Origin of the sequence: Nocardiopsis gilva YIM 90087, assembly GCF_002263495.1 — a bacterium.
GTDB lineage: Bacteria > Actinomycetota > Actinomycetes > Streptosporangiales > Streptosporangiaceae > Nocardiopsis_C > Nocardiopsis_C gilva.
On record NZ_CP022753.1, the window covers coordinates 1,986,227 to 2,101,569 of the forward strand.

A 115,343-nucleotide genomic window follows, 5' to 3' on the forward strand; every position below is an offset into this window, starting at 1 on the left:
CACATTCACCGTCGTCGGCCCGCGTCAGCCTCGCGTCGGCGAAGACGACCCGATGGAGCGCGCCATCCTGCGGGAACTGCGCACCGCGCAGTCCAGCAGCGCGAACCGCCTCATCCGCGCCGCGATGGCCGCCTCCGATCGGCGGAGTGTTCGGCAGCGCCTCGCCGGTCTCGGACTCCTCGCCGAATCAGCGGAGCTGGAACGCGCGCTCCACATGCGCGTCTGGACGCTGAACCTGCTCAAATGGATCGGCTACGTCGGACTTCTCGGCCTGGTCGCGGGGGGAGTCGTCTACGTCGCGGCAGGGGACTCGTGGACGCGGGATATGGCGGCCCAGACCCTCGGCTTCGGCGCGGCGCTAGCCGTTTCCTGGGCGATATTGCGTGTCCTGGGAGCGATCACCGGCGGCGACCTGACATCGCGCACCGCAGCGGGTGACGAGCTCCTCACCCAGGCTCGGGAGCGCTATGTCGCCCCCGGATCGGATGCCGACAGGCGCCTCGCCCTGGAGGACGCCCTGCGTTTCACGGCGCTGCGTGGGTTCGCCGACATGCGGCGGATGCCCGCACGGAGCTGCGCCGACCCTGACCCCGCTCCCCGCCTGGTGACGGAGAACCTGGGCCAGGGCGACCCTGGTGGGTCTGACGCGGTGGGCATCAGCGGCCTCTGCGGCTTCGCCGCGGACTGTGCGGTTTCGGCCGGTTCGAGCAGCGGCGCGGACAGCGGCGGAGGCGCTGGGTCATCCGGTGGTTCCGGGGGTACGGGCGGCGAGGCCGGTGGCGACTCCGGCGGTGGGGGCGAAAGTGGAGGTGGTGGAGGTGGTGACTGAGCGCGGCTCGCCGACGGCGCTGGCGGGTTCGGCCACGGCGCCCGCGTCGCCGCTCTCGTGCCGTTGGCCGCTGCGCGAGTGTGCCCTAAGGTGAGAGGCTGAGTTCGTTTCGACGTCGATGATGGCTCCGGGTGTGCCGCCGAAACACCCCATGCATGACGCACACGCCTCGGGAGGGCGCCTCCCGGCTCCGATGAGCGCCCCGCGGGTCCGCCCGCGCAAGGAACTTCGCACCTCCCGCCGACGCCGCCCGCACCGCTGCTGGGATCACCTCTATGCCGCGCCGCTCTGGCCGATGCACGGCGCCAACCTCGGCACACTCCTGCGCACCTGCGACGCTGTGGGCGCCTGTCTCGCGGTCCCGCGCCTGCCCTGGGTCCCCGAAGCGCTCGCGCGCGGCAACACCCTGCGCCGACCGACCTGCACGCACTGGACCGGCGACCAGCTCACCTGGCTGGAGCGGGAGCGTGACCGGGGATCGCGGATCCTGGCCGTCGAACTGACCGACGAGGCCACACGTCTCGCCGACCTCCCGCCCGCTCGGCAGCCGACCGTCGCAGTGCTCGGCCACGAACGCGACGGCATCCCGCCCGATGCCCTCGAACTGGTCGACGGATCCGTGGAGATCCCCATGATCGGCACGGGCCTGAGCCTGAACGTGGCGGTCGCGGGATCGCTGGTGCTCTACCGGCTCGCCGGGTTGCTGTGAGGCCGCTGACGGCGCCCGAGACCACCGTTGGGGCGAGAGCCGAGGACATCAGCGGCATGACATCTGTCATGCGGCGTCTGGGCGATTCTCATCAGCGATCGATGACATTGCCTTCTACCAAGGGACTGCGGGCTTCGCGACGCTTGGGGCATGTCTGCGGTACAGAACGTCCCCCATGACCACGCGGCACCCGCCGACCCACCACCTTCCGGCCCGCCGCTGCCCGCGCGGGCACCCCGGCGGGCGTGGGCCGTGGCGGGTGTGATCGGCATTGTGGTCGCGGTGCTGGCCTTTGCGGTGATGCCGAACAAGGGCCACGGCCCGATCGAGCTCGAGGGCGATCCCGAGCTGGCCAAGTCCGTCGCCGCCTCCATCAAGGGCGTGGAGGACCGGGCGCAGGGACTGTCCGTTGTCCGCATCGACGGCGCGGAGCGGCAGGCCGTCGAGGGCGGCACCGCCGACGGGCGCACCACGGTCACCCCCGACACGCCCTTCGAGACCGGGTCGGTGTTCAAGGTCGTCACCGCGATGACGCTGGCCGACCTCGTGGAGAACGGCGAGACCCGGCTGGACCGGACGCTCGGTGACATTTTCCCCGACGTCGACTTCGCCTCCGCCGACGTCGCCGAGATCACCCTGGAGGAGCTGGCCACCCACCGCTCCGGACTGGCTCGCGTGCCCATGGAGACGATGGGAACGGCCTCGATCACGGCGGGAACACTGCGGGACCCGTACACCGCGATTCCACCGGTGGCGGACTCCCTGGCCGTGGCGCAGCTGGAGACCCCGGGTGAATGGGCCTACTCCAACTTCGGCTTCGCCGTCCTCGGCGAGGCACTGGCCCGGGAGAGCGGCACGCCGTATCCCGAGCTGGTGCACGAGCGCGTGCTGGACCCCCTCGGCATGGACGACACCTTCATCCTCGGCGCCGACACCGACGACATCCCCGAAGGCGCGGCGGTCCCGCACGCGGAGTCGGGCGCGCGCACCGAGCCGTGGAACGCCGTCCACTACGCCCCGGCCGGTGTCGGCACCTGGTCCACCACCGCCGATTTGGAGCGCCTGGTGCGGGCGATGATGGACGGGACCGCGCCGGGTGCGTCGGCTGCCGAGCCGACGCACGAGGGACCCGTTGACGAGACCCGGCTCGGACTGGCGTGGATCACCACCGACTTCGGCGACGGCGTCGAACTGACCCAGCACAGCGGCGCCACCTACGGTTCGACCGCGTTCATCGGCTATCAGGGTGACCGTGCGGTCATCGCGATCTCCAACAGCTTCGCGGTGGACGCCGCCGCGATTGGCCCGCGCGCGATGGGGGCGCCCGAGGTGCCGCCCGTGGCCGAGGGCGAGCTGGCCGCGCCAACCTGGCTCCTTCTGGTCCAGACGCTGCTCATGGTCGCCCTTCCGCCGCTGCTCGCGGTGGCGCTGATGGCGCGCCGCAGGACGCTCGTCGGGCAGCGTCACCTGGACCGGCTGCGGATCATCTCGATGCCGCTGGGAGCGCTGGCCGTGCTGATCCTCGCCCAGCGTGTCGGCAGCTGGGCGGTGACGCCGCCCGTTCTGTGGGCGCTGGCGGCGGGTGCGGTCGTGGCGGCCCTCGTGGTCGGGATCTGGCACTGGCCCCGAGTGGCGGTGGTGCGGGCGCGCTGGACCTGGTTCCGAATCGTGTGCTTCGGGCTGTCCGTAACGGTCTCGCTCGTAATCGCGACGGTGATGAGTATGGCGCTGGTGGCCGCGAACGCCTGATCCCGCGATCTTCGGTGTCGGGGCGTGATGCGTCGGGAAAACGGCGCATCACGCCCCGACGTTTGCGTTCCGCGGGGCAAGAATGACGCGGTGTCGCGGTTCGCACTGAGATTCATACGTACGTTTTCCCAGACCACAGAAGGTGTTATGGGACCGTGACGGGAGTTGCACCGGACGTCCGAAATGACGCGCTAGGTTAGGCCTCCTCTTCCCACATCCCCCGAATTTCTTGGGAGCCATCCCTTGTACACCTGGCACACTCGTGTCTCCCGTGCCTCGCGCATCGCTTTTGGCACCGTGTTCTTCTTCGGCGCGACGCTCGGCCTCTCCGGTGCGAGCGCCTTCGCCAGCACGACCGACTCCGCCGACCTCCCGGCCGAGAAGGAACAGCGCGACGGTCCTCCCGGTGACAACGGAACCGTGAAGGTCCACGACCCCGACACAGCACCGGACGACATGCGCAACGAGCCGCACGTCTGCGAGTTCACCGTGGTCGGTTCCCACTTCGACTCCGCCCAGAAGGTCTGGTGGAAGATCCGCGAGTGGCCGCCCGGGGAGAGCGCCAAGAAGCGCCCGGTCGTCTTGGAAGGCGACCTGGTGCTGGATGACGAGGGCCACGGCAGCACCGAGACCCACACGCTGCCGGACGGTCACTACAAGCTCTTCTGGAACTTCGACGGCGAGAACGGCCACGCCAAGCAGAAGGTCTTCTGGGTCGACTGCGAGACCGAGGAGACGCCCGACGAGGACGCGAAGGAGTCCGACGAGGGAACGGAGAAGGACCAGGGTAAGGGCGGTAAGGACGAGGAGACTCCGAGCAAGCCCGACGGGAAGGACAAGGGCGAGCCGGAGGAGTCCGAGAAGGACGAGGCGGACACGCCGAGCCCGACGCCTGAGGCCGAAGCCGGGCAGCCGGACGCCGAGGACGCCTCTCCTGCCCCCGCCTCCGAGCCCGAGACCGATGAGGAGAAGGCCGACACCGCGAGTACCGGCGGCCTTCCGGTGACCGGTGCCGCTCTGGGCGGTCTCGTCGCCGCGGCCGTCGTGGCGATCGCGGGTGGCGGCGTGGCGATGTTCTACGCCCGCAAGAGGAAGGCCGCGGCGGACGGCGCGGTGGCTGAGGAGTCGGCGGAGTCCTAGAGCAGTAGTCGACGCGCCGAGCGGCCCGAGGCCACGGCGCGACGAGGGGCGGGTACCTGCGGGTACCCGCCCCTCGTGTGTCGCGCTCGCGCTGGCCTCGCCGTAGTGGGAGACCGATCACCCCCGGTCGGCGGTGCCGGTCCCGACGAGTGGGGCGCAGGCCTCCAGGAGCCGGCCGCGCAGCGCCGTCCCCCGCTCGGCGAAGTCCTCCTGCGCGGCCATGTACTCGGCCTTGCCCTGAGCGGTCTCGATCCGCACCGGCTCGTACCCGTAGTCGCCGAGGTCGTAGGGGGAGGCGCGCATATCCAGCTCGCGCACGTCGCGCGCCAGCTCGAAGCAGTCCACCAGCAGTTCGCCGGGCACGGCCGGGGCCAGCTTGTAGGCCCACTTGTACAGGTCCATGGTGGCGTGCAGGCAGCCCGGCTGGTCCAGTTCGACCTGGGTCTCGCGGGACGGCCGCACCCGGTTCAGGGGGCGGGCCTCCGGGGTGAAGAACCGGAAGGCGTCATAGTGCGAGCACTGGATCCGGTGCGACTCCACGACCTGGTCGGTCCCCTCTGCACCGAGGCGCAGCGGTACCGAGGAATGCCGCACCTCGTCCTGGTTCCTCCGGTACACCATCGCCCATTCGTGCAGACCGAAGCAGCCCAGGTGGGCGGGGCGCGACGCGACCGCGCTGAGCAGCGAGACCACGAACCGGGCGGTCGAGCCCCGCTTGGCAACGAACGCCTCCAGGTCGAGCCCCACGCCGACCGCCGGGTCGCCGTCCGGCCCGGTGACCCGGACTTCGGTGAAGAACCGCTCGTCGAGTCGGCGGCGGGCGGCCTCGCCGAGCAGGACCACCCCGGCCCCCGGGTACCAGCGGCGCAGCTGCGTGGGCTTGTAGCTGTAGTAGGTGAACAGGAAGTCCTCGACCGGGTGCGCGACGCGCTCGCGGCGGCGTTCGAGGTGGCCGGCGACCAGCGTGTCCACCCGCTCGTGGTGCCGCGCTTCGCGCTCCTGCCAAACCTGTTGCTCCACGACCGTCACCGGGGCGCTTCCGGCGGGAGTGGAGATCGCGGTCGGAGTGTTCATCGGATTCCAGGTTAGGCGTTCCGGTGCCGCGTCCTCGCCCGCCGGTTGTCCACAGGCGGGAAATCTCAGATCGCCGGGCGGTGGTGGCGATTGCTTCGCTGGTGGTGCGCCGGGCCACCGGTCGGCGCGCCACTGTTCCGCTGCCTGGGGGATGCCTGATGAACGAGACCGTCGTCACCGTGGTCGGTCGCCTCGTCCGTGATCCGGAGGTGAGGTTTCTGGAGGACGGCACGGCGCTGTGCCGCTTCACGGTCGTCACCACACCGCGCGTATTCGACCGCACCACCGGAGAGTGGGGTGATGGCGACCCCGTGTTCCTGTCCTGTTCCGCCTGGCGGATGTACGCCGAGAACATCGCCACGAGCGTGAGCCGGGGCACCCGGGTGGTCGTCGTCGGAGAGTTGCGGCAGCGGACCTACACCAGTACCGACGGGCGGGCGCGGACCATCGTGGACCTGCGGGTGCACGACCTCGCACCGACGTTGCGGTGGACGATCGCGAGGGTCACCCGCCATGGATGGGCGGACGCGGTGCGCTCGGGGGCGAGACCCGAGACGAAGGGCGAGGAGGGGGAGGGGGAGCGAGGGGCGGGGAGCGAGAGTGGGGAGGACGGGCGCAAGGCGTCGGTGCCGCTTCCGCGGACCGGGGATTCTTCGCCCGTCGCACCGGCCTCGCCGGTGCCGTTGTCCCCGTCGACCCGACTGTGGTCGCCGTGGCCGGCGGTGGCCGCGCCGGGGGGTGGAGGGGCAGAGGAGGGCGATCCGCCGTTCTGACGGCTGTCGCGTCCTGGAGGTCAGTTGGTCCGCTGGACGGGGAGGTGGCGGCCGAGGTATCCGATGTAGATGCGGTTGGTGGTCTGGGGGCCGAGGTGCGGGTAGAAGTACAGCCGCGGACAGATGCCGTACTCCGTGTCGAGCTTGATGTGGGCGAACATGGGCACCTCACCGCTCGGGTCGACCTCGGTGGGCACCTTGAAGACCCGTTTCTCGCTGAGCTTCTCGCGGTTGCGCACGTGGTCGCTCTCCCGCGAGGCCAGCCGCCGGACGGGGATGGCGCGGTAGCCGTCCGGCGGCTCGCGCAGGTAGCCGTGGAAGTTGAGGCCGCTGGTCGGGTGCTCCAGTTTGAAGCGCGCGTAGTCGTCCAGGGCGAGCAGGGCCTCCCAGGCGCGGGCGACCCAGAGGTTCTCCTTGCGGCTGCCCGTGAGCTCGCGGACGGTGTCGCGGTCCTCGATGGTGAAGTAGAGGTGCGGGAAGTTGGAGCCGTCGGTGATCCGCTCCAGCAGGTCCTCCACCTTGTGCGGCGGGCGCCGCCGGGGGTCGGGGGGTGCGGCCTCGCCCGCCAGGCGGTACAGGCCTTCCTCGCGGAGACGGCGGCGCAGCCAGGCGATCTCGTGCCGGGCGGCGTGCAGGGCCTCGCGGTCGGCGTCGCTCTCCTCGGTGAGCTCGGTCAGTTCCGCGGTGAGCCGCTCGTTCTCCTTGATCTGCTCGGTCAGTCGCGTACCGAGCCGCTTGGCCTCGGCACTCAGCCGGTTGGCCTCGTGTGACTTGTCGGCCAACCGCGCCCGGAGCATGTCGATGAACTCGTTGGCCTGCTGGTCACTGCTCGCGGCGACGGGGGAGGGCCGGGACGGAACGGTGGGATCGTCCTCGGCGTCGTGGATGAAGGCGTCGATCTCCTCCTCGTTGAGCAGCGCGTCGATGTCGTGCAGTGCGGGAGGAAGGGGGAATTCCAGGGCGTTGTCGCGGACCGAGCGGGCGAGTGCCAGGCTCACCCAGGCGCGCACCCGGTCGCCGTCGCGGGCGGTGTCCAGGGTCTGCGCGCTCATCCTGGGATGTCGGAGCGAATCGGAGGGATCGTTGAGATCCACACGGGGGAGGAAGGTGCGTACCCCGCCGGGAGGAACGTCGAAGCCCCGGGGCAGGATCCGGCCGACCGCCTCGTGCGCGGCGGCGTCGAGGATGTAGCCCGCGCACATCCCGGTCGATCGGGCCAGGACGCTGCCCATGGTCTCGCACCAGCCGGCGACGGTCATGTCCTCCGGCGTGCCGCTGATGACGATGGCCAACCGGCGCGCGGGGTCGTTGATCGAGTCGAGCAGCTCCTGGACGGCCCGGTCGTCCTTGCCGCGCACGATGTGCGGCACGGCGGGGAGCGGGTGGCCGCCGTCGAATCCGGGGACCTCGTCGAGCAGCATCCGCACCGCGTCGGGCGGGGCGATGTCGAGGCGTTCGCTGCCGGAGATCCCCGGGCGCGGGTCGACCGTCATGTCGATCCAGATGTAGCGGTGGTCCAGACGCTGCGGGTCGTGGACCGCGGTCACCGTGGTGCGCCATACGCCGTCGGGTTTGTCCGATTCGGTGGTGAGGCGCAGGAAGGTGATGTCCTCGTCGCGGTTCTCGTGCCGCAGCACCATCGCCCGCGACCTCTTACTCAGCTCATAGGCGCCCGACCGGGTGAAGTCGACCCGCGCACCCGCTGTTCCGCGCTTGCTCAGCCACTCCGACAGAACGGCCGAGGTCGTGGCGATGACGTCGTGATCCTGCGGGACCGTGACGATACTGCGGTAAACGAGGGACACTCCTGATCTCCCGTCGGTGGCCGGTTCCGGAGGGCTCTGGAACCTTCTGGCCTGCGGCATAGGCATTCCTGGATGGGCCCTCACAGACAACTGTGGCCTAATGGGTGATGCTTTGCCAATCCAGCCGCGGAATCGTCGAATGAGGCCGGAGTGCCCCTCGTTACGGAAGTGCGACGCGCTGTCGTGTCGATTGTCGCCAGGTTGATCGTCGGCCGAAGGACTCAGCAGGCCTCGGCCCACGTGCACTCCAGGTCGCCGGTGCTGCGGCCTGGGGCGTCCGGTGTGTCCTGGGCGCGCGGCGTGCCGTGCCGCGGCGGGAGGACGTCCACGCGGGTGGAGGCGGTGCGGGAGAACTCGGCCAGACGCACGGCGATCGCGTCCTGGACGTCGCGCGGCGCCGACCCCTTGTGCCCGTTGTTGATGATGGAGAAGACCATCTCTTCGCCGTCGGTCCCGGTCACGTAGCCCGACAGGGCGCTGACGCCGGTCAGCGTTCCGGTCTTGGCCCGCACGTTGCCCTCGGCGGGGGTACCGACCATCCGGTTGCGCAGCGTGCCGCCGACCATTCGGTCCTGCTCGCCCGCGACGGGCAGCGAGGTGAGCCAGGCGCCGTACCAGGGCTCGTCGCGCACGGCGTCGAGGAGGCTGAGGACGACGTCGGCACGGAGCAGGTTGCCGCGCGACAGGCCCGAGCCGTCGGCCTGGCGCACGCCCTTGACCTCGGCGCCCATGCGGTCCAGGGCCGGCTTCACCTGGACGAGTCCGGCCTGCCAGGTGCCCTTGCCGAGCGTCTCCCGTCCCATCGCCTTGATCAGGATCTCGGCGTGCCCGTTGTTGGAGAGCTTCATGAACGGGATGAGCAGGTCGCTCAGCTCATCGGAGTGGCGGACGGCGAGCTCGTCGGCGTCGGCGGGCGTGGTCCCTCGGCCGACCTCGCCGTGCACCTTGACGCCCTCCTCGGCCAGGGCGTCGGCGAAGACGTGGGCGGCGTGGTCGGTGGGCTCGTGCACGGTGCGCAGCGTGCTGTAGGGGGCGCCGCCGAGGGGCAGGCCGCCGGTGGCGGTGAAGGCGTTTCCGCCGGACTTCCGGCGCACGTCCAGGGTGCGGGCACTGTCGGGCGTGCCGGTACTCGACTCGTTGGTGAGCGAGAGGTTGTCGGTCATCGGCTCCAGCGCCACGTTGACGGGGGCGCCGACCCGATAGCCGGGGGTGGCGGTGACGTTGACGACCCCGGTGTCGAGGTCCTCGTTGGCGGCGACGGTCAGCGCGGAGATCTGGGCGGCGTAGTAGTACGGTTCGTCGCCCTCTTCCCAGTCGGGGTGGAGGCGCGTGTCGTCGAACCAGGTGTCGTCGGCCAGCAGGTCTCCGGTCACCTCGGTGACGCCGCTGTCGGCGACCTCTTCGGCGAGGTCGGAGAAGGCGTCGACGCTGAGGCTGGGATCGCCGGTGCCCACAATGTAGAGGTCGCCGTCGACCACCCCGTCGGAGGGGTCCTCGTCGGCGGACACGGTGGTGCGGAAGGTGTAGTCGGGGCCCAGGACGTCCATCGCGGCCGCTGAGGTCAGCAGCTTCATGTTGGAGGCCGGGAGGAGGCGGGTGGTGGCGTTCCGGGTGTAGAGGGTGTCGCCCTCGTCCAGGCTGCGCACGACGACGCCCGAGGTCGCGCCCTCAAGGGAGGGGTCGTCCAGGATCTCGTCGATGTCCTCGCGGAGGTCGGCAATGGGATCGGAGTCGTCCGCGGCGGCGGGGACGGCGGTGGAGACGACCAGCGCCGCGCTGGTGGTGATCGCGAACAGGAGGGTCTGGGCGTGGGGGATGACCCGGCTGACCGGCATCTGACGGCCTTCCTATTCAACTGTGCGTGGTTGATGGATATGTGGGTCGGTGAGCGTCGCCGCCGTTCCGTGCGAGATAAGCGGGACACATCTCGGCGGCGCTGCTCACGCGTTTCGGATTCGCAATTTACACGTGGCGGCCGCCGTTATAGGGGAACCGTGGGCGCGTGTGATCAGTTTTCCGGGGTCCTTGCCGAGATGTCGAATTTTCCCGGGCGAGTTTTGGTCAGGGCCGAAATTCCGCACGTTGTCCATTCGGGGGAGACGCGGTGGCGCGGTCCATCCGCGGTCGATGCGTCGGAGAGTGTTGTACGAAGGGGCCAAGGAAGACCGCTGTGGCGCTCCGTGATGGACAAGAGGGTGCGCTGCCCGGAGGACTAGCGTCACCGGTATGTCTACGCGTCCGTTCTGGCTGGCCGGGGCTGCTGCTACCGGCGACGATGAGATCACGGTGACCGACCCCTACACGGGGAAGGTCACGGGAACCGTGGCGGTGCCGTCCACCGCCCAGATCGAGCAGGCCGTGGCCGCAGCGGACAGCGTGTCCGCACAGGCCGCGGCGCTGCCCGCCTATGTCCGCGCCGAAGCCCTCATGCACGTCTCCCGGCGGCTCGCAGAGCGCACCGAGGAGATCGCCGACATCATCACCGCCGAGAGCGGCAAGCCCGTGAAGTGGGCACGGGGCGAGGTCGGCCGCGCCGTTTCGGTCTTCCGCCTGGCCGCTGAGGAGGCCCGCCGCGACAGCGGAGAGCTGCAGCGACTCGACACCGACGCCGGGGGTACCGGCCGCATCGCGATGATCCGCCGCGTGCCCAAGGGCCCGGTGCTGGGTATCGCGCCGTTCAACTTCCCGCTCAATCTGGTCGCCCACAAAGTGGCCCCGGCCATCGCCGTCGGCGCCCCGATCATCCTGAAGCCGGCCCCCGCCACCCCCATGACCGCCCTGGTCCTCGGTGAGATCCTGGCCGAGACCGACCTGCCGCGCGGCATGGTCTCCGTGCTGCCGATGCCCAACGAGCGTGCCGCCGCGCTCATCACCGACCCGCGGCTGCCCGTCATCTCCTTCACCGGCGGCCAGTTCGGCTGGGAACTGCAGCGCACGGCCCCGCACAAGCACATCACCCTGGAGCTGGGCGGCAACGCCGCGGCCGTCGTGCTCGCCGACGCCGACCTCGACTGGGCGGCCCGGCGCATCGCGCTGTTCGGCAACAACCAGGCCGGCCAGGTCTGCATCGGCGTGCAGCGCGTCATCGTCGAGGACGCGGTCTACGACGAGTTCGTCGACCAGCTGGTGCGGCGCGTCGAGGAGCTGCCGACCGGCGACCCGCGCGACCCGGCCACCGAGGTCGGCCCGATGATCAACGAGGAGGCGGCGGTCCGCGTCGCCGCATGGGTCGAGGAGGCCGTGAAGGAGGGCGCCCTACTGCTCACCGGTGGGAAGCGCGACGGCGTCACGCTGGCCCCCGCCGTCCTGGCGGACGCGCCGGCCAACGCCAAGGTGGTGCGCGAGGAGGTGTTCGGCCCCGTTCTGGTGGTGAGCCGGGTCAGCGACGTCGACCAGGCGTTCGCCGAGGTGAACAGCGGTGATTTCGGTCTCCAGACCGGCGTGTTCACCCGCGACCTGCAGGTGGCGTTCCGGGCCCATCGCGAGCTGGAGGTGGGCGGTGTGATCATCGGCGATGTGCCGACCTTCCGGGCCGATCAGATGCCCTACGGCGGAGTGAAGAAGTCGGGGGTCGGCAAGGAGGGCGTCCGCCCGGCGATGGACGACCTCACCTACGAGCGCGTCATGGTGATGACCGGCGTGGACCTGTGACGGGCGTCACATGTTCGTCGTGGTGGTGACCAGCGGGTAACTTGCAGGGGGCGCCGCGGTGCCCCCTGAGCTCCCTGGGCGGCGGTGTGTCGAAGTCGCGACTTCGACACACCGCCGCCCGCTGTTGGGGCGGGGGCGGTAGCGGGCGACGCGGAGGTCAAGGCCGCCGTTTCGGTCGTACTTGCGAGTCCTTTGCGGGGCATAGCATTGCGGCGCTGTCACCTGCGGTGTGGCTCACAGCGAAGTGGAAGCGACGTCATCCGGGCGCGGTGACGTGGACACACTCCGTAAGCACTCCCACGTGGAAAGGACAATGATGTCCCCCGACACCATCGGCCTCGCGCTCCTCCTGCTCGGAGTGCTGCTCCTGGTCGCAAAGCTCGTCCGGGTGAAATGGCGGCTCGCGCAGAGGCTGTTCATTCCGAGTTCGATCATCGGCGGCGCCATCGCCCTGATCCTCGGCCCGGACGTCCTGGGCGCCATCGCCTCGTGGCTCGGCACCGACCGCTTCGCCGACGCCGGCATCTTCACCGCGGACATCCGCGAGGTCTGGTCCACGCTGCCCGGAATGCTCATCTCGGTGGTGTTCGCCGGGCTCTTCCTCGGCCACCGCATCCCCAACGTCCGCGAGGCCGGGCGCATGGCCGGGCCGCAGCTCATGTTCGGTCTCACCCTGGCCAGCGGCCAGTACGTGATCGGCCTGCTGCTCGCGCTGCTCGTGCTCGTACCGGTGTTCGGCCTGCCACCGCTGACGGGCGCGCTGATCGAGATCGGGTTCGAGGGCGGCCACGGCACCGCGGGCGGCCTGGGCGACACCTTCACCGAGTTCGGCTTCCCGGAGGGCCAGGACCTCGCGCTGGGCATGGCCACCGTGGGGCTGCTGTCCGGCATCATCCTCGGCATCGTCCTGATCAACTGGGGGGTGCGCCGCGGCAAGACCGCCGAGCTGAAGGCGAGTGCCACCCCCTCGGTCTCCGAGCAGATGGGCATCGTGGAGCGCGAGAACCGCCGCTCGGCCGCCACGCTGACCGTCCACCCCTCGTCGATCGAGCCGCTGGCCATGCACTTCGGCCTGCTGGCCATCGCGGTGATCATCGGCCAGCTCATCCTGTCGGGCATGCAGTGGGTCGAGCAGATCTTCTGGGCCGACACGATCGAGCTGTTCAAGTACGTGCCGCTGTTCCCGATCGCGATGATCGGCGGCATCATCGTCCAGACCGTCATCGACCGGTTCGACCGGCACCAGGTCGTCGACCAGCTGATGATCGAGCGGATCCAGGGCTTCTCCCTGGACATGCTGATCATCTCCGCCCTGGGGACCCTCTCCCTCCAGGTCCTGGCCGCGAACTTCATGCCCTTCCTGCTGCTGGCGGTGTGCGGTCTGGCCTGGTCGGTCGGCGCGTTCCTGCTGCTGGCCCCGCGGATGCTGCCCGACTACTGGTTCGAGCGCGGTATCGGCGACTTCGGCCAGTCCATGGGTGTCACCGCCACCGGGCTGATCCTGATGCGCATCGCCGACCCCGAGCTGCGCACCCCCGCCTACCCGGCGTTCGGGTACAAGCAGCTGGTGCTCGAGCCGTTCTTCGGTGGCGGCCTGGTGACCGCGGCGGCGATCCCCCTGATCGTGGCGTTCGGCCCCCTGCCGCTGCTCGTCGTCATGGCCGTGGTGCTCGCCTTCTCCGTGGCGGTCGGCCTGCTGGTCTTCGGCCGCAAACGCGGCGCGTCGGCGGCGTCGGAACCGGCGGCCAGCACCGAGTAGACACCCCGCCCGTCCTTGCTCCGTTGATCTCGGGGATATTGGGGTAAAAATCGGCTCTGAGACCCCGATATCTCCGAGATCAACGGAGCAGGCGTGCTTACAGGGTGCGGGCCCTGCGGTAGAGGCGCCGGGCCTCCGCGCCCAGCCGCGGCCCGTACTGGGTACTCGGGTCGGTGACGTACTTGAAGCTGATGACGGAGACCAGAGTGCCGATGCCGGTCGCGGGGTCGAAGTCGGCCAGCCACGGCCCGCCGCTGGACCCCTGCGTCATCACGCAGCGCATCCCGTTCGCGGTCGTCCCGCCCCGGTCGGCACGGGTGTCGCCGGAGCAGTAGTGGAGATGGTCGCCCCGGTAGGGCGGGGTGGACGGATACCCGAACGCGTAGCTCTGCTGCGGCCGGCGGCCGAAGGCGACCCGCTGCGCGCCGGTCCGGTCCTGGACGTGGGCGCCACCCGCGGAGTTGAGCACCGCCGCCCCGAAGTCGAAGCTCTCATCGGCCTTCTTGGCCCACTTCGAGGGCACCAGCAGCTCGCGGGCGGTGAAGCGGCCGTAGGGCTGGTGTCCGTCCGCGTAGGCGGGCACGAACGTCCAGTTCCGCGCCCAGGACCCGGTGCCGTCCTTCAGGCAGTGCCCCGCGGTGAACACGGTGTCCCGGTTCTTCGCGCGCACCACCGAGGCGCTGCACGTGAAGTCCCGCCCGTCGATCGTCAGGTAGACCTTGCCGGTGGTCCGGGCGACCTGGCCGCCGTGCGTCCAGCGCTCCCCGGTGCTGTTGGAGCGCGGTGCCGCCGCCCGGGAGCGTGCGGCCGGGCCGAGGGGCAGCAGGGGGAGGCCGGCGACCACGCCGTCGACGACCCGGCCCAGCGGTACCGCCGCGTCCATGCGCTCGCGGCTCCAGTAGGCGAGCACGTCCGCCTGTTCGGCCGGCCCGTGCGCCGCGGACTGGCGGACGGTGCTGTCACTCGGGGGGCGCGCCGAGGGCGCGACATCGACGGGGGCGGCGGTGGCGGAGGGGGCACCGGCCAGCACGAGGCTGAGTGCCACGAGAGGCCCGAGAACCCTGGGAACGAGGGGCGAAGTCATGATCACGAGCATGCCATACACACGGTTATCGCACCCCTACTTTGGGTTTGGGCGACGTGCGTCATGGGAAAAACGGGCGCCCCGCGCTGAGACGGGGCGCCCGTTCGCGTCGTTCGGCGTGTCGGACCGGGTCAGGCGGTCGGCACCGTCAGGGTCGACGGGGCGTCCTCGGGCGAGCTGAACACCACCCGCTGTCCGATCCGGCTCTCGTTCACGTAGCGCAGGTCCACGGTGTCGATGACGAGCGCCAGCCGGTCGCCGGCCGGCACGTCCCACACCACGGGCTCCAGATCGACGTCGACCGTCACCGGCGTGCCCGGATCGGCGTCGCGCAGGGTGTAGGGCTTGTGCGTGAGCAGCGCGCCGGTGCCGTGCCGGTTGATCGCGTACAGGTAGACGTACAGCGACTGCTCCCGGGCGGTCGGCGTCACCGTGAAGCGGGCGTTGGGCGTGCCGCTGACACGCACGCCGTCGGGGTAGGCGGGGCCGGTCCACACGCCCGCCCGGGCGCGGTCCACGGTCGGCAGCAGCACGCCGGTCGGGATGTCGGCGAACTGCTGCAGCGCTCCGGCGACGATCAGGGTGCCGCTGTGCGCCGTGGTGTCGATCCCGGCCCGGATGCCGTAGGTCCAGCCGGTCTCCGGTTCGGGCTCCAACCCGCCGGTGGCCTGCCAGTTCGTCCAGGAGCCGCTGGGCTTGCCGAGGTGCAGCGTTGTGTGGTCGGTCGACGCGGACTCCCAGTCGGGGTACCCGGTCCACGGGCCGCGGCCGTTGTTCGGCTTGAGCTGCACCGGATTCTCCGTGTCGATCCCGTTGTCGACGCCCTTGAGGTAGTGGTCCATCCAGCGGGTGAGCGACTCCCAGATGTCATTGGGGAGCCCGGCCGCGCCGAAGGCCTCCGGCGTGGCGTGGTCGCCGGGGGACAGCATCATCCGCTTCGGGCCGGTCAGCCGCGTGTAGAGGTCGGTCTGCTGTTTGGGCGGGAAGATCCCGTCGTTCCAGGCGTGGGCGATCATGACCGCCGTCCCGTTGGCGTTCAGCTCGTCCGCCTTGGCCAGGACCGACCTGGACTTCGCGAGTTCGAGTGCCGGCTGGATGTTGCCCTTGCGGTACTCGCGTTCCATCTCCTGCAGCGCCTCGCCTGGACGACCGGTGACCTTGCCCAGGGTGAGCAGGGCCTCGGCCGTCTGGAAGCTGATCGTCTCGTTCGGGTAGAGCGACTCCGCGAGATCGGTCCAGCCGCTCATCGCCCCGACGGCCTTCACCCGGTCGTCGACGGCCGCGGTCAGCATGCTGATGCCCGAGCCGTAGGAGATCCCGGCCATGCCGATGCGCTCGGGGTCGGCGTCGGTGTTCTCCAGCCCCCAGTCGATCACCTTGCGGGCGTCGGCGATGTCCTCCGGCCCGGCGACCTCGATCTCGCCGCCGGAGTCCCAGAAGCCGCGCGAGGTGTAGCTGATGACCTGGTACCCGGACTCCCGCGCGAGCTTCTGGCCCGCACCCACGTAGAGCAGGTTGTTGGTCGACCAGGCCGATGGCATGACCAGCAGCGGGTAGGGGCCGTCGGTGTTCGTCGGCGTGATCACCATGGCCTTGATGTCGATCCCGCCATGGCCGGGGATGGTCCGGTACTCGACGGTGGAGCCGACGGCGGCGGTGGCGGGCGGTGCGAAAGCGACTACGGCGAGTAACGAAATGAGCGTAGCGGACAGAGCCGTCCAGAACCTTTTCATGGGAGACCTCGGGAAGAACGTGCGGGAGTGAGCGGGGGGCGCGGGCGCGGCGTCGGCCGAATCGGCCCGCGTGACGTCGGGTGGCCGTGGCCGGGCGTGGTCGCCGACGGTCGTGGCCCGGGCGCCGGGCGCCCGCTGCGGATCCCACGTCGACGGTGCTGGGGTCGACCGTGGTGCTGGGTGGTTGCCGGTCGTGCTGCTCGGGGTCGGAATTGGGACGGAGGTCGGCGCCATGGCCGACCGCACGGTAGGTGACGCCTGCGTAGTTGACTGTGAGGTAACTTACGTCGAAGTTAAATTAAGACACGGCGGCCGGTTTTGTAAAGGGCGTGGCGTTCCTGCGTGTCTTCCGCTTTCCGGAGCGTGGCCGGGGCTGCTGCGACAGCGCATACGGCCTGGCCCCGCGGGTGCGCGAGAATGGGACCGTGCGAATCGCGGAACATCTTCTCGGCCAGGACATCTCCTCCGAACAGCGGCGGGAGGTGATCATTCTCGGGTCCACCGGATCGATCGGCACCCAGGCCATCGACGTCGTCACCCGCAACCCCGACCGCTTCCGGGTCGTCGGGCTGGCCGCCGGCGGCGGCCGCCTCGACCTGCTCGTCGACCAGGCGTGTGCGCTCGGCGTAGAGGTCGTGGCTGTGGCCGATCCCGACGCAGCGGCCGACCTGGGCCGACGCCTCCGCGAGCGCGGCCATCCGGCCAAGGTCCTGGCGGGGGCCGAGGGCGTCGCCGAACTCGCCTCCTGGCAGTGCGACGTCGTACTGAACGGCATCACCGGCGCGCTCGGCCTGGAGTCCACACTGGCCGCGCTGCGCGCCGGGCGGCTGCTGGCGCTCGCCAACAAGGAGTCGCTGATCATCGGCGGCCCGCTGGTCCGCGCCGTGGCCCAACCCGGCCAGATCGTGCCCGTGGACTCCGAGCACTTCGCGCTCGCCCAGTGCTTCCCGCGCGCGCTGGGCGACGACCTGACCAGCCTGGCCATGGGCCAGGTGCACGCCCCGACGGCCGAGGTGCGCAAGCTGGTGATCACGGCCAGCGGCGGACCGTTCCGCGGTCGTACGCGCGCCGAGCTCAGCGGGGTCACCCGTGGGCAGGCGCTGAACCACCCCACCTGGAGCATGGGCCCGGTCATCACGGTGAACTCGGCGACCCTCGTCAACAAGGGGCTGGAGGTCATCGAGGCCCACCTGCTCTTCGACGTCCCCCTCGACCGGATCGAGGTCGTGGTGCACCCGCAGTCGGTGATCCACTCCATGGTCGAGTACACCGACGGCTCCACCCTCGCCCAGGCAAGCCCGCCCAGCATGTGCATCCCGATCGCCTACGGCATCGGCTGGCCGCACCGGGTCGACGCCGTTGCTCCGGCCATCGACTGGACGCGGGCGCACACCTGGACCTTCGAGCCGCTGGACGGCGACGCCTTCCCGTCGGTCGACCTGGCCTGCGAGGTCGGCGCGGCCGGAGGGACCGCCCCCGCCGTCTACAACGCGGCCAACGAGGAGGCCGTGGACGCGTTTCTTGCCGGAAGGCTGGCATTTCCCGCGATCGTGGACACCATCGCCCAGGTAGTCTCAGAGCATCAGCAGCCGGACACCAGTTCCGCTCTCGCATTGGCCGACGTCTACGCGGCCGACGCGTGGGCCCGCGAGCGGGCCCGGGAACTGATCTCCCGCTCCGCATGACGAGAGGCACGGAAGGTCTATGGTCACGCTTCTGACCACGCTCGGGATCATCCTGTTCTTCCTCGGGCTCCTGTTCTCCATCGCCTGGCACGAGCTCGGGCACCTCGGCACCGCGAAGATGTTCGGCATCCGGTGCACCCAGTACATGGTCGGCTTCGGCAAGACCCTGTGGTCGAGGAAGGTGGGCGACACCGAGTACGGCGTGAAGCTGGTCCCGCTCGGCGGCTATGTGCGGATGGTGGGGATGATCCCACCGGCCGCCAAGAAGGGCGACGCCTCCGGCAAGCCGATGTCGCGGTGGCGGGCGATGATCGAGGACGCCCGCGAGGCGAGCAACGTCGAGATCGAACCGGGCGACGAGGACCGCCAGTTCTACCAGCGCGCGCCGTGGAAGCGGCTCATCGTGATGGTGGGCGGTCCGGCGATGAACCTCGTCCTCGCGGTCATCCTGTTCTCGATCGTGCTCATGGGCATCGGCGTCATGCAGCCCACCACCACCATCGGGTCCGTCAGCGAGTGCGTCGTCCCGGCCGACGCGCAGTCGGCGGAGTGCCCGAAGGACGCGCCGCCGAGCCCGGCCGCCGCGGCCGGATTCGAGGCCGGCGACGAGATCGTCAAGGTCGGCGACACGCCCACCCCCACCTGGGAGGCGGCCAACCTGGCGATCCGCGACTCCATCGGCCCGACCGACATCGAGGTGCGGCGCGACGGCGCGACCGTGACGCTCACCCCGGACCTGATCGAGAACCAGGTCATCGCGCGCGACGCCGACGGCGAGATCATCTACAAGACCGACGCGGACGGCGACCGGCTCAAGGACGACATGGGCTACAACGTCCCCGCCCTGCAGACCGCCGGGTTCCTCGGGATCACCTTCTCCTCCGAGCGCCAGGCGATGGGGCTGGGCGACAGCGCCGCCTTCATGGGCGACATGGTGGTCGGCGTCGGCAACGCGCTGATCTCGCTGCCGTCCAAGGTCGACGACGTGTTCGGCGCGGCCTTCCTCGGCGAGAAGCGCACGGTGGACTCCCCGGTGGGCATCGTGGGCGCCTCGCGGATCGGCGGCGAGATCCTCTCCCAGCCGATCCCGATCGTGGACCGGGGGGCGTTCCTGCTGAACATGCTGGCCGGGGTCAACCTGTTCCTGTTCGCCTTCAACATGCTGCCGATCCTGCCGCTGGACGGCGGGCACATCGTGGGGGCGCTGTGGGAGTCGCTGCGCCGCAACGTGGCGCGGCTCTTCCGCCGCCCCGACCCCGGCCCGTTCGACGTCGCCCAGCTCATGCCGGTCGCCTACATCGTGGTGGCGTGCTTCGTCGCGTTCAGCCTGATGCTGCTCGTCGCCGACGTGGTCAACCCGGTACGCCTGGTGCAGTGACGCGGAGCGGCAACGGGGGACGGGATTGCGGCACGCATCGGACCTGCGTTTCGTCACCTCCTGTTCCCGCACATCAGGCGCACGCGCCCGCGTAGGGCCGGTAACCTGGCAGAGGCGGACGGAATCCGCGAGTGTCCCTCCCGCGTTCCGGTCGCGGGGCGCCGTGCGCGTGCCAGTTGGTGCGCCGGTGCCTTTGGAGACTGCGGTGCCCCTCCGCACCACAGTGCGCCCAGGTGCCCAATTGGTACTCATGACTTCAAGTGCGACGCCGCCGGCCGACTCCGGTGGTCGAGGAGTGAGACTGCGTGACCATCGATCTTGGAATGCCTTCCGCGCCCGTGCGCCCGCTCGCGACGCGGCGCCAATCGCGGCAGATCATGGTCGGGAATGTGCCCGTCGGGGGCGACGCCCCGGTGTCGGTGCAGTCGATGACGACAGCGGTGACCGCGGACATCAACTCCACGCTGCAGCAGATCGCCGAGCTCACGGCCACCGGCTGCCAGATCGTGCGGGTGGCGGTGCCCACCGCTGATGACGCCGAGGCGCTGCCGATCATCGCCAAGAAGTCGCAGATCCCGGTGATCGCCGACATCCACTTCCAGCCCAAGTACGTCTTCGCCGCGATCGACGCGGGCTGCGCGGCGGTGCGGGTCAACCCGGGCAACATCAAGAAGTTCGACGACAAGGTCGGCGAGATCGCCAAGGCCGCCAGTGACGCCGGGGTGCCCATCCGCATCGGCGTCAACGCCGGGTCGCTGGACAAGCGGCTGCTGGCCAAGTACGGCAAGGCCACGCCCGAGGCACTGGTGGAGTCGGCGCTGTGGGAGTGCTCGCTGTTCGAGGAGCACGGCTTCCGCGACATCAAGATCTCGGTCAAGCACAACGACCCGGTCGTGATGATCAACGCCTACCGCCAGCTCGCCGAGGCCTGCGACTACCCGCTCCACCTGGGCGTCACCGAGGCCGGCCCGGCCTTCCAGGGCACCATCAAGTCCTCGGTGGCCTTCGGCGCGCTGCTGGCCGAGGGCATCGGCGACACCATCCGGGTGTCGCTGTCCTCGCCTCCGGCCGAGGAGGTCAAGGTCGGCATCCAGATCCTGGAGTCGCTGGGCCTGCGTGAGCGGGGCCTGGAGATCGTCTCCTGCCCGAGCTGCGGCCGGGCCCAGGTCGATGTCTACACGCTGGCCGAGGAGGTCACGGCCGGTCTGGAGGGCATGGACGTGCCGCTCCGGGTGGCCGTGATGGGCTGCGTGGTCAACGGGCCGGGCGAGGCGCGCGACGCCGATCTGGGCGTGGCCTCCGGTAACGGCAAGGGCCAGATCTTCGTCAAGGGCGAGGTCATCAAGACCGTGCCGGAGTCCAAGATCGTGGAGACCCTGATCGAGGAGGCCATGCGCCTGGCCGAGGAGATGAAGGACGCCGGGACGGAGTCGGGCGAGCCCAGCGTCGCCGTCGCGGACTGACGCGCGCCGGGACCCCAGTCCCATCCGAGATTCCCGCGAACGGGCGGGGAGCGATCCGCTCCCCGCCCGTTCGCGTTACGTGCCGAAGGTGACGGGGTCAAAAAGGTTCACACCGGGACGCATGACGTCCTTGGTGTTCCGGGTGACGAGGGTGAGCCCGTGCACCTTTGCGGATGCGGCCAGGAGGCCGTCGATCACCGGCATGGGGTCGGGAACATTCATCCGGGCCCACTCCTCGGCGATCTCGTTGGTTATCGGCAGAACCCGCTCGGAATAGGAGACGCGGATCTGGTCGAGCCAGCGGTCGAACGCGTCCGCCTGCGCGGGATCACGCCGTCGCAGGCGTTCGATACCGCGCCGGATCTCTCCTATGACGAGGACGCTGGTGTAGATCTCCTCCGAGGAGACGCTGGACCGCCAGAGCTGGGCCCGAGGGTCGGGGGCGGACTTCCGCAGCTCCGAAATCACGTTGGTGTCGACGAGATAGCTCACGAGGCGTCACCGAGGTCGATCTCCCTCGGCAGCTCCGCTGGGCGTGTCAGGTCGAGGTCCTCCAGGCCAGGGCCATCGAACAGGAGCTCCTTGAAATCCTTGGTGCGGCCAAGGAGGCGCCGGTACTCAGTGACGTCCATGACGACGACGTCTTCTTCGCCGTGCCGGGTAACGATCTGTGGTCCGTCGTCCTTCGCCCGGCGGGCGACCTCGCTGAAGCGCTGTTTCGCTTCTTGGAGCTGCCAGCTCATCAACATCGCTCCGTCTAGTCTGTCTAGACAGAATTCTACTGCACTCTTCCCCTCGGTGTGTGACGTGCGGCGATGTGCGTGACGCCCGCCATGAAGCCCAGACCACAGGGAAATGTGATGTCATGCACAATTGTGCATGTTTCATTGCGCGTATAGGCAACGTTTGTGGGGTATTCGACTTCATCCTGCAAAGGATGATGGTTCTGTTACCCAGGTAACACGGGTACCGTTGCAACGGTGCGTTTCCGGCATATCGGGACATGTGTGGCGTGCTGTCCCGGCATCCCCATCACGCCGTAGCGCACACCCCGTACATCCACGTGCGTCTGTACGTCGTCGTGCAGTCCGTACGTCATGCCGACATTCACCCCCTAGGAGCATGCAGTTGGTCGAGGACACCGCGCAGAAACAAGCCGTGGCTCCGGCGCCGCCCGGGATCGGTGCGCGCATCAAGCGGTGCAAGCCGGTGGAACGGCTGGTCGATGAGACCGGTCAGGGCCAGGGCGGCAGCCTGAAGCGATCGATGGGCCTGGCGCAGCTGACGATGATCAGCATCGGCGCCACCCTGGGCACCGGCATCTTCGTCGTGCTCGGAGAGGCGGTTCCGGTCGCCGGGCCGGCCGTCATCCTGGCGTTCGTCATCGCCGGCGTGACCGCGCTCTTCTCGGCGCTCGCCTACGCCGAGCTCGCCGGAATGATCCCGGCCTCCGGCTCGGCCTACTCCTACACCTACGCCACCATGGGCGAACTCGTCGCCTGGGTGTGCGGCTGGTGTCTGATGCTCACCTATGGCGTGTCGGTGGCCGCCGTCGCCGTCGGCTGGGGCGAGTACATCAACCAGCTGCTGTACCTGGTGACCGGTGTCGCGCTTCCGGACTCCCTCGCCCAGCCGCCCGGCGCCGACGGCGGGATCATCAACCTGCCCGCGGCCGTGGTGGTCGTGCTCGCGATGGTCGCGCTGCTGGTCGGCATCCGCGAGAGTGCCTGGCTGAACGGCCTCATGGTCGTCATCAAGCTCGGCGTGCTGGCCATGTTCGTGGTCATCGCCATGACCGCGGTGCAGGACGGCAACTTCGCCCCCTTCATGCCGCTGGGCATGGCGGGCGTGAGCGCCGCCGGTGCGACCCTGTTCTTCTCCTATATCGGGTTCGACGCCGCCTCCACCGCCGGTGAGGAGGCGAAGAACCCCCAGCGCGACCTGCCGCGCGCCATCATGCTCTCGATGATCATCGTGACCGCGCTGTACTGCCTGGTGGCCTTCGCCGCCGTGGGCGCGGTGCCGTGGACCATCTTCGAGGACACCGAGGCGACCCTCGCGCAGATCCTCACCGACGTGACGGGCACGCCCATCTGGTCGGTCGTCTTCGCCATCGGCGCGGTCGTCGCGATCGCCAGTGTCGTCCTGGTCGTGCTCTACGGCCAGACCCGGATCCTGTTCGCGATGTCGCGCGACGGGCTCATCCCGAAGATCTTCTCCAAGGTCGACGCCAACGGCACGCCGCGCTGGAACACCATCATCCTCACCGTGTTCATCGCCGTGCTCGCCGCCCTGGTGCCGCTCGGGCACCTGGCCGACGCCACCAGCATCGGCACCCTGTTCGCCTTCGCCCTGGTCAACATCGCCGTGCTGGAGCTGCGCAGGACGCGCCCGGAGCTGAAGCGCGACTTCCGGGTGCCGTTCTCCCCCCTCACCCCGGTCCTGGGCGTCCTGAGCTGCGCCTACCTGATGCTGAGCATGGGGCTGGCCACCTGGCTGACCTTCGGGGTGTGGCTGGCCGTGGGGCTGGCGATCTACTTCGGCTACAGCATGCGCAGGTCCCAGTTGGAGGCCGAGGCCATGGAGGCCCCGGCCGTCCGGGAGCCGTAGCCCGACGCGGGACGCGTTCATGACACGCGGGGGTGGCGCCGACCGTGGCGCCACCCCCGCTCGCGTTTCGGTCGAAGACGCGCGCGTGAGATCAACAAATCGCTGTTGTTTCGTCGAACATCGCAATGAATATCCATGTGGATCGCAATATTCTGACCAGGCTTTGCGTCTACAGTGGACGGGTGGCGGAACCGTGCGAACCGGGCCCGCCCGCGATCGGGACGATGGGAGGAACAGCATGACCAGTGCTTCGGACCGGACGGGGTCCCGCACGGGCCCGGATGCGGCCGGCGCGGCACCAGCGCTGCGCATCGCCCTGGATCAGGGCACCGGCGCCAGCGGCGACGTCGAGAGCGCCCTGCGGCGCCTGGACGAGCGCGCCCGCGCGGCGGCCGAGGCCGGAGCGCGGCTGCTGATCGGCCCGGAGATGTCGATGACCGGCTACAACATCGGCGCGGACATCGACCGCCTGGCCGAACCGGCCGACGGCCCTCTGCACGCGGAGGTCGCCCGGATCGCCGCCGCGACCGGCGTCGCCCTCCTCTACGGGCACCCCGAGCGCGAGGACGGGCGCGTGTACAACACGGTCCGCCTCATCGACGGCTCCGGTGCGCCCCTCGCCGGATACCGCAAGAACCACCTCTTCGGCGACCTCGACCGCGACGCGTTCGCCCCCGGCGACACCCCGCTGGTCCAGGCCACCCTCGACGGGCTGCGGCTGGGCCTGCTCATCTGCTACGACGTTGAATTCCCCGAGATGGTGCGGGCGCACGCCCTGGCCGGCACCGAGCTCCTGCTGGTCCCCACGGCGCTGATGCGGCCCTACACCAGCGTCGCCACCACCATCGTCCCCGCCCGCGCGCTGGAGAACGGCCTCTTTGCCGCCTACGTCAACCGCTGCGACCGCGAAGGCGAGCTGGACTACTGCGGTCTGAGCTGCCTGATCGGCCCGGACGGCGGCGAGATCCTGCGGGCCGGTCCCGACGAGGAGCTGCTGGTCGCCGACGTGGACCCCGCCGCCCTGCGCGAAGCGCGCGCGGCCGCGCCCTACCTCGACGACCGCCGCCCCGAGCTCTACGCCTCGCTCACCGACGGCTGACCCGGGGTGCGCCCGCGCTGAGGCGCCACCCCACCGACACACCCGACACCCGCCCCGCACACCCCTGTGCCCACCTGGAGGATGCACTCGATGACGTCTGCCGTGCCCACCGCCGTGCCCAGCGCCGACGCGGCCGCCGGGTCCGCGGAGAAGTCGCCGCTGAAGCCGCTCAACATGTGCGGTCCCGACTTCCCGTTCGCCTACGACGAGTTCCTGGCCCACCCGGCCGGACTCGGTTCCGTGCCCGCCGACCACCACGGCACGGAGGTCGCGGTCATCGGCGGCGGCCTCTCCGGCATCATCACCGCCTACGAGCTGATGAAGATGGGCCTCAAGCCCGTCGTGTACGAGGCCGACGAGATCGGCGGGCGGCTGCGCACCGCGCGTTTCCCCGGCGTGACGGACGCAGCCGAGGATGTCGTGGCGGAGATGGGCGCCATGCGCTTCCCGCCGTCCTCGACCTCGTTCTTCCACTACGCCGACAAGATGGGGCTGCGCACCACCCCGTTCCCCAACCCGCTGGCCCCCGACACCCCCAGCACCGTGGTCGACCTCAAGGGCGAGGCGCACTACGCCCGCACCACCGACGACCTTCCCGAGGTCTACGGCGCGGTCGCCCGCGCCTGGAACGAGACCCTGGAGCGGGGCTCCCGGCACAGCGAGATGCAGCAGGCCATCCGCGACCGCGACGTCGCGCGGATGAAGGAGATCTGGAACGAGCTCGTCGCGAAGCTGGACAACCAGACCTTCTACGGCTTCCTCTGCGACTCCCCGGCCTTCTCCTCCTTCCGCTTCCGGGAGATCTTCGGCCAGGTCGGCTTCGGCACCGGCGGCTGGGACACCGACTTCCCCAACTCGATCCTGGAGATCCTCCGGGTCACCTACACCGGCGCCGACGACGACCACCTCAGCATCGTCGGCGGCTGCCAGCAGCTCCCGCTGCGGCTGTGGGAGGACGTCCCCGACAAGCTCGTCCACTGGCCCGAGGGCACCAGCCTCGCCTCGCTGCACGAGGGCGGCCCGCGCCCGGCGGTGACCGGGCTGCGCCGCACCGCCGCGCCGGGCGGGCGGGGGCCGGGGAACATCACCGTCACCGACGCCTCCGGCTCCATCCGCACCTACCCGGCCGCGGTCTTCACCGCGCAGAGCTGGATGCTGCTCAGCAAGATCGAGTGCGACGAGGACCTGCTGCCGATCGACCACTGGACCGCGATCGAGCGCACCCACTACATGGAGTCGTCCAAGCTGTTCGTGCCGGTCGACCGCCCGTTCTGGCGCGACATCGACCCCGCCACCGGACGCGACGTCATGAGCATGACGCTCACCGACCGGATGACCCGCGGCACCTACCTGCTGGAGAGCGAGGGCGACGGCCCCGCCGCGATCTGCCTCTCCTACACCTGGTGCGACGACTCGCTGAAGTGGCTCCCGCTCTCGGCCACCGAGCGCATGGAGGTCATGCTCAACTCGCTGGCCAAGGTCTACCCGGGGGTGGACGTCCGGTCGCACATCATCGGCGACCCGGTCACCGTCTCCTGGGAGGACGAGCCCTACTTCATGGGCGCGTTCAAGGCCAACCTGCCGGGGCACTACCGCTACCAGCGCCGCCTGTTCACCCACTTCAAGCAGGACCGCCTGGACGATCGGCACCGCGGCCTGTTCCTCGCGGGCGACGACATCTCGTGGACCGCCGGGTGGGCCGAGGGCGCCGTGCAGACCGCGCTCAACGCCGTGTGGGGCGTGATGAGCCACTTAGGCGGCGCCACCGACCCCCTCAACCCGGGGCCGGGCGACCGCTACGACGACATCGCGCCCGTGGAACTGCCCGAGGACTGACCCCCTGACGGGTCGGCCGACGCGTCGGCGGCGTCACCGGCCGACCCGCTCAGCATCGACTGGTCGACCAGCCGGGACAGCACCAGCGTGCTCTTCGTGCGGACGACGAACGGCTCGGCGCAGATGCGCTCGATCGTCTCCTCCAGGTGGTGCATGTCCCGGGCCCGGACCTGGACCATGGCGTCGGCCTCACCGGTGACGGTGCAGGCCGACGTCACCTCGGCGTAGCCGGCCAGCCCCGCCCTGATCTCGGCGGGCGACGTGCGCGGTCGGCAGTACACCTCGATGAACGCCTCGGTGGTCCACCCGATGGCGGCCGGTTCCAGGATGACCGTGAACCCGCGCACCGCGCCGGACTCCACCAGCCGGTCGAGCCGCCGCTTCACGGCCGAGGCGGAGAGGCCCACGGCCGAACCGATGTCGGCGAAACTGGTGCGCGCGTCGGCGCCGAGGATGGCGATGATCCGCTCATCGACGCGATCCAAACGCAATGTGGCTCCCTCGCTCCCGCAGGTCGGAAGTCGATGGTATCGACCCGGGACATAGGTGCAGGCCACCGTGTCGTTTCTCCCCATCGTGCATGATCACAGAGAGAATTCTGATGATCACCGAGGGGTGGAAGGCGGGGGCGAGGTGCGAGGGAACGCACGAAGGTTCGCGGTGGCCGGGGCCGGGCTGGTGCTGGCGTCGACAACGGTGTCGGTGACATATCCGGCGCCCGGACACGCGGAGTCGGCCGACACAGTCGCCGGCACAGCGGCGCGCGCGGCGGTACCGAGCGGGGCTGCACGGCTCGGGACGGGGCTCGCCGCGCCGACGGTTTCCGGCGCTGCCGCGGCGGCGTCCGGCACCGCCGACGGCCCGCTGGACTGGGGGAAGTGCACCGACCTGAAGGCCCCCGTGAGCGTCAGGATGCAGTGCGCCCGCCTTGTGGTGCCGCTGGACCGCGACGCCGAGGAGAGCGACGCCGTGGTCGAGATCGCGCTGTCCCGCGTCCCCGCGCGCGAGAAGGCCGCCAACGTGCTGCTGGTGAACCCCGGCGGGCCGGGGAGCCGCGGCCGGTTCCTCGCCGCCGACGTCGCCCGGAACCTCCCCGACGACCTGCGCGACACCTATGACGTCATCGGGTTCGACCCGCGGGGCACCGGAGCGAGCAAGCCCGCCCTCACCTGCGACCCGGACTTCTTCGCGCCGCCCCGGCCCGACACCGTCCCCCGCACCGCCGAGGACGAGGATCTCCTGGTCAAGCGGGCCAAGGCCTACGCCGGAGCGTGCGACAGAGCCGGTGGGGCGCTGCTCGCGCACATGCGCACGACCGACAGCGCGCACGACATCGACGCCATCCGCGCGGCGCTCGGACGCGACCGCGTCGACTACTTCGGCTACTCTTACGGCACCTACCTCGGCGCCGTCTACGCGACGCTCTACCCCGAGCGGGTGCGGCGGCTGGTGCTCGACAGCGTCGTGCACCCGGGCCGGGGCTGGTACCGGGGCAACCTGGAGCAGAGCAGGTCGCTGAACGACGCCGCGGGCGGGTTCTTCGACTGGATCGCCCGCCACGACGCCACCTACGGCCTCGGGGACTCCGCCGCCGAGGTGGCCGGCCGGTACTACGCGACGCGGTCCGCCCTGGGGAAGAAGCCCGCCGACGACCGGATCGGCCCCACGGAGCTGGAGTCCACCTACATGGTGGCGACCTACGCCGCCCCGGCCTGGCCGCTGCTGGCGCGCGCCCTGGCCGACATGGCCAACGACGACGATCCGGAGCGGCTCATCGCGGCCTTCGACCGGCTGGGGGAGACCGCGGAGGATGAACCGGCCTTCGCCGGATACCTCGCCACGGAGTGCACCGACGCGCCCTGGCCCCGGTCGTGGCCGACGTGGCGCGCCGACGGCACCCGGGTGCACGCCGAGGCGCCGTTCCTGGGGTGGCACAACATTTGGTACAATGCGTCGTGCGCGTTCTGGCCGGCCGAGGCGGGCGAGTGGTTCCAGGTCGACGGCTCGCGGGTGAGGAGCGCCCTGCTGATCCACGCGACGGAGGACGGTCCCACGCCACTGGACGGCGCCTACGCGATGCACCGGCGTTTCCCCACGTCCCGGCTGGTCATCGAGGACGGGGGCCGCTCCCACGGGGTCGCGCTCAGCGGCAACGAGTGCGTGGACGACACCCTGTTCGCCTACCTGCGCGACGGGCAGCTGCCGCAGGCCAGCCGCGCGTTCGACGACGTGGACCAGGTCTGCGGCGCCTTGCCCGAGCCGGAGCCCCGGGCGTCGAAGGGGAAGGAAGCGGAATCGGACACGCGCTCGGCGCCGGTTCCCGGCGCATCGGACCCCGCGGCATTCGGGCGCGATTCCGTTGCTTCTCCACGTCGACCCGCATTCCCGTCTATTTCGGCGGTTCCGAGCACCAATCGGTGAACGGGTCGGTAACCAGTCGATTAGTCTGGAAACGCGAGGATCACGACGGTTCGCGGCACCCGGTGGATCCCCGGACGCGCGCTTAGGGGCGTCCCGGAACGGATGCCCCGGAGCGGCCGCTGCGAAGTGAGGTGATGCGGGTGCTGCGGACCTCGTCGGTGCGCGTCCTCGGCGAGCGCGACCGCGCCGCCGTGCACGCGCTGCTCGACTCCGACCCGGTCGGGAACGTCTTCGTCAGTTCCCGGGTGCGCGCCACCGGACTGGACGCCGGGCGGCTCGGCACCGAGGTGTGGGGCTATATCGAGCGCGGCGCGATCTCGGCGCTGTGCTATTCGGGCGCCAACCTCGTGCCCGTCAGCGCGTCGTCCGCGGCCATCCGCCAGTTCTCCGACCACGCCCGCTGGCAGGGGCGGCGCTGCTCGTCCATTGTCGGGCCGGTCGACCAGGTCGCGGAGATGTGGGAGCGGCTCGGCCCGGTGTGGGGTCCCGCCCGCGCCATCCGCGCCAACCAGCCGGTCATGGAGCTGGCCGGCGAGCCGCTGGTCGCGTCCGACCCGCTGGTGCGCCGGGTCCGGGTGAGCGAGATCGGGATCCTGGTCCCGGCGTGTGTCGCGATGTTCACCGAGGAGGTGGGGGTGCCGCCGGACGCCGGGGACGGCGGTGCGCTCTACCGCGCCCGGGTGGAGGAACTCGTCCGCACCCGACGGGCGTTCGCGCGCATCGAGGACGGACGCATCGTGTTCAAGGCGGAGGTCGGCGCCGTCACGCCCTACGCCTGCCAGATCCAGGGCGTGTGGGTCCATCCCGACCTGCGCGGCCAGGGGTACGCCGCGGGCGGCGTGGCGGCCGTCGCGCGCATGGCGCGGGCGGAGATCGCGCCGCGGGTCACCCTGTACGTCAACGACTTCAACGCCCCGGCGCGGGCCACGTATCGGCGTGTCGGCTTCCGCGAGGTGGGCGCCGTGATGTCGGTGCTGTTCTGACCCCAGCTGCGCCGGTGCGCCGGTCCGTCCGACCCGGCGGCACGCGCGGCGGCAGCCGGTCGGCCGCTCAGACGCTCGGGGGCAGCGCCGCGGCCGTGAAGTACTGGAGCGCCGCGTCGATGTCGGCGAGGTCCTTGGCACGTCCCAGGCGGCTCTTCCAGCGCAGGACGCGGTCGAGCGGCGCGAACGGGAGGCCGTGGCGGATCTCGCGGTTGTCGATGAACTCGTCGACGTCCCACATCGACGGGAACCAGCCGTTGAGGATCTCCAGGCGGCTGCCGAGCAGGAGGACCCGGGTGACGTCCTCCCACGGCGCCGGTTGGACCGGCCCCATGGTCTGCACCAGCTCCCAGGCCGGGCCCCGGGCGACGATGTCGAGGTCGGTGATGTTGTCGCGGATCCCGTGGGCGAGGAGGGGGCCGCTGCCCGCGATGATGAAGTCCTGCTGGGGGAGATCGAGTTCTTCGAGTGCGATGAACAACGGGTGCTGATGAATCGTTATCTGTTCCGTCACCCTTGTGCTCCATTACCCTAATGCATTTACCCCTATCGCGATGCGGACGATCACCGCTGTGAGTAACGCGACACCAATACTGGTCATCGTGCCGATGAGGAAGTACTCCGCGAATCTCTTCTGATGACTTTGTAGTTCCGGGAAGCGAGCCAGACCCTTGATTCCGACCACGACGGCCACTGCCTCCGGCTGCCCGGCCACCACGAATATGAAAGTCAGTGAACGCTCCAGCCAGCCAATGACCGTCCCTGCCCCCTTCAGGGGCGCCATTTCTTCTGCGTCGGCTTTCTTTAGTTCTGCGGAGAAGGGGCGAAGCATATGTGTGACGACTTCACCCCCGACGAAGGTGGAGACCAGGAATCCGGAGATCACGATCGCCATCTCGTCATCCATGATAATCCCACCAGTTGCTTCGAGCATCTGCGGTACCCCGTACACCGCCGCGGCGGACAGAACCGTCAGTGCCGTAAGGCTTGTAGGCACGAGTGTGAACTTCTGTACCCCGTCCGGGAGGAAGATGCGCGGCGAGCCCTGCATGTCCTCGTCGTTCCTGACCAGGTGTGCCAGCGCCCAGCTGGAGGCCAGGCAGAGCGGAAGGAGGACGGCGGGTTTGATTGAAAATGCAACAGGCAGCAGCGTGTAAACCGCATAACCGGTGCTCAGGGGTAGTGCGACGGCCAGTCGCAAGCGGATCGCCGGAATCGAATAAGGGAGCAGGATGGCGGTGATCAGGCCCAGGACGAGTCTTTCGAGCTCCATGCGATGCTCTCTATTGTGCTTATCCAGCCACGGCGGGTTATAGATTATGGCCGGTTCTGGCCGTTTTTCCTATAGGCCGCCGGATCTGTTTGGGCACGGCCAAAAAACAGGACCCCCGAAGGGGTCCTGAAGTAGGGGGTCACCCGGGGTTTAGTCCCGGAACTCCGGGATCACCTTCTCGGCGAACATCTCCAGATTGCGTTTGACCGTGTCGGTCGGCAGGACACCCTGCTGTCCCTGCATGAACAGGCCGAACCATTCCAGGTCGGGGATCTCCGCGAGCGTCGCCTCGATGCCGCGCTTGACGTCGTCCGGGCCGCCGATCAGCGCGAGCTGCACCTCGGCCATGCGCCGGAAGTCGCCCTTGTCCGGGCTGATCGGCCGCCGCGCGTCGTCCTCCTGGGTGCGCAGCACCTCCAGGTAGCCGAACGAGCCGAAGAACGAGGCGAAGTCGCGGTGCATCTTGGTGCCGTAGGTGGCGATGGCCTCGTCCTTGGTGGGGGCCATACCCACGATCTTGAGGACGCCGGTGTGCTCGCCCAGCCGGTAGTCGCGGCCGTGCCTGGCGGCCTCGTCGCGGTACAGTTCCGCCTTCTTGCGGTGCTCGCCGGGGATGGGGGTGAACATCCACGGCAGGATGTCCTCCTGCGCGCAGCGCCGCACGGAGCGGTCGCTGATGGTGAACGGCTGCCAGAGCTCGGGGTGCGGGTCCTGGTAGGGGCGGGGCACGACCGAGACCCGCTGGACGCGCCCCTCGCCGTCCAGCTCGCCGGGCGCGCCGAAGGTCCGGGTCCACTCCTGGGCCGGCCACCCCTCGATCCCGCTGTAGGGAGAGGGGACCTCGTAGTCGAGGATGTCGCTCTTGTAGCGCAGGGTCTCCTGGGTCCAGGCCAGTTTCATGATCTTCAGCAGCTCGCCGAAGACGTCGAAGTTCCGGTCGTCGCTCGCCGACCCGTCGCTGCGGGCGGCCTGCGAGCTCCACCGCTGGCCCAGGACGTTCGCCCAGCGCGACTGGTAGCCGCGGGCCACGCCGAGACGCAGCCGCCCCTGACAGAACTGGTCGAGGAGGGCCACGTCCTCGGCCGCGCGGATGGGGTCCCAGGCGGGCAGGACCAGACCGAGCGGGGCGAGCAGGATCCGCTCGGTGCGGGCGGCGAGGTCGGCCAGCACCATGAGCGGGTTGACCGAGAACTCGAAACCCTCGGAGTGGAAGTGGTGTTCGGTCAGCATCAGCGCGTCGAAGCCGATCCGGTCGGCGTGGACGGCGATGTCCCGGACCTCGCGCAGCAGGTCCTGGTAGGCGCGCACGTCGCGGCCGATGGGCCGCTTGGATCTGGCGTTGGCCTCGGCCGCGAACCCGGAGCCGGGGATCTGGGGGTTCATGAAGATGGCGAACTTCATCGTTCCTCCGGTTGGACAGTTCGCACGGTTTCGTCGAGCCAGCGGGTGAGTACGAGCAGGAACTCCTCGGGGTGCTCCTCGTGCAGCCGGTGCCCGGAGTCCGGCCAGCAGACGACCCTCGATCCGGGGTGGGACAGCAGGGGGCGCTCCCATGCGGCCAGGTCCCGGTCGAACCGGAAGCAGAGCGTGGGCTGCGAGCGGTGCCGGAGGTGGTCCTCGGCGGCCGGGCGCGGGCCGATCGCATCGGGTGCGGTGAACATGGCGGCGAACGCCTCGGCCAGCACCTGCTGCGGGGCGGCGAGCAGCCGCCGGGCGTGCCAGGCGCGGATCCACCGCGGGGTGGCCGGGGTGGACGTCCACGCGTCGAGGGCGATCGCGGCCTCGGTCCCCCGGGGTCCGGCGAGCTCGCGCGCGATCCGCGGGAAGGAGTCGGCGAGCTGGGGGCCGAAGCCGTAGGCGGGGTCGACCGTGACGAGGGCGGTCACGAGGTCGGGGGTGTCGGCCAGATGGCCGACGATCTGACCGCCCATGGAATGGCCGATCGCGACGACCCGGTCGGCCCGCAGTCGTTCCAACAGGATGCGCAGGTCGTCGGCCATGGTGCGCGGGGTGGTGCCGGTACGGGCGGTCCCGGAGTAGCCGTGCCCGCGCAGGTCGGGGGCGATGACGCGGTAGGTCGCGGCAAGCTGGGGGATGTGCTGCACCCACTCGTGGGAGTCGGACCCCCAGCCGTGCACCAGGAGCAGCGTGTTCGCGGTGTCCCGCGCTGCGTCCCCAGGGGTCTCCCGCGGTCCGTCCACTGTGTAGAAGAGCCGGACATCAGGGAGGTCGGCGAACGGCACGGGGGGCTCCTTTCCGTCGCCGGAAAACAGAACATGTTTCAGTTTCTGTTCCCGTCAACGGTAACCCGGGAGAAGCAACCAAGCAATTGCTTGGCTAGTTCGTCATGGCGACTCGTCGAGACCCTTGCCGTGCTCATCTTGGGAAAGCCGGCCTGCTAGAACACCACGACCGACCGCACGACCTCGCCCGCCCGGACGTTGCCGATCGCGTCGTTGATGTCGTCCAATCCCACCTGCTCGCTGATGAGTCCACCGGGGTCCAGGCGTTCGGCCAGGCACAGGTCCACCAGGCGGCGCAGGTCCGAGGCGGGCGAACCGTCGCCGCCCTGGCAGCCCATGAGGCGGCGGGAGGCGAAGAGCGCACCGGCGGGGACGGCGACATCGGTGCCCGCCGGGGGACTGCCGACCATGACCGTTGTGCCGCCCGGCCGCGTCGCTTCGAACGCGGCCCTGAGGACCGCGGGGACTCCCGTCACGTCGAACGCGTAGTCCACGCCGTCCGGCACCAGTTCGCGGACGCGAGCGGCCAGGTCGGCCGCGTCGGTGTCGCCCGGGGCGGAGGGCAGCGCGTCGGTGGCGCCGAAGAGCTCGGCCGCCGTCAGCTTCGGCGCCGTGATATCGGACGCGATGACGCGGGACGCACCGGCCAGCACCGCTCCCTGGACGACGTTGAGCCCGACGCCGCCGCAGCCCACCACCAGAACGGTCGCACCGGCCTCCACGCGGGCCGTGTTGACGACCGCGCCGACACCGGTCACCACCGCGCAGCCCAGCAGGGACATGGCGACCAGGTCCACCTCGCTCGGGAGCGGAACCAGCTGGCGCTCGTGTACCACCGCGTACTCCGCGAACCCGCCGATGCCCAGGTAGGGGCGGATGGCCGCGCGGTCGGCGCGCAGCCGGGTGGACCCGTCGGGCATGAGCCCCATGACGGCCCGCATCCGCGCGGCATCCGTGCACAGGTGCCCCTCGCCGCGCCCGCACCTCCGGCATCGGCCGCACGACCGCCCCAGGGCGATCAGCACGGGGTCGCCCGGCGCGTAGGCGGTCACGCCCGCGCCGACCGCCTCCACCGTGCCCGAGCTTTCGTGCCCGCAGATGACGGGCAGCTCGGACACGACCGGGCTGGTGCCGTCGACCGCCTTGAGGTCGGAGGCGCAGATCCCGGACGCGGCGATCCGCACGCGGATCTCGCCGGGCCCGGGTTCCGCGATCTCCACCTCGCGGACCTCCATCGGAGCGCCGAACTCCGCCAGGACCGCCGCACGCATCTTCATCGCCGTCACCGTCCGTCCGATCGGATTGCCTGCGTTGTCTCGCCCTGTTCTCCGTTGATCTCGGGGATATCGACCTTGTACCGGCGAGTATTCGGTCGATATCCCCGAGATCAACGGGAGCTGTCGCCGTGGCCCAGCTCGACCCAGGCGGCCTTGAGGGTGAGCCACTCGCCGAGCCCCCGGACGCCGTTCGACGGGGCGTTTCCGCTCTGCTTGTGGCCGCCGAAGGGGACCGCCCAGTGCAGTCGGCGGTAGGTGTTGATCCAGACCGTCCCCGCCTGGAGGGCGGCGATGGCGCGGTGAGCCCGGTCGAGGCTGCGCGTCCACGCACCTGCGGCCAGGCCGTAGTCGGTGTCGTTGGCGATCGCGTAGGCCTCCTCCTCGGTCGCGAAGGGGATCGCCACGGCCACCGGGCCGAAGATCTCCTCCTGGCAGATCCGCAGCCCGTTGTCGGTGGTGGTCAGCAGCGTCGGCTCGACCCAGTAGCCCCCCGCCAGCGCCGGGTCCGTCGCCGTGCCCGGCGGCGCGCCCGCATGGAGGGCGTCGGCTCCGGTCCGCCCGCCGAAGAGCACCTTGGCCCCCTCCCGCAGGCCGAGCTCCAGGTAGCCGCGAACCTTGTCGAACTGGCCGGCGAACGCGATCGGCCCCATGTCGGTCGCGGGGTCGCGCGGGTCGCCCAGGCGGATGGCGGCGGCGTGCGCGCGCAGGCGATCGGTGAACGTGTCGAACACGGTGTCCTGTATGAGGACGCGCGACCCCGCCACGCACGACTGCCCGGCGCCGCCGGTGTAGATGCCCCCGGCCACGCCCGTGACGGCGGCGTCCAGATCGGCTTCGTCGAAGACGATGTTGGGCGACTTGCCGCCGAGTTCGAGGGAGACGTTCTTCAGGTTGGCCGACGCGCGCTGGATGACGCGGCGCCCGGTCGCGGTGGAGCCGGTGAAGTCCAGCTTGGTGACGCCGGGGTGGTCGACGAGGGCTTCGCCTGCGCTCGGCCCGGTGCCGGAGACGACGTTGACCAGGCCGGGCGGGAGGTCGAGAGAGGTGAAGAGCTCGCAGGCGGCCAGGATCGAGCAGCAGGCCTGTTCGGCGGGCTTGACCACGACCGTGTTCCCGGCGGCCAGCGCCCCGGAGACCTTGGCGAAGAACATGGCCAGCGGGGCGTTCCACGGGATGATGATGCCCGCCACCCCGTAGGGCTCGTAGACGGTGAAGTTGACGGAGCCGGCGGCGCCGCCGGCTCCGCCCGGCGGGCTGCCCGGGACGCCGCCCAGGTGGATGGTGTCGCCGGTGACCTTGTCCGCGAGGCTCGCGTTGTACTGGATGTTCATCGCGCCGCCGGGGACGTCACCGCCCTGGGTCTCCTTCAGCACCCGTCCGTTGTCCCGGCTCTCGACGGCGGCGAGTTCGCCGCTCCGCGCCAGCACCGCGTCCGCCCAGCGGCGCAGCAGCGCGGCGCGCCGCAGGGGAGGGGTGGCGCGCCAGTCCGGAAACGCGTGGCGGGCGGCGGTGACGGCGTCGTCGATGTCGGTCGCGTCGGAGGCGGGGACGCGCGCCCAGACCCGGCCGGTGGACGGGTCGACGCTCTCCAGCCACTCCCCACTGCGCGCGGGGCGGAACTCCCCGGCGATGAAGTTGCAGTAGTCGGTGAGAGCGCTCGGTGTGCTCATCGGCAGGGCCTCCCGGGGCTGTGTGGGGTGCATCCTAGTCCGCTAACCAAGCGAGCGCTAGGTTTAGAATGAGGGTGAGCCGACGGAATGGTGGTCTGGCTGGTCGCCACCGTCGGTGGACCGCGAGGCGGGCCGAAGGGCGCGTGTCGGAGCGTCGCACGCCATATCACGGTGGGACGCACGCCACCGCTGTGAACTGCGGAAATTGCAAAATTATGGGGCGGATCAACCTAAAATTGTGCGTGATGGTCGCCGTTTTCTTCCAGCGACCCTGAACACCGGCCGCCGAAGAGAGTGGATATGACGCACGGTGTCTACATCGCGTCCAGCGACGCGGAGAGTGACAAGGCGACGATCGCGCTCGGCATGGCCGAGCTGCTGTCGAGCACGGTGGGCTCGATCGGGGTGTTCCGGCCCGTGGTCGACGCGTCGGTGCGCGACTCGGTCGTGGAGACGCTACGCCGCCGATTCAAGCTGAAGGCCAACTACGAGGACTGCGTCGGCGTCACCTACGACGAGGTTCACGCCGACCCCGACGCCGCCATGGCCGCGATCATGCGGGCGTACCGCGCACTCGCGTCGCGTTGCGCGGCGGTGGTCGTGGTCGGCACCGACTACACCGACGTCGGCGCTCCCACCGAGTTCACCTTCAACGCCCGGGTCGCGGCCAACCTCGCCACCCCCGTTGTGCTGGTTGTCTCGGGCGCCGAACGCGACCACGCCGAGATCCGCGACGCGACCGGCCTCGCCCGCCAGGAACTCGCCCGCGAACACGCCACCCGGCTCGCCACGGTGGTCGACCGGGTCGACCCGGACCGCGCCGAGTCCCTGCGCAAGGAGCTGGACGGGATCGCCTACGTGCTGCCCGAGGTCCCCGGACTCAGCGCCCCGACCGTGCGCGACCTGCAGCGCGCCTGCGACGGCCGGCTGATCTTCGGCGAGGAGAAGCGGCTCGGCCGCGAGACCTCGGGCCTGGTGGTCGCGGCGATGTCGCTGCCCAACGTGCTCGACCGAATGGAGGCCGACCGCCTCGTCATCATGGCGGCCGACCGCGCCGGGGCGATGCTCCCGGCGCTGATCGCCGCCCACCACTCCACCGACTTCCCGTCGGTCGCGGGCGTCGTCCTGACCGGCGAGATGTACATGCCCGAGCCGGTCTTCCGCCTGCTCGCGGGCATGGACGTGCGCCTCCCCGTGATCACCACGGACCAGGACACCTTCTCCACCGCCACCCGGCTGGCCGCGGTCCGGGGCGGGATCACCCCCGGTGCCGAGGGCAAGATCGAGTCGGCGCTGGCCGCCTTCGCCGAGGCGGTCGACGGCGAAGCGCTGCTGGAGCGGCTCCAGGTCGCCCGCTCGGAGACGGTGACCCCGCTGATGTTCGAGCACACGCTGCTGGAGCGGGCGCGGGGCGACCGCAAGCGCATCGTGCTGCCGGAGGGCACCGAGGAACGGGTGCTGCGCGCGGCCGACCTCCTGCTCCGCCGGGACGTCGCCGACCTGGTGGTGCTCGGGTCCCCGCGGCAGGTCAACGCCAAGGCCTCCGACCTCGGGTTCGACCTCAGCGCCGTCACCATCATCGACCCCGAGACCTCGGAGCTGCGGGAGCGTTTCGCCGAGGAGTACGCGCGGCTGCGCGCGCACAAGGGCGTCACCAAGGAACTCGCCATGGACACCGTGGGCGAGCTGTCCTACTTTGGCACCCTGATGGTGCAGTGCGGGCTCGCCGACGGCATGGTCTCGGGCGCTGCACACACGACGGCGCAGACCATCCGGCCCTCGTTCGAGATCCTGCGCTCGTCGCTCGTGTCCAGCGTCTTCTTCATGTGCCTGGCCGACCGGGTGCTGGTCTACGGCGACTGCGCCGTGAACCCGGACCCCACCACCGAGCAGCTCGCCGACATCGCGATCGACTCGGCGGCGACGGCCGAGCAGTTCGGCGTGGAGCCGCGCGTGGCGATGCTGTCCTACTCCACCGGCGCGTCCGGATCCGGGGCCGGGGTGGACAAGGTGCGCAGGGCCACCGAGATGGTCAAGGAGCGGCGCCCCGACCTGCTGATCGAGGGGCCGATCCAGTACGACGCCGCGATCGACCCCGGGGTCGCGCGGACCAAGATGCCGGACAGCCTCGTGGCCGGGCGCGCGACCGTGTTCGTGGTTCCCGACCTGAACACCGGCAACACCCTGTACAAAGGCGTGCAGCGGAGCGCCGGGGCCGTGGCCATCGGCCCGGTGCTGCAGGGGCTGCGGAAGCCCGTCAACGACCTGTCGCGGGGCGCTACCGTGCAGGACATTGTCAACACCGTGGCGATCACGGCCGTCCAGGCCCAAGGAACACAAGGAAGTGGTTCATGAGCCACGTGCTCGTTCTCAACAGCGGATCGTCGTCGATCAAGTACCAGCTCCTCGACATGGGGGAGGGCGCCCCCGTCGCCTCCGGTGTCGTGGAACGGATCGGTGAGGGGCAGAGCATCCTCACCCACAAGGTTCCAGGCAACACCCCCGGGACCCCGGCGCGCAAGCACGAGCGCCGCGAGGCCTGCCCGGACCACGAGGCCGGGCTGAAGGCGGTCCTGGACGCCTTCTCCACGATCGGGCCGGACCTGGACGGGATCGAACTGGCCGCGGTCGGGCACCGGGTCGTGCACGGCGGCGCCCGGTTCGGGGGCGCTGTCCTCGTCGATGACCAGGTCGAACGGGACATCGAGGAACTGGCCCCGCTCGCGCCGCTGCACAACCCGGCCAACCTGGCCGGGATCCAGGGGGCGCGCAAGGCGTTCCCGAACGTGCCGCAGGTCGCGGTGTTCGACACGGCGTTCCACCAGACCCTGCCCCCGGCCGCCTACACCTACGCGGTCCCGGCCCACTGGCGGACCGAGCACAAGGTGCGGCGCTACGGCTTCCACGGCACCTCGCACGCCTACGTCTCGCGGCGCGCGGCCGAGATCCTGGGCCGGGACGTGGCCGACACCAACGTCATCGTGCTGCACCTGGGCAACGGCGCCAGCGCCACCGCCATCCAGGGCGGCCGGAGCGTCGAGACCTCCATGGGCCTGACGCCGCTCGAAGGGCTGGTCATGGGCACCCGCAGCGGCGACGTCGACCCGTCGCTCCACGCCTACCTGGTGCGCAACGCGGGGATGTCGGCCGCCGAGGTCGACACCGCGCTGAACAAGCAGAGCGGCGTGCTCGCGCTCGCGGGCGCCAACGACATGCGCGAGGTCTGGCGCATGGTCGACGAGGGCGACGCGGACGCGAAGCTCGCGGTGGATGTGTACTGCCACCGGCTCCGGAAGTACATCGGTGCCTACTACGCGGCGCTCGGCCGCGTCGACGCCCTGGTCTTCACGGCCGGTGTCGGCGAGAACGACGAGCGCGTGCGCGCGGGAGCCGTGGCCGGACTGGAACGCCTGGGCCTCACGATCGACCCGGCGAAGAACGAGAACCTGGAGCGCGGCACCGAGCAGGCCATCTCGCCGGACGGCGCGGAGATCCCCGTGATGGTGATCCCGACCAACGAGGAGCTGGAGATCGCCGTGCAGTCCCTCGACCTGCTGAACCGGTAGTCCAGAAGCGTCAGGCGTGCTACGCCCCGGCCCGCGCGACTTGCGGGGGCCGGGGCTTTGCTGTGCGGCCTTGTCGGCGTTCGCCTGTCCGGTGTCCTGGGATGAAAAGCGGCACCGAGGGCGGTGGGGGTTGGGGACGCCGGTCCCCTGAGGGGGAGGTCGGCCGGGCGAGCGGCGGCAGGGCGCACCGCCGAGCGACTCCCCGGTGGAACGGCGGGTCGGCAGCGACGGCGGGTGGGTGGTGGGGCGCCCTTGTCGGCTCCCGGGCGGGGCAGGCGGCCCGAAAAGCGAACAGGGGGCCGCCGGGTGCCGGGTATGCCCGCTTTGCACAAGTTCGGCGCGATGATCATGGGAATTGTTCCGGCAAAACGGACAGAATCAGAGAAATTCCCATGATCATCGGCGGAAGGGGTCCGCGGTGGCGCAGCGTGGTGGGTGCTTTGCCCTGTTTTTCCTGGTCGGCGCAGGGGGCGTTGATCTCGGGAAAGTGCGCCAAATTCCAGCGGTTTTTTGGCGCACTTTCCCGAGATCAACACAGGCGCGGACATAACGGGCCTACAGCGAGCGTCTTCCCGCCCCCGGGCCACCCACCCGACATCGCTGGACGACCACGGCGCCCCACCCCCACCGGCCTCGGTGCCGCTTTCCACCACAGAACACCGGACAGGACGAACGCCGACAAGGCCGCCCAGCAGACCTGGGATCCGTGGCTATGTCTGACGATTCACGCAATGCTTTCGTTGTTTGGAATTCCATGGTCCCGGGCTGGGGTCCGCGAGGTTGGTGAATATCTTAATGCTGGCGAGATCCCTTGCGCATCTGGGCGTCTTGAAAGTTGATTTTTCACTGTCCTTGGATTTCGTGATCATGTGTTATACAGGGTCGCGTCCGTATTTGTTGCGTGCTTTTGACGACCCGTCGCTGACCAGGCGAACGTCGTAGAAAGAGGAAGACCCCTCATGAGCATTTGCAAGACATTCGGCGCCGTCGCGGGTGCCTTCGTGATCGCTGCCACGATGTTCACCGGCACCGCTAACGCCGCGACTCTGGAGACCGTCGACGCTGACGCGTCGGCGACCTACTGGCTCGCCGTCGTCCCTGGCTCGTTGACCGATCCGGACCGGCCGTTGGACTGGTCTCAGGCGACGAGCGTCACGTTGAACTGCGACCCCGCGACCGGGGACCACCCCAACCCCAAGGCGGCCTGCGATCTAATCGAGAAGTCCGGGTCGATCGCCAGCATTGAAAAGGGCGCGATCTGTCCGAAGATCTACATGCCGGTCACCGCGTTCGCCTCGGGCGGGGAGCAGTACCGGGAGACCTACCCGAACAAGGTCTGCCTGAATTCGGACAAGGGTGCGGTCTACCAGTTCTAGGACGCTGCGGCCCCAGGGTCGGCTATTTCTTCTTGTTGAATTCTTGATAGGCCGTGACGACCTCGTCGGTGGGGCCGTCCATGATCAATTCGCCGTGTTCCAGCCACAGCACCCGGTCGCAGGTGTCCCGGATCGACTTGTTGCTGTGGCTGACCAGGAACACCGTTCCGGCCTTTTCCTGCAGTTCACGGATGCGGGCTTCCGAGCGCTTTCGGAAGCCCGCATCTCCGGTGGCCAGGGCCTCGTCGATCATCAGTACGTCGTGGCTCTTCGCCGCCGCGATCGCGAAGCGCAGGCGGGCCGCCATGCCCGAGGAGTAGGTGCGCATCGGCAACGAGCCGAATTCGCCCTTCTCGTTGATGCCGGAGAACTCCAGGATGTCGTCGTACTTCTCGCGTACCTGCTCCGGCGGCATTCCCATGGCCAGGCAGCCCAGCACCACGTTGCGCTCGCCGCTCAGGTCGTTCATCAGCGCGGCGTTCACCCCCAGAAGCGAGGGCTGTCCCGCTGTGTAGACCGTGCCGCTCTCCGGCGGCAGCAGGCCCGCGACGGCGCGCAGCAGGGTGGACTTTCCCGAGCCGTTGGAGCCGATCAGGCCGATCGCCTCGCCGCGGTAGGCGGTGAAGCTGACCCCCTTGACCGCGTGCACCTTCCGCACGCCCGACGACCGCTTCCGGGAGAACATCCGGGCGAGGGCCGCGGTGGCGCCGCCTCCGCTGCTCGCCTTGCCTCCGCCCGCGCCCTGGACGCGGTACATCACATGCAGGTCGTCCACGATGACGGTGGGCGGAGCCGACGCGGGAGCCTCGGCCTCGGCGCTGGTCAGTGTCGCCGCCGGGTCCAGGGTCGGGTCGAGCGTCTGCTGGTCAGTCACGGCCGTACTGCTCCTCTGCCATCCAGAAGTAGACGAATCCGCCGATCGCCGCCGCGAGCGCCCACCCCACGGCGATGGCCCACACGTGCGGGGGCAGCTGGGCGGCGGTGAAGCTGTCGATCAGGGCGAAGCGCATCAGGTCGATGTAGACCGCCGCCGGGTTCAGGTCGAGCAGCAGGTGGACCAGGGGCGGGGCGCTCGCCGCCATGTGGTCGATGCTGTACATCACCCCCGACGCGTACATCCACGTGCGCAGGACGAACGGCATCAGCTGGGCGAGGTCGGTGATCTTGCTGCCGAGCCGGGCCACGATCAGCGCCAGGCCGGTGTTGAACAGCGCCTGGATCAGCAGCACCGGGACCGCGAGCAGCCACGACCATTGCGGCACCTGCCCCATCGCCAGCACGATGGCCACCAGCACCAGCATGGACACCAGCAGCTGCCGCAGCTGCACCAGCGTCAACGCGATGGGCAGCGAGGCCCGGGGGAAGTGCAGTGCCCGGATCAGGCTCAGGTTGCCGGTGATCGCGCGCACGCCGCTGAGGACCGACGACTGCGTGAAGGTGAAGATGAAGACGCCGGTGACCAGGAACGGGATGAAGTCGGGCACGCCGCGGCTGGTCCCGATCAGCAGGCCGAAGATGAGGTAGTAGACCGCCGCGTTGAGCAGGGGCGTCATCACATGCCAGAGGTCACCGAGGCGGGCGCCGCTGTACTTGGTCGCGGACTTGGCCTTGGCGAACTCGTTGATGAAGTGCCGGTGGCTCCACAGCCGACGGACGTAGTCGAGCAGGTGGGGGCGTGCGCTGCTGTCCGTGAGGCCGTGGAGTGCCGCGAGTTCCGAGGGACTCATGGTCGGCACTGGCGGCGCTGCTGGTCTGCTCACTGCGTAGGGCCTTCGCTGATCGCGGGAGAGTGCGCGGTCGGGGTGTCGCTGACGGTGGGGCTGGTACCGGGCACGGGTTGGTGCGCGAGCCGTACGCTACTGTGCGACGGGACGCAACCGTTTCGTCGTTACGAGATCGTAGGGCACTTCTCGATAGAACGCAACCGTTTCGTCGTCGCGCTGAGCTAAGGTAGGCGCATGTCCGCCTCCGCGAAACCCGAGACGAACGAACAGTCGGTGAAGACGTCGCAGCGCCGACGCGCCCCGGCGGGGGCCGCCGTGCTGCAGGAGGACGTGACCCAGGCCATTCGGGCGGCCGTGTTCGCCGAGCTGGCCGCTGTGGGGTACGGGCGGCTGTCGATCGAGGCGGTCGCCAAGCGGGCGGGCGTCGGCAAGACGGCGGTCTACCGGCGGTGGAACTCCAAGCTCCCCATGGTCATCGACGTGGTCTCGGTCGTCGCGGCACAGGTGACGCCGGTGCCCGACACCGGCTCGCTCTACGGCGACGTGCGCGACCTGCTCGAAGCGGGTGCCTACGCCCTCCGCCACCCACTGGCGTCGCAGATCGTCCCCGACCTGCTCGCCGAGGCGGCGCGCAACCCCGACATCGCGCGGACGCTGGAGTCCACGATCCGCGACACCCAGCAGAACATCAGCACCGTGGTGATCCACAACGCGGTGGAGCGCGGGGAGCTGCCCGAGGACACGGACGTCGACATGGCCCTCGACATGATCCTCGGCCCGCTCTACTGGCGGCTCGCCGTCACACGCGGCGCGGTGTCCTCGGACTATCTCGACCGGCTCGCGCGCGCGGCGACGACCGCTCTGGCCGCCACGCGGAAGTAGCGCCCCGGCCGCCGCCCCTCGCGCCTCGTGGGGGCGGGCCAAGCTTCGACTGTGATCAGTGTTGTCGGTGTGACTACTTTGTGCCGCTGTGCATGTTGTTTCGGTAGTGTTCCCGTGTGGCGCGTTCGTCGCGCCGCCCCATCACCGTTCAGCGAAGGAAAAAAGAAACAGGGAACGAGAAGGGGAGGACAACCCCCATGAGGATCCGGCACCGTCTCGGTGCGGTCATCGGTGCCGTCGCGGTCACGGCGCCCCTCACCACCGCGTCGGCCCACGCCGCTCTCCCGGAGACGGAGCATGACGAGGCCTCCGAGGTCTACGGCCTCGCCGTCGTCCCCGGAGATCCGGACGACCCGCGGTTCCCCCTGGACTGGGACAGCGCCGACACCGCGGTGCTGACCTGCGACCCGGCAGGAGGAACCCATCCCAAGGCACGCCAAGCCTGCGCCGCGGTCGACCGCGCCGGTTCCATCGCCGGCATCAACGGGCCGACGCTGTGCCCCATGGTCCTCAGCCCGGTCACGGCGTTCTCCTGGGGCGCCGAGACGTATGAGGAGACGCACGACAACCTCTGTTTCCTGAAGCAGAAGAAGCGCGCGGTGTTCGACTTCATGTCCCGCCGCTAGGCGCGACACGACCGTGGGGACGACGCCGGAGCGTCGTCCCCACGGTTCCGCGTGGAGCCTGCCCGCGCCGCGGCACGGACGGCGCGGTCAGGCGAGCGCGGCGGGCTCCTCGGCCGCGTCGGGCGCGGCGTCGCTGAAGACCGGCGTGTCCGCGATCAGGGCCTGCGTGTACTCGTGCTGCGGGTCGGACACGACCTCGCCCACCGGCCCGTACTCCACGATCCGGCCCTTGTTCAACACCGCCACCTGCTGCGCGATGTTGGAGACCAGCGCGATGTCGTGCGTGACGAACAGCAGCGACAGCCCGTCGTCCTGCAGCCCGCGCAGCAGCTTCACGATCTCGGCCTGCACCGAGACGTCCAGCGCCGAGGTGATCTCGTCGCAGACGAGCATGTCGGGCTTGGTCGCGATCGCGCGGGCGATCGACACGCGCTGCCGCTCACCGCCGCTCAGCTGCTCGGGGAAGCGGTCCCCATAGGCCGCCGGGAGCGCGGCGCGCTCCAGGGCCTCGGCCACCACGGCGTCGGGGTCGGCGACCTTGCCCTGCAGGTGCGCCACCGGTGCCAGGATCAGGTCCCGCACCCGCTTGCGCGGGTTCAGCGCCTCATAGGGGTTCTGGAAGATGTACTGCACCCGCCGCCGCTGCTCGGCGGTGCGCCGGTAGCTGCTGGGCGCGAGGTCGTCGCCGTCGAACGTGACGTCGCCGGTGAACTGGTCGTGCAGACCTGCGATGGCGCGCGACAGCGTCGTCTTGCCCGACCCCGATTCGCCGAGCAGGGCCACACACTGGCCGGGGTAGACGTCGAGGTCGATGCCCTCCAGGACCACCGTCTTGCCGTAGCTGGCCTGCAGGTTGCGCACGTGCAGCAGCGGCGCGTCGGACCGCTCGCCCGATGCCGCGGCGTCGTGCCCGTCCGTCTTCATCCGGGGAACGGCGCTCAGCAGTTTCTGGGTGTACGTGTGGCGCGGGTTGGCGAAGACCTCGGCCGCCTTGCCCCGCTCCACGACATCGCCCCGGTACATCACCGCGATGTCGTCCGCCAGCTCGGCCACCACCGCCATGTCGTGGCTGATGTAGACCCCGGCCGTCCCGTACTCGCGCGTCATCTGGCGGATGGTCTCCACCACGTGCGACTGGGTGGTGACGTCAAGGCCGGTCGTCGGCTCGTCCAGGACGATGAGGTCGGGGCGGCCGACGAACGCCATCGCGATGGCCACGCGCTGCTGCTGCCCGCCCGAGAGCTGGTGCGGGTAGCGGGCCAGGAAGGCGTCGTCGTCGGGCAGCGCGACCTCGCGCAGCACCTCGCGGACCCGGTCCAGGGCGGGGGTCGCGGCGTCGTCCCAGTTGTGCAGCGCCTCCATGAGCTGGGTGCGCAGCCGCAACGCCGGGTTGAGCGCCGAGGCGGGCGACTGCGGGATGTAGGCGACCTTGCGTCCGCGCAGCTGCTGGATCTCCGCTGGGGTACGGCCGACCAGGGAGGTGCCGGAGACCGTGATGTCCCCGCGCACGACCTCGGTGGCGCGCTTGCAGTGGGCCAGCAGCGCCAGGCCGAGCGTGGTCTTGCCGGAGCCGGACTCGCCGACCAGGCCGAGGATCTCGCCCCGCTTCACCCGCAGGGTGATGTCGGAGATGATCTCGACGTCGGAGGGGCGGCCGATGACGGTCACCCCGGTGACGTCGAGCGCGACGTCGGCGCCGCTCGGACTTCCGCCCGGCTGGCTGGTCGCGTCGGTCGATGCGGTGTGTGCGGCCATCACTTCTCCACCCCTCGGTCGATGCCGATGGACGCTCGGGAGAGTCCGTCGGTGATGAGGTTCGCGCCGATGGTGAGGATCGCGACCGCGGCCACCGGCAGGGCCACCGCCCACGGTTGGACCGTGATGGCGACCCGGTTCTCGTTGATCATCAGGCCCCAGTCGGCCGTGGGCGGCTGGAGGCCCATGCCGAGGAAGCTGAGGGTGGCGATGAGGCCGACCGAGTAGGTGATCCGCAGGCCCAGCTCGACCAGCAGCGGGCTGGTGATGTTGGGCAGGATCTCGGTGGCCATGATGCGCACCCGGGGAACGCCGATGGCCTCGGCGGCCTTGACGAAGTCCTGCTCGACGACCTTCAGCGTCGCCTCGCGGGCGACCCGCGCGACGCGGGAGGCGTGCGAGACGGCGATGAGCACCATGATCAGCCAGACCTTGGGGCCGATGATCGACATCACCAGCAGGGCGAGGACCAGCTGCGGGAAGGCCAGCATCATGTCGTTGGCCCGCATGATGACCTCGTCGGTCTTACCGCGCAGGTAGCCGGCCACGATGCCGAGGACCGCGCCCAGCAGCACCCCGGCGAGCGCCGAGGTGACGGCGATCGAGATCAGCGTGTAGCCGCCGTGCAGGAAGCGGGTGAAGACGTCGCGCCCGAACTGGTCGGTACCGAACAGCGACCCGTCCACGTCGGTGGAGTTGGGCGTGCCGATGAACTCGGTGGGACTGAACGGGCTGACCAGGGGACCGACCAGCGCGATCAGGACGATGGCGCCGGCCAGGACGACGCCGATCTTCGTGCGTCCGTGCCCCCACGCCGTCCGGATCAGGCCGGGGCGCTTGGCGGGGGACGACGCGGGCGCGGTGCCCTTCGGGGAGCCCTTCGCGGTCCCGGCTGCGGTGGACGGTGCGGTGGAGGGAGGTGTAGCTGTGCTCATCGGGACGACACCCTCACCTTCGGGTTGGCGGCCAGGCCCACGACGTCGGCGAGCAGGTTGACCACGATGTAGACCACGGCGATCAGCAGCGTCACGGCCTGGATGACCGGAATGTCGCGGGTGTCGATCGCGTCCATCAGCGCCAAGCCGATGCCCGGGAAGCGGAAGAGGTACTCGATGGCGACCACGCCACCGGCCAGCCAGCCCAGCTGGAGCGCGATGACCTGGGCGACCGGGCCGATGGCGTTGGGGCCCGCGTGGCGCAGGATCACCGTGCGCTGCGGCAGGCCCTTGAGCCGGGCCTGCTGCACGTACTCGCTCTCCAGCACCTCGATCATCGAGGCGCGCATCATCCGGATGATCGGCGGGCTGACCGCGATGACCAGGGTGGCCACCGGAAGCACGAGCTGGGTGGGGTCGTTGAGCACGTTGTCGGCGCGCCCGGCGTAGACGGCCGGGAACAGCTGCAGGGCGCCCGTCGCGAAGGCGAGGATCAGCAGGATACCGACCGCGAACTCGGGGATCGCGGCCAGGATCAGCGTGACCATCGACGTGCCGTGGTCCACGGCACGGTCGCGGCGCATCGCGCTGTAGGCGCCCAGCAGCAGCGCGATCGGAGTGGCGACCAGGGCCGCGATCGCCATCAGCGACAGGCTGGCGGTGACGCGCGGCGCCAGGTGGTCGACGACCGGCATGTTGGCCGCGTACGACGTCCCGAGGTCGAAGGTGAAGATCCCGGCGATCCAGCTGCCGTACTGCACGGCCAGCGGTTCGTTCAGGTGGAGCTGTTCGCGCAGCGCGGCGAGCCGTTCGGGGGTGGCCTCACGGCCGAGCATGGCCTGGGCGGCGTCGCCGGGCAGCGCCTGCGTCGCCAGGAAGACCACGAGTGAGACCACGAACAGGGTCAGTAACCCGTAGAAGAGGCGGTGCAGGATCAGGCGTGTCATTGTTGGTTACCCTCTGGCGGAGTTCGGTGGGGACCCGGTCGCGGCTGCGTTAGCTTTCGATCCGGACCCGGCGGAACCCGTAGGAGGTCAGCGGGTGCCCGGTGACGGAGGGCTCCAGGCCCTTGACCTTCTTGTGGAAGCCGTCGACGGTGTTGACGAAGCCCCAGATGATGTAGCCGCCGCGCTCGTACTCGATCTTCATGGCCTTCTTGAGGATCTTGTTGCGCTCGTCGTCGTCGACGGTGGACCGCGCCTTCTCGATGAGCTCGATCCACTCCTCGTCGTCCCAGTGGGTCTCGTTGTAGGCGGCGTCGGGCATGGAGCTCTGGGCGGTCTGCGCGAGGTAGTTGCGGCTGCTCCAGTAGTCCTGGGCGAAGGTCCACTTCAGGTAGTTGTCGCCGTAGAACTCGGTGGAGGTGAGCTGCTTGAGGTTGACCGTGACGCCGGCCTTCTTGGCCTGCTCCTTGAAGACCTGGGCCGCGCCCACGGCGCCCGGGCTGATCTCGCCGGTGACCAGCTCGACCTCCAGGCCGTCTTCGTACCCGGCGTCGGCGAGCAGCTTCTTGGCCTTCTTGATGTCCTGCTCGCGCTGGGGCAGGTCGTCGTTGTAGGCGGGGTCGAACCGGCTGTACATGTCGTTGCCGACGCTGCCGTAGCCGGACAGGGCCTGCTTGACCATCTGCTCGCGGTCCACGATGAGGCGGAAGGCCTGGCGGACGCGCTCGTCGTCGAAGGGCTTCTTGTCGACGCCCATGGTGAACGGGAGCCACATGCCGGTCTCGGAGTCGAGGATCTTCAGGTTGTCGTTGGCGTCGACGACCTTGATCTGGCTGTGCGGCAGCTGGCTGATCGCGTCGACCTGCCCGCCGACCAGCGCGTTGACCCGCGCGGTCTCGTCGGGGAAGTTGAGGATCTCCAGCTCGTCGATGTGCGGCTCGCCCTTGCGCCAGTAGTCCTCGTGCTTGGTGAACAGGCTGCGCTCGCCGGGGGTGAACTCCGCGAACTTGAAGGGGCCGGCGCCGACGGGCTTCTTCGGGTCGTAGCCCTCCGGGACGATGCCCACGCCGTACTCGGCGAAGACCTCGAGCAGGTTGACGTAGGGGTCGGTGAACGGCAGCTCGACCGTGCGGTCGTCGACCTTCTTCATCTTGTCCCGGTCGAGCGTGGCGAACTGCTCGGCGGTGCTGCCCGGGTCGTCGGGGTCGGTGATGCGCTTGAGCGTGAAGATGACCGCGTCGGCGGTGACGGCCGAGCCGTCGTGGAACTTCAGCCCCTCCTTGAGCTTGACGGTCCACAGGGTGGCGTCGTCGTTCGGCTCGACCGACTCGGCGAGCACCATCTCGATCGAGTAGTCGGGGTTGAAGCCGCACAGGCCGTCGTAGAGGTTGTACACCCGCGCGATGTCGGTGTTGTCCGTGGCCTTGTGCGCGTCGAGGGTGTCCTTCGCGGACCCGCCGGCGACACCGACCCGGAGCCGTCCGCCTTCGGTGCCGCCCGAAGCGTCACCGCCGCCGCAGGCCGAGAGCGCGGGGAGGACCGCGGCGCCGGCGGCACCGGCCATCAGGACGGTGCGGCGGCTGGGGGCGGCGGCCGTGCGCGGGTCGTCGGACCGCTGGGCGGGGTTCTGCTGGGGGCGATGGTCGGGCAGGGGCTGGGACGGCACTGGGGACCTCGTTCGAACGGGGACAGAAGCGTGGGCACGGCACCAGGCGGCGGGCTCGCGCGCGAGCCAACCGGGTGACGGGGGGAAGCCCGTGTGGGCGACAGGCGCGGGCGCGGATCACGGTGAGCGGGGCCCACAGTGAGCAGGGTTCAGGGGTGAACGCAGGTCACAGTGAGCACAGGCCACGGCGAGCACGGCTCGCACCGGACTTACTGATGTTCACTAGCCCCGATACTTACGTCAAACCGTGTTCATATGATTACCATGGGTGCAGATTGCGTTCGATTGTGATGTGTCGTGAAGTGTCGGTTTCGTGCGCGGAAGCGAAGGTGAACAGCGGTGTTGCGTGTGTGCACCGGTGGGCGCGCGGGGTCGTTGCGTAGCGCGGAAATGCGTGCGCCGGAGCCCCGAATGCGGCGTTCGGGGCTCCGGCGGCGTGACGGAATCGATGTCGGTAGGTAGCGAAACCTTGTTGTTTAAGGTTGATTTATGGCGTTTTGTCCTTTATCAAGCGGACGCTTGCTTCTCCAGTTCCTCCGGCCCCATGACGAACTCCGGATCCACCTGCGCCGACAGGTCGGCACCGGTGGCCTTATCGGCCCACGCGCGGGCGTTGCGCAGGTGGAACTCCACGGTCTGCCGAGTGAACGCCGCCCAGTCCTTGGGGCGGGCGTCGACGGTGTCGCGCATCCAGGCGAGGGTCTTGACGTTCTCCTCCTCCAGGTGCTCCAGCGGCGGGTGCTGTCCCTTCTCCATGGCGCGCACGAACCGCGACTGGCCGAAGCACGCGGCCAGCGCGTCTCCGACGTGCTCGCGCAGGAACTCCACGTCCTCGGCGTCGCACACCTTGTTGCCGATGACCTTGATCGCGACCCCGTGGTCGCGGGCGTAGTCGGCGTACTGCCGGTACACCCCGACGCCGCGCACCGTCGGCTCGGCCACCAGGAACGTCACGTCGAACCGGGTGAACAGGCCCGAGGCGAAGGAGTCCGCCCCCGCCGTCATGTCCACCACCACGTACTCGCCGGCGCCGTCGACGAGGTGGTTGAGGTAGAGCTCGGCGGCGCCGATCTTGGAGTGGTAGCAGGCGACGCCCAGATCGCTCTCCTCGAACGGGCCGGTGGCCATGAGGGTCGCCCCCGCGGCCCGGTGTCCGAAGCGCTGGTGGATCGGGTTCGCGGGGGAGAGGTCCAACAGCCGGGAGCCGCGGCCCGGCGGGGTCGTCTTGACCATCTCGTCGGCCGACCCGATGCGCGGGTTGTCGCCGCGCAGCAGCTCCTTGATCTCACGGATGTGCGCGCCCAGCGGCGGCACGCGGGCGGGCGCGTCGGCCTCGATGCCCAGAGCGGCGCCCAGGTTCTGGTTGATGTCGGCGTCGATCGCCACGACCGGGAGCCCGGTATCGGCCAGGTAGCGGGTGAACAGGGCGGAGAGCGTGGTCTTCCCGCTGCCGCCTTTGCCGGCGAATGCGATTCTCACCTGTGGTCCCTTCTGCTGGGGGCGGTGTTGAGGGAAAGGCCCGTCGGCGGGGTGGCAGGCGTGCGCTCGCGACGCATCCCGTCGCGCCCGTCCCGGTTATGGCGGACACGGCTGCGGGAGCGCGCACTGCCGGAAGCACGCCCGCGCGGGAGCCGCCGTCGGGCGGAACCCTCGATGGGAATGATTATCGTTGCATTCCAGGGGTGGTGAGGGCGAATTGATCGGATCGTGTCGTGGCGGATCCGCCGTGCGCCCGCAGGCGCGGACCGCCCCTCGGGCGCGGCCGCGCGGGCGCCCTGATTGCCCCGTAATTGCTGGTCAGAGGTGATTTCGTGAACCGAACACGATTTCCTTTGTCGTATCGCGATGGGACACGTGGCCATGTTTTGTGGGGTATCCGAGATCCGCGGGGCCGCCGTGTGCTGTCCTGGTCATGGTGCGCCGTTGTCTAAGGTGAGGCCATCGGCTACTGCCGGGTGATGGGAGTGACACGGGGATGACCGATTCGCAGCGACTCCAGGAGTACGCCGCTGCCGACCCCTTCGACGCGCCCACGCTGGAGGCGACCGAGTTCGCCGAACCGGCCACCGACCACACGGTGTGGAGCTGCGTCGGCAATCTGACCGCCGTCCGTTCCATCCGCGCCCGGGTGCGCGACTTTCTGACCGGGACGAACATCCCCGTCCCCCTCCTCGACGACGCCGAGCTCGCCGCCAGCGAACTGGCCACCAACGCGCTGCTGCACTCGCGCTCCGGCCAGGTCGGCGGCGTGATGACGCTGTTCATCCGGCGCGACAGCGAGCGCGTCCGCGTCGCCGTCGCGGACCAGGGAGAGAAGCGCGACGGCACCACGGCCGACGGCGCCACCCGCGAAGGGCACGGCGACTACGGCCGCGGCAAGCTGATCATCGAGAGCTGCACGTCGCGCAGCGGCGAGTACCGTACCGACAGCACCCACGTGGCCTGGTTCGAGATCGACCTGCCGGACCGCGGCGATCCCCTGTCGGCCCTCTGAGGGCCGGGCCCGACTCCCGGGCCGACTCGGCCGCGGGCGGCGGTGCGGCGGACGGGAACGCCCCCTGAGAGGGGAAGCCCGCACCGTCGGCGCGCGGTTACACCCGTGCGGGGACCGGGGAGCCGTGCACGGTGACGTCGAAGGCCTTGAGGTCCTCGCGCATGTCGGCCTCGGTCTCGCTCGTCGTTGTGACCACGGACGCCCCGTTCCACAGCGCGACCGCGACGAGGGCGGACCGCACCGGTTCGGGCATGTGCGGGTCGGCGGCGACGGTGTCCTCGGGGGTCAGCGCGAGGTCGGCGGACAGCCGGCGGAACGTGCCCAGTAGGTCGGTGTGGCTGTGCAGGGTGGTGAGGACGTTGTCGGCGGCCCCCTGGTAGGCGAGGATCCCGTTGTCGAACAGGCCGCGCGTGGGGTCGTAGCCGCTGCCGTCGGGGCTGGGCAGCAGCAGTTCGCCGAACGGCGTGGTGTCGGGCGCGTCGCCGAAGGCGATGATCTGCCGCACCCGGGAGCGGTCGGCCAGCTCCAGCGCGATCCCCGCGAAGGGGACGGACACCAGGAGCAGCCGGACATCGGTCCGGGTGAGGACCTCGATCAGGGTCTCCAGGTCCGAGGTGAGCTCCAGCGGGAGCGCGATCCCGCCGACGGCCATCACGGTGTAGACGGCGGTGTGCCGTTCCGGTGAGACCGGTGCCAGCACCCCCACGACGTCACCGGGGCACATCCCGCGGCGGCTCAGCCCCGCGGCCGCCCGTTCCACGGTCACCGCGAAGGACAGGGTGTCGACCGGTCGGCCGTCCTGGGCGGAGGTCACCGTCGCGCGGCCCCCGCGGCGCCGCAGGCGGTCGGCGAGCCCGCCGGTGAGTGATCCCACGGGCCCAGTGCCGTCGTCCGCCGGGTACGGCCATTCCAGGCCGGAGCGTCCGGTCAATCGGCCGACCCTCATACATCCCCCACATCGAAGCTGGCCAAGCTGTCGCCGACACGGTCACGGACGCCGACGCACCGCCGCGGTGATCGCCGGCCGGGCTCGTCACGCCCCCTCCACGTGGCGAGCCCGGAAGCACCGTGCCTGTCGGTGCCGCGGGTGCCTCCCCTCTGCGCACCCGCGGTCGCACGGTTCTTCAGCGATGCCCTGGAGGCGGGAGAGGGAGCGGTCGTCCTGATCCGCCCCATCGCCCTCGCGAAGAACGGAGACCAGCGCCGGCTGGCGGATCCGTCCTCCGTTGTCGCCTCCACGGCTCCCTGGAGATCGACGCTCCAGGGCGCATGAGGCGCCCTCGTGCCGGTCGCCGTTCGGGTCACGGCGGAGTGCGATCTCATGGCTCCAGACCCTAGCGTTATCCCGCGCTTTTGCACATGCATCGTCGTGTGCAGTTGCATATGTAGTTTTCGTGTGCCGCTATGCACAACCGATGAATGCGCAGGTCGATGGGGTTTATTGGGAAACCGTAGGGGCGTTGATCCATGCGGCGATCTGCTTTCGGGACGTGAACCCCGTCTTGCGGTTGATATTGGCGACATGCCGCGCCACCGTGGCGGGGGTGATGAACAGTTCCTCGGCGATCGCGCGATTGCTCTTGCCCTCGCCGACGAGCCGGGCGATTTCGTACTCCCGACGGGTCAGGGTCTCCTCCGGCGCCTTGGCGTGGTTCATCCGGCCGGGACGCGGTCGGGGAACTCGGCCCGCCTCGGTGATGTGCAGCGCCAGGGCGGCCGCTTCGTCGACGTCCATCGCGAACCCCTCGTCCCACCAGGCGGAGAGGGACGCGGGGTCGCCGTCGTAGGCCGTCCCCTTCAGCGGCCACGACCGCGTGGCGGTGGCCGGACCGGTCTCGCCGCGGATGGCGGCGGCCGCCCCGCCCAGTCGGCAGGCGCCGTCCACCATGCCCTCGCTGGCGGCGACGCGGGCGATGGAGGCGAGCGCGGCGGCGACACCGCGGCGCAGCCCGGCGCTGTGGCTCTGCAGCAGGCTCTCGGAGAGGTAGTCGAAGGCCTGGGTGGTGGCGCCGAGGGCGTGCGCGATGCGCCCCACACCCGCCAGACAGCGGGACAGCTCGGCGGCGGAGCCGAAATCGCGCTGGATGTCCAGCGACTCCCGGTAGCAGCGGTCGGCCCCGGCCAGGTCGCCGCGTGCCTCGGCGGCGATGCCCTGGCCGATGAGCATGGACCCGACTCCCCAGCGGTGGTCCATGCCCCGCAGGACCATCATCGCGGTGCTGTAGTGCACGTCGGCGCGGGCGAAGTCGCCGCACTGGGTGGCGAGCATGCCCTGGGTGCCCAGGGCGACGGCCTCGTTCCACAGGTCGCCGGTCTTACGCGACAGCTCCAGGACCTCGGAGAGCCGCTCACCCGCCCGGTCGTAGGCGTGCTCCCGGACGTCGACCATGGCGAGCAGGTTCTGCCCCATGATGAGCGACTCGGTGTCCCTGGACACACGGCAGCGCACCAGGCCCGCCTCGCCGATCTCCGACGCGTAGCGATGGTCCCCCTCGGCCCGGGCGAGCTCGGCGCGGCGGACCATGGCCCGGCCGCGCAGCGCCTCGGCGACCCCGCCCATCTCCAGGAAGCGGTCGTTCCAGACGCCGCCCTCGATGAAGTGGGATCCGGTGACCCAGAACGGGCACAGCCCGACGCACAGCCGCAGCCCCTCCTCGGCGTCCCCGCGCTCCCTCGACCAGTGCAGGGCCTCGCGCAGGTTGTCGTACTCGGTGATGACCCGTGTCCAGGAGGCGTAGCGCTGCGCCCAGGGCATCGCACGGCCGAGAACGGCCGTGCGGTGGAGCTCCTCGGCGATGAGGATCATCTGCTCGCGATGGCGGAGCCGGAACGCCTCCTCCTCGCCCGCCTCGATCAGCCGGTGGGCCATGAAGCGGCGGACGGCGCTGGGCAGACGGTAGCGGACCCGGCCCTGCGCCTCGCCGTCGAGGGTGATCAGCGCGCGGCTGGCCAGAGACGACAGCAGGTCGAGGATCTCGGCCTCGGGCAGCGGGCCGTCCGGGCAGACCCGCTCGGCCAGCTCCAGATCCCAGTCGGCAAACACCGACAGGCGCCGCAGCAGGATTCTCTCGCGCAGGCCGAGCCGCTCATAGCTCCACCGGATGACCGCGATCATCAGCCGGGCGCGGTCGGCGGCGCCGGAGTGCCGGGAGTACAGCTCCTGGACGCGCTCACGGAGCTGCTGGGCGATCTCGGGCAGCGGAATTCTGCGCACCCACGAGGCCACGAGTTCCACGCAGTAGGGGATGCTGTCGAGCACACCGCAGATGTCGGCGATGATCCGCAGGTCGTCGGCGTCGGCGGTGAAGCTGGGGGACGCCGCTCTCGCGCGGTCGACGAAGAGCCGGACGGCCTCCGACGAGGTCGGGTCGCGCTCCTTCTCACGGGGCGGCGGGGACAGCGGCGGGACCCGCCAGATGGCCTCGCTCTCCAGCCGGACCGGCTCCTCGGCGGTGATCAGCATCGACACGGTGGGGCAGTCCGCGAGGATCCGGTGGCAGACATCGGCGAGCAGTTCGAGAACGGGGCCGCAGCCGTCCAGGACGAGCAGGAGCCGACGCCGGGCCAGGGCATCGCGCAGCGTGTACTCCAGGTCGCGCCCGGCCTCCTCGGCGACACCGACGGCGGCGGCGATGCGCGCGATGACCTCGTCGCGGCCCCGCGCCTGGGTGAGTTCGACCAGCCAGACGCCATCGGGAAAGGACCCGGTGGCGTGGGCGGCGACGCGCAGTGCCAGCCGGGTCTTGCCGATACCGTTCACGCCGCACAGCGTGACCACACGATCCGCGTCGAGCAGCCGGAGTAGATCGCTGAGATCGCGCTCTCGGCCGATGAAACTGTCGGAGTCCAGTGGGAGGTTCTGCCGCGCTGGCGCGGTCTGAGGTGCCATGGCCTTCACGCGATAGGCGGTCGGGGGCCGCTCTCACCTTGCCTGGAGGTAAGGGCGGGGTGTCGATGTTCGGAAGGGTCGGGGCGGATTATGCCGGGGATTCCTTCGCAACGTCAGCGTTGTGTGCCCTGAGCTTCTGTCTTAGTAGGTGTCGTTGCCCCACGCAAGCGATACCGGGAATCTTGTGCGTGTACGCAGGAACATGTCCGGCGTAGCCGACTTCGGCGGGCCGAATCAGGAACCCAATCCGTGCCGTCTCGCCCATTCCGCGAGCTGAGTTCTGGAAGTGAAGAGAAGTTTGCGGAATATGTTGGCGATGTGCCGCGCGGCGGTCGCCTGACTGATGATCAGCCGATCGGCGATCTGTCGATTGGTCAGTCCGTCGCCCACCAGCGCCGCGATCTCCCGTTCCCGGGGCGTGAGGGCGGACGGCGCTTCGGACAGCAGGGACGACGAGAGCTCGGAGGCGGGCGGCTGGGCGTCCGCCGGGGGCATGTCGGGGGACGGCGGGGACAGCTGCGCCGACGGCGGTGTCTCCCAGGCGGTGGCCGTACCGGTGGGAAAGGACAGCGCCTTCTCGACGACCTGATCGACGGGCAGGTTCCGCCAGGCCTCCCACGCCTTGTCCGCGGCCTCGGGCGGCAGGACCTCCTTGACCTGGCCCAGCAGCCGCGCGGCGTGGTCGGAGGGCTGGTCGAGCCGCTGGCGCAGCGCCGCGGCGACCCCGGCCAGCGACGCCGCGCGGTCGGGCTGCTCCTCGGCGACCGCCAGCGCGGCCAGGGCCTCCAGCGCGCGCGCCACCCCGCCGCGGCGGCCGGAGGCCACACTGATCCGCAGACAGCCGGAGAAGTGGCGGCGGGCCCGGGGATGTCGCGGCGGGCCAGTTCGAGGTAGCCCACGGCGGCCGTGCAGCGGGCGGTCTCGGGGGCCACCCCCAGCTCGGTGAAGATGCGCAGCGCCTTGTCGAGCTGGCGGGTCGCGGCGTCGAGGTCGCCGCGTTCCGTGGAGAGCACGCCCAGCCGGTTCAGCGAGCGGGCGACGCACCACTGGTCACCGATGGACTCGCCGATCGAGATGCTGGTGTTGAGCAGCTGCTCGGCCGCCTCGTTCTCGCCCCGGCGTTTGGCGACGCGGGCGAGCACGTCCAGGGACGTCACCTCGGTGAAGGGGTCGTCGATCTCCTTGGCGGCGCGCAGCGCCTGGTGCCCGTAGCCGTAGGCCGCGGGGTTGTCGCCGGTGCGCGCCGCCATCGTGGCCAGCGCGCACAGGGATATGGCCCGTGCCGTGGGGTCGCCGCACGCCCGGGCGAGTTCCAGGGCGTCCAGGGCCGCGTTCTCCGCTTCCTGCGCCCCCTCGACGTCCAGGCACAGCTCCGCGTAGACCGCCAGGCCCCGGGCCCGCACCGGCCGGGACTGCCGCTCCGGGTCGGTGGCGAGCAGCTGCTGGAGGTGGGCGGTGCCGTCGGTGAAGAGTTCGCGGATGAACCAGTAGGGGCGCAGCGCCAGGCAGAGGCGGATGCCCTCCTCGGCTCGGCCCCGGTGCTTCACCCAGTCGAGCAGCCGGGTGGCGTTCTCCCGGTGGTGGTCCAGGCGCCGGAGGTAGCGCAGCCGATCGGCCCACGGAAGCGAGCCGCCGACCACGGCGGCCATGTTCTCCAGCCAGCACACCGACTCGCGCAGGCAGCGCTCCCACAGCCCGTCCTCCTCTCCGGCCTCGGCCAGCCGCTCGGCGGCGTAGGCCCGCACGGTGTCGGGGAGGCGGTAGTGGACGGTTCCGTCGATCTCGTTGTCGACGACGATCAGCGACTTGTCGACGAGGGAGCAGTGCAGGTCGAGGACGTCTTCGCGCTCGAGGCCGCTGTGCGAGCAGACCTCCTCGGCCATCTCCAGGCTCCAGGTGGAGAACACCGAGAGGCGGCGGAGCAGGATCTGCTCGGCCTCGCTCAGCAGGTCGTGGCTCCATTCGAGGGCGCCGCGCATGCTGCGCTGGCGCGCCGGGAGGTCGTGGCCGTCCGTGGCGAGCAGCCGGAACCGGTCGTCGAGCCGGTGCAGGATCTGCTGGACGGACAGGATCCGGATCCGGGCGGCGGCCAGTTCGATGGCGAGGGGGACCCCGTCGAGCATCCGGCAGACGTCGATGATCTGCTCGGAGTTCTCCCGCGTCATTTCGAACCCGGGGCGGACGGCGTGGGCCCGGTTGACGAACAGCTGCACCGCCTCGTAGCGCAGGGCCTCCCGGTGCGGGAGCCGGACCAGGGCGGTCCCGGACGCCGCGACCGGGGCCGGGCGGGCGGGAAGGGACAGCGGGGGCACCCGCCAGATGTTCTCCCCGGCGACGCGCAGCGGCTGACGGCTGGTGGCCAGGATCCGCAACCCCGGGCAGGAGGCCAGGAGGCGCTTGCACAGCGCGCCCACGGAGGCCGCGGCGAGCTCGCAGGTGTCGAGCAGGAGCAGCACGCGCTGGGGGCGCAGCGAGGTGACGAGGGCGTCGGCCGTCTCGTCCCCGTGGCCCTCGCGTATCTGCAGGACCCGCGCCAGAGAGCGGACGACCTGATCGTGTGTGGTGCTCTCGCTCAGGTCGACGAACCACGCGCCGTCGGGAAACGTGGACACCAGGCGGTCGGCCACGTGGACCGCGAGGCGAGTCTTGCCGATGCCCCCGGTGCCGGTGAGGGAGACCAGGCGCGAATTGCCGAGGAGGCGGCAGAGGTCGCTGATGTCGCGTTCGCGTCCGATGAAGTCATCGGCGGACAGGGGCAGATTATGGCGAGGGTCTGACATGGCCTCGTTCACTGGGCGACCGCGTTCCACGGAGCCGTTCGGGCGCGCTGGCGGGGCGCGCCGGCGCGGACGTGAGCACTGGTACGTAGTGTTCCATGCGGAGAGGCGCCTGTCTGTAGCCATGACCAGTTCCGGTTACCGGCTGGACACGAGGGGTCGGGTGTGGCCCATGTTCAGCGGCACGTCAGGCGCGCGTCAAGGGACCCGTCGTCCAGGCGGAGTGGCCGATGCGGGGCGGGCGCGACAGCGACTGTCGGCCCGCCCCGAGCCCCGCCCGACGGTGGATCAGGCGGAGGCCGGTCTCGGCGTCCAGGTCGTGGGGTCGGCCTCGGTCTGCTCGCCCGTTCCGAGGTCCTTCACCTCGTGCTTCCCGCCCTCCTCGAACGGCGGGAACCAGACGAAGGGCACGCCCTTCTTGGACGCGTACTGGATCTGCTTGCCGAGCTTGGCGGCCTGGTGGAAGACCTCGGTGTTGAACCCGCGCCCGCGCAGCAGGGCCGCGGTACGCAGGGCCTCGTCACGGCGCTCGGCGCTGGGCACGACCACCATGACGTCGGTCGGGCAGGTGCGGCCAGCCGTGATGCGCCCCTCGGCGACGAGCTTGGCGAAGATCCGGGTCAGGCCGATGGAGATGCCCACCCCGGGCAGCTTGCGCTTGATGAACTGGCCGGCCAGGTCCTCGTACCGGCCCCCCGCGCAGATGCTCCCGTAGCCCGGGTCGTCGTCGAACGAGGCCTCGTACACCGTGCCGGTGTAGTAGTCGAGGCCGCGGGCGATGGACAGGTCGGCCACGACGCTGCCGCGCGGCAGGTCCGACAGCGAGTCCAGGACGAAGCCGAGTTCGTCGAGTCCCTCGGAGAGCAGCTCGGAGGTGACGCCGAGCTTCTTCACCTGGTCGATGACCGAGGTGTCGGCACCCTTGATGCGGGCGAGCTCCAGGCACGCGGAGATCTGCTCCTCCGCCAGCCCCAGTCGCCCCTCGGCGGTGTCGGCCAGGATCGCGCGGACGCCCTCGTCGCCGATCTTGTGCAGCTTGTCGACGGCGCGGATGACGGCGAGCGGGTCGTCGATGCCCAGGCCCTCGTAGAAGCCCTGGAGCACCTTGCGGTTGTTGATGTTGATCGTCCAGGCGGGGATGTCCAGGCCCGACAGGATCTCGTGGACGATGCGCGGCAGCTCGGCGTCGAAGTGCAGCGGCACGTTGTCGACGTTGATGACGTCGATGTCGCACTGGGTGAACTCGCGGTAGCGGCCCTCCTGGGGGCGCTCGCCGCGCCACACGCGCTGTATCTGGTAGCGCTTGAAGGGGAAGACCAGCTCGTTGAAGTACTGGGCGACGTAGCGCGCGAAGGGCACCGTGAGGTCGAAGTGCAGGCCCAGGCGGGCGTCGGTGTCGTCCGCTGCGTCTGCCTGCAGCCGCTGCAGCGTGTAGACCTCCTGGGAGGTCTCGCCCTTGGCCATCAGCACGTCGAGGTTCTCGACCGAGGGGGTCTCGACCGAGGCGAAGCCGTAGCGCTCGAACCCGGCACGGATATGGTCCAGCCAGCGCTGCTCCACGGACCGGATCTCGGGCAACCACTCGGGGAAGCCGCTGATGGGCGTGGGTCGAAGGACGCGCTGATCGGACATGGGTTCGGTGGGCTCCTTAGGGCTGGCACCGGAGGGATCGGCGCCTAGGTGTCGCGACGTCGGCCGACGGATGACCGGTGCGGATCGGGTCGGCCGGGATCAGCTCAATGGTAGGCCCTCACCCCCCGTGAAGGGGAACCGGTGGACACGGCGCGGCGGTGCGCCGCGTGCGTGCTCAGTGGGGCGGCCCCCGTGATGGGAGGGCGGGCCGGGAGGCCCCACCGGCTCACGTGGACGGAATGCGCGCCGGTGGGGCCGTCGGGCACGGGCGGAGCATCGACCGATGCGGACCGACGTCGCGGTGCGACGTCGGCGAACGGCCCCACGCTCAGCGTGCCGAAGAGGTCCGGCCCGTCGGGCGGCCGTGCGATCATCGCGTGCCAGGTGCGCGATCACGGTCGCCTCGGGGTCGTGCCTCCTCTTCACGTTAGACCTCCGCGCGCGAGAGGCCCAGTATTCGCGACGGCCGAAATGGGCCGCTCACAATGTCATAAAGGCGGGCATTGCGGGCATGACGTCTGTTCGTGGGTCGTCCACCTCGCGGCCAGGGTGTTTTCTCGGCGCGGATGCGGAGGGGCCGATACCGGAGAGTGGATGTGCGCCGCATCTCATGCCGGGAAACTGTGGCGAAGCGGTCACCTGACGGAGTCCCGTGGTGCTAGGTTCGCTCAGTGGTGGTATTCCTACCAGTGGGCCACGATCCCCGAACGGCGCAGGGTCCGCGTCCGAAGAACGCCTCCAGGAGAATTCGCTGCGCCGGACCCCCGTGTCGTGAGGACAAGAGAAACCAGTGAACGAGTCGCCGAAACTCTCCACCAAGATCATCATTGCCGGCGGTTTCGGTGTCGGCAAGACCACCCTGGTCGGGGCGGTCTCGGAAATCCCGCCGGTCCGCACGGAGGCCGCGGTCACCGCGGCGAGCGCGGGCATCGACGACCTTTCCAAGACCCCGGAGAAGTCCAGTACCACCGTCGCGATGGACTTCGGCCGGATCTCGCTCGACACCGACCTGACCCTGTTTCTTTTCGGTACACCCGGCCAGCAGCGGTTCTGGTTCATGTGGGACGACCTGGTGCGCGGAGCACTCGGCGCGGTCATCCTCGTCGACACCCGCCGACTGGAGGACTCCTTCCAGGCCCTGGACTATTTCGAGAAGCAGTACAGACTGCCGTTCATGATCGCGGTGAACGCCTTCGAGGACGATCCGGGGTATACGCCCGACGACCTGCGCGACGCCTTGGACCTCGCCCCGGATGTGCCGGTGATGTGGTGCGACGCGCGCGACCGGCAGTCGGCGCTCAACGTCCTGGTCGCCCTGGTCAAGCACGCCATGGACATGGAGGCGCGGCAGCGGGAGCAGCTCGTCCACTGACGACCCACGGCTGGCGCCACCCGGCCCCACAGGGTGAGACGAACGCCGGATCCCTTGCCCCGTAGGCGGTTTCACGTTTCTCAGCCGTTGCCTCGCCCCTCTACACTTTCGCTCGCCATGATCATTGTCCAGAGGGGCGGGCTCGTATGCGCAGGATCCTGGTGTGCGGCGCGGGCCAGTCCGGTCTGCAGCTGGCGCTGGGCTTGCAGGAGGCGGGGTACGACGTCACGGTCGTATCCGCGCGGACACCGGACGAGATCCGATGGGGTTACGTCACCTCCACCCAGTGCATGTTCGACGGCGCCTTGGCTATCGAGCGCGAGCAGCGGCTCAACCTGTGGGACGGGGCCGCCCCGCGGATCGGGGGACTCGGGGTCTCGGTGGGGGGCGTGGGCGGCAATGGGCGCTCCGTCGACTGGCTCGGACGGCTGGACGGCCCGGCGCAGTCGGTGGACCAGCGCGTGAAGATGGCGCGGTGGCTGGAGGAGTTCCAGCGCCGCGGCGGCACGGTGGTGGTGCACGGCGCCACCGTCTCCGATCTGGAGGGCTACGCGCGCCTGTACGACCTCGTGATCGTCGCCACGGGCAAGGGCGAGCTGGTCGAGCTGTTCGACCGCGACGACCGCCGGTCCCGACACGCCGCGCCGCAGCGATCACTGTCGGTGGTCTACGTGCACGGCATGGAACCCCGGCCGGAGCATCCCCATGTGCCGGCGGTGCGCTGCAACCTCATCCCCGGCGTGGGCGAGCTGTTCGTGATGCCGGCCCTGACCCACAGCGGACCGTGCGACATCCTGTTCTTCGAGGGCATCCCCGGTGGCCCGCTCGACGTCTTCGGTGACATCCGCACGCCGCAGGAGCACCTGTGGCGGACCCTGGAGCTGATGCGGCTGTTCACCCCGTGGGAGTACGAGCGGTGCCGCGGCGTGGAACTCACGGACGCCCGGGCGGTGCTCACCGGCGGGTACACCCCGGTGGTGCGGCACCCCGTGGGCCGGTTGCCGAGCGGGCGGACCGTGCTGGGAATGGCCGACGCCGTCGTGGCGAACGACCCGATCACCGGGCAGGGGTCCAACTCCGCGAGCAGGTGCGCGGCCCTTTACCAGCGGGCGATCCGCGCGCACGAGGACCGACCCTTCGATGAGGCGTTCATGACCGCGACCTTCGAGCGGTACTGGGCCTACGCCCGGCACGTGACGGCGTGGACCGACGCCATGCTGGCCTCTCCGGCCCCGCACATGCTGCGGCTGATCGAGGCCGCCGAGCGGCACCAGGGGATCGCCGACCGCTTCGCCAACGGCTTCGACGACCCCGCCGACCTGGAGTCGTGGTTCCTCGACCCGGTCGGCGCGGCACGCTACCTCGCCTACATCACCATGGACGAGGACTGAGGAGCACACGCGAGGATGCGCGCCCGTGACCACCGGGGATGGAGTGGGAAGGCGATGGGCACGGGCGCGCGGGCCGGATGACGCGGCGGTAAGGAGGGGGCCGGTTACTCGGCGCCCTCCGTCAGGAGGGCCTCGGTGCGCTTGCGCACGTCCTCATCGTCGAGTCCGCGGATCATGACCGTGGTGCGGCGGCGCAGCACGTCCTCCGGGCTGACCGCCCACTCGTGGTCGCGGGCGAAGACGACCTGCGCCCAGATGTCCGGGCCGTCGGGGTGGATGCGCTCGCCGAGCGACGGGTCGCGGCGCACCAGCTCGGCGATGTCCATGGACACGCTGCCGTAGTGGGTGGCGAGGTGCCGGGCGACGAGCGGGTCCATCCGCACCGGCGGCTCCTGGTCGACCATCAGGCGGTGGGCGATGCCCTCCGGGCGGCCGAGGCCCGGCAGCGGGACGGTCTTGAGGGTCGGGCTCATCTCCTCGGCCAGCGGCACCGAGCCGACCTTCTTCAGCCGGTCGATCACCATCTGGCCGATGTGGCGGTAGGTCGTCCACTTGCCGCCGGCGACCGACAGCATGCCGCCGCGGCCCCGCGTCACCACGGTCTCGCGCTTGGCGGAGCTGGTGTCGCCCGGGCCGCCGGGCAGGACGCGCAGACCGGCGAAGGCGTAGTTGATCTTGGACGGGTCCAGCTGGGCGGAGTCGATCGCGGTGCCGGCCTCGCCCAGGATCTGGTCGATGTCGCTCTGCACGACGCCGACGTCGGCCGGGTCGCCAACGTACTCCTCGTCGGTGGTGCCCAGCAGCAGCTGGCCCTCCCACGGGATGGCGAAGGAGACGCGGTACTTGTCCACCGGAATGGTCAGCGCGGCGTGCCACGGGCGGTCGGCCTTGACGACCAGGTGCGCGCCCTTGGACAGCCGGATGCTCGGGTCGGCGGCGGAGTCCTCCATACGGCGCAGGTGGTCGACCCACGGGCCGGTCGCGTTGAGCACCAGCCGGGCGTTGATCCCGAACTCGGTGCCGTCCACGCCGTCGCGCAGCTCGGCTCCGGTGACCATGCCGTTCGTGGTGCGCAGGCCCTCCACGCGCGCGTGGTTGAGGACGACGGCACCGGCGTCGACGGCGGCGCGCACGGTCATGATCGCCACGCGGCTGTCGTTCATCTGGTGGTCGCCGTAGGCGGCCACGGCCTTGAGGTTGCGGGTGGTGAGCCCGGGGACGAGGCGCTGGGCGTTCGCGGGCGACTTGATGTGGCCGACGCCGTCGCCGAAGGCGGACAGCGCCGAGTAGAGGAACACGCCCGCGCCCATCTTGGCGGCGCCGTGCGGGCCGCCCTTGTACACCGGAACGAGGAACGGCATCGGGTTGACCAGGTGCGGTGCGACCGCGCTGGACAGGGCGCGGCGCTCGCGGTGGTTCTCCGCGACGAGCTTGACGTTGCCGGTCTGCAGGTAGCGCAGGCCGCCGTGGACCAGTTTCGAGGAGGCGCTGGAGGTGGCGCCCGCGAAGTCACCGGCGTCGACCATGGCGACACGCAGCCCGGCCTGGGTGGCCATCCAGGCGACGGACGTCCCGAGGATGCCGCCACCGATGACGAGCAGGTCGAAGGTGCCGCGGGTGAGCTCGGTGCGGGCCTGTTCCCGTGTCGGGTGGGTGAGCTGGGGCGAGGTGATCGTGCGCATCAGTGGGTCAACCTGTTCGATCCGGTTGGGCGGGTGGGCTCGTCGGGGGTGTGGGTGGGCATGGACGGTCATGGACGGTTGTCGGCGGCTGCCCGCCCCCGCGAGACGCCGCCAGTGGTGCGATGCGTGCCGTAGTGTCGGCTTTCTGGTGCCGACGCCGCGATCGGGACACCGCTACTTGGGGTCGGTAAGGGCTCGCCGGCGGACCGGCAAACAGTCAATGGCTAACGCGTAACACTGCCGACCATCGTTCGACAATGTCGAACGTATAGGAAAAGAGTGCATCCGCCGAAGGCCACTGTCAACTCCCCTTTTTCCACTTATACGCTCCGCGACCGACCCCGCCGACAGCGGCCTCGCGGTGCGTCGCCAGCGACGGCGGCAGGCGTGCTGCGTTCGGCATCGTCGAAGGCTAACGGCGGTGTGAGGGCGTGTGCGTACGCCGAGGAGACGCAATCGTGAACTCGTGATGGAACCCTTCGAGACGTGGCGGCGTTACCCTTGCGTGGTGTTCGGACGAATGGCTGAAACCGTCCGCCGGATGCTGGGCAAGCCCGGCGCGGTGGACCTGCGGCCCTATACCAAGCTTTTGCAATCGATCGAGGCCCGTGAGCCCGAGCTGCGCGAACTGAGCGACGCCGAGCTCACCGACAAGGCCACCGAGCTCGGCAACGCCGAGCTTCCCTATGACCGGGGCGATCTGATCGAGCTGTGCGCGGTGGGCCGCGAGGCCGCGCGGCGGACGCTCGGCGAACGTCCCTTCGACGTCCAGCTGCTCGGCGTGATGGCGCTCCTCGACGGACATATCGCCGAGATGGCCACCGGCGAGGGCAAGACCCTGGCCGGGGCGCTGGCCGCCGCCGGGTTCGCGCTGCGCGGCCAACGCGTGCACGTCCTCAGCGTCAACGACTACCTGGCCCGGCGCGACGCCGAGTGGATGCGCCCGCTGTACGACCTCCTCGGCGTCGCTGTCGCCTGGATCGGCGAGGAGTCCACCACCGCGCAGCGCCGCCTCGCCTACTCCGCCGACATCACCTACGCCTCCGTCAGCGAGCTGGGCTTCGACATGCTGCGCGACCGCATGGCCACCGACACCGACCAGCGGGTCGTCCAGGAGGCCGGCGTCGCGCTCATCGACGAGGCCGACTCGGTCCTGGTCGACGAGGCCCGGGTGCCGCTGGTGCTGGCCGGTGCGGCGGAGAGCTCCGAGGCCGACGAGGAGATGGCCGAGCTCGTCCGCACGCTCAAGCCCGGGATCCACTACGAGATCGACAGCGACGGCCGCAACGTCCAGCTCACCGACGCGGGCATCGACACCGTGGAGCGCGCCCTCGGCGACATCGACCTGTACTCCGAGGACGACACCTCCGTTCTGCCGCGGGTCAACCTGGCCCTGCACGCCCATGTGCTGCTCCAGCGCGACGTCCACTACGTCGTGCGCGACGGCGGGGTCCGCCTGGTCAACGAGTCGCGGGGCCGCATCGCGCTGCTCCAGCGCTGGCCCGACGGCCTGCAGGCGGCGGTCGAGGCCAAGGAGAAGGTCGCGGTCAGCGAGACCGGCGAGGTGCTCGACTCGATCACCGTGCAGGCGCTGGCCCTGCGCTACCCGACCCTCTGCGGCATGACCGGCACCGCCATGTCCGTCGCCGACCAGCTCCGCGAGTTCTACGAGCTCGAGGTCGCGGTCATCCCGCCGAACAAGCCGAACATCCGCGTCGACGACGCCACCCGCCTCTACGCCACGCGCGAGGAGAAGGAGGACGCCCTCGTCGACGAGGTCACCGAGGTGCACGCCACCGGGCGGCCCGTCCTCATCGGCACCCAGGACGTCGCCGAATCCGAGCTGCTGGCCAAGCGCCTGGCCGACGAAGGCCTGGAGTGCGTGGTCCTCAACGCCAAGAACGACGCCGACGAGGCCTCCATCATCGCCGAGGCCGGGAAGTACGGCGCGATCACCGTCTCCACCCAGATGGCGGGCCGCGGCACCGACATCCGCCTGGGCGGAAGCGACATGAGCGACCGCGACCGCGTGGTGGAGGCCGGCGGCCTGTACGTCATGGGCTTCGGCCGCTACCCCAGTAGCCGTCTCGACGACCAGCTGCGCGGCCGCGCCGGACGCCAGGGCGACCCCGGCGGTACGCTCTTCTTCGTCAGCGTCGAGGACGACCTCGTGGCCAACAACGCCCCGGAGACCTCCGGGTACCGGCCGGAGGCCGACGGGGAGATCACCGACCCGAGCTGGCTGAGCACGGTCGACCACGCCCAGCGGGTGTCCGAGGGGCAGCTGCTGGACATCCATCGCAACACCTGGCGCTACAACAAGCTGATCGACGTCCAGCGCAGCGTCGTACTGGAGCACCGCGAGTCCGTGCTCACGGAGAACCTGGCCGACCGGCAGCTGGCCGTGGACTGCCCGGCCCAGCACGGCGATCTCGTGGAGGAGGTCGGCAAGGACGAGGTCGCGCGCGCCGCCCGGCTGATCACGCTGTACCACCTCGACCGCGGCTGGACCGACCACAACGCGTTCCTCGCCGAGCTGCGGGAGGGCATCCACCTGCGCTTCCTGGGGCGCCGCGACCCGCTCGACGAGTTCAACCGCGACGCCGTCCCGGCCTTCAAGGGCTTCCTGGACGAGGCGCGCACCCGGGCGGCCGAGACGTTCGCCGAGACCGAGGTCGTCGACGGGAAGATCGATGTCGCCGCCGTCGGCGTCAAGCGCCCGTCCATGACGTGGACCTACATGGTGCACGACCACCCGTTCAGCACCGACTTCGAGACCGTGGTCGGCCGCCTCAAGGGCGCCCGGCGCGGCGAGGAGTCCTAGGGACGCCAGCCCCGGGGTAGGCCTGGCCCTACCTCGGAAACTCCGGCCAGACCGGTGTTGCCGCAGCTCGGCGGATGCATAGCGTTGGCGCCGTGACTGCGAATGACCCGCGAACACCGCTGAACGCCGTGCGCCGCCGGAGGTATGTGCTCTCCGCCTGGCCGTGGCGGTCCCTCGCCTACCTCCTGACGGCGCTGCCGCTCATGTCGGCCGTGACGCCGGTGGTGACCGTCCTCACCCTGCCGTGGTGGTTGCTGGCGGTTCTCTGGAACGACCATGCCGGGGCACAGGCGGGCGCGCCGACCCCGACGCAGTTGGCGGCCTCCGCCGTCCTGGTGCTCATCGGGGTGGCCGCGTTCGCCGCGTGCGCCCCGCTGGTGGCGCTGCCCCTGGCCGAGGTGGAGCGGAGGCGGCTGGGGATCATCCACACCGAACCCGCGACGAGTGGCCACCGCACCCCGACCGCCCCCGGTCCGGCCCCATGGCTGCGGCTGCGCTACAGCGAGGCGGTGACCTGGCGGGAGACCGCCTACCTGCTGCTGTTCGTCCCGCTCACCCTGGCCACGTGGGCGGTGGTCGGCGGGGCGGCGGTCCTCGTCGCTGTGCTGCTGCTCGGCCCACTGCTGGTCATGGGGCAGGACGAGCCCATCTCGATGGGGATCCAGCGGATCGACGATCCGGTCGAGGCCCTGCCCTACGCACTGGTCGGGGTGGTCCTGCTCGTGGCGGCGGTCTACCTCGTGGCCCTGGCCGCCGGCGGACACGGGGCGCTGGCGCGGGTGCTGCTGCAGGGACCGGCGAGAGGCGAGTTGGAGGCGGAGCTGACCGAGGTGACCCGCTCCCGCGCCCGGCTGGTGGACGCCTTCGAAGCTGAGCGCCGCCGGATCGAGCGGGACCTGCACGACGGCGCGCAGCAGCGCCTGGTCGCGCTCACCATGCAGCTCGGCCTGGCCAGGCTGGACCTGCCCGCCGGCTCCCCGGCGGCCCGCACCCTCGAAGCAGCGCATGACCAGGCCAAGGAGCTCATCGTTGAGATGCGCGAACTCGTGCGGGGGATCCACCCGAAGGTCCTCACCGACCTCGGGCTGCCCGCCGCCCTGCCCGACCTGGCCGACCGCTGCGCGCTGCCGGTGGACGTGGCCGTCGACCTGCCGCATCGGCTCCCGCCGCACATCGAGGGCACCGCCTACTTCGTGGTGGCGGAGACCGTGACCAACGTCGCCAAGCACAGCGGGGCGACGGCCGCGTCGGTGCGGGTGCGCCTGGAACAGGGCCGTGCGGGCGACCGGAAGGCGGTCGGGACCCCCGACCTGCTGGTGGTGGAGGTCTCCGACAACGGACACGGCGGAGCGGAGGTCGGAACCGGCGCGGGCACCGGCCTGACCGGCCTGGCGGACCGCGTCGCCGTGATGGACGGCAGAATGTTGCTGTCCAGCCCGCCCGGCGGGCCGACCGTGGTGAGAGTGGAGCTTCCGTGCGACCGGATGGACCAGAACGCGCACACCAGCGGCGCGGGGCGGCCGGAACCGGGGAACAGGCCGTGACCCGCGTCGTTCTCGCGGAGGACGGGGTCCTGCTGCGCGAAGGCCTGTCGGGGCTGCTGGAGCGCTTCGGGTTCACGGTGGCGGCCGCGGTCGGCGACGCCCCGGCGCTCCTCGCCGCGGTGCGCGAGCATCGGCCGGACCTCGTCATCACCGACATCCGGATGCCGCCGGGCTTCAGCGACGAAGGCCTGCGCGCGGCGGTGGAGTTGCGCAGGGATCAGCCGGGTCTGGCCGTCGTGGCGCTGAGCCAGTACGTCGAGCAGAGCTACGCCGGGGATCTGCTGGAGTCCGGCGACGGGAGCGGGGTCGGCTACCTCCTCAAGGAGCGGGTCGTCGACATCGAGGACTTCGTCCGGACGCTGCGCACGGTGCTGGACGGCGGGACGGTGGTGGATCCCCAGGTGGTCCGCCAGCTGCTGGTCCGCCGGCGCGATCCGCTGGCCCGGCTGTCGCCGCGTGAGCGCGAGGTGCTGGAGCTCATGGCCGAGGGCCACTCCAACGCCGCGATCGAGCGGCGGCTGTTCCTCAGCGAGGCGGCGGTCGGCAAGCACATCGGCAACATCCTGGCCAAGCTCGACCTGCCCCCGGATGACGATGTCAACCGCCGCGTCATGGCCGTGCTGGCCTTCCTGCGGAGCGACTGAGGGGAACCGCGGGTGAAGGTTTCGGACATCGCGTACGCGCAGACATTCGAGCGCGACTCGAACCCTCGATGGGGATGAACCGCAACGCGCCACAGCGAGGAGCAATGAGGCCAGCGGAACCGTGCCGCAACACCGCGAACGCCCGGCCGGAGGACACGCCTCAGATGACCGTCCGGGCGTGGGCGACGGTCTTGCCCGCGCGGACGGCGCCGGCGGCGGCCTCCAGTGTCGGGTACACGGGAACCCCGGCGGCGCGGGCCGCGGCGCGTGCGTCGTCGACCACCTCCGGTGGGCCGCACTCGGCGTTGCGCAGGACGAGCGTGACCCGCGACCTCGGAAGCCCGGACTGCAGGGCGGCGATGTGGTCCACATACTCCAGAAGTCCGGTCAGCCCGGAGGAGGGTCCCGCCGCTTCGGGAGCGCCGGAGGGGGCGCCGCGGTCGCGTCCGCCGTAGGTGACGAAGCTCTGCACGTTGACATGCGCCACCACGTCGGGGAACGGGGAGACCGCGCCCCACACCGACCGGAGAGTCCCGGCAGCGTCGACGGCCTCCACCGCCCTGCGCACCAGATCCTTGCGTGCCCTTGGGCCGAGGGGAACCTCCAGTGGGTTGGACAGCGAGGTGCCCGCGCCGAGTCCCAGGTCGCGTAGGGCCTCCTGGGCCTGGTGGCCGATGGTGCCGAGCCGCATCCCAGCGGCGTCGAACGCGTCGGCGGCCAGCACTCCGGCCCCGCCGCTGGGTCCGATCACCAGCACGTCCGGGCCGCCGCCCACCGGTCGCCGCACGTGCAGGTCGAGAAAGTCCAGCGCGTCGATGAGCTCCCCCGCGCCGTCCACCAGCACCACACCGCACTGCCGCGCCAGCGCCCGCCACACCCGCGCGTCGCCGATCATGCCGCCGGTGTGCGAGGCCGCCGCTCGCCGCCCCTGCGCGCTGCGCCCGCCGATCAGCGCCACCACCGGCAGCCGCCCCCTGACGGCCGACACCTCCTCGAACAGGGCGCGGCCCTCGCGCGGATCCTCCAGGTAGAGCCCCAGCACGTGGGTCTCGGGGTCGGCGGCCAGATGGCGCACCAGCTCCGCGGGGGTGACGTCGGCACAGTTGCCGACCGTGGCCACCTTGGCGAAGTGCAGCCCGCGCCGCTCACCCACCTTGATCACTTCTCCGGCCAGCCCGCCGCTCTGCGAGATCAGGCTGATGTGCCCGGGTGCGGATAGGTCCCCGCCCACGAACGTCTGCCCACCGGCGGGGGAGTACACGCCCATGCAGTTGGGGCCGAGCAGCCGGGTACCGCTCTCCTTGGCGGCGGCGAGCAGCTCCCGCTCCAGTTCCGCCCCGGCTGCCCCCGTCTCCCCGAATCCGCCGCTCATCACCTGGACGAACGGCACGCCCGCTGCCGCGCGCACGGCCTCGACGCACGCGTCGGCGGGCACGGCCACCAGGGCGTAGTCGACGTCGTCGGGCACCTCCGCCAGGGAGGGGACGGCGCGGACGCCCCCGATGATGTGGGCCCGGGGGTGCACCGCCACCAGCCGGGGCGGGTGGGGGTGCGCCGCGTGGAGGGCGCGGTACTGGGCGAGGAACATGTTTCCGAACGTCGACTTCGAGGCGGAGGCGCCGACCACGGCGATGCCGCGCGGCGCGAACAGCCGGGTGAAGTCGGTGGAGCGGGTGTCCGTGACGGGGCCGCGGGACACCCGTGTCGGTCGCGGACGGGCCGGGGACAGGCCGGTCGGCCTTCGGACACCGGGGGCGAGCAGCAGCCGCGCGTCGACGGCGGTCGCGCCCCGGGGACCGGCGACCACCGGGTTGAGGTCGAGCTCGCTCCAGTCGTTGCCGAGCCGTTCGACCAGCCCGCCCCGGCCGCCGACCGCCAGGATCAGCTCGGTGAGCGCCGTCCGGTCCACCGGGGTCCCGCCGCGCACGCCGTCCAACAGGGCCGCGCCGCGCAGTTCGGCCAGGGCCGCCTCGACGTCGGTCCGCCCGACCGGGCACAGCCGCAGTGACGTGTCGCCGAGTGCCTCCGTCCAGACCCCGCCGAGCCCCACCATCAGCACGGGTCCGAACGACGGATCGCGGACGGCGCCGACGATGAGCTCCACGCCGGGCGCCGCCTGCTCCTCCACCAGGAACCCGGCCGGTCGGAGCCCGTGCGCGGCCAGCGCCGCGCGCATCTCCTCGGCGACGGCGGCGAGCCGGTCGGGCGCGCCCAGGTCGAGGCGCACCGCCCCCACGTCGCTCTTGTGCACGATTCCGGGGCCGAACGCCTTGAGTACCAGCGGGGCGGACAGCCCGGACGCGGCCGCGGCGAGGCCGTCGGGCGCCGCCGCGACCGCGCCGCGCGGTACATCGATACCGGCCTGCTCCAGCAGCCGCTTGACCTCCGGCTCGGGGAGGGGAATCGGGCCGGAGGAACTGGTGGGGGAAGGGCCGGCGAGGTCCGGCAGGGCGGTGTCTTCCGTCCTGTGCGGCGTCATGCGAGATGCCCGTAGCGCGTCCGGATCTCCCGGCGGAGCAGCTTGCCGGGGCCGCCCGAGGCGTCCTCGCCGTGCGGCAGCTCATCGGTGAAGACGACGACGTCGGGGCGCTGGTGTTCGGGGAGGCGGGCGGCGAGTTCGGCGCGGACGCCCAGTTCGGTCGCGGTGGTCCCGGCGCGTGGCACCACGGCCAGGATCACTTTCTGCTCAGCGGTGTCGGCGCCGTCCTCGTGGGGTGGCGTGCCCACGGCCCCCGCCTCGGCGACGGTATCGAGTTCGGCGGCGGCCTCCTCGATCTCCACCGGGCGGGTCCACCGGCCGCCCTTGAGGATGGCGTCGGAACGTCGGCCGAGCACGTACAGGTGGCCGTCCGGGTCGATGCGGCCGAGGTCGCCGCCGACGTACCAGACGTCCCGCAGCACCTCGGCGGTGGCCTCGGGCTGGCCGTCATAGCAGGCCATGCGGTGCGCCCCGGCCAGATTGATCTCGCCGATCTCGTCGACGACCGGCTCGCCCGAGGGCCGCGTGACCCGGATGGCGCACCCGGTCCGGGCCCGCCCCGCCGACCTCAGGTCCTGGCTGCCGTCGTCGAGCCGCCCGCAGGCCGAGTACGGCGCCTCGGTCTGGCCGTAGTAGCCGTAGACCGCCGCCCGCGGAAACCGCTCCTTGATCCGGTGGAGCAGCGCGGGCGCCAGCGGCTCGCCGCCGAGGATGATGGTGGTCAGGGACGAGAGGTCGGCGGTGGTGTGCTCGTCGTTCGCGAACAGCGCGCTGAAGAAGCTCGGGATCAGGCTGACGTGGGTGACGCGTTCACGGGGGACGACGGTCAGGAAGTTCTTCGGCCCCCAGTCCTGCTCCAGCACCAGGCGCAGGCCGCCGTAGAGCGCGGGGCCGGCGATGGCGGTGAAGCCGATGCCCCAGATGACGGCCCCGGTGCCGAAGACGGAGTCGGCGCTGCGCGGGATGTCCTGCCACAGCCGGGCGGTGGCCAGCGAGCTGGCGTGGGTGTGCACGACGGCCTTGGGCAGACCGGTGGACCCGGAGGTGAAGAACAGCGCCAGGGGGTCGTCGCCTGTGCCGTGGATCTCCGGCTCGGTCTGCGGTGCGGTGGCGCTGAGCGCGTCGAGGTCGACCGTGTCCTGTGCCGGGCCGCCCACCCGGATCCACGTGTGGACCCGCGGCAGGTGCGGGCGCATCTCGCGCACCACCGCGTCCATCCCGGAGTCGTAGACGAGCACGGTCGCCCCGGCGCGGTCGACCACCCGCGCCAGCACATCGGCGTCCCAGAACGGGTTGAGGGCGGCGGTGACGGCGCCCATCTTGAACAGGGCGAGGTAGACCTCGGCGACGCTGAGGGTCTCGCCGATCAAGGCGGCCACACGTTGCCGGGGGCGGATTCCGGCATCGGCCAGCGCGTGGGCACGGCGGTTGACGGCCCGGTTGAGCTGGTCGTAGGTGAGGCTCGTGCCGCCGGAGTAGGTCAGTGCGATCTTCGTGGGCATGGCCAGCGCCCCGGCGGTCAGGACCGCGTAGCCGTAGTTACCGAAGGAATTGACGGATCCGGTCCGCGTCACGGCGGCCTCCTCGGGGCGGGCGTGCTCTCGGCTGCGGATGTGGCTCGTCGGCGGATGTGCTCGGGCTGAGGTGGCGGGGTGCTCTCTCGCGGTCGCTCGCCTACATCACGGACACCGGCACGGCGCGGTTCAACGGGGCCGTGGTCGTCCGGGGCGGCTCGCGCCGGGCACGACCGGGTGGCCCGCGGGGTCGCGGGGGATCGGCCATCGCGCTCCTCCGGGCCGAGCGGACGGAAGTCGGGGATCGGGCCGAAGCCGGGGAGGTCGGTGAACGTCGCGGCCACCGGCATGCCGATGGTGATGCCGTCGGTCGGGCAGCCGCGGATCCCGCCGAAGGCGCGCAGTCCGGGCTGCTCCACGAGTTCCACCCAGGCCACGGCGTAGGGGGCCAGGTCCGCGAAGCCGGGGACGAAGGGCCGGTGGATGACGGTGTAGGTGAGGACGTGGCCCCGGCCCGAGACCGGTTCGAAGCCGAGCGCTGTGCCCCGGCAGAAAGGGCAGGCCGGTTCGGGGAAGTGGACGTAGCGGCGGCAGCCGGCGCACCGCTGGATGACGAGCCGACCGGTGCGGCAGGCGGACCAGTAGGGCTCGGTGAGCGGTGTGGGGGCCGGGTGGGGACGCTCCTGGGGCGCGTTCATGCCTGCCGTGCCGACCTCCTCCCGCTGGCGCAGGGACGGAGCCGCCGCGGGGGTTAGCTGCGCCTCGCACGTCACCCGACGCGGGACCGTCCCCGGAGCGGCGTCCCGGTGACACCAACCTAGCGTATGCTTGTTTACCCGACAAGGACGGCCGTCCAACGGCAGAGCTCGTTGGAAAAGGGGGTTCTGACGCATGCCCGAGAGCCCGGAGCGACCTGGAGCATCGTCCGCGCGGTGGGGACTGCGGGGACGCACGGCCCTCGTCACCGGTGGCGCGGGGGGAATCGGACGCGCGATCTGCGCGGCGCTCGCGGACACGGGTGCCGCGGTCGTTGTCAGCGACCTCGACGCGGCCGCGGCGGGCGAGGTCGCCGCGGCCCTGCCCGCGGGGCGGTCGGTCGCCATGGACCTGGCGGACCAGGATGAGGTGGCATCGGGCATCGCACGGATACGCGATGCCGCCGCCGACATCGACGTGCTTGTGCACAACGCGGGCGTGAGCGCCATCGCCCCGTTCGTCGAGGGCGATCCCGCCGACTGGGAGCTGATGTGGCGGGTCAACACCCGCGCCCCCATGCTGCTGACGCGGGCCTTCCTCCCGGGGATGATCGGGCGCGGCTTCGGGCGCCTGGTGTTCGTCTCCTCCGACGGCGCCCGCGCCGGGTCCGGCGGGGAGGGCGCCTACGCGGCGACCAAGTCCGCGCTGTTCGGCCTGGCCAAGTCACTCGCCCGAGAGACCGCCCGGCACGGGGTGACCAGCAACGTGGTCTGCCCGGGGCCGACCGACACCCCCATGCTGCGCGAGGTCGCCGAGCGCCACCCCGACCTGATCGGGAAGCTCACCCGCCAGATCCCCGCGCGCCGCATCGGGACGCCCGCCGACGCCGCGTCGGCGGTGGCGTTCCTCGCCACCCCGGCCGCCGGATACATCACCGGCCAGACCCTCTCGGTCAGCGGCGGGATCACGATGCAATGACAGCGCCCAGCACACCCCAGAGGCCAGGGCACCTAGCGGAGGCAGTCGTAGACGGCCTTGACGAGGCGCATGGCGCGGATGCCGCCGGAGAGTTCGGTTCCGGTGCGGTTCATGACATAGGCGAGGGCGATGTCGTGCTCGGTGTCGGCCAGGCCGATCGAGCCGCCCGCTCCAGTGTGCCCGAAGGCGCTCCGCTGGGCCGCGCGGGGAACGGCGAAGGTCAGCGAGGGGCGCATGAGGCCCAGGCCGAAGGAGCTGTCCAGGTGCAGGACGCGGTCGGGGCCGGTGGCCCGGGGGAGCAGGGCGTCGCGGAGCGTGTCGGGGGAGACGATCCGCCCGGCGAGCAGATCACGGTAGAACCCGGCGAGGGCGGAGGCCGTGGTGATGACGCCGGCCGCCGGCCAGCCCGCCCTGAGGACGTCGCGGTTGTTGAACTTGCCGGGGACGGCGGCGACATCCGGGTTGGCGAAGGCGCGGGAGAACAGGCTCTCCGGATCACGGGCGTCGCGCGCCAGCCGCGCCCTGGGGCCGTCCGCCTGGCGGTCGTCGGGAGCGGCGGCCGGAGTGGTGCCCGTGCCCGCGGCCGTTGCGCTGTGGCGGTTGGCGGGCTTGCGGTTGGTCGGGCCGGTGGTCAGCCGCGCTGTGCGGTCGAGAACGCCGTCCGGAGCCCCGATCCACAGGTCGAGTCCCAGCGGGCCGGAGATCTCGTCGGCCACGTACCGCCCCACCGTGCGGCCGTCGAGCCGGCGCACGATCTCACCCGCCAGCCACCCGTAGGTCAGCGAATGGTAGCCGTGCGCGGTTCCCGGCTCCCACGCGGGCGCCTGCGCGGCGAGCAGCTCCGCCATGGCCGCGGGGTCGGCGGCCTCGGCCACCGTTACCCGCCGGTCGAACGCGGGCAGCCCGGCCTGGTGCGACATCAGCTGTTCGCCGGTGACCCCGTCCTTGCCGTGGGCCGCGAACTCCGGCCACCAGCTGGCCGCAGGGGCGCCGAGGTCCAGGCCTTCGCGTTCGGCGACCCGCAGCGCGGCCGCGGCCGTCAGCGCCTTGGTGCAGGAGAACGCGAAGCAGGGGGTGCCGTGCTCCCAGGGGGACGCTGCCGTGTGGTCGGCGAGGCCGCCCCACAGGTCCACGACCGGCTCGTCGCCGACGAAGACGGTGAAGGCCGCTCCCGTCTCCAGCTCACGCGCGAAGTTGTCCTCGAAGACCTCGCGGACCCGCGTGAACTCCGGGGCGCAGGCACCGTGGATCCCGGTCTCCCCCGTCGCGATCGCCACTTCCCACTCCCTCGTCTCGGGCCGATCTCGGACGCCGGACCGACTGTATTCCACCCGAACCACGCAAGAAGGTGCCAGGTATGCCAAAACCACCGCACAACTGGGGTCGCTGGGGCAGCGACGACCAGCAGGGCGCCCTCAACCACCTGACGCCCGCGGCCGTCCTGGCCGCCCTCGGCGCGGCGCGGGAGGGCCGGGTCCACAGCCTCGCTATGCCGATCCGCGGGGCGACGTCCGGCCCCGCCCCCACCACCGTCCCGCACCTGGCCGGACGTCCGCTGCCGCAGCACTTCATGTCCATCGACGGCGGCGACTACGCGGCCGGTGTCCGCGCGGCGGGCGCCAGGATCGCCGATGATGCTCTGGTCCTCTCACCGCACGGCACCACCACCCACATGGACGCGCTGTGCCACATGTGGGCGGGGGAGGAGCTGTACAACGGGCATCCGGCCGCACGCGTGCGCAGCTACGGGGCGACAAGACTGGGGATCGAGCACGCGGCGGCGCGCGGTGTGCTCGCCCGGGGGGTCCTCCTCGACGCCGCGGCGCACCGGGGGGTGACCCACCTGCGGGCGACCGACCGGATCGGCGCGAACGAGCTGGCGGCGATCTGCGCGCGCGACGGCACCGATCCCGGGCCGGGCGACGTCGTCGTCATCCGGACCGGATGGCCCCGGGTCTGGACCGAGGACCCCGCGATCTACGGCTCGGGGCAGCCCGGCCTTGCGGCCGACGCCGGGCGCTGGTTGGCGGAGCGCGACGTGGTGATGGTGGCGATGGACAACGCGGCCATCCAAGGGCTCGGCGCCGACGGCAGGTCCAGCGAGGACGCCGACGACGATCTCCACCTCACCCTCCTCTGGCGGAGCGGAATCCACCTGGCCGAAATGCTCTGGCTCGACGGGCTCGCGGAGGCCTTGGCCGAGGTCCGTCGGTCCGACTTCCTCTTCATCGCCGTCCCCCTGCCGATCGAGGGCGGGACCGGCAGTCCGATCAATCCGCTGGCGGTCCTCTAGCAGGTCCGATAGGGGTGTTCCCGGGGGTTCTGTAGGAACGGACATGCCGAAACCCCTGGCGCTGCCGTTTATGGTCTGCTTATCCTGGCAGGTCAGCCTTGCGCCGGAAGGTTGCCTCGCCCAGCGAATCGCAACATTCCGGTTATCTGAATAGGCCATCCGCGTGACCTAGAGCCCGCTAACGTCATGGACGTGCGGAACCCCCCTCCGGCCACGCGCCCGATTCGAGCACCATCACGGGAGCCGTAGGCCGGACCGCCCATCCCCCGCTCCGGTCCCAGGGGCTGTCCCCCGCTCCTGGGGCCGGTTCCTCCCCGGCCCATCGGTCGGTGAGCCGCCGGTACACGAGGGACGACGAGGAGCGCGACCCGCCCCGGACCGGGGCCGCGCTAGCCGGTGCCCGCCTCTCCCGGATAGCCACCGCCGCCGTAGGCGGCGTCCAGAGCGGCGTAGTCGTGGCCGTGCCCGGCCCGCGGCAGCTCCTCGTCCACGAACACCACCCGCCGCGGCTTCTTGTAGGAGGCGATGGCCGCGCGCACGTGCGCGATCACCTGGTCCGCCGTGAGCGCGGACCCGGGCGCGCGCCGCACGACGGCCGTGACGCTCTGGCCCCACGCGGGGTCGGGAACGCCGATCACCGCCGCCTCGGCCACGTCCGGATGCGACGTCAGCGCGCGCTCCACCTCGGCCGGGTAGATGTTCTCGTTGCCCGACTTGATCATCCGCGCGCAGGGGCCGATGAACGTGATCGTTCCATCGTCCTCGCGCCGCCCCAGGTCACCGGTGTGGTACCAGCCGTCGGCCATTTTGCGCGCGTTGAGGGCCGGCCGATTGAAGTAGCCGCTGAAGATGCCGGGGCCGCGCGCCACGATCTCGCCGGTCGCGCCGACCGGCAGCTCCTCGCCGCCGGGGCCGAGGATCCGGACCTGCGCCATGGGCGAGGGGCGTCCGGCCGAGCCCGCGCCGCCCATCCCCAGTGCCAGGTAGGTGAGCATGCCGCCCACCTCGGTCTGACCGTAGCCGCCCATGCCCGACGCGTTCCACGGGTCGGTGCCCACGGTGATCTGCGCGTCCCACGCGGGTGAGTGCCGCGTGAAGCGCAGGCTGGACAGGTCGTGCCGGGGATGGCCGTTCTCGTCGGTGTTGGCCGCGACGATGGCGTCGAGCATCGGGCCGAAGCCGAACATGTGGTCCACCCGCTCCGCCTCGATCAGCCGGGCCGCCTCGGCCGGGTCGAAGTCGGGCATGTAGACGTTGGTGCCCCCGGCGTAGAAGGTGGCCAGGTGGAACATGAGCGTGCCGACGTGGAACAGCGGACCGCTGTTGAGGAAGGTGAACCCGGTGCCGACGGCACGCATCCGGAGCAGCGCCGCGGAGTTCGCGAGAAGCGCGTCGTGGCTGAGCAGAGCGCAGTTCGGACGGCCGTCGAAGGCCGCGGTGTACAGGCCGATCACGGGGTCCGCACCGGTCACCGGCGGTTCGGGGGCGGCGCCGCGGCCGGAGTGGAGGAACGCTGTGTAGGCGTCAGCGTCAGGGTGGGCGTTGCTGGCTCCGTCGCAGCGGATCCACCGCTCCGGGGCGTTGGCGGCGGCGCGTGCCGATGCCAGCTCATCGGCCGCTGGCTCCGGCTGCCAGAGCACCACGGCCGGGGAGAGGTCGTGGAGGACGAACGCGAGCTCGTCGGTGCTCTGCCGCCAGTTCGCCGGAACGGCGATGGCGCCGATCCGGGCCGCGGCGAGCAGGATCTCCTGGAAGCGCACCGAGGTGCGGCCGATGTAGAGCACCCGGGAGCCGGCGGCCGCTCCGGCCGAAGGCAGGGCGGCGGCCAACCGGTCCACGCGGTCGTCGAGTTGGGGGTAGGTGAGCCGGACGCGGCCGTCGACCGCGGCCGTGGTCCGCGGGCGGCTGCGGCGGTGTTCGCGCAGGATGTCGCCGAGGGTGAGCCGGTGGACGGTCGTGGGCTGGGCGGCGGGCGGCGCGTCCGGGGCGGTGGCCGGGTCCGGCATGGGGTCTCCGATCGTCACGTCGTCACGCGGGGGATCAGCGGAACGCGGGCATGACCTCGGTGGCGAAGAAGGTCAGGACGCGGCGCATCTCCGCGGTGGGCATCGGCCGGGTGCTGCCGAAGTCGCACAGCAGGTGGTCGAATCCCATGTCGTGGAGCATGCCGACCTGGGCGATCACGCGCTCGGGGTCCCCGATGACCTCCAGCTGCTCCCAGCGGAAGTCCGGGCCCACCGAGCCGCCCTTCAGGTAGCGGTTCTGCCAGTACTCGAACCCCTGGGCCACCTCGCCGGTCCGGGCGTCGATGGGGGCGCTGCGCCGGTTGAACAGGCGGTCGCGGTCGAAGGAGGCCTCGAACCGCTCCAGGTCCTCGCGTGCCTGCCGGGCGGTGGGCGCCACATACACCGACCTGCTGACGACCAGCTCCCCGGCCTCGGGGTCGTGGCCGTTGGCGGCGGCGGTCTCCCGCCACGTCGCGGCGGCCCTGGCGACCTTGCGGAAGGGGGCGGCGGGGTCGGCCAGGATGGGCAGCCCGCGCGCGGCGTACCGCTCGACCGTCTCCGGGCTGACGGCGGCCACGTGGATGGGCGGGTGCGGCGCCTGCAGCGGGACCGGGTGGAGCCGCACGCCGTCGTCGAGGCCGGGCGCGACCCGGGCGAACTCCCCGTCGTGCCGGAACTCCTTGCCGCTCCACAGGCCCCGGATGACGTCGAGCGACGCGTCGAAGCGCGCCCGCGCCTGGTTGAGGTCGACCCCGAACCCGTCGAACTCGAAGCTCTGGTAGCCGCGGCCCACCCCGAAGTCGAGCCGTCCGCCGGAGAGCACGTCCACCAGTGCGGCCTGCTCGGCGACATGGATCGGGTTGTGCAGCGGCAGCACCACGATGCCGGTGCCCAGCCGCAGCCGTTCGGTCCGCCCCGCCAGGTGGCTGAGGAAGTTCAGGATGGAGGGCACCACGCCGTAGTCGCGGAAGTGGTGCTCGGCCAGGCGGACCCCGTCGAAGCCGAGGTCCTCGGCGAGCTCGATGAGCTCGAGGTGGTAGTCGTAGACCTCCCGGTGCGACTGGCCGTCGAACCGGTGGAAGAGGTGGAAGGTGGAGAACTTCATCGGGGCCACTCCTCCCGCGGATGTCGGCGTCGCCGCTCGCACCGAGTTCGTACCAAGCGCTCGCTTGGTTAGCCTAGCAGGGGGCTCGGGGGGCGGCCAGGGTTCCGCGGCTCCGGGGGTGTCCGCCTGCCACGACGAGCGCGGCAGGCGGTAGGTTCGCGACCATGGCACTACGGCATATCGCACTCTTCCGCTGGACCGACGGCGTCACCTCCGAGCAGGTGGGGGAGGTCGTCGATGGGCTGTCCCGGCTGCCCTCCCGCATCCCCGAGCTGCGCGCCTACACCTTCGGGCCGGACCTCGGCGTCAGCGACGGGACCTACGACTTCGGGGTCGTCGCCGACCTCGCCGACGAGAAGGCGCTCACGGTGTACCGCGAACACCCCGACCACCAGGCGGTTCTGGCCGTGATGCGCCCGCTGATCGCCGACCGCGCGTCGGTGCAGATCCATATCGCCGACCCTGAGTGATCTCGTGCGGCGCGCAGCCAGAGACGGCGCGATGGTCAATCTAGATCATGTTCTTATTTGGTTCAGATTCCGCGCTTCTCACTGAGTGGAAGATCTTCGTATTCCCATCTTGCATGGGTATGAAGGTGATCGGCACTCCGTTGCAATGATCTATAACAAGTTCCTTTTTGAGTCTTGCATTGGAACATGATTCGGTATTAGCTTCGGGGCATAGCCGAAGCCCGGTGAGAGCGTTCGGCGGACTCCGGTCCGTCGGGTGTACCGGACGGCAGGCATGGAAGAACGCGTCACCTGTCGGAGATGGATCGCGCCCCTTCTCCGGCAGGTGGCGTCGGCTCGTACCGGCCTGGCCCCGCGGGAGCGCCGCCCGCACCGTGTGCGGCAGCGCGGACGGAGGCACCGATGCGCCGCCACGACGGCATCGCCGACCGCGCCGCCGTCGTCGGGGTCGGAATGACCGACCTGACCCGCTCGTCCGGCCGCACCCCACTCGCCCTGGCCGCTGAGGCGGCCCGCGCCGCGCTCGCCGACGCGGGTCTGGAGCCCGCCGACGTCGACGCCGTCCTCGCCTATCACCTCGGAGACTCCGCGTCGGTCACCGACCTCGCCCGCGAGCTCGCCCTGCCCCGGCTGGGATGGCACAACGACATCCACGGCGGCGGAACGCAGTGCGCCTCCATCCTCGGCGACGCCGCCATGCTCATCGCCACCGGCCAGGCCGCCACGGTGCTCGTCCACCGCTCCCTCAACGGGCGCTCCGGGCGCCGGATGAACCGGCAGGGCCTCCGACTCGGCGCGGGGGTCGAGCGCCAGTTCACCGTCCCCTACGGCGTCATCGGGCCGATCGAGCACTTCGCCCTGGTGGCCCGCTGCTACCTGCACGAGTCCCGACTGGACACCGACGACCTGGAGGCCGTCGTCACCACCTCGCGGCGGCACGCCGCCGCCAACCCCCGCGCCCTTCGCCGCGCGCCCCTGGAACCGGGGGAGTATCGCGCCAGCCCCCTGGTGGCCGACCCCCTGCGCCGGGCGGACTGCTGCCAGGAGACCGACGGGGCGTGCGCTCTCGTGCTCACCTCCGCCGACCGCGCCGCCGCCATCGGCGCCCCGCGCGTGCGGGCGGTGGTGCGCGGTGGGCGTCCGGACCTGTCCCGACTCGACCGCAGCCCCGAGCCCTCCGCCGTCTTCTCCGGCCACCTCGCCCCGCGCCTCTACGAGTGCGCGGGTATGCGTCCGAGCGACGTGGACGTGGCGCTGCTCTACGACGCCTACTCGTTCCTCGTCCCCCGGCAGCTGACCGACTTCGGGCTGGTCGCACCGGGCGAGCTGAGCACCGTGCTGCGCACCGGCGGGATCTCCGCCACCGGCCGCGTCCCGGTCAACCCGCACGGCGGGCTGCTCTCCGAGGGGTACGTCCACGGGCTCAACAACGTGGCCGAGGCCGTGCGCCAGCTGCGCGGCGACGGGGTGAACCAGGTGCCCGGCGCCTCCGCCGCCCTGTGCACCGGGTTCGGTGGCGCCTACGGCAGCGCGGCGCTGCTCGTGGCGGACGGGTGACCTACGCCTCGGGGGCTCGCGCCACGGGGATCCCCAGCCCCTGCAGGTCGGCGCGGGTGCGGGTGGTGAAGAACCAGTCACGGAACCGGTCGTGCCCGGTGATCGGGGCGGCCGGGGCCAGCGCCTGCTCGCCGACGAGGTGGAACCGGTAGCCGAGGGGCTCCAGGAGCGAACGCAGCCGCTCGCCGTCCGCGCCGGGCAGGACCTCGCAGAGGATGTCGGGGCGGTGCGCTTTCAGGAAACGGGCGCCGTGCTCGAACACCGCGGCCTCGGTCCCCTCGACGTCGACCTTGAGCACGGTCGACGTGCCCTCGGGCACCGCGTCGGTGAACGCGTCCAGCGCGACGATCTCGACCGGGACCCCGTCGTCGAACGTCATCGTCTCGGAGTAGAAGCAGGGCAGCGCGGAGTCCGCGGAGCGCGCGGGCATCTCGGCCCTGCGCATCGGATCGCCCACGCCCGTGTGGTGCAGGGTGACCCGGTGCAGCACCCGGTTGCGCACGCAGTTGTCGACCAGCGCGTGGTAGACCTCGGGCACGATCTCGAACGCGTGCGCCCGGACCGTGGGGTTGACCGCCGTCCCGACCAGGGTGAAGAGCCCGGTGTAGGCGCCGATGTCGAACATGGTGCCGCAGCGCCGTGCCACCGCCGCGAACAGCCGCACCGCGAAGTCGTCGGCCGGCTGCGGACGGTGCCCTTCACCCCAGTAGAGCTCCTTGGCCACCACGCACTGCGCCGGTCGGAGCATGGTGAACTCGGAGCTGTAGACCCGGCCCGTGACCTCGGGGATCCGGGCGGGGGCGGGCAGTCGGCCGGTGGCGCGCAGCGACGGCGCGGCCACCCGCACCGCCCCCCGCATGGCGAGGTTGGGCAGCCTCCAGCCCAAGAACCGCTTGACGTGCCTCTTGGCCCCGTACCACGTGCGCCTGCGGGTGCGGAGCTCCTGATCTGCCCGCGCGGTCCGCTCAGCCATGACCACCGTCCCGTTGTGCCTGTTTCCGCGCTCGGGTTCCTCGCTCGTTCACCCTCCCGTGGGGAGCGGCGAACCCGCTCAGAGTAACCCCGCGCGGCTGTCAGGTCACGACCCGATGACGGAATGCTGGGAATTTCCTGGGAGCGGAGGTGGAGGGAGGCGGTCGGTCCCGCGGTCAGGACAGGGCGTGGGCCGCCGGGTCGGCGTCCTTCAGGTTCTTCAGCGCTTCCCGACGGGACAGCGGGGACATCCGCTGCTCCGTCTCTTTGATGAAGCGGACCACCGCGTCGGGGTCGACCCGCCCGTAGGAGCGCAGCGCCCAGCCGATGGCCTTGCGGATGAAGAATCCTTGGTGGCCCAGGTTCGGCTCGATCACGTCGAACAGCAGCCGCGCGTCGGTCGCCGCACCGGCGGTGTTCTGGCAGATGATCGCCGTTCGGCGCAGCCACAGGTCGCCGGACGACGCCCACGTGCGGATGATGGGCCGCATGTGGGCCGGGTCGTCGCGCAGCATCGGCCCGATGCGCCGCACGGCGATCTCGTCCACGTAGTCCCACCACGCACCGGCCACGATCAGGTCCTCGTACAGCCCCACGGCCCCGGGCCCCTGGAAGTCCCGGTAGAGGTGGTGTCCGGTCAGCTGTACGGCGGCGTAGCGCTCCTCGCGGTGCGTGGCCGCGCGCCACAGGGTGCGGGTGGTGTCGTCCCACGTCACGGGGTCACTGATGGGATAGGCGGCGAAGATCTCGTCCATCGCGCGCCGCCGCCGTCCGGCCTGCACCCCGTGGAAAGGCAGGTCGGACTTCATGTAGTCGCGCATGGGTCCGGCCTTCTCCGGGTCGCCCATCTCGCGCAGACGGTCGCGGACGGCGGCGATCAGGCCGAGGTGGGCGGTCATGTGCCGGCGAGGGGGGTCGGTGTGGGGGTGCTGGGCAGGGGCGCGGGGCGGCTGACCGTGCCGCGCTCACCCAGCACGATGCCGTCGAAGAACACCGCGATGAAGTGGTCGGCGAGGTCGGCCGTGCTGAGCGCACCCTCGGGCCGGTACCAGCGCACCGTCACCCAGATGGTGTCGCGGATCATCCGGTAGGTGAGCTTGGGGTCGATATCGGTGCGGAAGACGCCCTGGGCCTGACCGTTCCGGATCACGTCGATCCAGATGTTCTGGATCTCCTGCTCGCAGGTGGTGAGGTAGCCGAAGCGGGGGAATTGCCGCAGATAGTTCCAGTCGTTCTGCACGACGGTGATCGCGGCGCGGTGCGGCTGCAGCGACCGGTAGGCGGCGTGGACCAGTGTCGCCAGCAGCTCGCGCGGGTCGCCGCCCTCGGCGACCGCGGCGCGGTAGTCGCGGAGGAGGTCGTCGAGGAAGGACGAGAGGACCTCGTCGACGATCGACTCCTTGGAGTCGAAGTGGTGGTAGAGGCTGCCGGAGAGGATGCCCGCCTCGTCGGCGATCTCGCGGACCGTGGTGGCCTGGAAGCCCTTCTCGGCGAAGAGCTCGGCCGCGAGGCGCACGAGGTTGCCCCGCCGTTCCGAGGCGAGGGCGGACGCGCCCTGTCGGCCCCGGCCGCGCCTGCGCGGGGCGCGCCCGGCGGTGTCGTTGCCGGAGTCGTCCCCGGAGGTCACCGAGGCGTTGTGGTCTGGGGTGTTCACGCCCCTCATTATGCCGCTGCCGTCCAACCGCTTGGTCAAGGCGGACACGGCCGGTGTCGACGAGGCGGCCCGAGGCGTGCGCGGCGCCTCCGCCGCTTGGTCGTGCTAGTCGAGCAGGCGGACCATATCGCGCAGGGTCGGGCAGGGCCAGCGCAGCATGCAGCAGTTGCAGCGCTGCGTGGGCGGGGCGGCCCCGCTGGACAGACCGCCGCCGTCGCGCGGGTGGTGCAGCTGGAGCAGGCTCAGGCACAGCTCGGCGAACCTGGTGACCTCCTGGCGCGCGTTGGCGTAGAAAGCGACGTCATTGATCCGCAAGAGCGCGCTTTCGCTCGCCTGGCGGGGGATGCCTACGGTGTCCGGCCCCCAGGGCACGGCTTTGATGGCCCGTTCGCGGACGCCTTCGATATAGAGGCGAAGCCGTTCGTGATCGTCCAGTTGTCCTTCCGCTGATGCTGACATGTCGGAAATCGACATCGTGCCATTCCCTCCGGCTCACGGTGCTCCGCCTCAACCCGTCTAAGTAACTAAGCGTACAAACATCATTACTTATTGTCGCAACAAAGGCGGGGGAAGGAAATGGGGGCGCGCCGAAGTAAATGGCCGAACGTGCGGGGTGCACACAGGAATGCACGGGTCGTCCCGGGGGCCTGGGACGACCCGTGCTCTTCAGGTGGACGTCGGGGCTGGTCGAGGGATTCGTCGCTCTCCGTGACGTCCATGGGTCACTCGCCGCATGTGTCTAGCCGCAGCTCCCGCCGCAGTTACACGGGCCGCCGCTCTGGCATCCACATCCGCAGCCGGGTCCGCAGCTGCAGCCGCCAGGGGTCGGCGGTGCGGGTGAGGACTGGGGCATGGTCCCTCCTCAAGGACAGGTGCACACGGGTGTTCATCCGGACGTGCCGCCCGCTGGGGTGGCGGCACTCCCGTGGCACGAATTCGTCGCCATCCCGTGAGGTGCCCGATTCTCGCGATTGCCAATCGCCGTGGCCGAATATGGACACGGTGTTGACGACCGAAACACCGCTGGGCACGGTGCCGATCATGTCGCGGCGGGATGCGGGGGAACGCCATGATGGGCATATGCGTCCATATCCTCACCGCGTCCCGTGGCTGGTGATGAGGGCGCGACCCAACTGCTGTCAGCGAGGAGTACCCCAGCGACGATGAGCTACCCCTATTACGGTCCGCAGTACGGGCCGCCGCAACCCCCGCCTCCGCCGCCACCGGCCCCGCAGGCGCCGCCGGACATCCAAGGTCGGCTGCTGGGCGAGCCTTTCGCGGCGGTTGCACCCCACCTGCGGGTCTTTCTCACCGGCGACCCCAGCGCGCTGGGTACGGACAAGCTGGCGTACTCCATCAACTCGGTGCTGACGGCGCTGGTGGTCTTCCGGCCGAACCCGCACAGCATCGAGGCCGTGGTGCTGGAGAAGCGGCACGCCCACGCGTGGGGCATGACCAAGCAGGACCTGTGGTTCACCGCGCTGACGAACACCGCGGGCGAGCCCATCGACGTGCGCACCTACCAGACCAACGCCGACACGCCCGTGCACGCCGTGATGGGCATGGGCTGGCCCGGCTCCGCACACGTGATGCGGCTGACGGAGATCGCCCAGGAGCCGTTGCCCTACGGGGCCGTCGTCATGCTGCCCAACGCCAACACCATGATCTACTCCGTCCTGCGGAGCAAGCGGTCGGCGCCGATCATCCCGTTCCTCTACCAGACCTTCCAGAGCCTGGTGGGCGACGACGCCCCCTTCACCGACCAGTTCCTGTGGTGGCGGGGCGGAAAGCTCACCGCCATGTCGACCCGGCCGGATCCCGGGGGCGGCGTGCAGCTGGCGCAGACCAAGGAGTTCTCCTTCCTGCTCGACCACGAGCTCCCGGACTAGGCAGGCGGAATCCGGCCCGTGCGACGAGGGCAGGCACGTGCCGCGGCTCAGCGCACGAAGGTGCCCTCGGGCGGCTCGGGGGAGTCCTCAGCGGTGGCGTCGTACACCGGCTGCGCCCCGGCGGCGAAGCGCTCCAGCTCCTCCCCGCAGAGCAGACGGGCCATGTCCGGGTCGCGGTGGGCGCGCCGCGCCAGCTCGTCGACGGGGAGCGGGCGGTCCGAGGCGGCCAGCACCAGGTTGCCGAACCGTCGTCCGCGCAGTACGCCAGGTTCGGCGACCAGGGCGACCTCGGCGAAGACGCGCGCGGCCGTGGCGACCTGCGCTCGGACATGCCGCAGCCGCCGTCCGTCCCCGATGTTGGCGGCCACCACTGCGCCGGGGCGCAGCACGCGCGCGGCCTCGGCGTAGAACTCTACCGAGGTCATGGCGGCCGGGGTGCGCGCGCCCGCGAACACGTCGCAGACGATCAGGTCGGCGATGCCGTCCCGGCGCTGGCCCAGCCATGCGCGGGCGTCGCCGATCCCGACGCGGATCTCGGCCCGCCGGTCCCAGGGAAGTGAACTCCGGACGAGCTCGACCAGCCGGGCGTTGATGTCGACGGCGCGCTGGCGTGAACCGGGACGGGTGGCCGCGATGTAGCGGGCCAGGGTGAGCGCGCCGGCCCCGAGGTGCAGCACGTCGATCGGCTCACCGGTCGGTGCCGCGAGATCGGCCACGTGCCCCAGCCGCCGCACGTACTCGAAGTCCAGGTGGGTGGGGTCGGCGAGATCGACGTGCGACTGCGGGGTGCCGTCGACCACGAGCATCCACGCGTCGGGCCGATCGGCGTCGCGCATCAGCTCGACCTCCGGCGCCGTGACACCCGGCGTGTGCTGTGTGCCGTGCCTGCTCATCCGCCCCTGCCCACCCATCCTCGTTGTGCGGGCCGCGCGGCCCTGTGGCCATTAACGGTACGGCGGCCGTGCGGAGCGCGAGAACACCGGAGCATCCGGCGCGGAGCGGTCCGCGGGGCGGAACCCCCCGTAGGTCCCGCGGTAGAAGACGAGGGGGCCGGGGCCCGCGTCGTCGCCGAGCCGCAGCTGGTGCACGCGGGCGACCACGATGAGGTGGTCCCCGGCCACGTGCTCGGCCACGACGTCGCACTCCAGCCACGCCAGAGCGCCGGTCAGCACGGGATTGCCCCGCGGTGAGGGGATGATGTCGAGGCCGGCGAACTTGTCCCCGCCCTTCGCCGCCATCTGTCGGCACACCCCCTCCTGGTCGGCGCCGAGGACGTTGACGACCTGCCCGCACGAGGTGCGCAGCACCGGCCAGCTGGAGCTGGTGTGGGCGACGCAGAATCCCACGAGCGGCGGTTCGAGGGACACCGAGGTGAAGGAGTTGGCGGCCAGCCCGGCCGGAGCTCCGGTGGTGGGGTCCCGCCCGGTGATCGCGACGATCCCGGTGGCGAAGCGGCCGAGCGTGTCGCGCAGTCGACGGGTGTCGAAGCCACGGTCGAAACCGTCCGCGACCTCGACGGCCACAGCTCTTCCCCGGTTTCCCCCTCCGCAGTTGTCGGTCGGCACGGGCGCCGCCTTTCCGCGCTCCTGCGCACTCTGTCCTCTCCTAGCCAAGCGCTTGCTTGGTTAGTACTCTAGCTGCCATCGGAGGCCGAGTCACCCGGTCCGCCCGGATTCCTCCCGCCATGACGGGAGCACCGAGCGGAGGGGGAGAGGAGTTCCATGGCGAGGGACCGCAGGGCGCTGTCGGGGGCCGCGGCGATCGCCGGTGTCGGCTACACGCCCTTCACCCGGGATTCCGGCGTCAGCACGACGACGCTGGCCTGTAGGGCGATTCTCACCGCGCTCGCCGATGCCGGGCTCGTCGCCGACGACGTCGACGGGATCGCGACCCACCGCGTCGGCGACTCCAGCCCTCCGTGGGTGGTCGGCCCCGCCCTGGGGGTCGATGATCCGCGCTGGTACCTCGACCAGTTCGGCGGCGGCAGCGTGTCGCACGCGGTGGTCGGACAGGCCGCCATGGCCGTCGCGACCGGGATGGCGACGACGGTGGTCTGCTACCGGGCGATCAACGCGCGCTCGGAATTCCGGATGGGCGGCCAGGGACGTGCCCCGGCAGGCGCCTTCGACCTCCAGTACCAGGCCCCCTACGGACTCGTCGCCCCCGTCCAGCACTACGCGCTGGCGGCCCGCGCCCACATGTTCGCCTACGGCACCACACACGAGCACCTCGGGCACGTCGCGATCACTCAGCGGGCCAACGCCGCCCGCAACCCGCGGGCCGCCAAACGCGAGCCCATCACGATGGACGACTACCTCGCCTCGCGCTGGATCGCCGAGCCGTTCCGGCTGCTGGACTGCTGCCTGGAGACCGACGGCGCCTGCGCCGTTGTCGTGACCGCGGCCGAGCGCGCCCGCGACCTGCGCCGCCCTGCCGTGGACATCAGCGGCACGGCGTGGGGAGGCGGCCATTCGGCCTACTCCTCCGCGTCGCCCACGGGCACCGACCTCACCACGTCGTATGCCGCCCGGCTGGCTCCCCGGCTGTACGCGATGGCCGGGCTGGGGCCGCCGGACGTCGACGTGGCCGAGATCTACGACTGCTTCACCTGGACCGTGCTGGTCCAGCTGGAGGACTACGGCTTCTGCGGCAAGGGGGAGGGCGGCCCCTATGTCGCCTCCGGGGCGACCCGGCCGACCGGGGAGCTCCCGGTCAACACACACGGCGGATTCCTCTCGGAGGGCTACGTGCACGGCATCAACCACGTGGCCGAGGCCGTCCAGCAGCTGCGCGGGGAGGCGGGTGAGCGCCAGGTCCCCGGGGCCGAGGTCGCGCTCTCGACGGGTCAACCGGGTTATGTGCTGGCCGGGACGTCGGCGCTGCTGCTGACGGTGGGCCGATGACGGCGGCGGAGCGCCCGCGCCCCGCGGCCGACCGCGATTCCGCGGCGTGGTGGCGGGCGCTGCGACGCCACGAGTTCACCCTCCAGCGCTGCGACGGCTGCGGGACCCTCCGCTTCCCGGCGCGCGACCTGTGCGCCCGCTGCCGTTCCGAGGTGTGGTCGTGGACCGCCGGCTGCGGTACCGGCCGGGTCGTCAGCTGGGTCGTCACCCACCAGGTCGTCCACCCGGCCTTCGCCGACGAGGTCCCCTCCACCGTGCTCTACGTCGCCCTGGACGACGCGCCGGGGCTGTACTGCTGGGGCGGCCTGACCGGCGCGGGCCCGGACGCGCTGCGTTCGGGCCTTGCGGTGCGGGCGGTGTTCACCGATGTCGATGACGAGCTGACCCTGGTGCTGTGGCGGCCGGAGGCCGCACAGGTCGCTTAGCGCTTCTCTGGGCCCTGGGGCTCCAGCGAGGTGTCGCCGAGGGAGATGAGTAGGCGACGCAGGGCCTCCCCGAGGACGTCGCGGTCCTCGGTGGACAGGGACGACAGCAGCCGTTTCTCGTTCTCGACGTGGCTCTCCGCGACCTCGTCCACAAGGCGCAGCCCCTCGGGAGTGAGGCTGACCAGCATCGTGCGGCGGTCGTGTGGGGCCGTGTTCCGTTCGACCAGGCCCTTGCGGACGAGCCGGTCGACGCGGTTGGTGATGGCGCCGGAGGTTTTCATGGCGGCCGCGCCCAGTTCCTTGCCGGACAGGGTGTAGGGCGCGCCCGAGCGGCGCAGCGTGGCGAGCACGTCGAACTCCCACCCCTCCAGGCCGTGTTCGGCGTGCTGCTGGGCGACCGCTCGGTTGAGGAGGTTGGCCGCGCGCCAGATGCGCCCCGGGAGGGCCATGATCTCGGAGTCGAGGTCAGGGCGCTCCGCGCGCCATTGGTCGACGATCTCGTCGACGGCATCGCGCTCGGGCGTAGGTCCGGCGCCGCTCCCGTTCGCGCTCACCGCGCGCTCCGCCCCCGCTCCTGCGCCACCGGACATCCCGCGCCCTCCCTTCACCGGGGACGTGCCCCAAACATCTCAATGTTCATTTACTTGACACTAAGAGTGTACCTCAGGATGATTACTTCAACATTAAGAAGATGAATGCTGAGGTGATCCCGATGACCGTCACCGCCCGTCCCACGCAGGCGCCCTCCCCATCCCCGTCCCGCCCCTCCTCCGGGTCCCGATCCCGCGTCGTCGACGTGGCGCTCACCGCCATCGCCCCGGTCAGCTGGGGGACGACCTATGTCGTCACCACCGAGCTGCTGCCCCCCGACCGCCCCCTGCTCATCGCCGCCTTACGTGCCCTCCCGGCCGGGCTGATCCTGCTCGCCTTCACCCGGCGCCTGCCCACCGGGAACTGGTGGTGGAAGGTCGCCGTCCTTGGCACGTTGAACTTCGGCGCCTTCTTCCCGCTGCTGTTCTTCGCCGCCTACCGGCTCCCCGGCGGCGTGGCCGCGACCGTGGGTGCGGTCCTGCCCCTCGTGGTCCTCGCACTTTCCGCTCTGATCCTCGGAGCCCGGCCGACCCTGTGGTCGGTGGGCGCGGCCGTCACGGGGGTCGTCGGGGTGGGGCTGATGGTGCTGACCAGCGACGCGGCCATCGATCCGCTCGGAGTCTTGGCCCAGCTCACCGGCGTTCTGCTCATGGGAACGGCGGTCGTGCTCGGCAAACGCTGGGGCCGTCCCGACGGCGTCTCCCTCGTCACGCTCACCGGATGGCAGCTGACCGTCGGCGGGCTCGTCCTCGCCCCGATCGCCTTCGCGGTGGAGGGCGCGCCGTCCGCGCTCAGCGCGACCAACGTCGTCGGCTTCGTCTACCTCGGCCTCATCGGCACCGCTCTGGCCTACTTCGTGTGGTTCCGCGGTATCGAGCGCCTGGTCCCGGCACAGGTGAGCTTCCTCGCGCTGACCAACCCCATGACCGCGCTGATCGCCGGTTTCCTGGTTCTCGGCCAGGGGCTCAGCCCCTGGCAGCTGCTCGGCTTCCTCATCGCGCTCGGCGCGATGGTGGCCGGCCAGTGGCAGCCCCGGCAGGCGGCGGATCGGCACCTGAGCTGACGGCTCACCCCGCGGCGGCGCGGCGGCGCAGCTCCCCCTTGTCGACCTTGCCGTTGGGGTTGGTCGGCAGTGCACGCACCAGCACTACGCGGCGCGGGACCTTGTAGTTCGACATATGGTTCCGCGCCCAGGTGACGATGGCCTCCGGGGTGAGCTCCGCCCCCGCACCGGCCACCACATAGGCGTGGCCGACCTCGCCCATCCGCGCGTCGGGGACACCGACGACGGCGGCCTGGGCGACGCCCGCGTGGCGCAGCAGCAGCCGCTCGATCTCGGCTGGGTAGGCGTTGAAGCCGCCGCAGATGAACATGTCCTTCTTGCGGTCGACGATCGACAGGTTCCCGGTCGGGTCGAGCACGCCGATGTCGCCGGTGCGGAACCGCCCGGCGTCGTCGATCGCCTCGGCCGTGCGCTCCGCGTCGCCCCAGTAACCGCGCATGACGCCGTACCCGCCGATCGCGATCTCGCCCCGCCGTCCGGTCGGCAGCGGGACGCCGTCATCGTCCACGATCTCGACGCTCACCCCCGGCATCGGCCGTCCGGTGCTCGTCGCGATGACGTCCACCGCGTCGCGCTCCCGGGTCATGGACACGACCGTGCCCTCGATCAGCCCGTAGGCGTTGATCATCCGACGGACCACGCCCCGCTCCAGCAGGCGGCGGATCAGCTCGGAAGGAACCGAGGCCGCCCCGCAGATCCCCACCCGGAGGAGGGGGACGTCGCGGCGCCGCTTCGTTGACCACCCCCCGCCCTGTTCCAGAGCGGCGAGGAGCCGCTGGAACACGGTGGGAGGCCCGGCCAGCACGCTGATCCGCTCGCGCGCGATCAGCTCCATCAGCCGCGCCGGATCGAATCGCGCCTGGGGGAGCAGCGTCGCCGCCCGCATCACGCCGGCCAGCAGACCCGCGTTGACACCGAACCCGTGCGAGAACGGCGCGATCACCGGGTACCGGTCATCCTCGCCCAGCCCCACCACCGCGGACCAGTCCCAGTACCCGCGCAGCAGTTGGGCGTGGTGGATCATCACGCCCTTGGGCGCGCCGGTGGTCCCGGACGTGCCGAGGACCTCGGCCAGATCCCCTCTCAGCACCGACAGCGCCCGGTCCTCAGCGGTGTCGGCTGCGACCTGGTCGGCCCGGGCGCAGAAGGCGTCGAAGGACTCCACACCGGAACGCGCCGCCGCCGGATCCTCCGGCGTCGCGTCCATCAGCACGACCCGCCGCAGGTCGGGCAGGTCGGCGAACGCCCTCCCGGCAGCAGGGCCGCCGCTGACCTCCTCGATCAAGCGGACGAACGAGGTGTCGAGAAAGTGCTCGGTGGCGAACAGGAGCCGTGCCCCCGTGCGGCGCAGCAGGTCGGCGGCTTCGAACCCCTTGAACCGGCTCGACAGCGGCACGAGCACCGCCCCCGCGTCCCAGATCGCGAAGGCCAGCGCGGCCCATCGCGCGGAGTTGGGGCCCATCACCGCGACCCGGTCACCGGGCCGCACACCGGTGGCGATGATCGCCCGGGCGAGCCCCGAGGCCTCCCGCGCCAACCCGGCGAGGGTGCGCCGGCTGTCCGGGCCGACCAGCACCTCCGCGTCCGGGCGGGCGCGGGCCTGGGCGCGCAGCATGCGGGGATCGAGGTCCAGTCCCGGGCAGGGGTGCGATCTCGGGCGCGACGCCGTTGGGTTCATGGGTGGGGGAGGTCCGCATGGTGGTGTCCTTCCGCCTCCGCGCGGGTCCGGGCGAGGTGGTGGCCGCGGTCGTCGGCCACGGTGCCGGGGCGGCGCTCGTCGTCGATGTGGGGCTCGATCACGAGGTCGATCCGCACGGGGGTCAGCCCGGCCAGCGCCTGCTCGATGCGCCCGCGCCACATCGGGTTCTCGACGAGGGAAGCGCGGGCGAAGACGACGCGCAGCGTGGCCGTGTCGAGGGTGCCGGGGCGGCTGACGTGCAGGGTCCAGTGGGCGATGCCGTCGATGGGCGCCAGCGCCCGCTCCAGCCGGGCAAGGGAGAGCCACTGCCCGCGCACCAGCACGCGGTCGCCGACCGTGTGCTGGGGGAGGGGGATGGCGGTCGCGCCAGGGCCCGGAACGGCGACGAGCCCCGTGCGCACGGTCGTCGACGACAGCTCGGAGTGCCAGACGGGGTGGGTGGTGATCTCCGCCGCGCCGCCGGGGTAGGGCGGCGGGACCGGCCGGTCCTCGGTGAGCGGGGCCAGCCCGACCGTCCCTGCCACGGTCGGCACAAGGGTTCCCTCGACGCCGCGTGCCAGCGGGATCTGGAACCGCGGGTCCATGAGGAGATCGATGACCTCGGCGTCGAACTCCTCCGCGAGCTGGCGCCGGGCGCCCGGGACCGCGATCTCACCCGCGAGCAGGATCCGGCGGAGGCCCAGGTCGAGCGGATCGAGTCCGAACTCCAGGTGGAGCCGGGAGAGCAGGTCCATCGCGCCGGTCGTGGTGGCGACGAGGGTGGTCGCCCCGACCACCTCCAGGGCACCGTGCAGCCGCATCCGCCCCCGCGGCCCGATCGCGGCGGCGCTCGCCCCGGCGGCGACGGCGGCCTCGGTCAGCAGCGTTCCCGCCTGCGCGCCCTCATTGTTCAACGCCACGACGACACGGTCGCCCGTCCCGACCCCGGCGGCGGCCAGCGTCCGCGCGCCGACGTCCACCGCTGCGTTCCGGTCCTCCGGCCCGAGCGCGGCAACCGTACCGGTCCCGGGGGCGACCAGCAGCAGACCGGTGCCGTCGACCGAGCCGAGGACCGTGTCGTCGTCGCCGATCCAGGCGCCGTTTCCGCCATGACGTCCCTGGACGGCCGCCGCCCCCGCTTCCTCCGTCATTCCCGCCCTCCCTTTGCAACCTCGGCCGTGCGGCCTTCCCTCGTCCTTCACGGTGGGCGCCGCCGCCTACGGCCCACGTCCGATTTCCGCGCTGTCCGCGGGCGCTACTTCTTGGCGGAAGAGCTTGATCGCGTTGCACACGTGCTCGTGGCCGAGCCCGCCCACCTGGGCCTGCAAGATGAGGTCGGTGGCCCCGGCCGCGCGGACGCGCTCGACGGCCCGGCGGGAGCCCGCGACGTCGTCGATGACGACCATGTGGTGGTCGCGCAGCGTCTGGAGCGCCTCTTCGGGCGGCATTCCGGCCGCGAGCTGGCCCAGCACGCGGTGGGTGGCGTGCCGGGCGTCGTAGTAGTCGGGCGGTGTCACCAGGTTGACCTGGCGGCGGATGTACCACAGCACGGCGTCGGCGGAGGTGGCGATCGCCTCGTCGCGGGTGGGCGCCACGTGCCACGGGATCATCAGTGCCACCCGCCGGGTCGCTGGGTCGAAGCCGTGCTCGGCCAGGGTCGCCTTGTAGGCGGCGATGTCCTCGGCGACGTCGTCCAGCCCCTTGAGCATCGTCATGCCGAGCAGGTGGTAGCCGCGCCGGGCGGCGGCGCGGTAGCCGTCCAGGCTGGTGGAGGCCGCCCACACCGGCGGATGCGGGTCCTGGAGCGGGCGCGGGTGGACGGAGACGCCCGGCACGGCGAAGTACGGGTTGGCGATGGTGACCGGGGCGCCGTCGGCACCCCAGATCTCCAGCACCGCGTCCAGCGAGTCCTCCCAGATCCGCCGCGACTGCTCGAAGGGGCGGTCGAAGGCCTGGTACTCCACGGGGGACGCGCCTCGCCCGGTGCCGAACTCGACCCGGCCGCCGGACAGCACGTCCAGCGTCGCCACGCGTTCGGCCGTGCGCACGGGCGACTGGAACGGCAGGAGCACCACGCCCAGGCCGAGCCGGAGCCGCCGGGTGCGCTGTGAGATCGCCGCGAGGGTGAGGTCCGGCGCCGAGGAGTGCGAAAAGCCCCGTGTGAAGTGGTGCTCGACCATCCACACGGCCTCGTACCCGAGCTCGTCCGCCAGCTCCGCCTGGGCCACGACGGCGTCGAACGCCCGTTTCTCCACGTCCCGCGTCCGGCCGCGGACCTCGACCTCGTACCCCAGGCTGACTCGCAGCGACGGCATGCACGCCTCCGGTGGTCGGAACAACCAAGCGTTCGCTTGGTAGCGTAGCAGCGGGAGGCAGCGCCGATAAGGGGTCCCCGGGCTCCGGGTCGCATCGTCGGGGCGAAAACACGGCTGCTAGCACACGTCAGGGCCGCTAGCCTGGTTTTCCACCGCTTAAGGCCGTCGCCTTAAGCCCAGGACTTTCCCATCACTACCGAGGAGTGGCCGTGCTACTGCGGATGTCGACCCTGTTCCTGCGCACCCTGCGTGAGGACCCGGCGGACGCCGAGGTGCCGAGCCACAAGCTGCTGGTCCGCGGCGGGTACGTCCGGCGCGCCGCGCCCGGCGTCTACTCCTGGCTGCCGCTGGGCAAGATCGTGCTGGACAACGTGTCGGCCGTCGTGCGCGAGGAGATGAGCCGCATCGGCGCCCAGGAGGTGCTGCTGCCCTCGCTGCTGCCCCGCGAGTACTACGAGGCCACCGGCCGCTGGACCGAGTACGGCGACACCCTCTTCCGCCTCGTCGACCGCAAGGGCGCCGACTACCTCCTCGGCCCCACCCACGAGGAGCTGTTCACCCTGCTCGTCAAGGGCGAGTACTCCTCCTACAAGGACTTCCCGGTGATCCTCTACCAGATCCAGGAGAAGTTCCGCGACGAGGCCCGCCCCCGCGCCGGCATCCTGCGCGGCCGCGAGTTCCACATGAAGGACTCCTACTCCTTCAACCTCGACGACGAGGGGCTGCAGGCGTCCTACGACGCGCACCGCGACGCCTACATCCGCATCTTCGACCGGCTCGGCCTGAAGTACGTCGTCGTGGCCGCCACCTCCGGCGCCATGGGCGGCTCGGCCTCCGAGGAGTTCCTCGCCGAGGCCGTCACGGGTGAGGACACCTTCGTCCGCAGCACCGACTCCGGCTACGCCGCCAACGTCGAGGCCGTGCGCATCCCCGCGACGCCCGCCCTCCCCGTCGAGGGCCAGCCCGAGGCGACCGTGCACCACACCCCCGACACCCCGACCATCGAGACCCTGGTCGACTTCTTCAACACCTCCGGGCTGGTGGACGACACGGTCACCGCCGCCGACACCCTGAAGAACGTGCTCCTCAAGCTGCGCCGGCCGGGCGAGAAGGACTGGGAGATCATCGGTATCGGCCTGCCCGGCGACCGCGATGTCGACGTCAAGCGGCTGGAGGCGGCCGTCGAGCCCGCTGAGGTCGAGATGCTCGACGAGGACGACTTCGCGGCCAACCCGTTCCTGGTCAAGGGCTACGTCGGCCCCAACGCGCTGCTCGCGAACAAGCTCCGCTACCTCGTCGACCCGCGCGTCGTCGAGGGCACCCGCTGGATCACCGGAGCCGACAAGGCCGACCACCACGTGATGAACCTCGTGTGCGGACGCGACTTCACGCCGGACGGCACCATCGACGTCGCCGACGTGCGCGACGGCGACCCCTCGCCCGACGGCCACGGCACCCTCTACACCGCGCGCGGCATCGAGATCGGCCACGTGTTCCAGCTCGGCCGCAAGTACACCGACGCCTTCGAGGTCGACGCGCTCGGCCCCGACGGCAAGCCCAAGCGGGTCACCATGGGCTCCTACGGCATCGGTGTCTCGCGCGCCGTCGCCGCGATCGCCGAGCAGTCCTACGACGACAAGGGCATCATCTGGCCGCGGGAGGTCGCCCCTGCTGACGTGCACGTGGTCGGAACCGGCAAGGGCGAGCAGATCGAGGTCGCCCTGCGCATTGCCGAGGAGCTGGAGGCCAAGGGCGTCCGCGTGCTCGTCGACGACCGCAAGGGCGTCTCACCCGGCGTGAAGTTCACCGACGCCGAACTGCTCGGCATCCCCACCGCCGTGATCGTCGGCAAGGGCCTGGCCCAGGGCGTCGTGGAGCTGCGCGACCGCGCCACCGGCGAGCGAGAGGAGATCGCGCTGGACGCCGTGGTCGAGAAGGTCACCGACATCGTCACGGGCGCCTGAGCCTCGGGGTGTCCGGCGGACGTCCGCCGGACACCCCCGTTGATCTCGGGGATATCGACCGAATACTCGCTGGAACAAGGTCGATATCTCCGAGATCAACGAATGTGCCGGGGCGGGTCACTCCGCGGCGTCGGAGTCCGGCGCCTGGTCCGGGGTGAATCCGGGGAAGGGCGCGAGCTTCCCGCCCCACTGCAGGCCCCGGACGGTGGCCGACTGGAGGGATCGGGCCGCCAGTTCGCGCAGCACCGGGTCGGAGGCGGCGGCCAGCTCCAGGTAGCCCTGGGCGGTCAGCTCCTCCAGTCCTGTCGCTTGGGCGTCCAGGTCGGCGTCGTCGGTGGAATCCGGCAGGTCGTAGGAGCTCTCGGACGGGTCGGGCTCGACCTTGCGTTCCGCGAGCAGTGAGCTCAGGGCGTCGCGCTGGGCCCGGTGGGCGTCCAGGTGCTCATGCGACCGCTCCCGCCGGGCGTCGGCGCAGTGCGCGGCGATGTAGGCGTAGCCGTACACGGCGGCGTGCTCCGCGCGCAGCGCGCGCTGCAGTGCGCCGGTGTCGGTGAACTCTCGCGTTTCCTCGGGTGTGGCACTCATTCTGATTCCGGATGCTTTCGTGAGAGCAGGTGCGCGTGTCCGAGCTCACAGGCGCCGATTGAGGCGATCAGCTGGGCCAGACCGGCGTCGGAGACATCGGCCGACTGCCGACCGCGCGCCCCGGCCGCGCTCGACTCCGCCACGCGCAGGGAGGCCACCGAGACCGCCGTCTCGGCGACGGGGTCGGGTGTGGGGCTCGGTGAGCTGACGGACTCCTCGGGCTTCCCGCCCCGTTCATCCGGGCTGGGCAGCCGTTCCCGCAGGGCGGCCAGGTGGCTCTTGTGGTCGTCGAGGACCCGCCGCAGCAGGTCCACCGGCCCCTCACCGGCGGCCACCGTCGCCTCGTACCGGGCGATCATGCGCTCCTTCTCGGTGATGACCGCGCGCAGCACGTACTCGTCCGGGCTGATCTCGCTGGGATACCAGCGTCGCCCCTGGCAGGCACTGAGTCCGATGGTCGCGAGGCCCGCGATCGCACCGATGACGACCGTACGGCGGCTGACAGCCCGGGAGTCGTGGCCCAAGCCCCTCTCCTCACCCTTCTCAACGTTTGAATGTCCATCTTTCCACGGCGGGCGCGCCTTTGGCGCAACCCCGCGCGTGGCGGCCACACTGGAACCACACTGGAAAAAGCATGTCCGATCGCCATGCGGAGAGGCCTGGGGAGACGCCGACTGTGGATACCCTTGATCTCAAACCGCCGTCGTCGTGACGTGCGGACAACTTATGTCAAGAGCTGGACCGCCCCGTCCTCGCCGAGGAGCGCGGGTGGAATTCGCCGAGGAGGATCACAGATGGGGGCGCAGGCTCGCCGCGACCGTCTCGCCGAGCTGCTGGAGCCGGTCTTGGCCGACGCCGGCCTGGATCTGGAGGACGTCGAGGTCACCCCGGCGGGCAAGCGTCGTCTGCTGCGGGTCGTCGTCGACTCCGATGACGGTGTCGACCTCGACTCGGTCGGGGCCATCACCCAGGACATCACCACGACGCTCGACGCCAGCGATGTCATGGGCAAGGCCCCGTATGTGCTCGAAGTGACCTCCCCCGGTGTGGACCGGCCGCTCACTCAGCCCCGGCACTGGCGGCGCGCTCGCGGCCGCCTGGTGCAGGCCCGACTCGCCGAGGGCGGTGAGGTCCAGGGCCGTGTGATCGACGCCGACGAATCCGGCGTCACCCTGGACGTCGAGGGCCAGAGCCACCAGTACGGCTACGCTGACCTGGTACGCGGCAAGGTCCAGGTGGAATTCCGCCGCGCCGCCGACGCTGACGCGGCGGACTAGAGGGGGAGCCCCGTGGATATCGATATGAGTGTCCTGCGCAGCTTGGAGCGCGAGAAGGACATCTCGGTGGATCTCGTCGTCAAGGCGATCGAGGACGCCCTGCTGATCGCCTATCACCGCCAGGAAGGGACGGAGATCCCGGCGCGCGTCGAGCTCGACCGCACCACCGGGCACGTCACGGTGTGGGCTGCCGAGACCGACGACGAGGGAACCCTCGTCCGGGAGTACGACGCCACCCCCACTGGATTCGGACGCATCGCGACTTCCACCGCCAAGCAGGTCATCCTGCAGCGGCTGCGCGACGCCGAGGACGAGCTGACCCTCGGTGAGTTCGCCGGCCGGGAGAACGAGATCGTCTCGGGTCTGATCCAGCAGGGGAAGGACCCGCGCAACGTGCTGGTCGACCTCGGCAAGATCGAGGCCATCCTGCCGCCGCAGGAGCAGGTCCCCGGCGAGCCCTACGAGCACGGCGAGCGCCTGCGGGCCTACGTCGTGCAGGTCCGCAAGGGACACCGCGGCCCGTCCGTCACGCTGTCGCGGACCCACCCCAACCTGGTGCGCAAGCTGTTCGAGCTGGAGGTCCCGGAGATCGCCGACGGTACCGTCGAGATCGCGGCGATCGCCCGTGAGGCCGGTCACCGCACCAAGATGGCGGTGAAGTCCAACAAGGCCGGCGTCAACGCCAAGGGAGCGTGCATCGGCCCCCTCGGCAGCCGCGTGCGCAACGTCATGGCGGAGCTGCACGGCGAGAAGATCGACATCGTCGACTACTCCGACGACCCCGCCGTGTTCGTCGGCAACGCCCTGTCCCCGGCCCGCGTCAACGAGGTCGAGGTGCTCGACGCCGCGGCCAAGGTAGCCCGGGTCACCGTCCCCGACTACCAGCAGTCGCTGGCCATCGGCAAGGAGGGGCAGAACGCCCGGCTGGCCGCCCGGCTGACCGGCTGGCGTATCGACATCCGCTCGGACGCCGAGCCCGTGGAGGCCGCGACCGGCTTCACGCCGGTCGAGCCGCAGGGGGTTCCGGACGACGGAAGCGACCAGCCAACCGGACAAGCCGATGCGTCGCCGCGATAGACTAGGCGAGCGCGACCGGTCGTACCCCGTACGGATGTGCGTGGGCTGTCGGTCGCGGGCAGCCCAGTCCGACCTGGTGCGGCTGGTGGACGATGGTGGCGTGGTCACGCCCGACACCACCGGTCACCTCCCGGGCCGGGGCGCCTATCTGCACCCCGATCCCCGCTGCTGGCAATCGGCCGAGCGGAGGCGAGTGTGGCCGCGCGCCTTCCGGGCCACAGGCCGGCTGGACACCTCGCGCGCCGCCGCCTTCTTCGCCGAGGAATCGCGTTGGAGCGGGGCACGATAGACCGATAGGGTTGGAATGATCGCGTCACCGCGATGGTTGTACTCACCGTCGGGTGGCGGGTCGAGCTATGCCAGCATGCCTGGCGGGCTTTGACCCATTGTTGTGTAACGACGAGAAAGCGGGTCGAGATTGCGATGAGCGCTCGATGAGTACGCAGCGATGAGTACATCAAGCTAGCGACGGTCCGGCACAAGCCCATGTCCCGGACCGAGATAGAGGAGAGCAGTGGCGAAGGTCCGGGTATATGAGCTCGCGAAGGAGTTCGGAGTAGAGAGCAAGGCTGTTCTGGCCAAGCTCAACGAAATGGGCGAATTCGTGCGGTCGGCGTCCTCCACGATAGAGGCACCCGTCGTCCGTCGGCTTCAGGAAGCTTTCAACAACGGCTCCGCCGAGAAGAAGGGCGGCGCCAAGCCCCGCCCTGCGGAGCCCAAGCCGCGTCCGCGCGGCGAGTCCCCGGCCCCGGCGAAGCCCGCCGAGGCCGACAGTGGTGCGCCGTCGCGCCCCGCTCCCAAACCAGGCCCGAAGCCGGGTCCGGCTGCCCGTCCCAGCGCCCCCGGTGGTGGTACGCCGAAGCCGGGTCCCAAGCCGGGACCGCGTCCGGCGGGCCCCAAGGCAGAAAAGGCGGACAAGGCCGACAAGACGGAGCGCCCCGCCGGTCCGAAGCCGGGCGGCCGTTCCGAGCGCGGCGGTCGTTCCGAGTCCGGCAAGGGACCCCGTCCTGGCCCGCGTCCGCGGGTCCGCGTCCGGGGAACAACCCTTCGCGTCGACAGCGACCGGCATGGGTGCCAAGCCGTCCCGCGTCCGGGCCCCCGGCCCGGTCCGCAGGGCGGCGGCCAGCGTCCGGGCGGCGGCGGTGCCGCGGGTAGCGGTTCCCGTCCCGGCGGCGGTGGCGGCGCCGGCACCAGCGGCCCGCGTCCGCAGGCGCCGCGCCCGCAGGCCCGCGTCCCGGCGGTGGCGCCGGTTCCGGTGGTCCCCGTCCCGGCGGCGGTGCCCGGGTGGCGCCCCGCGTCCGGGTCCGCGCCCGAGCCCGATGAACATGCCGTCGTCGCGTCCGACGCCGTCGACGGGCGGTGGCGGCCGTGGTGGTCCCGGTGGGGCCGCGGCGGTGGCGGTGGCCGTCCCGGTGGTGGCCGCGGTGGCCCGGCGGCGGTGCTCGCCCGGCGGCTTCGGCGGTGGCGGCCCGCGTCCCGGCGGTTTCGGCGGTCGCCCCGGTGGCGGTCGCGGCCGCGGTGGCGGAACGGCGGGTGCCTTCGGGCGTCCGGGCGGCCGTCCGGGCCGTGCGCGCAAGTCCAAGAAGCAGCGGCGTCAAGAGTTCAACGAGCTCGGCGCGCCCAGCTTCGGCGGCGTCAAGATCCCGAGCGGCAACAACCAGATCATCCGGCTGTCGCGCGGTGCGTCGCTGTCGGACTTCGGCGACAAGATCGACGTGAACCCGGCGTCGCTGGTCCAGGTCATGATGCACCTGGGCGAGATGGTCACCGCGACCCAGTCGCTGCCCGACGAGACCCTGCAGCTGCTCGGCGAGGAGCTGAAGTACCGGGTCGAGGTCGTCAGCCCCGAGGACGAAGACCGCGAGCTGCTGGAGTCGTTCTCCATCGAGTTCGGCGAGGACAGCGGCACCGACGCCGACCTCCGTCCGCGTCCGCCGGTGGTCACCGTCATGGGCCACGTCGACCACGGTAAGACCAAGCTGCTGGACACCGTTCGGAACAGCAACGTGGTCAGCGGCGAGGCCGGCGGCATCACCCAGCACATCGGTGCCTACCAGGTGGCGACCACGGTCGACGGTGAAGAGCGCAAGATCACCTTCATCGACACCCCGGGTCACGAGGCGTTCACCGCCATGCGTGCCCGCGGTGCCCAGGCCACCGACATCGCCATCCTGGTGGTCGCGGCCGACGACGGTGTGAAGCCGCAGACGGCGGAGGCCATCGACCACGCCAAGGCGGCCGAGGTGCCGATCGTCATCGCGGTCAACAAGATCGACGTCGAGGGTGCCGACCCGCAGAAGGTCCGCGCCCAGATGACCGAGTACGGCGTGGTCGCCGAGGAGTTCGGCGGTGACGTGCAGTTCGTCGACATCTCCGCCCTCAAGGGCGAGAACATCGATGACCTGCTGGAGGCCGTCGTTCTGACCTCCGACGCCGCGCTCGACCTGCGGGCCAACCCCGACATGGAGGCCCAGGGCCTGGCCATCGAGGCCTACCTGGACCGCGGCCGCGGTTCCATGGCCACGGTGCTGGTCCAGCGGGGCACGCTCAACGTCGGCGACTCGATCGTCTGCGGCGACGCCTTCGGCCGCGTTCGCGCCATGCTCGACGAGCACGGCCAGAACGTGCAGACCGCCGAGCCGTCCCGCCCGGTCCAGGTGCTCGGTCTGACCAACGTGCCCAGCGCGGGTGACAACTTCCTGGTCGTCAAGGACGACCGGGTGGCCCGTCAGATCGCGCAGCAGCGCGAGGCGCGCGAGCGCTTTGCCCAGCAGGCGAAGTCCAGCCGCCGGGTCACCCTCGACAACTGGCAGAAGACCCTGGAGGAGGGGGAGCGCAACGAGCTGCTCCTGCTCATCAAGGGCGACATGTCGGGTTCGGTCGAGGCCCTGGAGGAGTCGCTGCTCAAGATCGACGCCGGCGGCGACGAGGTGGCCATCCGCGTCATCGGTCGCGGTGTCGGTGCGATCACGCAGAACGACATCAACCTGGCCGCGTCCGCGGACGCCATCATCGTCGGCTTCAACGTCCGGCCGGAGGGCAAGAACAGCGAGCTCGCCGACCGCATGGGCGTCGACATCCGCTACTACTCGGTCATCTACCAGGCCATCGACGAGGTCGAAGCGGCCGTCAAGGGTCTCCTCAAGCCCATCTACGAGGAGGTCCAGCTCGGTTCCGCGGAGATCCGCGAGGTCTTCAAGGTGCCGAAGATCGGCAACATCGCCGGTTCGATCGTCCGCAGCGGCATCATCCGGAGGAACGCCAAGGCACGCCTCATCCGCGAGGGTGTGGTCATCTCGGAGAACCTCAACGTCGAGTCGCTGCGCCGGTTCAAGGACGACGCCACCGAGGTCCGCGACGGATACGAGTGTGGTATCGGTATCGGCTACAACGATCTCCGCGTCGAGGACGTCATCGAGACGTACGAGATGCGCGAGAAGCCGCGTGACTGACACTGGCGCGCACTGACGTGACAGTGTGAGTGGTGAAGGTCCCGGACCCCGGCCTCGTGTCGGGGTCCGGGGTCTCTGTCGAATCCCTTCCGGCTCAGGCCGCGCCGTCAAGCGGCCCACATATGACATCAAGATCGCGAAACTCGGCGCGTATGACACGGAACGGACGCCTGTTCGTCGGAGCACTGACGCTCGACATCCTTCTCGGTGACGTCCGCTCCCTGAAGGAAAAGCGTTCGGTGGTCCGGCCCATCGTGGCCGACCTCCGGCGGAAGTTCTCCGTGTCGGTCGCCGAGACCGGCGACCAGAATCTCTACCGCCGGTGTGAGATCGGCGTCGCCGTCGCGGCCTCCACGGCCGCGCACTGCTCGGAGGTCATGGACTCCTGCGAGCGATTCGTCGCGGGACGCCCCGAGATCGAGCTGCTCGCCGCGAGGCAGCGGCTCTTCAGCTCAGAGGAAGAAAGTAACCATGGTTGACGCCGCACGGGCGCGCAAAATCGCCGACCGCATTCAGCGGATCGTGGCCGAGATGCTGGAGCGCCGTATCAAGGACCCCCGCCTCGGGTTCGTCACCGTGACCGACGCGCGACTCACCAACGACCTGCGCGACGCCACGGTGTACTACACGGTGTTCGGCCCCGACGAGGAGGAGGCCGGCACGGCCGCGGCGCTGGAGAGCGCCAAGGGCGTGATCCGTTCCGAGGTCGGTAGGCAGACCGGGCTCCGGCACACCCCCAGCCTCACCTTCAAGCTGGACGGGGTCCAGCAGAACGCCCAGCACATCGAGGAGCTGCTGACGAAGGCCCGGCAGTCCGACGCCGAGGTGGCACGCGCCGCCTCGACGGCCACGCCCGCCGGCGAGGCCGACCCCTACAAGACGCCGCGCGAGGACGACGAGGACGAGGGCACACACAGCGTCTGAGTCGCGCCGCGCACCGCGGATCGCACCGGGCGCCCATCGGCGCCCGGTGCGTCGTCGTTTCCCCACTCATCCAGACCCATCCAGGACACGAGGGACCAGCTTCACATGGCAGACAGTGGCGTCGTCATCGTCGACAAGCCCGCCGACTGGACGTCGCACGACGTCGTCGCGCGGGTGCGGCGGCTCGCCAAGACCCGGAAGGTCGGCCACGCCGGAACGCTCGACCCCATGGCCACCGGTGTGCTGGTCCTCGGGATCGAGAAGGGCACCAAGCTGCTCGGCCACCTCGCCCTGACGGAGAAGGTCTACGAGGCCACCCTCCGGCTGGGCCTGGCCACCACCACGGATGACGCCGAGGGAGAGCTCGGCCCGCGGGTGGACGCGGCGCAGGTCGACGACGAGCGCATCCGTGCCGGTGCCGCCGCGTTGACCGGGGCCATCGAGCAGGTCCCGCCGCAGGTCAGCGCGATCAAGGTGAACGGCAAGCGGGCTTACAAGTCGGCGCGCGCCGGGGAGGCGGTCGAGCTCAAGGCGCGTCCGGTGACCGTGTCGGAGTTCGCCATCGGCGACATCCGGCGCGTGGCCGACGCCGAGGGCACGCTGATCGACATCGACGCCCGCATCACCTGCTCCAGCGGCACCTACATCCGCGCCCTAGCCCGCGACCTGGGGGACGCGCTCGGGGTGGGCGGCCACCTCACTGCGCTGCGCCGCACGCGGGTGGGCCCCTACGACCTCTCCCAGGCCCGCACCCTGGACCAGCTGGCCGAGGAGTTCACCGCGCTGCCGCTCGCCCAAGCGGTGGCGGCCGCGTTCCCGGTCCGTGTCCTCAACGACGCGGAGACCCGCAAGATCGCGCACGGCAACCGCATCGCCCCGGGCGAGCTGGGGTCCGGGCCGATCGGCCTGTTCGCGCCGGACGGAACCGTGGTCGCCCTGGCCGAGGACACCGCCCGCTACAGCAAGCCCATCGTCGTGTTCGAACCCGCGGGAAGCTGATTGGGCGCCGTGGCCCGCCCCGCCCTGCGGCGCCACGGCCGCGCCTATGGTGATCGCCGTGGCGGCGGGAACGGTACCGTTGGTCCGGGACTTTTCGCCGACAATCCGGCGGACATGTGGCTGAGGGGAGCTGTTTGACGTGCGGCGTTGGGGCGGACTGGAGGAGATACCCCGGGACTGGGTCCGGTCCGTTGTGACCATCGGGGTGTTCGACGGTGTGCACCGCGGCCACCAGACCATCCTGCGCACAGCGGTCGACCAGGCGAAACGGCTCGACCTGCCGGTCGTGGTCGTCACCTTCGAACCGCACCCCGACTCGGTCGTGCGCGGCCTGCCGCACCCGGCCGTGCTCACCTCGTCCGAACGCAAGGCCGAGCTGCTGGCCGAGCACGGGGCCGACGCGGTGTGCGTGCTGCCGTTCACCGTGGAGCTGTCTCAGCTCTCCGCCGAGGAGTTCGTGCAGCACGTCCTGGTGGACCGGCTGCACACGGCGGCGGTGGTCGTGGGGGAGAACTTCCGGTTCGGGCACAAGGCCGCCGGCGACGTGGACGTGCTGCGGAGGCTCGGCGAGAAGTACGACTTCACCACCGAGGGCGTGCGGCTGGTGGCCGACGCCGACACCATCACCTCGACACTGATCCGCCGCTACCTCGACGAGGGCGACGTCGCCGAGGCCCGGGTCGAACTGGGACGTCCGCACCGGGTCGAGGGCCGGATCGTGCACGGCGCGGCGCGCGGGCGGGAGCTGCTCGGATTTCCCACGGCCAACCTCGACTGCCCGGAGCACACCGCGATCCCGGCCGACGGTGTCTACGCCGGGTGGCTGCTGCGGACCGCGCCGGGCGAGCACGCGGAGTCGTGCTGGCCGGCGGCGATCTCCGTGGGGACCAACCCCACCTTCGAGGGCAGCCCGCGCACCGTGGAGGCCTACGCGCTGGACCGCGACGACCTCGACCTCTACGGCGAGCCCATGGCCATCGAGTTCGTCCACCACATCCGCGGTCAGCTGCGCTTCGACAGCGTCGACGAGCTGATCGAGGCGATGTGCCGCGACGTCGACCAGGCCCGAGCACTGATGGCCGGCGCCGACGGCGATCCGTCGGATGTCGGGTGACCTCGCAGTTTGCGGTAGACTTCGACGAGTAAACGCGAGGATCGAGATCGTGCCCGCCGCCGTTGCGTGGGCGGGCAGCGCCGATCACCGTCCCGTGGGTTCTCCCCGGGCCGGGTCCTCGATCCTCCACTGACGGTGACTGCTCGTACGCGCGGTCACCGCGGCTGCGCTCCGCCCGCTACGTGCGGAGCATTCCCATGCCCGCGTACTGAGGAACAAGAAGAAGGAGCGACGTGTCGATCGACACCGCCACCAAGGAAAAGATCGTCGCCGAGTACGGCACCGGCGAGGGCGACACCGGCTCGCCCGATGTCCAGGTCGCGCTGCTGACGCACCGCATCACCGAGCTCACCGAGCACCTGAAGACGCACAAGCACGACCACCACAGCCGCCGCGGCCTGCTGCTGATGGTCGGCCGCCGTCGCCGCCTTCTCAAGTACATCGCCAAGAAGGACATCAACCGTTACCGGAAGCTCATCGAGCGCCTCGGCTTGCGCCGCTAGGCAGGTGACGTGAGGGAGTGGCCTCGGCCGCTCCCTTTCTTAGTAGTGTGTGGATGTGGCACCCGCCATTGTGGCCAGCGAGTATCGTCCGCATTGGTGGCTGTGTGAATGTGTCCGGCCGCCGCGGCTTCTGTCGCATCCACACGTGACAACTCCATCGCAGTGAAGTGTTCCCGCGGTCCTCATCCTCGACTGCCGCGTCGAGGCCGGTCCTCGGTAGTGGTCTTCGGCTCGCCCCCCAGCGGAGGCGCGCCGAGGGCTTCGATCGATGACCGGTCGTCAGGGCCCTCCGCGCATACATGCGCCGACCGGCTGAGACGTCATCTCGACGACGATCACCACACTCTTCGGGGTGCGGACGCGGGACCTCTGAGAACAATCGTGTTAACAGGAGGTCGCCCATGGAGGGCGCGTATTCCGCCGAAGCCGTTATCGACAACGGCCGCTTCGGCACCCGTACCATCCGCTTCGAGACGGGGCGTCTCGCTCGTCAGGCCGCCGGCTCCGCCGTCGCCTACCTCGACGACGAGACCATGGTCCTGTCGGCCACCACGGCTTCGAAGCGGCCCAAGGAGAACCTCGACTTCTTCCCGCTGACGGTGGACGTCGAGGAGCGCATGTACGCCGCGGGCCGCATCCCCGGCTCGTTCTTCCGGCGTGAGGGCCGTCCGTCCGAGGACGCCGTCCTCACCTGCCGCCTGATCGACCGGCCGCTGCGCCCGTCGTTCAAGCACGGCCTGCGCAACGAGATCCAGGTCGTCGAGACGATCATGTCGCTTCACCCGGACCACCTCTACGACGTCGTCGCCATCAACGCCGCGTCGATGTCCACCCAGCTCGGGGGGCTGCCGTTCTCCGGCCCGATCGGCGGCGTCCGCGTGGCGCTGATCGAGGGCCAGTGGGTCGCGTTCCCGACCCACACCGAGCTGGCGAACGCCACCTTCGACATGGTGGTGGCGGGCCGCGTGCTCGACGACGGCGACGTCGCGATCATGATGGTCGAGGCCGAGTCCACGGTGCAGACCCTGAAGCTCGTCGCCGACGGTGCCGTCGGCCCCAACGAGCAGACGGTCGCCGAGGGGCTTGAGGCCGCCAAGCCGTTCATCAAGGTACTGTGCCGGGCCCAGCAGGCGCTGGCCGACCAGGTTCCGGCGGCCGAGGCCGGCGCCGAGTTCCCGATCTTCCTCGACTACGAGGACGACGTCTACGCCGCCGTCGACAGCGCGGTCCGCGAGCAGCTGGCCCAGGCGCTGACCATCGCCGACAAGCAGGAGCGCGAGACCGAACTCGACCGCGTCAAGGCGCTGGCCGGGGAGAAGCTCGTCGAGGACTTCGAGGGGCGGGAGAAGGAGGTCGGCGCGGCCTTCCGCTCGCTGACCAAGCAGCTCATGCGTGAGCGCGTGCTGCGCGACAGTGTCCGCATCGACGGCCGCGGCCCCAAGGACATCCGTCCGCTGAGCGCCGAGATCGGCGTGGTCCCGCGGGCGCACGGCTCGGCGCTGTTCGAGCGCGGTGAGACCCAGATCCTGGGTGTCAGCACGCTGAACATGCTGCGCATGGAGCAGACGGTCGACACGCTCAACCCCGAGCGGACCAAGCGCTACATGCACAACTACAACTTCCCGCCGTACTCCACCGGTGAGACCGGTCGCGTGGGTTCGCCCAAGCGTCGCGAGATCGGCCACGGCGCGCTGGCCGAGCGGGCGCTGCTGCCCGTTCTGCCGTCCCGTGAGGAGTTCCCGTACGCCATCCGGCAGGTGTCGGAGGCCGTCGGTTCCAACGGCTCCACCTCCATGGGCTCGGTCTGCGCCTCCACCATGTCGCTGATGGCGGCGGGCGTCCCGCTCAAGGAGATGGTGTCCGGTATCGCCATGGGCCTGATCAGCGAGGGCGACGAGTTCGTCACGCTGACCGACATCCTCGGCGCCGAGGACGCGTTCGGCGACATGGACTTCAAGGTCGCCGGTACCCGCGAGCTCATCACCGCGCTGCAGCTCGACACCAAGCTCGACGGCATCCCCGCCGAGCAGCTGGCCAAGGCGCTGCAGCAGGCCCGCGGCGCGCGGCTGGCGATCCTGGACGTCATGCAGGAGGCCATCAACCGCCCGGCCGAGATGAGCCCGCACGCGCCGCGCATCCTCACCGTCAAGATCCCGGTGGACAAGATCGGCGAGGTCATCGGCCCGAAGGGCAAGATGATCAACTCGATCCAGGAGGACACCGGCGCCGACATCACGATCGAGGACGACGGCACCATCTACATCGGCGCCGTCGACGGCCCGTCGGCCGAGGCCGCGCGCGACACGGTCAACAGCATCGCCAACCCGACGATGCCGGAGGTCGGCGACCGCTACCTCGGTACGGTCGTCAAGACCACCGCGTTCGGCGCGTTCGTCTCCCTGCTCCCGGGCAAGGACGGCCTGCTGCACATCTCCCAGATCCGCAAGCTGCACGGCGGCAAGCGCATCGAGAACCTCGACGATGTCATCAGCATCGGCGAGAAGATCCAGGTGGAGATCCGCGAGATCGACGACCGCGGCAAGCTGTCGCTGATCCCCGTGGAGGTCGTGGAGGCCGAAGCCGCCGGTGACAGTGCCGACGCCGCGGAGGCCAAGGACGCCGAGTCGGAGAAGAGCGAGTCCGAGGGTGAGGGCGGCGCGCCGCGCCGTCGCCGCCGCACCCGCGGTGCCCGCAGCGAGAACACCTGATCCGTGACCAACGCATGACCGGGGCGGCCGCACCACAGGGTGCGGCCGCCCCGTCGCATTGGCCCACCCGTCTCTGACACATCGCCACCAACGACGCGAAGAAGGAAGCATGAGCTCTGCCCCCATCGCAGCCGAGCAGGACCTCGGGAGCACCATCACCCTGCTGGAGCCGGGCGACGGCTCGGGCCTGGTGCGGCGCACGGTGCTGCCCGGCGGGTTGCGCGTCCTGACCGAGGCGATGCCGGCCGTGCGGTCGGCCGCATTCGGCATCTCCGCGACGACCGGATCCCGCGACGAGGACGACGCGCACGCCGGGGCCGCGCACTTCCTCGAACACCTGCTGTTCAAGGGCACCGAGCGGCGCGACGCGATGCGGATCTCGGCGCTGCTCGACAGTGTCGGCGCCGACCACAACGCCTACACGACCAAGGAGCAGACGACCTACCACGCCAAGGTCCTGGACCGGGACCTGCCACTGGCCATCGACGTCGTGTCGGACATGGTGGCCAACTCGGTGCTCGACCCCGGTGAGGTGGAGACCGAGCGGGGGGTCATCCTCGAAGAGATCGCGATGTACGAGGACGAGCCGGGCGACCTGGTCGACGATGTCTTCGCCGCGCACGTGTACGCCGGGTCCCCGCTGGGCCGCCCCATCCTGGGCACCAACGACACGATCGGGGCGCTGCCGCGCGAGCGCATCCTGGAGCAGTACCGGGAGGCCTACCGGCCCGCTGAGCTGATCGTGTCGGCCGCGGGGAACCTCGACCATGACGAGGTCGTGGCGGCGGTCCGTACCGCGTTCTCCGAGCGTCTGGCGGCCGCCGGGGAGGACCGTCCGGCCGGGCCGCGTGTCGGGGGCGCGCCGGTGGAGGTGACGCCGGGGACGGCGCTGCTGTCGCGCGAGACCGAGCAGGCCCACCTCCTCCTCGGCTGCGAGGGTATGCCCCGGACCGATGAGCGCCGGTACGCGCTGCGCGTGCTGAGCGCCGCGCTGGGCGGGGGTATGTCGTCGCGGCTGTTCCAGGAGGTGCGGGAGCGGCGCGGTCTGGCCTACGCCGTGCACTCGTACCACAGCGCCTACGCCGACACCGGGCTGTTCCAGGTGTACGCGGGCTGCCTGCCGGAGAAGATCGACGAGGTGCTGGGCGTCTGCCGGGAGGAGCTGGCGAACGTCGCGGCGTCCGGGATCACCGAGGAGGAGCTGGCCCGCGCCAAGGGGCAGCTGAAGGGCACGTGGGTGCTGGCCACGGAGGGCACCGAGGCCCGCATGGCGCGGCTGACCGGGCACGAGCTCGGGTACCGGCGGCACGTCTCGCTCGACGACGACCTGGCGGCGTTCGACGCGGTCACGCTCGACGACGTGGCGGCCGTCGCCGCGGACCTCCTCAAGCGCCCCCAGGCCCTCGCGGTCATCGGCCCGTACGAGGAGGGGCGGGTCTTCTAGCGCCTGGACTTTCACGCACGATGCCGGTCTCCGCCCCTTTCCCTCCGTTGATCTCGGGGATATCGACCGAATAGGCGCAGGAATTCGGTCGATATCCCCGAGATCAACGGAGGGGTGGCGCGCGAACGAGGTAGCCGGAGCGTGCCCTGCTGGAACGAGGAGGGCCCGGACGGATCGTCGGAACCGTCCGGGCCCTCGCGCGTCGCGCGGGCTCGGGGCCTAGCGGCGCTTCCGGCTCTGGATCGTGATCTGCCGCGGTCCGTCGGCGTCGGCCGCGTTGGCGACCTTGACCTCCAGCAGCCCGTCGTCGAACCGGGCCGAGATGTCGGCCTCCTTGACCCCCTCGGGCAGGGTGATCTCCCGGCGGAACGTGCCGAGGAAGCGCTCGGAGGCGTAGTAGACCACATCATCGTCGTCGCGCTTGCGCTCACCGGCGATGGTCAGGTAGCCGTGCGAGAACGACACCTCGACGTCGTCCAGGTTCACCCCGGGCAGCTCACAGCGGATGAACAGGTCCGATCCGCGAGCGAAGATATCGGTCGCGGGACTCCACGCGTCGGAGTACCCCCGCGGTTGCGAGGTCCCGCTCTCCAGGTTGGACATCGTGTCGGAGATGCGGTTCATCTCGCTCATCATGTCGAGCACCCCGCGGAACGGGTTGCCTCGGCTCTTCTTCTGCGGCGCCATCACATTCCTCCCTTCACTGCTCGTCGGTGCCTACTCGTTCGTGGACTTGTCGAGGTCGCCGGGGGCGGTCACGTGCACCCGCTCTCCTTCCTTGGCCGCTCGGGTGTCGGGCCCAGACGGGGTGGACGGCGGCCGGAAGCCCTCCGGCATCATCGAGATCGGGTCTTCCGAGCGCAGCGCCTTGAGCAGGCTGAACGCGATGATGACCAGCACGACCGCGAAGGGCAGTCCCGTGGACACGGCCGCAGCTTGGAGGGCCTCCAGGGCGGCGGCACCGCCGATGAGCAGCAGCACGATGGTGATGACACCCTCCATCGTGGCCCAGAAGATCCGCTGGACGCGCACCGGGTGCGGGTCGCCGCCGTTGGTCAGCATGTCCACGACCAGTGAACCGGAGTCGGACGAGGTGATGAAGAAGACCGTCACGACGGTCACGGTCATCAGGATGAGCAGGGACAGGATGGCCGTCGGCAACGGGAAGGCCTTGATCAGGTGGAATGTGGCTTCGGCCGAGGCGAGGTCGCTGATCTTCCCGCCCTCTTCGAACCGGAACATGTCGTAGAAGATGCCGGTGCCGCCGAAGACGCCGAACCACACGACGCTGACCCCGACGGGGGCCAGCAGCGTACCGGAGACGAACTGCCGGATCGTACGGCCGTAGGAGATGCGGGCGAGGAACATCCCGACAAACGGCGACCAGGAGATCCACCAGCCCCAGTAGAAGATGGTCCAGGTGTTGGCGAACTCCGCGGCCGCCGCATTGCCCTGCGGGGTCACGAAGTTGAGGCTCATCTGCACGAGGTTCTGCATGTAGTCGCCCGCGCCGGTGAACATCATGCTGAGCATCCACAGCTTCGGCCCGATCAGGAACATGAAGAGCAGCAGCGCGGCCGCCAGCCACAGGTTGATAACCGACAGTCGGCGGATGCCCTTGTCGATACCGGCGACCACACTGACCACCGCGACCGAGGTGATCAGGACGATGATGAGCGACTGCACCAGGCTGGTGTTGGGGATGCCGATGGCCTCGGACAGGCCGGTGTTGACCTGCATCGTGCCCAGACCCAGCGAGGTCGCCAGGCCGAACAGCGTGCCGAAGACGGCCAGGATGTCGATCAGGTTGCCGATCCAGCCGTAGATCCGGTTGCCGATCAGCGGGTACAGCGCCGACGCGGGGCGCATGGGCAGGCCCTTGCGGAAGCAGAAGTAGCCCAGGGACAGGCCGAGGATGATGTAGACGGCCCAGGGATGGAAGCCCCAGTGGAACAGGGTGAACTGCATCGCTCCGGCGGCCGGGTCCCCTGTGGTGGTGCGGACGTAGTCGCTCGCCAGGTGGTAGGCGGGCTCGGCGACGCCGAAGAACACCAGGCCGATGCCCATACCGGCGGTGAACAACATCGCGAACCATGCGAACGTGCTGAACTCCGGTCGCGAGGAGTCCGGGCCCAGCCGGATGTTGCCGTACCGGCCCAGCATCAGCGCGACGGCGAGGATCAAGAAGAACGTCGTGGAGAGGACGTAGAACCAGCCGAAGTTCTCCCCGATCCAATTGCGGGTGTTCGTCGCGGCCTCACCAAACTGCTCCGGAATCGCCACACCGACGGCGAGGAAGATGAGGACGACAGCACCGGAGATGAAGAACACCGGTGGGTTTGTGTGCTCCTGGATGTATGACTTCAAGCGATTGATGACGACTCCAACCTCGTGTACCGGTCACCGGGTGTCCTGGGCCGATGCAGAGCGTCCAGGGCCGCGCGCATCCACGCCGCCGGACATCGCGCCCGGTTCGGCCGCCTTCGGCCCAGGCCTCCCATCCGTGCCGGATAACGAATTCGTTTCCGCTATTCGCAGTCTGCCTTCAGAAGAAGATCCTAATACTGGACCGCCCTCATCACACTTATCATCGGCGGTTGGTTATCGTAAATTAATCCGAGTGTGGGCATATTTGTTGTTGGCTCATGCATTGCGAACCAGATGTGCATGTGATGTCGCCCTTGGTCGCTATGCGGGTGTGAACCGGCAGCTCAGCGGCATGGCCGAGGATCAGCGGAAAC

At 70.6% G+C, this 115,343-nt stretch carries 91 protein-coding genes and 2 pseudogenes (1 of these 93 cut by a window edge); 47 read left to right on the forward strand and 46 right to left on the reverse strand.

What is annotated here, in order from left to right; genetic code table 11:
- From CDO52_RS09255 to CDO52_RS28650, 4 genes are all read left to right on the forward strand, one after another.
- Positions 1-829: the 3' portion of a TIGR04222 domain-containing membrane protein gene (locus tag CDO52_RS09255; RefSeq protein ID WP_157745509.1), read on the forward strand. Its footprint begins 263 nt before the window's first position; only the last 829 of its 1,092 coding nucleotides appear in the window; its start codon lies beyond the left edge, outside the window; its stop codon occupies positions 827-829.
- Positions 830-1,022: 193 nt separating this feature from the next.
- Positions 1,023-1,538, forward strand: coding sequence for a TrmH family RNA methyltransferase (locus CDO52_RS09260; RefSeq protein WP_017617522.1), 516 nt, complete (start codon positions 1,023-1,025; stop codon positions 1,536-1,538).
- A gap of 150 nt (positions 1,539-1,688) precedes the next feature.
- On the forward strand, positions 1,689-3,287 hold the full coding sequence (locus CDO52_RS09265; protein ID WP_094932320.1) for a serine hydrolase domain-containing protein: 1,599 nt from the start codon (positions 1,689-1,691) through the stop codon (positions 3,285-3,287).
- Positions 3,288-3,530: 243 nt separating this feature from the next.
- On the forward strand, positions 3,531-4,427 hold the full coding sequence (locus CDO52_RS28650; RefSeq protein WP_017617524.1) for a hypothetical protein: 897 nt from the start codon (positions 3,531-3,533) through the stop codon (positions 4,425-4,427).
- Between the two features lie 117 nt (positions 4,428-4,544).
- Here CDO52_RS28650 and CDO52_RS09275 read toward each other — a convergent pair whose 3' ends face one another.
- On the reverse strand, positions 4,545-5,501 hold the full coding sequence (locus tag CDO52_RS09275) for a hypothetical protein (protein ID WP_017617525.1): 957 nt from the start codon (positions 5,499-5,501) through the stop codon (positions 4,545-4,547).
- A gap of 158 nt (positions 5,502-5,659) precedes the next feature.
- Between CDO52_RS09275 and ssb the strand changes: the two genes are divergently transcribed.
- Positions 5,660-6,274, forward strand: a complete 615-nt coding sequence (ssb, locus tag CDO52_RS09280) for a single-stranded DNA-binding protein (RefSeq protein ID WP_017617526.1) — start codon at positions 5,660-5,662, stop codon at positions 6,272-6,274.
- 20 nt (positions 6,275-6,294) lie between these two features.
- Here the strand turns inward: ssb and CDO52_RS09285 are convergent, their stop codons facing one another.
- Both CDO52_RS09285 and dacB read right to left on the reverse strand, forming a co-directional pair.
- The gene (locus tag CDO52_RS09285; RefSeq protein WP_017617527.1) at positions 6,295-8,079 is read right to left on the reverse strand and encodes a hypothetical protein; all 1,785 of its coding nucleotides are present in this window, start codon (positions 8,077-8,079) and stop codon (positions 6,295-6,297) included.
- Positions 8,080-8,300: 221 nt separating this feature from the next.
- Positions 8,301-9,914, reverse strand: coding sequence for a D-alanyl-D-alanine carboxypeptidase/D-alanyl-D-alanine endopeptidase (gene dacB / locus CDO52_RS09290; RefSeq protein WP_017617528.1), 1,614 nt, complete (start codon positions 9,912-9,914; stop codon positions 8,301-8,303).
- Between the two features lie 391 nt (positions 9,915-10,305).
- On the opposite strand from dacB, the gene CDO52_RS09295 reads away from it, so the two are divergent.
- Both CDO52_RS09295 and CDO52_RS09300 read left to right on the forward strand, forming a co-directional pair.
- Entirely contained in the window at positions 10,306-11,730 is a 1,425-nt protein-coding gene (locus CDO52_RS09295; protein ID WP_017617529.1) for an aldehyde dehydrogenase family protein, read from the forward strand.
- Between the two features lie 316 nt (positions 11,731-12,046).
- Positions 12,047-13,489 (forward strand): sodium/glutamate symporter, encoded by a 1,443-nt coding sequence (locus CDO52_RS09300; protein WP_033299488.1) that lies wholly within the window; start codon positions 12,047-12,049, stop codon positions 13,487-13,489.
- Positions 13,490-13,586: 97 nt separating this feature from the next.
- On the opposite strand, the gene CDO52_RS09305 is transcribed toward CDO52_RS09300, so the two are convergent.
- Together CDO52_RS09305 and CDO52_RS09310 are read right to left on the reverse strand one after the other, a co-directional pair.
- Positions 13,587-14,573 (reverse strand): trypsin-like serine peptidase, encoded by a 987-nt coding sequence (locus CDO52_RS09305; protein ID WP_026125568.1) that lies wholly within the window; start codon positions 14,571-14,573, stop codon positions 13,587-13,589.
- Between the two features lie 131 nt (positions 14,574-14,704).
- The gene (locus CDO52_RS09310; protein ID WP_017617532.1) at positions 14,705-16,306 is read right to left on the reverse strand and encodes a CocE/NonD family hydrolase; all 1,602 of its coding nucleotides are present in this window, start codon (positions 16,304-16,306) and stop codon (positions 14,705-14,707) included.
- A 485-nt stretch (positions 16,307-16,791) separates the two neighbouring features.
- Between CDO52_RS09310 and dxr the strand changes: the two genes are divergently transcribed.
- The 3 genes from dxr to ispG all read left to right on the forward strand — a co-directional run bounded on the left by dxr (position 16,792) and on the right by ispG (position 20,832).
- Positions 16,792-17,991 carry a 1-deoxy-D-xylulose-5-phosphate reductoisomerase gene (gene dxr, locus CDO52_RS09315; protein WP_232524489.1) on the forward strand — a complete coding sequence of 400 codons (1,200 nt, stop codon included), beginning with the start codon at positions 16,792-16,794 and terminating at the stop codon, positions 17,989-17,991.
- A 19-nt stretch (positions 17,992-18,010) separates the two neighbouring features.
- Positions 18,011-19,369, forward strand: coding sequence for a M50 family metallopeptidase (locus tag CDO52_RS09320; RefSeq protein ID WP_017617534.1), 1,359 nt, complete (start codon positions 18,011-18,013; stop codon positions 19,367-19,369).
- A gap of 305 nt (positions 19,370-19,674) precedes the next feature.
- A complete protein-coding gene (gene ispG / locus CDO52_RS09325; RefSeq protein WP_026125570.1) occupies positions 19,675-20,832 on the forward strand; it encodes a flavodoxin-dependent (E)-4-hydroxy-3-methylbut-2-enyl-diphosphate synthase in 1,158 nt (385 codons plus the stop codon).
- A gap of 75 nt (positions 20,833-20,907) precedes the next feature.
- Here the strand turns inward: ispG and CDO52_RS09330 are convergent, their stop codons facing one another.
- Together CDO52_RS09330 and CDO52_RS09335 are read right to left on the reverse strand one after the other, a co-directional pair.
- Positions 20,908-21,324 (reverse strand): type II toxin-antitoxin system VapC family toxin, encoded by a 417-nt coding sequence (locus CDO52_RS09330; RefSeq protein ID WP_017617536.1) that lies wholly within the window; start codon positions 21,322-21,324, stop codon positions 20,908-20,910.
- On the reverse strand, positions 21,321-21,575 hold the full coding sequence (locus CDO52_RS09335) for a type II toxin-antitoxin system Phd/YefM family antitoxin (RefSeq protein WP_026125571.1): 255 nt from the start codon (positions 21,573-21,575) through the stop codon (positions 21,321-21,323). Before CDO52_RS09335 ends, CDO52_RS09330 begins: the two co-directional genes overlap by 4 nt.
- A gap of 379 nt (positions 21,576-21,954) precedes the next feature.
- Between CDO52_RS09335 and CDO52_RS09340 the strand changes: the two genes are divergently transcribed.
- The 3 genes from CDO52_RS09340 to CDO52_RS09350 all read left to right on the forward strand — a co-directional run bounded on the left by CDO52_RS09340 (position 21,955) and on the right by CDO52_RS09350 (position 26,377).
- Positions 21,955-23,442 carry an amino acid permease gene (locus CDO52_RS09340; protein ID WP_094932321.1) on the forward strand — a complete coding sequence of 496 codons (1,488 nt, stop codon included), beginning with the start codon at positions 21,955-21,957 and terminating at the stop codon, positions 23,440-23,442.
- A 238-nt stretch (positions 23,443-23,680) separates the two neighbouring features.
- Positions 23,681-24,541, forward strand: coding sequence for a carbon-nitrogen hydrolase family protein (locus tag CDO52_RS09345; protein WP_017617539.1), 861 nt, complete (start codon positions 23,681-23,683; stop codon positions 24,539-24,541).
- Positions 24,542-24,631: 90 nt separating this feature from the next.
- Positions 24,632-26,377, forward strand: coding sequence for a flavin monoamine oxidase family protein (locus CDO52_RS09350; RefSeq protein ID WP_094932322.1), 1,746 nt, complete (start codon positions 24,632-24,634; stop codon positions 26,375-26,377).
- Here CDO52_RS09350 and CDO52_RS09355 read toward each other — a convergent pair.
- Positions 26,338-26,868, reverse strand: a complete 531-nt coding sequence (locus CDO52_RS09355) for an Lrp/AsnC family transcriptional regulator (protein ID WP_051060662.1) — start codon at positions 26,866-26,868, stop codon at positions 26,338-26,340. The two genes, CDO52_RS09350 and CDO52_RS09355, sit on opposite strands and share 40 nt — an antisense overlap.
- A gap of 421 nt (positions 26,869-27,289) precedes the next feature.
- Here CDO52_RS09355 and CDO52_RS09360 point away from each other — a divergent pair, with 421 nt between their 5' ends.
- Together CDO52_RS09360 and CDO52_RS09365 are read left to right on the forward strand one after the other, a co-directional pair.
- Complete coding sequence (locus CDO52_RS09360) at positions 27,290-28,798, forward strand: alpha/beta fold hydrolase (RefSeq protein ID WP_083919746.1); 1,509 nt, start codon at positions 27,290-27,292, stop codon at positions 28,796-28,798.
- 140 nt (positions 28,799-28,938) lie between these two features.
- Entirely contained in the window at positions 28,939-29,781 is an 843-nt protein-coding gene (locus CDO52_RS09365; protein WP_026125573.1) for a GNAT family N-acetyltransferase, read from the forward strand.
- A gap of 67 nt (positions 29,782-29,848) precedes the next feature.
- Here the strand turns inward: CDO52_RS09365 and CDO52_RS09370 are convergent, their stop codons facing one another.
- The 6 genes from CDO52_RS09370 to CDO52_RS09395 form a co-directional block, all read right to left on the reverse strand.
- Complete coding sequence (locus CDO52_RS09370) at positions 29,849-30,295, reverse strand: hypothetical protein (protein ID WP_033299493.1); 447 nt, start codon at positions 30,293-30,295, stop codon at positions 29,849-29,851.
- A 12-nt stretch (positions 30,296-30,307) separates the two neighbouring features.
- Positions 30,308-31,054 (reverse strand): hypothetical protein, encoded by a 747-nt coding sequence (locus tag CDO52_RS09375; protein WP_017617549.1) that lies wholly within the window; start codon positions 31,052-31,054, stop codon positions 30,308-30,310.
- A gap of 150 nt (positions 31,055-31,204) precedes the next feature.
- Positions 31,205-32,455, reverse strand: coding sequence for an LLM class flavin-dependent oxidoreductase (locus CDO52_RS09380; RefSeq protein ID WP_017617550.1), 1,251 nt, complete (start codon positions 32,453-32,455; stop codon positions 31,205-31,207).
- Positions 32,452-33,297: an alpha/beta fold hydrolase gene (locus CDO52_RS09385; protein ID WP_017617551.1), complete on the reverse strand. Its 846-nt coding sequence runs from the start codon at positions 33,295-33,297 to the stop codon at positions 32,452-32,454. The genes CDO52_RS09380 and CDO52_RS09385 overlap by 4 nt, the downstream gene beginning before the upstream one ends.
- A 155-nt stretch (positions 33,298-33,452) precedes the next feature.
- Positions 33,453-34,574 (reverse strand): alcohol dehydrogenase catalytic domain-containing protein, encoded by a 1,122-nt coding sequence (locus tag CDO52_RS09390; RefSeq protein WP_017617552.1) that lies wholly within the window; start codon positions 34,572-34,574, stop codon positions 33,453-33,455.
- Between the two features lie 110 nt (positions 34,575-34,684).
- Positions 34,685-36,244: an aldehyde dehydrogenase family protein gene (locus CDO52_RS09395; protein WP_017617553.1), complete on the reverse strand. Its 1,560-nt coding sequence runs from the start codon at positions 36,242-36,244 to the stop codon at positions 34,685-34,687.
- Positions 36,245-36,544: 300 nt separating this feature from the next.
- On the opposite strand from CDO52_RS09395, the gene pta reads away from it, so the two are divergent.
- The 3 genes from pta (at position 36,545) to CDO52_RS09410 (ending at position 41,186) form a co-directional block, all read left to right on the forward strand.
- On the forward strand, positions 36,545-38,599 hold the full coding sequence (pta, locus tag CDO52_RS09400; RefSeq protein ID WP_094932323.1) for a phosphate acetyltransferase: 2,055 nt from the start codon (positions 36,545-36,547) through the stop codon (positions 38,597-38,599).
- Complete coding sequence (locus CDO52_RS09405; RefSeq protein ID WP_017617555.1) at positions 38,596-39,810, forward strand: acetate kinase; 1,215 nt, start codon at positions 38,596-38,598, stop codon at positions 39,808-39,810. The genes pta and CDO52_RS09405 overlap by 4 nt, the downstream gene beginning before the upstream one ends.
- Positions 39,811-40,769: 959 nt before the next feature.
- Complete coding sequence (locus tag CDO52_RS09410; protein WP_017617556.1) at positions 40,770-41,186, forward strand: SSI family serine proteinase inhibitor; 417 nt, start codon at positions 40,770-40,772, stop codon at positions 41,184-41,186.
- Between the two features lie 22 nt (positions 41,187-41,208).
- Here the strand turns inward: CDO52_RS09410 and CDO52_RS09415 are convergent, their stop codons facing one another.
- Together CDO52_RS09415 and CDO52_RS09420 are read right to left on the reverse strand one after the other, a co-directional pair.
- On the reverse strand, positions 41,209-42,030 hold the full coding sequence (locus CDO52_RS09415) for an ABC transporter ATP-binding protein (protein WP_394340789.1): 822 nt from the start codon (positions 42,028-42,030) through the stop codon (positions 41,209-41,211).
- 22 nt (positions 42,031-42,052) lie between these two features.
- A complete protein-coding gene (locus tag CDO52_RS09420) occupies positions 42,053-42,913 on the reverse strand; it encodes an ABC transporter permease (protein ID WP_017617558.1) in 861 nt (286 codons plus the stop codon).
- 231 nt (positions 42,914-43,144) lie between these two features.
- Between CDO52_RS09420 and CDO52_RS09425 the strand changes: the two genes are divergently transcribed.
- Both CDO52_RS09425 and CDO52_RS09430 read left to right on the forward strand, forming a co-directional pair.
- Positions 43,145-43,792: a TetR/AcrR family transcriptional regulator gene (locus CDO52_RS09425; RefSeq protein ID WP_017617559.1), complete on the forward strand. Its 648-nt coding sequence runs from the start codon at positions 43,145-43,147 to the stop codon at positions 43,790-43,792.
- A gap of 197 nt (positions 43,793-43,989) precedes the next feature.
- On the forward strand, positions 43,990-44,418 hold the full coding sequence (locus CDO52_RS09430) for an SSI family serine proteinase inhibitor (protein ID WP_017617560.1): 429 nt from the start codon (positions 43,990-43,992) through the stop codon (positions 44,416-44,418).
- A gap of 87 nt (positions 44,419-44,505) precedes the next feature.
- On the opposite strand, the gene CDO52_RS09435 is transcribed toward CDO52_RS09430, so the two are convergent.
- The 5 genes from CDO52_RS09435 to CDO52_RS09455 form a co-directional block, all read right to left on the reverse strand.
- A complete protein-coding gene (locus CDO52_RS09435) occupies positions 44,506-46,173 on the reverse strand; it encodes an ABC transporter ATP-binding protein (RefSeq protein WP_017617561.1) in 1,668 nt (555 codons plus the stop codon).
- Positions 46,173-47,108: an ABC transporter permease gene (locus CDO52_RS09440; protein ID WP_017617562.1), complete on the reverse strand. Its 936-nt coding sequence runs from the start codon at positions 47,106-47,108 to the stop codon at positions 46,173-46,175. The genes CDO52_RS09435 and CDO52_RS09440 overlap by 1 nt, the downstream gene beginning before the upstream one ends.
- Entirely contained in the window at positions 47,105-48,055 is a 951-nt protein-coding gene (locus CDO52_RS09445) for an ABC transporter permease (RefSeq protein WP_017617563.1), read from the reverse strand. Before CDO52_RS09445 ends, CDO52_RS09440 begins: the two co-directional genes overlap by 4 nt.
- A gap of 49 nt (positions 48,056-48,104) precedes the next feature.
- Positions 48,105-49,718 (reverse strand): ABC transporter substrate-binding protein, encoded by a 1,614-nt coding sequence (locus CDO52_RS09450; protein WP_017617564.1) that lies wholly within the window; start codon positions 49,716-49,718, stop codon positions 48,105-48,107.
- A 507-nt stretch (positions 49,719-50,225) separates the two neighbouring features.
- Positions 50,226-51,197, reverse strand: coding sequence for an ATP-binding protein (locus tag CDO52_RS09455; protein WP_017617565.1), 972 nt, complete (start codon positions 51,195-51,197; stop codon positions 50,226-50,228).
- A 496-nt stretch (positions 51,198-51,693) separates the two neighbouring features.
- Between CDO52_RS09455 and CDO52_RS09460 the strand changes: the two genes are divergently transcribed.
- Positions 51,694-52,212 carry an ATP-binding protein gene (locus tag CDO52_RS09460; protein ID WP_017617566.1) on the forward strand — a complete coding sequence of 173 codons (519 nt, stop codon included), beginning with the start codon at positions 51,694-51,696 and terminating at the stop codon, positions 52,210-52,212.
- Positions 52,213-52,309: 97 nt separating this feature from the next.
- Here CDO52_RS09460 and CDO52_RS09465 read toward each other — a convergent pair whose 3' ends face one another.
- Entirely contained in the window at positions 52,310-53,143 is an 834-nt protein-coding gene (locus CDO52_RS09465; RefSeq protein ID WP_017617567.1) for an AMP-binding protein, read from the reverse strand.
- Positions 53,144-53,299: 156 nt separating this feature from the next.
- On the opposite strand from CDO52_RS09465, the gene CDO52_RS09470 reads away from it, so the two are divergent.
- Entirely contained in the window at positions 53,300-53,485 is a 186-nt protein-coding gene (locus tag CDO52_RS09470) for a hypothetical protein (protein ID WP_017617568.1), read from the forward strand.
- A gap of 165 nt (positions 53,486-53,650) precedes the next feature.
- On the opposite strand, the gene CDO52_RS09475 is transcribed toward CDO52_RS09470, so the two are convergent.
- The 3 genes and pseudogenes from CDO52_RS09475 to hisS form a co-directional block, all read right to left on the reverse strand.
- Positions 53,651-56,101 carry a LuxR C-terminal-related transcriptional regulator gene (locus tag CDO52_RS09475; protein WP_033299506.1) on the reverse strand — a complete coding sequence of 817 codons (2,451 nt, stop codon included), beginning with the start codon at positions 56,099-56,101 and terminating at the stop codon, positions 53,651-53,653.
- 234 nt (positions 56,102-56,335) lie between these two features.
- Positions 56,336-58,881 (reverse strand): annotated as a pseudogene (locus CDO52_RS09480) (tetratricopeptide repeat protein).
- 285 nt (positions 58,882-59,166) lie between these two features.
- The gene (gene hisS / locus CDO52_RS09485) at positions 59,167-60,510 is read right to left on the reverse strand and encodes a histidine--tRNA ligase (RefSeq protein WP_017617572.1); all 1,344 of its coding nucleotides are present in this window, start codon (positions 60,508-60,510) and stop codon (positions 59,167-59,169) included.
- A gap of 790 nt (positions 60,511-61,300) precedes the next feature.
- Here hisS and CDO52_RS09490 point away from each other — a divergent pair.
- Both CDO52_RS09490 and CDO52_RS09495 read left to right on the forward strand, forming a co-directional pair.
- Positions 61,301-61,882 carry a GTP-binding protein gene (locus CDO52_RS09490; RefSeq protein ID WP_017617573.1) on the forward strand — a complete coding sequence of 194 codons (582 nt, stop codon included), beginning with the start codon at positions 61,301-61,303 and terminating at the stop codon, positions 61,880-61,882.
- A 146-nt stretch (positions 61,883-62,028) separates the two neighbouring features.
- A complete protein-coding gene (locus tag CDO52_RS09495; RefSeq protein WP_017617574.1) occupies positions 62,029-63,273 on the forward strand; it encodes a styrene monooxygenase/indole monooxygenase family protein in 1,245 nt (414 codons plus the stop codon).
- 104 nt (positions 63,274-63,377) lie between these two features.
- Here CDO52_RS09495 and CDO52_RS09500 read toward each other — a convergent pair whose 3' ends face one another.
- The gene (locus tag CDO52_RS09500) at positions 63,378-64,955 is read right to left on the reverse strand and encodes a glycerol-3-phosphate dehydrogenase/oxidase (protein ID WP_017617575.1); all 1,578 of its coding nucleotides are present in this window, start codon (positions 64,953-64,955) and stop codon (positions 63,378-63,380) included.
- A 520-nt stretch (positions 64,956-65,475) separates the two neighbouring features.
- Between CDO52_RS09500 and secA2 the strand changes: the two genes are divergently transcribed.
- The 3 genes from secA2 to CDO52_RS09515 all read left to right on the forward strand — a co-directional run bounded on the left by secA2 (position 65,476) and on the right by CDO52_RS09515 (position 69,967).
- Positions 65,476-67,779, forward strand: coding sequence for an accessory Sec system translocase SecA2 (gene secA2 / locus CDO52_RS09505; protein ID WP_026125578.1), 2,304 nt, complete (start codon positions 65,476-65,478; stop codon positions 67,777-67,779).
- 92 nt (positions 67,780-67,871) lie between these two features.
- On the forward strand, positions 67,872-69,323 hold the full coding sequence (locus CDO52_RS09510; protein WP_232524424.1) for a sensor histidine kinase: 1,452 nt from the start codon (positions 67,872-67,874) through the stop codon (positions 69,321-69,323).
- Positions 69,320-69,967, forward strand: a complete 648-nt coding sequence (locus CDO52_RS09515) for a response regulator transcription factor (protein ID WP_017617577.1) — start codon at positions 69,320-69,322, stop codon at positions 69,965-69,967. The genes CDO52_RS09510 and CDO52_RS09515 overlap by 4 nt, the downstream gene beginning before the upstream one ends.
- A gap of 160 nt (positions 69,968-70,127) precedes the next feature.
- Here CDO52_RS09515 and CDO52_RS09520 read toward each other — a convergent pair whose 3' ends face one another.
- The 3 genes from CDO52_RS09520 to CDO52_RS29225 form a co-directional block, all read right to left on the reverse strand.
- Entirely contained in the window at positions 70,128-72,446 is a 2,319-nt protein-coding gene (locus tag CDO52_RS09520) for an acetate--CoA ligase family protein (RefSeq protein WP_094932325.1), read from the reverse strand.
- A complete protein-coding gene (locus CDO52_RS09525; protein ID WP_094932815.1) occupies positions 72,443-73,948 on the reverse strand; it encodes a class I adenylate-forming enzyme family protein in 1,506 nt (501 codons plus the stop codon). Before CDO52_RS09525 ends, CDO52_RS09520 begins: the two co-directional genes overlap by 4 nt.
- Before the next feature lie 68 nt (positions 73,949-74,016).
- Entirely contained in the window at positions 74,017-74,658 is a 642-nt protein-coding gene (locus CDO52_RS29225) for a Zn-ribbon domain-containing OB-fold protein (RefSeq protein WP_094932326.1), read from the reverse strand.
- 193 nt (positions 74,659-74,851) lie between these two features.
- Here CDO52_RS29225 and CDO52_RS09535 point away from each other — a divergent pair, with 193 nt between their 5' ends.
- Complete coding sequence (locus tag CDO52_RS09535) at positions 74,852-75,634, forward strand: SDR family NAD(P)-dependent oxidoreductase (protein WP_017617581.1); 783 nt, start codon at positions 74,852-74,854, stop codon at positions 75,632-75,634.
- Positions 75,635-75,666: 32 nt separating this feature from the next.
- On the opposite strand, the gene CDO52_RS09540 is transcribed toward CDO52_RS09535, so the two are convergent.
- On the reverse strand, positions 75,667-76,911 hold the full coding sequence (locus CDO52_RS09540) for a serine hydrolase domain-containing protein (RefSeq protein WP_017617582.1): 1,245 nt from the start codon (positions 76,909-76,911) through the stop codon (positions 75,667-75,669).
- An 80-nt stretch (positions 76,912-76,991) separates the two neighbouring features.
- Between CDO52_RS09540 and CDO52_RS09545 the strand changes: the two genes are divergently transcribed.
- The gene (locus CDO52_RS09545; protein WP_017617583.1) at positions 76,992-77,927 is read left to right on the forward strand and encodes a cyclase family protein; all 936 of its coding nucleotides are present in this window, start codon (positions 76,992-76,994) and stop codon (positions 77,925-77,927) included.
- A gap of 389 nt (positions 77,928-78,316) precedes the next feature.
- Here CDO52_RS09545 and CDO52_RS09550 read toward each other — a convergent pair whose 3' ends face one another.
- Entirely contained in the window at positions 78,317-79,933 is a 1,617-nt protein-coding gene (locus CDO52_RS09550; protein WP_017617584.1) for an AMP-binding protein, read from the reverse strand.
- Positions 79,934-79,967: 34 nt separating this feature from the next.
- On the reverse strand, positions 79,968-81,038 hold the full coding sequence (locus tag CDO52_RS09555) for an LLM class flavin-dependent oxidoreductase (protein ID WP_017617585.1): 1,071 nt from the start codon (positions 81,036-81,038) through the stop codon (positions 79,968-79,970).
- Positions 81,039-81,202: 164 nt separating this feature from the next.
- Here CDO52_RS09555 and CDO52_RS09560 point away from each other — a divergent pair, with 164 nt between their 5' ends.
- Together CDO52_RS09560 and CDO52_RS09565 are read left to right on the forward strand one after the other, a co-directional pair.
- Positions 81,203-81,508, forward strand: a complete 306-nt coding sequence (locus CDO52_RS09560) for a Dabb family protein (protein WP_017617586.1) — start codon at positions 81,203-81,205, stop codon at positions 81,506-81,508.
- 402 nt (positions 81,509-81,910) lie between these two features.
- Positions 81,911-83,065, forward strand: coding sequence for a thiolase C-terminal domain-containing protein (locus CDO52_RS09565; protein ID WP_017617587.1), 1,155 nt, complete (start codon positions 81,911-81,913; stop codon positions 83,063-83,065).
- 1 nt (position 83,066) lies between these two features.
- On the opposite strand, the gene CDO52_RS09570 is transcribed toward CDO52_RS09565, so the two are convergent.
- The 4 genes from CDO52_RS09570 to CDO52_RS09585 all read right to left on the reverse strand — a co-directional run bounded on the left by CDO52_RS09570 (position 83,067) and on the right by CDO52_RS09585 (position 86,165).
- On the reverse strand, positions 83,067-84,038 hold the full coding sequence (locus CDO52_RS09570; RefSeq protein ID WP_051060664.1) for an FkbM family methyltransferase: 972 nt from the start codon (positions 84,036-84,038) through the stop codon (positions 83,067-83,069).
- Positions 84,039-84,213: 175 nt separating this feature from the next.
- A complete protein-coding gene (locus CDO52_RS09575; protein ID WP_094932327.1) occupies positions 84,214-84,936 on the reverse strand; it encodes a DNA alkylation repair protein in 723 nt (240 codons plus the stop codon).
- Positions 84,933-85,691 (reverse strand): TetR/AcrR family transcriptional regulator, encoded by a 759-nt coding sequence (locus CDO52_RS09580; RefSeq protein WP_017617590.1) that lies wholly within the window; start codon positions 85,689-85,691, stop codon positions 84,933-84,935. The genes CDO52_RS09575 and CDO52_RS09580 overlap by 4 nt, the downstream gene beginning before the upstream one ends.
- 105 nt (positions 85,692-85,796) lie before the next feature.
- Positions 85,797-86,165, reverse strand: a complete 369-nt coding sequence (locus CDO52_RS09585; protein ID WP_017617591.1) for a hypothetical protein — start codon at positions 86,163-86,165, stop codon at positions 85,797-85,799.
- Positions 86,166-86,854: 689 nt separating this feature from the next.
- Here CDO52_RS09585 and CDO52_RS09590 point away from each other — a divergent pair.
- Positions 86,855-87,580 carry a hypothetical protein gene (locus tag CDO52_RS09590; protein ID WP_017617593.1) on the forward strand — a complete coding sequence of 242 codons (726 nt, stop codon included), beginning with the start codon at positions 86,855-86,857 and terminating at the stop codon, positions 87,578-87,580.
- Positions 87,581-87,627: 47 nt separating this feature from the next.
- Here CDO52_RS09590 and CDO52_RS09595 read toward each other — a convergent pair whose 3' ends face one another.
- Both CDO52_RS09595 and CDO52_RS09600 read right to left on the reverse strand, forming a co-directional pair.
- Positions 87,628-88,473, reverse strand: coding sequence for a spermidine synthase (locus tag CDO52_RS09595; RefSeq protein WP_094932328.1), 846 nt, complete (start codon positions 88,471-88,473; stop codon positions 87,628-87,630).
- Between the two features lie 51 nt (positions 88,474-88,524).
- Positions 88,525-89,103 carry a flavin reductase family protein gene (locus tag CDO52_RS09600; protein WP_094932329.1) on the reverse strand — a complete coding sequence of 193 codons (579 nt, stop codon included), beginning with the start codon at positions 89,101-89,103 and terminating at the stop codon, positions 88,525-88,527.
- 198 nt (positions 89,104-89,301) lie between these two features.
- On the opposite strand from CDO52_RS09600, the gene CDO52_RS09605 reads away from it, so the two are divergent.
- Together CDO52_RS09605 and CDO52_RS09610 are read left to right on the forward strand one after the other, a co-directional pair.
- Positions 89,302-90,483, forward strand: coding sequence for a thiolase C-terminal domain-containing protein (locus CDO52_RS09605; protein WP_017617596.1), 1,182 nt, complete (start codon positions 89,302-89,304; stop codon positions 90,481-90,483).
- Positions 90,480-90,908, forward strand: coding sequence for a Zn-ribbon domain-containing OB-fold protein (locus CDO52_RS09610; protein WP_017617597.1), 429 nt, complete (start codon positions 90,480-90,482; stop codon positions 90,906-90,908). Before CDO52_RS09605 ends, CDO52_RS09610 begins: the two co-directional genes overlap by 4 nt.
- On the opposite strand, the gene CDO52_RS09615 is transcribed toward CDO52_RS09610, so the two are convergent.
- The gene (locus CDO52_RS09615; RefSeq protein ID WP_152471534.1) at positions 90,905-91,498 is read right to left on the reverse strand and encodes a MarR family winged helix-turn-helix transcriptional regulator; all 594 of its coding nucleotides are present in this window, start codon (positions 91,496-91,498) and stop codon (positions 90,905-90,907) included. The two genes, CDO52_RS09610 and CDO52_RS09615, sit on opposite strands and share 4 nt — an antisense overlap.
- A 101-nt stretch (positions 91,499-91,599) precedes the next feature.
- Between CDO52_RS09615 and CDO52_RS09620 the strand changes: the two genes are divergently transcribed.
- Positions 91,600-92,562, forward strand: a complete 963-nt coding sequence (locus CDO52_RS09620) for an EamA family transporter (protein WP_232524425.1) — start codon at positions 91,600-91,602, stop codon at positions 92,560-92,562.
- Between the two features lie 4 nt (positions 92,563-92,566).
- On the opposite strand, the gene CDO52_RS09625 is transcribed toward CDO52_RS09620, so the two are convergent.
- The 3 genes from CDO52_RS09625 to CDO52_RS09635 all read right to left on the reverse strand — a co-directional run bounded on the left by CDO52_RS09625 (position 92,567) and on the right by CDO52_RS09635 (position 96,555).
- Positions 92,567-94,177 carry an AMP-binding protein gene (locus CDO52_RS09625; protein ID WP_332459813.1) on the reverse strand — a complete coding sequence of 537 codons (1,611 nt, stop codon included), beginning with the start codon at positions 94,175-94,177 and terminating at the stop codon, positions 92,567-92,569.
- A 59-nt stretch (positions 94,178-94,236) separates the two neighbouring features.
- Complete coding sequence (locus CDO52_RS09630) at positions 94,237-95,391, reverse strand: phenylacetate--CoA ligase family protein (RefSeq protein WP_017617605.1); 1,155 nt, start codon at positions 95,389-95,391, stop codon at positions 94,237-94,239.
- 66 nt (positions 95,392-95,457) lie between these two features.
- Entirely contained in the window at positions 95,458-96,555 is a 1,098-nt protein-coding gene (locus CDO52_RS09635; protein ID WP_017617606.1) for an LLM class flavin-dependent oxidoreductase, read from the reverse strand.
- 209 nt (positions 96,556-96,764) lie between these two features.
- On the opposite strand from CDO52_RS09635, the gene CDO52_RS09640 reads away from it, so the two are divergent.
- Entirely contained in the window at positions 96,765-98,519 is a 1,755-nt protein-coding gene (locus CDO52_RS09640; protein WP_198345840.1) for a proline--tRNA ligase, read from the forward strand.
- Positions 98,520-98,636: 117 nt separating this feature from the next.
- Here the strand turns inward: CDO52_RS09640 and CDO52_RS09645 are convergent, their stop codons facing one another.
- Both CDO52_RS09645 and CDO52_RS09650 read right to left on the reverse strand, forming a co-directional pair.
- Positions 98,637-99,104: a ferritin-like domain-containing protein gene (locus CDO52_RS09645; RefSeq protein ID WP_017617608.1), complete on the reverse strand. Its 468-nt coding sequence runs from the start codon at positions 99,102-99,104 to the stop codon at positions 98,637-98,639.
- Positions 99,101-99,628, reverse strand: coding sequence for a hypothetical protein (locus tag CDO52_RS09650; protein ID WP_017617609.1), 528 nt, complete (start codon positions 99,626-99,628; stop codon positions 99,101-99,103). The genes CDO52_RS09645 and CDO52_RS09650 overlap by 4 nt, the downstream gene beginning before the upstream one ends.
- Before the next feature lie 270 nt (positions 99,629-99,898).
- Between CDO52_RS09650 and rimP the strand changes: the two genes are divergently transcribed.
- The 11 genes and pseudogenes from rimP to CDO52_RS09710 all read left to right on the forward strand — a co-directional run bounded on the left by rimP (position 99,899) and on the right by CDO52_RS09710 (position 112,602).
- Positions 99,899-100,381: a ribosome maturation factor RimP gene (gene rimP / locus CDO52_RS09655; RefSeq protein ID WP_017617610.1), complete on the forward strand. Its 483-nt coding sequence runs from the start codon at positions 99,899-99,901 to the stop codon at positions 100,379-100,381.
- A gap of 24 nt (positions 100,382-100,405) precedes the next feature.
- A complete protein-coding gene (gene nusA / locus CDO52_RS09660) occupies positions 100,406-101,458 on the forward strand; it encodes a transcription termination factor NusA (RefSeq protein WP_017617611.1) in 1,053 nt (350 codons plus the stop codon).
- A gap of 34 nt (positions 101,459-101,492) precedes the next feature.
- Complete coding sequence (locus CDO52_RS09665) at positions 101,493-101,747, forward strand: YlxR family protein (protein ID WP_232524426.1); 255 nt, start codon at positions 101,493-101,495, stop codon at positions 101,745-101,747.
- Between the two features lie 225 nt (positions 101,748-101,972).
- Positions 101,973-104,910, forward strand: a pseudogene (gene infB, locus CDO52_RS09675) (translation initiation factor IF-2).
- A 170-nt stretch (positions 104,911-105,080) separates the two neighbouring features.
- The gene (locus tag CDO52_RS09680; RefSeq protein ID WP_026125585.1) at positions 105,081-105,389 is read left to right on the forward strand and encodes a DUF503 domain-containing protein; all 309 of its coding nucleotides are present in this window, start codon (positions 105,081-105,083) and stop codon (positions 105,387-105,389) included.
- Positions 105,382-105,834 carry a 30S ribosome-binding factor RbfA gene (gene rbfA, locus CDO52_RS09685; RefSeq protein ID WP_017617614.1) on the forward strand — a complete coding sequence of 151 codons (453 nt, stop codon included), beginning with the start codon at positions 105,382-105,384 and terminating at the stop codon, positions 105,832-105,834. Before CDO52_RS09680 ends, rbfA begins: the two co-directional genes overlap by 8 nt.
- A 105-nt stretch (positions 105,835-105,939) precedes the next feature.
- Positions 105,940-106,833: a tRNA pseudouridine(55) synthase TruB gene (gene truB / locus CDO52_RS09690; RefSeq protein ID WP_017617615.1), complete on the forward strand. Its 894-nt coding sequence runs from the start codon at positions 105,940-105,942 to the stop codon at positions 106,831-106,833.
- A gap of 139 nt (positions 106,834-106,972) precedes the next feature.
- Positions 106,973-107,947, forward strand: coding sequence for a bifunctional riboflavin kinase/FAD synthetase (locus tag CDO52_RS09695; RefSeq protein ID WP_094932332.1), 975 nt, complete (start codon positions 106,973-106,975; stop codon positions 107,945-107,947).
- A 233-nt stretch (positions 107,948-108,180) separates the two neighbouring features.
- Positions 108,181-108,450: a 30S ribosomal protein S15 gene (gene rpsO, locus CDO52_RS09700; RefSeq protein ID WP_017617617.1), complete on the forward strand. Its 270-nt coding sequence runs from the start codon at positions 108,181-108,183 to the stop codon at positions 108,448-108,450.
- A 401-nt stretch (positions 108,451-108,851) separates the two neighbouring features.
- A complete protein-coding gene (locus CDO52_RS09705) occupies positions 108,852-111,158 on the forward strand; it encodes a polyribonucleotide nucleotidyltransferase (protein ID WP_017617618.1) in 2,307 nt (768 codons plus the stop codon).
- Between the two features lie 109 nt (positions 111,159-111,267).
- On the forward strand, positions 111,268-112,602 hold the full coding sequence (locus tag CDO52_RS09710) for a M16 family metallopeptidase (protein WP_017617619.1): 1,335 nt from the start codon (positions 111,268-111,270) through the stop codon (positions 112,600-112,602).
- Between the two features lie 219 nt (positions 112,603-112,821).
- Here CDO52_RS09710 and CDO52_RS09715 read toward each other — a convergent pair whose 3' ends face one another.
- A complete protein-coding gene (locus tag CDO52_RS09715) occupies positions 112,822-113,289 on the reverse strand; it encodes an Hsp20/alpha crystallin family protein (RefSeq protein ID WP_017617620.1) in 468 nt (155 codons plus the stop codon).
- Between the two features lie 30 nt (positions 113,290-113,319).
- Positions 113,320-114,933 carry a BCCT family transporter gene (locus CDO52_RS09720; protein ID WP_017617621.1) on the reverse strand — a complete coding sequence of 538 codons (1,614 nt, stop codon included), beginning with the start codon at positions 114,931-114,933 and terminating at the stop codon, positions 113,320-113,322.
- Between the last annotated feature and the right edge of the window lie 410 nt (positions 114,934-115,343).

Bases quoted from the DNA above. Each gene is read 5' to 3' on its own strand.
- CDO52_RS09570 (WP_051060664.1), bottom strand. From the start codon at position 84,038: ATGGCTGAGCGGACCGCGCGGGCAGATCAGGAGCTCCGCACCCGCAGG.
- CDO52_RS09645 (WP_017617608.1), bottom strand. From the start codon at position 99,104: ATGAGTGCCACACCCGAGGAAACGCGAGAGTTCACCGACACCGGCGCA.
- ssb (WP_017617526.1), top strand. From the start codon at position 5,660: ATGAACGAGACCGTCGTCACCGTGGTCGGTCGCCTCGTCCGTGATCCG.
- CDO52_RS09435 (WP_017617561.1), bottom strand. From the start codon at position 46,173: ATGGCCGCACACACCGCATCGACCGACGCGACCAGCCAGCCGGGCGGA.
- CDO52_RS09555 (WP_017617585.1), bottom strand. From the start codon at position 81,038: ATGAAGTTCTCCACCTTCCACCTCTTCCACCGGTTCGACGGCCAGTCG.
- CDO52_RS09610 (WP_017617597.1), top strand. From the start codon at position 90,480: ATGACGGCGGCGGAGCGCCCGCGCCCCGCGGCCGACCGCGATTCCGCG.
- CDO52_RS09590 (WP_017617593.1), top strand. From the start codon at position 86,855: ATGAGCTACCCCTATTACGGTCCGCAGTACGGGCCGCCGCAACCCCCG.
- CDO52_RS09475 (WP_033299506.1), bottom strand. From the start codon at position 56,101: ATGGCACCTCAGACCGCGCCAGCGCGGCAGAACCTCCCACTGGACTCC.
- CDO52_RS09595 (WP_094932328.1), bottom strand. From the start codon at position 88,473: ATGAGCAGGCACGGCACACAGCACACGCCGGGTGTCACGGCGCCGGAG.
- CDO52_RS09440 (WP_017617562.1), bottom strand. From the start codon at position 47,108: ATGAGCACAGCTACACCTCCCTCCACCGCACCGTCCACCGCAGCCGGG.
- CDO52_RS09565 (WP_017617587.1), top strand. From the start codon at position 81,911: ATGCGCCGCCACGACGGCATCGCCGACCGCGCCGCCGTCGTCGGGGTC.
- CDO52_RS09300 (WP_033299488.1), top strand. From the start codon at position 12,047: ATGTCCCCCGACACCATCGGCCTCGCGCTCCTCCTGCTCGGAGTGCTG.
- CDO52_RS09340 (WP_094932321.1), top strand. From the start codon at position 21,955: ATGCAGTTGGTCGAGGACACCGCGCAGAAACAAGCCGTGGCTCCGGCG.
- CDO52_RS09295 (WP_017617529.1), top strand. From the start codon at position 10,306: ATGTCTACGCGTCCGTTCTGGCTGGCCGGGGCTGCTGCTACCGGCGAC.
- rimP (WP_017617610.1), top strand. From the start codon at position 99,899: ATGGGGGCGCAGGCTCGCCGCGACCGTCTCGCCGAGCTGCTGGAGCCG.
- CDO52_RS09320 (WP_017617534.1), top strand. From the start codon at position 18,011: ATGGTCACGCTTCTGACCACGCTCGGGATCATCCTGTTCTTCCTCGGG.
- CDO52_RS09520 (WP_094932325.1), bottom strand. From the start codon at position 72,446: ATGACGCCGCACAGGACGGAAGACACCGCCCTGCCGGACCTCGCCGGC.
- CDO52_RS09500 (WP_017617575.1), bottom strand. From the start codon at position 64,955: ATGCGCACGATCACCTCGCCCCAGCTCACCCACCCGACACGGGAACAG.
- CDO52_RS09535 (WP_017617581.1), top strand. From the start codon at position 74,852: ATGCCCGAGAGCCCGGAGCGACCTGGAGCATCGTCCGCGCGGTGGGGA.
- truB (WP_017617615.1), top strand. From the start codon at position 105,940: ATGGCAGACAGTGGCGTCGTCATCGTCGACAAGCCCGCCGACTGGACG.
- CDO52_RS09560 (WP_017617586.1), top strand. From the start codon at position 81,203: ATGGCACTACGGCATATCGCACTCTTCCGCTGGACCGACGGCGTCACC.
- CDO52_RS09265 (WP_094932320.1), top strand. From the start codon at position 1,689: ATGTCTGCGGTACAGAACGTCCCCCATGACCACGCGGCACCCGCCGAC.
- CDO52_RS09360 (WP_083919746.1), top strand. From the start codon at position 27,290: ATGCAGTGCGCCCGCCTTGTGGTGCCGCTGGACCGCGACGCCGAGGAG.
- CDO52_RS09625 (WP_332459813.1), bottom strand. From the start codon at position 94,177: ATGCTGCGCGCCCAGGCCCGCGCCCGCCCGGACGCGGAGGTGCTGGTC.
- nusA (WP_017617611.1), top strand. From the start codon at position 100,406: ATGAGTGTCCTGCGCAGCTTGGAGCGCGAGAAGGACATCTCGGTGGAT.
- dacB (WP_017617528.1), bottom strand. From the start codon at position 9,914: ATGCCGGTCAGCCGGGTCATCCCCCACGCCCAGACCCTCCTGTTCGCG.
- CDO52_RS09495 (WP_017617574.1), top strand. From the start codon at position 62,029: ATGCGCAGGATCCTGGTGTGCGGCGCGGGCCAGTCCGGTCTGCAGCTG.
- CDO52_RS09620 (WP_232524425.1), top strand. From the start codon at position 91,600: ATGAATGCTGAGGTGATCCCGATGACCGTCACCGCCCGTCCCACGCAG.
- CDO52_RS09550 (WP_017617584.1), bottom strand. From the start codon at position 79,933: ATGCCGGACCCGGCCACCGCCCCGGACGCGCCGCCCGCCGCCCAGCCC.
- CDO52_RS09305 (WP_026125568.1), bottom strand. From the start codon at position 14,573: ATGACTTCGCCCCTCGTTCCCAGGGTTCTCGGGCCTCTCGTGGCACTC.
- CDO52_RS09420 (WP_017617558.1), bottom strand. From the start codon at position 42,913: ATGAGTCCCTCGGAACTCGCGGCACTCCACGGCCTCACGGACAGCAGC.
- CDO52_RS09350 (WP_094932322.1), top strand. From the start codon at position 24,632: ATGACGTCTGCCGTGCCCACCGCCGTGCCCAGCGCCGACGCGGCCGCC.
- CDO52_RS09395 (WP_017617553.1), bottom strand. From the start codon at position 36,244: ATGAGCACACCGAGCGCTCTCACCGACTACTGCAACTTCATCGCCGGG.
- CDO52_RS09445 (WP_017617563.1), bottom strand. From the start codon at position 48,055: ATGACACGCCTGATCCTGCACCGCCTCTTCTACGGGTTACTGACCCTG.
- CDO52_RS09575 (WP_094932327.1), bottom strand. From the start codon at position 84,936: ATGACCGCCCACCTCGGCCTGATCGCCGCCGTCCGCGACCGTCTGCGC.
- hisS (WP_017617572.1), bottom strand. From the start codon at position 60,510: ATGTCCGATCAGCGCGTCCTTCGACCCACGCCCATCAGCGGCTTCCCC.
- rbfA (WP_017617614.1), top strand. From the start codon at position 105,382: ATGGTTGACGCCGCACGGGCGCGCAAAATCGCCGACCGCATTCAGCGG.
- CDO52_RS09630 (WP_017617605.1), bottom strand. From the start codon at position 95,391: ATGACGGAGGAAGCGGGGGCGGCGGCCGTCCAGGGACGTCATGGCGGA.
- CDO52_RS09390 (WP_017617552.1), bottom strand. From the start codon at position 34,574: ATGAAGATGCGTGCGGCGGTCCTGGCGGAGTTCGGCGCTCCGATGGAG.
- CDO52_RS09460 (WP_017617566.1), top strand. From the start codon at position 51,694: ATGACCGATTCGCAGCGACTCCAGGAGTACGCCGCTGCCGACCCCTTC.
- CDO52_RS09635 (WP_017617606.1), bottom strand. From the start codon at position 96,555: ATGCCGTCGCTGCGAGTCAGCCTGGGGTACGAGGTCGAGGTCCGCGGC.
- CDO52_RS09335 (WP_026125571.1), bottom strand. From the start codon at position 21,575: ATGAGCTGGCAGCTCCAAGAAGCGAAACAGCGCTTCAGCGAGGTCGCC.
- CDO52_RS09665 (WP_232524426.1), top strand. From the start codon at position 101,493: ATGTGCGTGGGCTGTCGGTCGCGGGCAGCCCAGTCCGACCTGGTGCGG.
- CDO52_RS09380 (WP_017617550.1), bottom strand. From the start codon at position 32,455: ATGAAGTTCGCCATCTTCATGAACCCCCAGATCCCCGGCTCCGGGTTC.
- CDO52_RS09410 (WP_017617556.1), top strand. From the start codon at position 40,770: ATGAGCATTTGCAAGACATTCGGCGCCGTCGCGGGTGCCTTCGTGATC.
- CDO52_RS09710 (WP_017617619.1), top strand. From the start codon at position 111,268: ATGAGCTCTGCCCCCATCGCAGCCGAGCAGGACCTCGGGAGCACCATC.
- CDO52_RS09260 (WP_017617522.1), top strand. From the start codon at position 1,023: ATGAGCGCCCCGCGGGTCCGCCCGCGCAAGGAACTTCGCACCTCCCGC.
- CDO52_RS09545 (WP_017617583.1), top strand. From the start codon at position 76,992: ATGCCAAAACCACCGCACAACTGGGGTCGCTGGGGCAGCGACGACCAG.
- CDO52_RS29225 (WP_094932326.1), bottom strand. From the start codon at position 74,658: ATGAACGCGCCCCAGGAGCGTCCCCACCCGGCCCCCACACCGCTCACC.
- CDO52_RS09605 (WP_017617596.1), top strand. From the start codon at position 89,302: ATGGCGAGGGACCGCAGGGCGCTGTCGGGGGCCGCGGCGATCGCCGGT.
- CDO52_RS09375 (WP_017617549.1), bottom strand. From the start codon at position 31,054: ATGGAGCTCGAAAGACTCGTCCTGGGCCTGATCACCGCCATCCTGCTC.
- CDO52_RS09425 (WP_017617559.1), top strand. From the start codon at position 43,145: ATGTCCGCCTCCGCGAAACCCGAGACGAACGAACAGTCGGTGAAGACG.
- secA2 (WP_026125578.1), top strand. From the start codon at position 65,476: ATGGCTGAAACCGTCCGCCGGATGCTGGGCAAGCCCGGCGCGGTGGAC.
- CDO52_RS09705 (WP_017617618.1), top strand. From the start codon at position 108,852: ATGGAGGGCGCGTATTCCGCCGAAGCCGTTATCGACAACGGCCGCTTC.
- pta (WP_094932323.1), top strand. From the start codon at position 36,545: ATGACGCACGGTGTCTACATCGCGTCCAGCGACGCGGAGAGTGACAAG.
- CDO52_RS09715 (WP_017617620.1), bottom strand. From the start codon at position 113,289: ATGGCGCCGCAGAAGAAGAGCCGAGGCAACCCGTTCCGCGGGGTGCTC.
- CDO52_RS09405 (WP_017617555.1), top strand. From the start codon at position 38,596: ATGAGCCACGTGCTCGTTCTCAACAGCGGATCGTCGTCGATCAAGTAC.
- CDO52_RS09615 (WP_152471534.1), bottom strand. From the start codon at position 91,498: ATGTCCGGTGGCGCAGGAGCGGGGGCGGAGCGCGCGGTGAGCGCGAAC.
- CDO52_RS09345 (WP_017617539.1), top strand. From the start codon at position 23,681: ATGACCAGTGCTTCGGACCGGACGGGGTCCCGCACGGGCCCGGATGCG.
- CDO52_RS09275 (WP_017617525.1), bottom strand. From the start codon at position 5,501: ATGAACACTCCGACCGCGATCTCCACTCCCGCCGGAAGCGCCCCGGTG.
- CDO52_RS09525 (WP_094932815.1), bottom strand. From the start codon at position 73,948: ATGCCCACGAAGATCGCACTGACCTACTCCGGCGGCACGAGCCTCACC.
- CDO52_RS09585 (WP_017617591.1), bottom strand. From the start codon at position 86,165: ATGTCGATTTCCGACATGTCAGCATCAGCGGAAGGACAACTGGACGAT.
- CDO52_RS09310 (WP_017617532.1), bottom strand. From the start codon at position 16,306: ATGAAAAGGTTCTGGACGGCTCTGTCCGCTACGCTCATTTCGTTACTC.
- CDO52_RS09430 (WP_017617560.1), top strand. From the start codon at position 43,990: ATGAGGATCCGGCACCGTCTCGGTGCGGTCATCGGTGCCGTCGCGGTC.